Origin of the sequence: Negadavirga shengliensis (assembly GCF_042652345.1) — a bacterium.
GTDB classification, from domain to species: Bacteria; Bacteroidota; Bacteroidia; order Cytophagales; family Cyclobacteriaceae; genus Negadavirga; species Negadavirga shengliensis.
On record NZ_JBHSJJ010000010.1, the window covers coordinates 1 to 115,343 of the forward strand.

Below are 115,343 nucleotides of genomic sequence, written 5' to 3' on the forward strand. Positions count from 1 at the left end.
CCTTTTATTTACAAATAAATAACTAAACAAATATGGGGAAAAAACTACGCAATTCCTCCAAGGAGGAATTACGCCGTCCTCAAAAACCTGTTTGTCAGCAGGTTAGTCCTTAAGTTAACGGAGGTGGTACAGCTGTCGGGAGCGAGGGTGGGTGGGCTCTGCGGGGAGAAGCTTATTTTTGCCTTGACTTTTTGGGTTCTCTTTTTGTGTCAAAGCCTGCCCCGACCAGCGCAGCATATCGGGGACAAAAAGAACAGAAGAGTAAAAGGATAATAGAAAGCAGGTCCCTGCCCTTATGCCATAGACATCCCTAACCTATCCCTTGACGATCATCTCCAGGAAGAGCCTGCTTTACCGGTTTCGCCGTGGTAACCTCCTACCGATGACGTGTTGTGTAATACACTGTTATTCAGCTGGTTGAGCCTCGAGGTGACGCTAAACGGCTTTTTTAGACATTCTTACTCCGAGCTTACTAATTTATAAACCCACTTCATTTCCCTGAAAATCATAAAGCCTAGTTGACTTTACTCCATTTGGCCTTCTGACCATTCTGCTGGATTGGGAGAGAAATCCGCTTCCGTAATACACTTCGGCAGACCGTGTTTTCCCGGTTTCAAGTTCAAACACTACTTTGCTCACCTGAGGCGGCACCCGGTAATGCCCTGGGTTTTCTCCCGGATGAGCCAAGGCAAACGTGCGCAGAGGACCACGGTTTTGGCTGGCTATATACACCACTCCTTTTGTCTCATGATGCAGGCATACCAACGCTTTTGCATCTCCGGGAACCAGGAAGCCGCTTTCCGCCGAACCCATTGGTAAAAAACCGCCTTTTCCGTCACCCAGCAGCACCCCACCCGTTAAGGCATCCAGTCTCCCAACAAAAATTTCATTGCCATAATCGTTTCCTACCAACAGGACATCCAGATGACCATCACCGTTTATATCATCCACAACCATACCATTAACAGGGGCCATTTGTACCTCTGAAGGAAGGGGGTGTAGCTTGAATTTACCGTTCCCCAGGTTTTCCAGATACGAGGACGAGGGATAATTACCTTCCAGCATCAGTGCTCCATTCCGTTCCTCCTCCGTAAGCAATGTGGCCATTGTTGATCTGGCATAAGATTTATACCGGTCAAATTTTCTCCTAAACAGTGTACTCTGTCCATACAGTTCATTCCAAAAATGTACTGGAAAGGCTTCATAGCTGCCTATATCATTTTTAAAATGGGCAAAGGTCACCGGATCAACGGATCCGTTGTTGTCAAAATCTTTGGCAATAACCGTGACAGGGCGTTCCGGAGAGGGCTTCCATAAATTATTATGGCCCATATTGCCCACGATATAGTCTATATCCCCATCCCCATCAAAATCCCCCGCTACAATACTGTTCCACCAGCCCGTATGATTTTCTATACCTGTTTCGCTGGACTTTTCTAATCGACCGCCCGTGTTTTTGAATGGGGTGATGGGCATATAGTCACCTACGACGATGAGATCTACTTTTCCGTCCCCGTCGAAATCCGTCCAAATGGCGTCGGTCACCATGCCAATATTTCTTAATCCCGGCGCCCATTCATCTGTCACATCCCTGAAAACACCGCCGTCATTTTTTAGCAGATAGCTTTTATCCGGATAAGGATATTGGCCAACGGGAGTCCTACCCCCGACAAACAAATCCAAAAGGCCATCGCCATCTATATCCGCTGCCCGGACCGTTGTCCCACTTGAGGCTATCTCAGGGATTGCATCCGGTGCAAAAGAAAAGTTGCCTTTTCCATCATTGATGTATATCCGGTCTTTGTATTCCGGCGAGCCGGCTTTGAACTCATTGCTACCGCTGACCGCATATAGATCCAGGTCTCCATCATTATCTATGTCCAGAAACAGCAGCCCCATGTCTTCATAAGGCAGTATCTCTTCAGGCTTGAAAGCCAGGTGGTCGCTGAAGCTCCCGTCCTGCTGCTGTAAAAATACCTGGGGGGCATATCCGGCGGCACCCCCTATCATCAAATCATCCAAGCCATCCCCGTTGATATCTCCAACCGCCAAACCGGGTCCAAATTGGGTCAGTTTATGGGGAATGGTTCTCTGCAGATTAAAGTCAATCTTGTTATCTTCCTGATGGGTATAAACCAATCCCATCATCTCAGAAACTTCCTGTAGTAGGTTCCTGGGTGCTATTCCGGAAAAAAGAAACTCCCTGCCTTCCACAGTCTCCTTTGCATCCGAATAATCGATTTCCAACACAGTGTTGATGGGGGGACTGGCTATCTCCTGATATTTACCATCTGGCCAGAGGATTTTGAGTACATTTAACTTTTCCGCTCTACCCAATCCGAAGTGAGCAATCTCCTCCACGGATGACATGTAGCCACGGGCCACATATTGCTCAAGGTACTGGATCCAGCCATCATGATCCTCCAGCACTAATTTGGTGCCAATACCGGCTTTGTTGTGCTGTGGACCATTGAGCTTTATTCTCAAAAAATTAGATTGTTGCTCATTATCATTAAGCCTGTTTCTAAACACAAAAGCCCTGTCATTGATATTGTTCACGACATAATCCAAATCACCATCCCCATCCAAATCCACATATACGGCTCCATTGGAAAAAGAAGGCAGGTTCAGACCCCATTCCTCTCCGGAATCCGTAAAACTCAAATCACCGTTGTTTTTGAAGGCATAATTGGGGATTTTTACAATAGGAATGGAGTCCAATAACTGCTTTATGGTAGCCACATTCCCCACATCGGCCCGGTAATCTGCAAAGTCCTTATCGGTAATGTCACGTGGAAATCCATTGGTCACAATGAGATCTTTAAACCCGTCGTTATCTACGTCCATGAACAGAGGGGACCAGCTCCAGTCTGTCTGATATACCCCGGCCATCATTCCCATCTCACTGAAAGGAACGCCGGATCCATTGTTGAGTTGCAGCATGTTCCTGACATGTTGGTATTCATATCCCCAACGGTCATTGTTGATATACCTTGCGTAGGTCTCCCCTCCTATGGTGGTTTTTTTCCGGTAATTTGTTTCACCCAGCATATCCAGTGTGATGATATCTGTCAAGCCGTCGTTGTTGAAATCCGCGACGTCTACCCCCATGGAAAACATGCTTTGGTGTCTGATCAAATCCTTTATTTGATTTGAAAAAGTGCCGTCACCGTTGTTGATATAAAGAAGGTCGTTAGTGAGGTAATCGTTGCATATATAAATATCCGGCCATCCATCCAGGTTGAAGTCAGCAATGGCCACTCCCAGTCCAAAGCCTTCAATATTGATCCCCGCTTCCTGGGTCACGTTGGTAAACGTGCCGTCACCGTTGTTTCTGTAAAGCTGGTCATTGTTAATGGCGGAGCCATCCGTTATTTTCTCCCGGTAATTTCCCGGCAGAATGTTGCTTTGTTCATTGTTCAATACATATAGGTCCAATAATCCGTCCCGGTCATAGTCGAAAAATGTCGCCGCCATGCTGTTTCCGGCTTCAGCCAGGCCAAAAGCCGCGGCCTGCTCTTCAAAAACGGGGATTCCTTTATCATTCAGTCCCTGATGGACAAAAAGCAAGTTGTTTCTATTTTGGGTGTTCATAGCCGCGCAGACATAGATATCGGGCAGACCATCATCATTGATGTCGACCACCACCACACCCGTACACCATTTATCCGCTACTTCAATGCCGGCCGGTTGGGAAACATCTTCAAACTTCATGCCTCCCAAATTGAGATAAAGTTTATTGGCTACCTGGTTGCCTGTGAAGAAAAGGTCCGGTTTACCATCCAGATTAAAATCCCCAACTGCCACCCCTCCCCCGTTGAAGATGTATTCTTCGGTTAAGATATTAAAGCTATCCGTTTCGGTGATGGCATTGTTAAAATCGATTCCTGTCGCCTCCGGTTCCATTGATTCGAAGAGGGCGGAAGGCGCAGATGGCTTACATCCTATCATCAGAATCACTGAAAAAAACATCCAATATTTGCATTCCATCTTTTTCATACATCCATCTTTTTTCTTTCTGTTTTCAGTGGCTAAAGTAAACATATGGAAAAGAAAAGAGATGGCAAAACCATCTCTTTTCCCATTTTAATTCAAAACATGTTTTTCTAAAAATCAGGATTTTGTATCAATATATCAGAACCTGTCAAGTCGATCTGATCCTGAGGGATAGGCAATAATCTGTATTTTGGTGTGAAATTGGTACCCCCCAAAGCTGCCTGTAATATGGCCCCATCAAAAGCAAGGTAAGCGTTGATCTCATCCACATCAGTGCCCCATCGGACCAGGTCATAAAACCGGTGGCCTTCCATTCCCAGCTCCAGTTTCCTCTCAAAACGTACGGCTCTTCTGGCAAAATCCTGGTCTGTCCATGGATTGTTGTAAAGGCCGATATTGTAATTGGCAGCGGGCGCGCCATTGGCTCTCAACAAAGGGGAATTAATGGCCCGCTGTCTTACCCTGTTCACATAGGTCCTCGCTTGTTCCAAGCTTCCGACTTCCACCTCAGCCTCAGCCGCCATCAACAAGACATCGGCAAAACGGATGATCATAAAATTGATGGCCGTATATCCTGGCGTCCAGGAACTGTTGTCCTGAAACACTCCCTGCTCTTCTCTGGTGTATACATATTTTTTAGGTGCATAAGGTCCACCATTAGCTCTGTTTCTTATCCAGGCATTACCAGGATGGTCCATCCAATCCAGGTAAGGGATTCCTCTTCGTCCCGTGGTGTGATCCAACCGGGGATCAAGCGGGCCATCGTCAGGAGTGAACGGCGCTTCACTTTCAATCCCGAAATCGTTCCTTACCCTGTTCTGAGGGGCATTATAGGAATTATCCAGAAGAGGCAATCCGTTGGCATCCGTTCTAAACGAGTTGACGAAAGTAAAGCTGGGCTGGAAAAAACCACAACAGTTACCCGGTCCATCGGGACCCGTGTTATAAGGGAAATTCAAGTCAAATTCAGGATTGGCGTTATTGACACTTCCGGTACCCGCAGCTGATTGATAGGCCCAGATGCTTTCCTTGTGGTTGTTATTGGCGCCACGGAACATATCATCATAGTACTCCACCAGATCGTAGCGTAGATTATTGCTGGTCACCCCATTGGCAATCACGTCATCAAAAAGTTGCTTTGCCTGTTGGAACTTGTTCTGATACATATAAACCTTAGCCAGATATGATTTTGCCGCCCATGAATTGACCCTGCCTACCTGCTCCTGCGTGGGAGGAAGGTTGTCCACTGCAAACTGAAAGTCGGCTTCTATCAGTGGCCACATGTCCTGGTTGTTCGAAACTTCTTCCAGCCCCGCCTGATAATCCACCGTTTCATCCACATAGGGAACCCTGTTGAAATTCCTGGCCAACTGAAAATAAAAATGTCCTCTCAAGAACCTGGCCTGTGCGGCTAAATGCGCTGCCTGTGCATCGGTAACTTCAGGATCACGGTCATTGAGCAACCTCAACACCATATTGGCACGGGAAACCCCTTCATACAAACCAGCCCAGTTTTCCCTGATGATATCAATGGTAGCATCATTCTCAAACCTTTGAATGGGATTGATGGACTGGAAATCACCGGGGTCCGTACCCTTGTTGGCATCCCCGCCTCTGATACTTCCCCACACCCAGTTGGACGGGGAAGCCATTCTTTGGGCCCGCCCGTTCACCTGGGAATAAGCGGCTATTAAGGCCGCATTCAACCCATCCAGGGTTCTTAACTGCGGCTCTCCGATCTGTCCCGTTGGCGGCACATCCAGAAAATCGTCACAGCTTATGGCAAAGAACATCATACAGGATGTCAGTGCCAGGGTTATCTTTAATTTTATATTTTTCATATCGTTAATCACTAATTAATTATACAATGGAAAACTGGCTTATCAGAAACTGAGGTTGATACCAAATGTGTATCCCCTTGTAAGTGGGATGTTTCCAACATCTATTCCGAATGTCAAATCAGCATTACCACCCACCATTGGATCCAAACCTGAATAACCGGTAATGGTAAACAAGTTGTTGGCAGAAGCAAACACCCTTAACCTTTCCATCCTCCACCTTTCCAATAAGCTGGTCGGCATGGTATAACCAATAGTAAGGTTTTGTAATCTCAGATAGGAGCCATCTTCCACATAAAAAGAAGATCCATTGTTGCTTGTACTGAAATTGGCTGTTTTTTCTACTATAGGAATAGTAGCATCCAAGTTATCCGGAGTCCAGGCATCTTTCAGCCTCTCGGAAATTCCCGCTCCCTCGAATGTCTGGAAGAAATCCGTAAACCATTTGGATTGATTCCATATCTTATTGCCAAGAGAAGTATAGAAATAAGCAGCGAGGTCAAAGTTTTTGTAACCGATGGTGAAATTGGTGCCACCTGTAAACTTAGGCACTGGACTTCCCAGATAGGTCCTGTCTTCTGCATCGATGATACCATCGCCATTTAAATCCCGGAATTTAAATCTTCCCGGAGCAGCACCCTGCTGGTTCGGATGGCTGGCCACATCTTCAGCATCTCTGAACAATCCTTCTACCTGATAGCCGAAGAATGCAGAAAGCGGTCTCCCTACTTGGTTACGGATCGGGAATATCCCCCTAAAACCGGGGTTCACATCAGTGATAAATTCCAGATCACCGGCCAAAGAAGCAATTTCATTCCTAAGGAATCCCCCATTAACGGTCCATTCATAGGTTAAATCACCTGTCAAACGTCCACGGGTCATTACTTGAAAATCCAAACCTCTGTTCAGCATTTCGCCTATATTAACCAATGGGGGGGTAGCATTGAAACCGGCAGTCAAAGGCACTGGCACCCTAAATAACAATTCTCTGGTATCTTTTTGCCACCAATCTACAATCACATCCAGTTTTCCACTCAAGAAAGTACCGTCAAAACCAACATTTTTGGTTACGGCGGTTTCCCACTGAGCATTGGGGTTCCCTAACCTGGACCTCCTGAATCCTATTTGCGCAGAACTGCTGGTACCCGTGATATCGTAGGAAGAAGCTCCGATATCTCCAGCAAATAAACTGAACTGGTTGTCGGGATCCACGTTGTTGGAGTTACCCATCTGGCCCCAGCCACCGCGGATTTTCACATCGTCCATCCAGGTAGCTCCCGCCATAAATGGTTCCGCGGAAATCCTCCATGCTGCGGAGAAGGCTGGAAATACACCAAAACGGGTATTTGCCCCGAACCTAGAGGAACCATCCCTTCTTAGTACGGCACTGACAATATATTTGTCATTGAAAATGTAGTTGGCCCTACCAAAGTATGAGAGGAAGTTCACCCCATTGAAAAGTCCACTGTTTACAATCCGGGTATTCACCGGCACATTGGACATGTTTACAAAATTGATGTCCTCAGAAAACGGGTTTTGCCCTACCATGGTATTGAACCTGCCTTTTCCTGTGTTCAAGGCTTCCTGTCCTACTATTAGGTCCAGATTGTGCAATCCAAATGTTTTCTTGTAAGTCATGGTATTGGTGAATGTCCATCCAAATGTAAATCCGGATCCTTCTCCGTAACCAAATGCGGAGTTGTTTTCGGAGTTTTCATACTGTAACCTCGTATAGTTCCAGTAGTAGTAATTGTTGTACCTGCCTCCAATAGATGATCTAAAGGTAAGGTCTTCAATGAGATCATACTCCAAATACACGTTGCCGAAACCCTCTGCATTAAAGCTGCAATTGTTCAACAAGCCTTCTCTGTTGGCAACAGGGTTTCTTGGATTATTGAATCCCCTGGCAGCAGTACCCGCATATCCACCAAACTCATCATAAATCGGGATAATGGTAGGCATACGGTAAGCGAGGTTGATATCATTTTCACCTGCTGCCACACCTTGTCCACCCGCTCCACCTGACAATCCCAGGACTTGCCTATAGGTTCCCTGGAAGTTTTGGCCTATCCGCAATTTAGGAGTCACGTCAAACTCAGTATTGGCACGAAGAGAATACCTCTTAAAGTCATTCCCAATCATTATACCAGCCTGATCCTGAATTCCTAAGCCAATGTAGAACCTGCTTCCTTCTCCGCCGCCATAGAATCCCAATGAATGTCTGTGGATAGGCGCCCTTCTCGTAATTGCCCCATACCAATCCGTTCCCTCATGGTTTGCTCTCACCAATTGGTGAACCGCACCTTTTCTGGGGTCAATGTTATACAACTGACGCTGCTCTTCAATCTGCTCAGCAGACAAAGGACCTGGCACTCCGGATGCACCTCCTACATTGATATAGTAAGGCAGTACGGGTTGAGGTCCAGAACCAAACTGTGGATGGTCATAAGCTGGATCCCGTCCTTCGAGCATGGCTGTATTTCTTTCTGCCAACCAGGTGTAGTCCGCAAAATCCTGAGGATTCATCATTTGAAGACCTGGGCCGGCATCGGTGAAACCATACATGCCATTGTAATCCACCCTAAGCTTTTGTGCCCCTTTTCTGCCCCTCTTCGTGGTATAGATGATCACGCCATTTGCCGCTCTGGCACCATAAATAGACGCGGCCGCAGCATCTTTCAGCACCGTGGTGGATTCGATATCATCAGGGTTAAGAAAATCGGTCGAACCCACAGGCAATCCGTCCACAATATAAAGTGGTTCGTTACCGCCAAAAGCTCCAAAACCCCTGATCCGTACCTGAGAGGTAGTACCCGGCTGTCCGTTGGTTACCACGTTCACACCGGCAATCCTACCCTGAAGCGTCTGCTCCACGTTACCGGTGGGAATAACCGTAAGATCTTTGGGGTCTACAATGGAAATGGCTCCTGTGGTTTCCCTTCGATCATCGATCGTGTACCCCGTGACCACCAACTCGGTAAGGGTTTGTTCATCCGGGCTCATCGCAACGAGGATCTCACTCCGGTTACCTACCACTTGCTCGATGGTCCTGTATCCCACGAACGAAAACACCAAAACGCTTTCATTGCCGGGCACATCTAAATTGAATTTACCGTCCAAATCGGTAGCCGTACCTGTGGTGGTGCCTTTAACCAGAACGGTTACACCCGGTAAACCGTCACCGAACTCGTCATTGACGGTCCCTGTGACACTCCTTTGCGCCAGCACGGCTGCATTGGAAAGCACCAATAGCAGGAGTACTGCGCATGACATTCTGTAAATTTTAAACATAAACATGGATTTAATTGAAATTGGATTTAATTGAAAATTGATATCTTTTTTGTATAATGTCATATACAAATATAATTCTGTAAACAAGGCAGACTCGTTACCTTCATACAGAACAATCTCGTTGAAATTAAAGAAGTTGAATCTCCCCAATTAGACATTTAGCATCTGAACAAGACCTGCCGGATGTTCAAATTGTCGGTATAAATAAAAGTGGTACCGTTAGGAGTAGGAGCGATACGAGTGTGAGTAGTTTTTTTTCATGACATGAGCAGTTAGGTTTTTTAGGTTTTGTTAATCGACTGGTTCAGGATGTATTATACACCAAAATTATTATTTGGCACACCGCTGATTTCTTATAGTTTTCATTTATAAGAAACAATTATCCCTGAAATATAAGAAAATCTTAGCTAAATCCGCCAAATTTTCAGACAAAAAAATATCTTAAAAAACTTCCACGTAACCGAAAGATGAGATTCCAATTGTTAAAGCAATACCTTTCCGATTGTTTTTAAGTTTTCTGATAAAAAAACCGGGAAATGCTAAAATTTATTTCTGAAAGAGATAGGGAATCAACAATTTTTCACTTATATTCCTTATAAAAATCCGACATCGAAAAGCTTTCCTTTTACTCTATTTGCGTTTTTGAGAACTGATTAACATTACATCGATCATGCGATATGAACACCGTCACATCTCTCTTTTTTCAGCATTGGACTTGGATCGCTCTTTTGATAATGGCAATAACGTCCGTCAATGAAACATTGGCCCAGGATACTGAAAGACTGCTTCATATTCAGACTGCTGACGGGAATACTTATATAGGCACGCTTGTAAGTGAAGATGATGTCAAATTGGTCTTACGCACAGAAAACTTGGGGAGCATTACTATTTTCAAAAGCGATATTTCCAAAAGAAGGGAAATCGATCGGGACAGGTTTGTAAGAGGAGGGCTTTGGTTTGAAAATCCGCAGGCTACCCGGTACTTCTGGAGTCCAAATGGTTATGGACTGAAAAAAGGCGAATGGTATTACCAAAACGTATGGATTTTTTTCAACCAGGTTTCCACCGGCGTCACTGACAACTTTTCCCTGGGAGCAGGCATGGTACCCTTGTTTCTTTTTGCCGGCACCTCTACACCTGTATGGATTACTCCCAAAATTTCGATCCCTGTAATAAAAGATCAGCTCAACCTAGGAACAGGGGCTTTATTGGGCACGGTGGTAGGTTTGGAAAACAGCAGTTTCGGCATCTTGTACGGCATGAGTACCTTTGGCTCCAGGGACCGCAACCTGACCATTGGCTTGGGATGGGGGTTTGCAGGAGGAGAATTAACCAATAGGCCCACCATCAATATCGGAGGCATGATCAGGACGGGAGCCAGGGGCTATATCCTCACCGAAAACTATTATGTCAGCACAGGTGAAGGAGGCGGAGGTTTTTTGTCTATAGGAGGCAGGAGAATTATCAATAAGCTTGGCTTGGATTTTGGGCTCATCGCCCCTATTTGGGACGAAATGGACAGTTTCATTGCTTTTCCCTGGCTAGGGTTAATTATTCCTTTTGGCAATTATTGATTCGCTGGAGAACTTATTCCAAAAAAACCATTTTTGCCTATCTTTGTGCCCTATGGATAAAAAAGCTTTCAAAAGATACACCGTTACTTCAGCCCTTCCCTATGCGAACGGCCCTTTACATATAGGCCATCTGGCAGGATGTTATATACCGTCGGACATTTACGTCAGGTACCTGCGCTCCCAGCAAAGGGATGTGGCATATGTTTGCGGCTCCGATGAGCATGGAGTGGCCATCACCATAAAAGCCAGAAAAGAAGGCGTTACGCCTCAGGAGATTGTCGACCACTACCACCACTCGATGGCAGAAAGCTTTAAGGAATTCGGTATCAGTTTTGATCATTACTCGAGAACCTCCGCTCCCATCCACCATGAAACCGCTTCTGAGCTATTCATGGACCTGTATCGCAAGGGAGAATTCATTGAGCAGACCACAGAACAGTATTATGACGAAGAAGCTCAGCAGTTTCTGGCAGACCGCTATATTGAAGGCACCTGTCCGAAGTGCGGATATGAAAACGCCTATGGGGATCAGTGTGAAAAATGCGGAACTTCCCTCAGCCCCACTGACCTTATCAATCCCAAATCAAAATTAAGCGGCAACACTCCGGTTTTAAAAAACACAAAACATTGGTTTCTTGACCTCGGCAGATATACGGATTTCTTAAAGCATTGGATCCTTGAAGAACACAAAGAAGACTGGAAAAACAACGTACTGGGCCAATGCCGAAGCTGGCTGGAAGCCGGCGAAGGCCTGCAACCCAGATCCATGACCCGTGACATGGAATGGGGAATCCCCGTACCGTTGAAGGAAGCAGAAGGGAAAGTACTTTATGTCTGGTTCGACGCCCCTATCGGGTACATATCCTCGACTAAAGAATGGGCAGAAAGAAAGGGCATTGACTGGGAACCTTATTGGAAGGATAAGAAAACGAAACTGGTCCATTTTATCGGCAAGGACAACATTGTATTCCATTGCATTACTTTTCCAGCCATCCTTAAAACCCACGGCGAGTTCATTCTGCCGGACAACGTACCTGCCAATGAATTCCTGAACCTGGAAGGAGAAAAAATATCCACTTCCAGGAACTGGGCGGTATGGCTGCACGAGTACTTAGAGGAATTTCCCGGCAAACAGGACGTGCTCAGGTATGTACTCACTGCAAATGCCCCGGAAACCAAGGACAACGATTTCACGTGGAAGGATTTTCAGGCCAGAAACAACAATGAATTGGTGGCCATTTTTGGGAATTTTGTTAACAGGGCGGTAGTCCTTACCCATAAATATTTTGACGGAACGGTTCCGGAAAGATACCAATTGGAGGAAATAGACCGGGAAGTAATTGCGCTACTTAAAGATTTCCCGAATAAGATAGCCGGATCGCTTGAAAAATTCAGGTTCCGTGAGGCGCTTGGCTTCATGATGGATTTTGCGAGGATGGGAAACAAATACCTGGCTGATACAGAGCCCTGGAAAACCATCAAAGAAGACAGACAACGCACGGCCACTGTCCTGAATATTGCCCTCAATATTACCGCAAATCTCTGCATACTGTCAGAGCCTTTCCTTCCATTTACGGCAGGAAAACTTAAGGACGTCCTGAAGCTTGATGCATTGCAGTGGACTATGGCGGGCAATGGGGAAATACTCCGACCGGGGACACCCATTGACAAAGCAGGCCTCTTGTTTGACAAAATAGAAGACAAAACTGTAGACGCTCAGGTTGAAAAGCTGTTGGCTACCAAAAAACTGAATGAAGCCGCCAACACGCCTGCGGTTCCTGTGAAGGAACTGGTTCAGTTTGAGGATTTCTCCAAACTTGACCTGCGCGTCGTGACCATCCTTTCCGCTGAAAAAGTGAAAAAATCAAAAAAACTGCTCCAGTTGACGGTGGATACCGGACTTGGGAAAAGAATTGTCCTGAGCGGGGTAGCGGAACAGTTTGCCCCTGATGAATTGGTAGGCAAACAGGTAACCATGCTGATCAACCTCTCCCCTAAAAAAATGGCGGGTATAGATTCCGAAGGAATGATACTGATGGCTGAAGACCGAAACGGGAAGTACAGGCTGCTTCAGCCCAACAGCCCCACGGAACCTGGGTCCCCCATCAGTTAACCCGTACCCGGGCTGGAAGAGATGCCCAGCCCGGATAATTATTTGCCATTCCAATGCTGTGCTGAAGAGTGAATTTTACGGTTGCTTATAATTTTCGATTAATGAGAGTCGAACTAAAGTTATAACAAAGCGTAACGTCAATCGGGCTCAGGTTTATCGTATCGCCCTGATTTTCACAACCTATTTTTACAGTTTCCGTTAATCTTATTACGCTTCACCAACAACCTACTTATGAAATCCATATTTACTTACCTGATTATATCGGCATTATTCTTTTCAAATACTTTTATCACTTTGGATGACTTACAGTGGAAAAAAAGGGTATTGTTATGTTTTGTTTCCCCTACCGATGACACCCCCTTTGTGCTTGATGTCAACGACAGCATTGAGTATGAAATGAAAGAACGGGATTTGGTCTATTTTGTCATAGCGGATACCATTACCACTAATTCAGGATCGGTTTTTAATGAAGAATACGCGGAAGAGATCCGGAAGGTGTATTCCTTGGGTGCCAAATCCCATTGCTGGGTGTTGTTGGGTAAAGACGGGGGACTCAAATTGAGGAAAGAAGGAGAAACTCCCGATTGGCACGAGCTGTTTGCGACCATTGATATCATGCCCACCCGCCAAAAAGAAATAAGAAAAAAACAAGAAGGGGATATTTAAAAACCCTTAACCCTCTCCCTCTTCCAGCTCAATACTCATCATCCCTAAACCAGCCTGTAATACTGATGCGCTCCTTGTGGGTAGGCAAGACCTCATGGGCCATCTCCGCACTGAGAAACACGACCAGCCTGCTCCCAAAGGGATAAAAATCGCGGAAGGTTTCTATGCCATCCTCCCCATTAAAATACATGCGGAGCGCACCCCCAGCGGCCTCTTCCCAATGTTCGTTTAAGTAAAGAATAACCGTCACGATGCGGTACTTGACAGATTGAAACTGGTCCAGATGCCTCAGATAGAAGGAGCCGGGAGGATACATGGCAAAATGCGATTCAAAAGATCTCAATCCCAAAAAACACCGTTGGTTGATTTTTCTTTTTAGATCATCCATCATCTTCCAATAAACCTCCTGAAGTGGCGTAAGCTGTTCTTTGTCCATCCATAAGACCTTATCGCTTCTTATTTCCGGTTTGATGGCAAATGATTCCCCTTTACCTATGCCTGCGTGTCTGAACTGGCCCTTATCAAGCAGTTCCTGCTGCTCCTTTAAAAGCGCTTCCCGAAATTTCGCAGGAACATAATTGTCTATGACTACCCAGCCGTTTTGATAGAGCGCCTCCGCCACCCTTTCGTTTTGTGCATAAGGAAAATCAGCATCCATATCAAGGTAATCCATATTTATGTTTATAATTTTTTTTTGCTTCCGAATTGGATTCGGGAGAACCTTGCATGTTTTATAATCCCGCTGTGTGACATTACCATCATGCCCGGTTTCATCTTTCCAACCACAAATTTATAGGTATTTCATGATACGTTTGATGGAAGGTCTCAATCAATCCCCATTCTCCAAATAATTTTTCCTTTCCTTCGGCCGTTTAAGTCATTGCTATGACGTGTTGCCCTCGCTCTTTAAAACGACAGTATGAGGGAACAAGCCATAATTTATCGATTATATGCTAATTTAGCTTATTGAAATTTATTTAGTCTTTGGTTTAAACCTCAAACGCGCATGCATTTAAAATCTGACGACATCACCAGGCTTGAAATCGATTACATAACCGGTCTTGTGCCTGCCCCATTCAGTCATACTTTTAAGCTTCGTCTCTCATTTGACAAAAACTTTATCAACACCCAGTTCAACATTCACTATACAGAAAGGGAGGGGATGCCTGAAGAAGACATTACGAGTGAGGGCTTTACCCTTTCGGATGACTATAGCTACAAAGGTGAAATTCCTAATATCTGGATTGCGCCTTTTAAAAAGCTCTATTCCGAATCAAAATGGTCCAACCAAAAATCCCTTGGAGAAAACGGAGGATTGAAACTATTTGCCAAGGACATCCATGGAAAAATCACCCGGGACATTCCGCTCAACCAAGAGGACTGGTACCTGTTGTGTCAGGACTTCATTCAAGCCATATATGAAATCAGCGAGAAGGAAAGTCCGCTGTCCATCAGGTTCAAGAGGATAGAAGAGGAGAAAACCACAACAATCGGGTTGCTTTTCCGGTTTTCCGTCCGCAAGATAACACTGACGGTGAATGAAAAAGAAGGGATCCTGGAATGGGAAAAGGGCAGGGCACTGGCTTCCCTTATTTATCTTCCCGATTACGATTACGGAATAGCCAGCACATCCGAACCCACAAAGCCAGGGACCTATATTGATTGCGGAGATGGATATTGGCATGAATTTGGATATGGTATATTTAACCTTGACGAAGCTTTTGATGCAAAAGCCAAAATCCTGGAAGAGTTTGAAAAGCTAAACCAACTATTATTTTTATGAAAACAAGCAGATTAATTTTACCCCTGTTGATTGTTTCCGGCTTGCTAATGGGCTGCGCCAATTGGTCCAATACAGGAAAAGGAGCCGCCATTGGGGCGGGTTCAGGGGGAGCCATTGGAGGTTTGATAGGCAGTAAAAAGGGAAATACCGCCGGAGGCGCCATTATCGGTGCCGCTGTAGGAGGAGCAGCCGGAGCAGCCATTGGCCGGTACATGGACAAGCAGGCAAAAGAACTAGAAGAGATAGAAAACGCGGAAGTGGAAAGAGTCGGCGAGGGTATCAAAATAACTTTCGAGTCCGGAATTCTTTTTGGATTTGATTCCTACGAACTTACTCCAGCATCCCAGGAAAGTGTGATGGAGCTCGCAAGAATACTCAACGAGTACCCCGAGACCAATGTCATGGTGGAGGGACACACGGATAACCGGGGAAGTGCCTCTTATAATCAAGGCCTTTCGGAGAGAAGGGCAAATTCCGTTGCCAACTACCTTAAAATGCAGGGAGTGCTCGGAGAAAGGATTGCTACCAGGGGCTTCGGTTTTGACAATCCGGTCGCTGAAAACGATACAGAGGAAGGCAGGGCGAAAAACCGGAGAGTGGAAATTGCCATCTGGGCAAATGAAGAACTTAAAGAAAAAGCAGAAAGCGGGGAACTTGAGGTGGATTGATAGGTGAATCTGCTTAATGACAGAAGGCTTTCCGTACTACATGGAAGGCCTTCTTATTTTTTAAAGAAAACAGGTTCCGGCATTCGTGAAAATTCCAATAGATTAAATCAGTCTATTTTGTTTTCAAAATCTCCGCCCTAAGATCACGAATCATCTTACCGATCTCTTCCAAGGTGATCGGTGCCGAGTCCTCCTTTGGATCCGGAAACCGGGTACTGATGTAGGCCTTGGCTTCCCATATTTCGAGAACCTCGCTTATAGGCACCTCATAAGGTTTGTAAAGCTCGTTATCCGAAACCAAAAAAAGCCGGCCCCTTTCCTCTATGTAGTTAAAGACCCTTTTATACACCACCCCTTCACTTCGGGTAATCAGCACATAGGTCTTGCCATTCTTGATTTCCAGCCCGCTTTCCACATAACTTCCTATGATCAATGTTCCGGGATGAAGCGGCAACATACTGTCCCCCGTAATCTCAAAGGCCCTGTAGGTTCGGTTATCCGGTAAATTGGGCAGCCGGAAATGAGGCAACTGCCCCATATACTCCGGATCAGCAAATCCGTTCAGATATCCCGCTGAAGCTTTTTGCCCTACCATACCGATCATTTCCTTTTCCTGGGGATCTAAGGAGACGGATAATACCTTCATTTTGTCCCGCTGAAGGTATTTCCTGCCTTCTTTCGGAATGTCCCAAAATAACAGTTCATCCAAGCCAATATCAAACACCTTTGAAAGGATCTCAAGAGAAGGCAATTTAGGGTCGGACCGCCCATCTTCATAAGCAGAAATCATCGTACGCTTTACGCCCAGTTCCTGGGAAAGCTCCTCCTGGGTCATCCCCTTTTGATTTCGAAGAAACCGTAAATTCCTGGATAGATACATAGGGAAATTTATGCCGAATAAAGATAAAACTGATGATCGTCCTGCCACTTCTGCTTAAATGAGAACCGGAGCAAATCCATTTGTGAATTTTCCATCATTTCCAGCCTCCTTCGGATCTCTTCTATAATGTCTTCTTCGGTACTTTCTCCATCGGCTAATAAATAACCGTATCTGACTTTTTTCGCTCCCTGCACGTGAAACTTTATCTGGAGATTTCCTGAGGCCAGCCTCTTACTGGTGAATGATATGCCTATAGTGGTCTTCATGGAGTATATTTTAATGCCGTACGGATTAGGTTGATATAATAAACAAATATAAATATACGTATGTTTATAATATGAACAAATATTCCGTTATTTATTTTCCAGGACCTTTCGTCAATCCTTTCATTATTGTTTAATTTTTAACCTATTTTTCTATATTTTACATAATTAATAATAACATAGGTTATTTTTTGAATTAAAAACAACAGTATATATTTTTTATAATTGAAAATTGGTTTAAATTTAAACCAAATTATTAACCACTATACACAACCACTTATGAAAAACATGAACAGAAGAGCCTGGTTAAAAACCAGTGCCTTGGGACTAGGCTCCATGAGCCTAATCCTTGATCCCTTACGGGCTGCCCCTGTCTCCCCCGGCAAAAAATGGGACAAGGAAAGCACTTTATGGGAAATCAACCCGCTTTACAATGAGGTCAAGATGAAAGCCCGCCTGCTGGCCAATGAAAACCCGTTTGGACCTTCTGCCCAGGTACAAAAAGCCATTTCAGATGCCATCAGCTCAGGAAACAGGTATGGACATGGTGATGCCGCTTATTTGATAAGTATGCTGGCAGAAAAAGAAGGCGTAAAACCAGAAAACATCATGCTTGGACCAGGATCTACGGATCTTCTGGAGAAAACTGCCATCGTTTTATGTAAAAACGGCGGGAATGTGGTATCGGCAGATCCCTCATATATGTCCTTGGTAAACACCGCAAAAGCCATTGGCGGCGAATGGAAGCCAGTACCTTTGAAACCGGATCATTCCCATGATTTACAGGAAATGGATGCTGCGATAGACAGTGACACAAAACTCATCTATGTATGCAACCCCAATAACCCGATGGGGGCCATTACGGAAGCCAAACAACTTGAAAATTTCTGTAAAACTGCCTCAAAGAAAGCCCCTGTTTTCATAGATGAGGCTTATCTGGAGTTTATGGATGACCCTGAAGCCAACACCATGGCACCCCTGGTGGCCCAAGGCCATGATGTGATGATCGCCAGGACCTTTTCCAAAATCCACGGCATGGCCGGACTACGGGTCGGCTATCTGGTAGCCACCGAAGAAAGGATCAATTCCATAACCAGTATGGTAAGGGGAACCATGGGACTGTGTGTAACCTCTCTGAAAGGTGCTATCGCCAGCATTCAAGATAAGGAATTTGTGGATTCATGCAGAAAATGGAACAAGGAGTCAAGGGAATTCACCTCGGAAAAAATAAGAGGTATGGGCTTCAAAGAAGTTCCTTCCCATACCAGTTTTATGATTTTCCCCATTGCCCATGAAGGCAAGAGTTTTGCTAAAAAAATGATGGATCAGGGGGTGGGCATCAGGGTCTACTCCATTGCAGACAGCCCCTGGTGCAGAGTAAGCATGGGAACCATGGATGAAATGAAAACCTTCATTGATGCATTGAAAACCGCAACCGCATAATCATCACCGGCCTTTTGACAGTAAGCCCAATTAACCTGTTTGTATTAGCCACTAATAAACAGATTATTTCCTATGAACTTAGCTGTCCAAAAGACCCTGTCTTTGCTATTGCTATTGGTTATCGGGTTTTTATTGAGGAAAAAACTTAAAGATCCCGCACAACAAAAAGGATTAAAGGTTTTGATCCTGACCGTAGCCTTACCCGCCATCATATTTGTAGCCCTTCTGAAAGCTGAAATAGAAGTAGATTTACTGATATTGCCGATCACGGCCATTGCCTTCAATGTTCTTCTTTATTTTATTCTCAAATATACCTTACCTCTGTTTGGCATTGAGAGGGCAAGCAGCACCTACAGAACTTACCTTTTACTGTTTCCTTCCCTCGCACCGGGGTTGTCCTGTTTCCCTTTTCTGATAGAATATTTGGGGGATGATGCTTTGGCATGGGGTGCTTTGGCAGATATAGGCAACAAGGTCTTTGTTCTCATTATCGCTTATATGATTGCCATCAAATGGTATTTTCAGCTTAACCAACATATCAGGACAGGGAATGGAGAAAAAATAAAATCTCTCATGATCAGCTTGATAAATGAACCTATCAATATCGTTATCATTTTGGCACTTCTTCTCATCAGCCTGGATGTCCATCTGGACACCCTGCCTGAATTTGTTTCATCAGCCATCATCACGCTCAGCAACCTTATGACACCACTTGTGTTGATTTTCATAGGCGTTGGTGTGGTTTTCAATTGGAAACAGATCAGAAAAATAGCAGGCTTGTTGATGGTCAGGTCAGGTCTCACGTTCCTGTTAAGCGGCCTCACCCTGATTTTTGCACCACCGCTGTCCTATCCAGCCATTATGGTGCTGGTGGTTTTTCCACAAAGTGCCATCAGCTTCTGGCCATTTGCACACATGGCTTCCATTACCGTCTTGGAACAAAACCAAGAATCCCGTCACAACAGAAAGACTTTTGATATGGAACTGGCGCTCAATATACTGGCCATATCCCTGCCCTTTTCCATATTGATCATGCTGATTGTATTCTCATTCGGGGAGTTCTTTGCCTCGTCCTCAAGTTTGCTCATTATAGGACTGGCCATGGTAGGGCTGGGGATCATCAAACCATTGTTACAGTGGTTCCATATCATCGACTACAAACCGGTCCTGGAAAAAGAACCGCACCAATAACAGATTATTAAAAGATAATAACCACTGACGACCGATCTATACGTGATCAGATGAACTCCGACAAAGGGAAAGCAGCAATTCGTGTGGGTTGCTGTTTTTTTGTTTTTCTGTTTACACAGTTTACACAAACGACACAATTGGTTCAGCCCGGTTAATCCTAAAAACTCACCTGCTTATTTATAGCAAAAAAAGGCAGCATAACCATATATTGACCATGCTGCCTCTAAGGTTCCTATTTATTCTTATCGGGCTGTCATGTTTTGTTGATTTTATTCCCCGCCACTTGCTTGAAGGCAAGCCCGAATTTTTCGAGGTCTTTCATATGGCCCATGCTCACCCTGCAGTAGTCTTTTCCTGCTATATTCCAGGTCTTGATAGACACCCCCTTGACCAACATTTTCTTTCTGAAATCATCACCATCCATGGCAATGGGAAACAGGATGAAATTGGTATGGGAAGGGAAATAATCATATCCCATTTCAGAAAGCAAATCATATACATACTGTTTGCCTTCGTTGTTTTTCTCCACCGAGTATCTGATAAAATCATAATCGACCAAGCTTGCAGCAGCTGCATTCATTGAAGGCCCGCTGAGGGTGTTTCTAGGGCCTTCTTTGGCCAGCTGCCGGATGATATCGGGCTGGGCAATGCAGTAGCCAACCCGCAGGCCAGCAAACGCATGTACCTTTGAGAAAGTCCTGGCGACAATTACATTTGCTCCTTTTTTTATGCAGGAAGTGACAGTAGAACCTTTTGGATCATCCATATAATCCCAATACGCCTCATCGACAAATACAGGAACTTTAGACGAAACGGTATCACAAAAACTGATGATCTCTTTGCCTTCTATGATTTTGCCTGTGGGGTTATTCGGATTGCACATGTATACCAAAGAAATGTCGCTTTTTACTTTGGATTCCATGGTATCCAAATCGTGGTCAAAGGATTTATCCAACGGAATTTTTACCCACGTGGACCCCATCATTTCCGCAGACCTGATCAGGGAGGTATAGGTGGGATCTGCCGCCAATATCTTGCCGGATTTTCCTCCAAAAACCCTTGCCCCTGCATTCAACAGTTCACTTGATCCAGCGCCTATTAATATATGATCCTCACTCACGCCTTCTTCTTTAGCGATCACAGATATCAGTTCTTTCCTGTACTTTTGGGGGTAAAGAAAAGCATCTTCAACAGCTTCCTTTAAGGCCCTCTTGGCTGCTGAAGACGGTCCAAAGGGGTTTTCATTGGAAGACAGCCTTGCCACGATCTCCTCTTTCCTCCCGTCGCCGGATTTAAATATGCCAATTTTTTTTTCAGCCATCCCGCTGTGAGGATAGCCCAAACTTGCCAAACCGGCGGTCATCGTCATGCCGGTTTTCAGCCAGTTTCTTCTGCTAATTTTTGTCATGGTATTTCTCTTTGTGGTTAAAATGAATATATTCCTTAATCAAAAAGGGATGTTCTGCAAACGGCATCCTCCCCCAGGATTTTCATGAAAACGAAAATTTAAGAGGTCCGGTAAAATACCTTTCACAAAACATCCCGCTTATTATACCTTGGATCTATTTCACCCTCACACTGTGGTATTTTCTAAACGCCACATTATTATGTGTTCCGGCAAATTCAAGCCTGACCTGATTCCCTGAACCCGGAGAATCCAATCCCAGATCAGACCAAGCCTTCTGGAACATGATCTTTCCGGCAGTGTCAGTAACCAAGGCGCCTACCTCTTCCATATGATTGATAAAAACTTTGATTTCCAGCCCGGAAAGCGGGATAGAGTCAATACCTACCTTATGATCCAATATTCCCGTTTTATCCAGTTCCAGAAATGTGCCTACAACCTCAACAGCTGAAGCACCGTCAAATTCGGCTCCCTCTATGATTATCAATACCGGAGCCGCCGCATTGGGCGTAGCCAACTCATCCGCATCCACGCAGCTTAGCAATGACAATGTCATCACCCAAAGACTTATTTTACTTATGATTGTGTTCATGTTTTCATAAAGATCTAAACGTCAACATTATACTTGTTCCAAAAAAGCAGCATCATTATTCCGCCCACCACAGCCTGGTTCTCATATTGTCTCCTCCATTTAATAATTGTATGCCGCCTTCGAGATTAGACATGTTCAAGGAATACTCTGAAGGGGGGTACTCGATTCTGGTAGGCAACACGCCGTTATTCACAAATATGGAACCCGGATGCGGCGCGGGCATCACCGGGAAACCCGTCCTTCGGTATTCCGTCCAAGCCTCTATCCCCTGGCCAAAAAGAGCTATCCATTTCTGGGTCATGATGGTCTCCTTGTCTATCAGCCCCAATCTTGACATATAATCCGAAGGCATGTTCAACCCATGTTGCTGAAAGGAGGCGTTGATGGCATTCTGCAGCAATTCTAAATGATCACCCTGTATATCCCCATCATAGGCAGCTTCCGCAAGGATAAACAGTAGTTCCGAATAAGTCATCAGTATGCTGGGAGCTTCCGGATCGAGAAACTTTTGCCCAATTGTCGATGCGGATATGGTAGAAGCGGCCGCGTCCGTTAAACCATTTGGCAAACCTGCGTAGGTACCATTGGCCAATGGCAGGGCATAAACGCGTATCCTCTCATCATCCAGTTCCAAAAGTTTATTGATCAAAGTAGAACTGATATTCCAGTCAGAACGGGTAGAAAATACATCAAACATCTGATTCCGGCTTCCGATCACATTGACATGCCGGAGCTGTGCGAAATCTTCATTGCCGGTAAAAACAGGATACTGGCCAGGATCTCCCAATATTTCCTGCATGATTGCTCTTGATTCATCAGGTTTTTTGGCGGCCTGCCTGTTTGCCAGTTTCAGCCTCAGTGAGTTTGCAAACTTTTTCCACCTCAATACATCCCCCTCAAACATGATGTCCCCCTCTATTGCCGGTCCTCCTACTACCAGTTTTTCATTGGCAAGCCGGAGGTCGGCCATCAACCCCATGTATATTTCTTCCATGGAATCGTACTTGGGGGAATTGATGGATTCGTCGGCGGTTCCGCGAAGGGCCTCCGAATAAGGCACCGGACCAAAAACATCTGTCAAATAAGAAAAGGTAAAGGCTTTCATGGTCAGCGCTACACCTTCAAAGTTTCTGTTTTCGAAGTCTCCCCCGGGGCCAGCAAGTTGCAGGATGCTTTCCAAATTGATCAGGGAACTGTTGTACAAGTTATCCCAGGTTCCTGAAGAAACCGTAATGGGAATTTCATAGGTATCGCCCTCCGCATTGATATAAATGTTTCTGGCCAGATGCTGTATCCAACACATGGCGGCATCTATATTGAGACGTTGGTAGCGGTTACTGTGACCCCAATACCGGTCCACCGACACCTGTATGGCGTTCGGCAACAACAAAGTCGGCGCGATGGTAACCGGATTGTTGGGGTCAGTGTTGATTTCCTCAAACTCTTCGGTACAGGAACTGGCAACCAGGCCAATTCCTAACAGGAATATAAAATGGAGTAATTTTAAGCTTTTCATAATCAATGATTTACCTATTTGAAATGAATTTTAGAAGGTTACATTGAGGTTAAAACCTACGTTTCTGGTGGAAGGCATTTCGCCGGAGGCAAAGCCTTGGGCATTGCCGCCTTTCATATCCACTTCAGGGTCCATATGGGGATGGTTTCGGAACAGCATGGCCAGGTTTCTTCCTACCAGTGACAACCGCGCTCCCTGGATGAAACTGTTGGACAACAAAGATTGTGGAAGACTGTAACCAAAAGTCACTTCCCGAAGTTTGACAAATGACCCGTCAAAAATCCCTGCCTCATGATAGGTCCTTGGGTTTTGGGCATTCCAAAAGGCCTGGACATCCACTATCACATCGTTCGGAACATAGACGGGGTTTTCGCCAGAGCCTATATTTTTCACACCTTTACCGATCACTCCTTCTTCCCGGCCGATGGCTGTTTCCGCGTACTGCCCGGTCTTTCTGGCAAGTCCGGTGCCCACATCAAAGATGTCCCCGCCCATGCGAACGTCCACGAGGAAACCCAAACTTAGGCCTCTGTAAGCGAACGTATTTGACACACCTCCGATCCAATCCGGCTGGATATTCCCCAAGGCAAAGGTCCCCGGTTCAAGCTGTGGCAAACCGTTGCTGTATACTATTTCGCCTTCGGGAGATCGCAGATACCTTCTGCCATAGAGTGTGCCATACGGCTCGCCCACCCTTGCTTCAGAAGTAAGGCTGTTCTGACTGCCAAGTGTGTAATTTTCCAAACCCTCAGCCAGTTCCACTACCAGGTTTCTGTTCCGGGCAAAATTGAAGGCCATATCCCAGCTGAGTCCACCCTGGTTTTGTAAAGGAGAAGCTGTAAGCATCATTTCAACCCCGCGGTTGGTAATTCTGCCGGCATTGAGTATTTGGCTGTCATAGCCGGATGCCTTGGATATGGCCACGGCCAGGATTTGATTCGTCGTGGATTGATGGTAATAAGTGAAATCCAGACCGATCCTTCCGTTAAGAAAGCGCAAGTCCAGTCCTATTTCCTGGCCAGTAGTTATTTCCGGCTTCAGATTCCTGTTGGCAATTTCACTGGATTCAGCATACGTGGGGGTTGTCCCAGCCCATAGGCCCTGCGAAACAAACACCTGGTTGAGCATGTACGGGTCCGCGTCATTGCCTACCTGGGCCAAGCTGGCCCTGACCTTCGCAAATGAAAGGAAACCGCTCTGGATATCCAGCAAGTCGGTGACCACTGCGCTGAGCGCTACGGACGGATAAAAGAAGGAGTTGGCATCGACTGGTAAGGTGCTTGACCAGTCATTTCTCCCCGTGATGTCCAAAAACAGAGAGTTGTTATATCCTATCTGCGCTGCCCCAAAAACGCTGTTGACCACTTGTTTTGTGATTTCACTTGAGGGTATGACCGGGCTGGCATAATTTCCAAGGTTATAAAGTCCATCTATTGTCAGTTCCCTGACATTGACTTCATTCATCCTGAAATTATTGGTTCTGTTGATACCGCCTCCCTGTACATTAAAAGACAGCCCGTTGTTAAGCGATTTGTTATAACTGAGGATGAAATCACTGTTCGTTTCCTGGCCACTGATCACCGACTCCGTGAAGCCTCCCAGTATTTTCACAAAGTTTTTTGTCCTTTCCACATTGGTCACGTTGGTTCTGGTATCCGTCCAATAGTCGGTACCGGACCTGACCATCAGGCTCAGGTTATCCGTGAATTTATAGGTAGCCGCTATGTTGCCCACCAACCTGTCCTTTTCGTTGGCATTGAAATACCTGTCCTGCAGAAAATAGGGGTTTGAAAAGTATTCATGCTGCCAGTTGGCGTATGGATAATCGTCCCCGGGACGGAAAGTCTGCCGGTGGGTATCATAGTACTGTTGCCAGTTTTTCAGTTTATCAAAGTCAGTATGCCGATGCGCCCAGATAAAATCAGAGCTGGAGGTAAACCTTCTGTTATCTGAACCTGACTTTAGGTATTCGGCACTGACAGTGACATTCAGTTGGGAGGTAAAGTTATAGCCGGCATTCAACTTAAAGTTGTTTCGGTAGTAATTGTTGTTGTACATGATGCTGGTTTGGTCCAGCCTTCCCATGGACAACCTGAAATTACCGTCTTCGTTACCGCCGGAAACGGCGACGTTGTTGGACATCGTTCTGCCCGTTTCCCAAAATTGCTCCCAGTTGTCCGGTTGCGGCAAAAGTGGAGTTCTTTCAGGCGCAGAGTACCACAGCGGCACCATTCTGCCGTCCATAGGCGCCCCCCAGCTTTCATCCACACCGGCTGTCCCCCGTATACCGTCCGCATCGAAGCCGTTCCTGCCATCCACATACCAGGTGCGGTAGCCTATACCTCCACCATAGGTGTTCTGGAAACCCGGCTTGATCAAGGGTCTGTCAAAAGTCATGTTCGAATTGATCTCCACACCTATGCCTTTGGCACCTGATCCGTCTTTGGTGGTCACCATAATCACCCCATTAGCCGCTCTCGACCCGTAGAGGGCGGCCGCAGTGGCTCCTTTGAGCACATTGATCTCTTTGATGTTATCGGGATTGATTTCTGAAAGTCCCCCTCCGTATCTTCTGTCCGCAGTTTGCTCCAAGGGCACGCCGTCCAGTACAATCAACGGCTGGTTATTGCCTGCTACAGAGGAGGAACCCCGAATCACGATATGGGAGCCACTTCCGGGCATAGCATTGCTGTTAATCTGTACTCCGGCGATCCGGCCGGAAAGATTGTTGGCAATGTTGGGTTGGCGGGCATCAGCTATCCGGCTACCCTCGACCGCCTGCGTAGCGTAGCCTAACGCCTTCTTTTCCCGCTCCATCCCAAAAGCGGTCACTACTATCTCTGCCAGTGACGTCTCGTCGGGATCGAGCGTCACCGTGACCGCATTTTGATTGTCTACTTTGATTTCCTTTTTATTGTACCCTATAAAAGAAACTTCGAGGATGTTTTCTGTCCCCGACAGGGTAACTGCAAATTCTCCGTTGACATCGGTGGCCGCTCCCTTAAAAGTCCCTTTCACCAATATACTTGCACCGGGAATGGGCTGCTTGTTTTCATCAATTACCGTTCCTGTTACCGATCGGTCCTGACCAAATAACGGGTTGACAAATAAAGACCCCAAAAGGACCGTCAACCCGAGAAAGAAAGCCCAAAAACGCAGCTTCCCTCCTCCTGAGTGAGTAAATGTGTTCATCATGTTGTGGTTGTTAGAGTGAATAAAATGCGTACCCCGTCAGTGGTAATACAAGGGTCGCAAACGCAGGTTATCCGGGAAAGTCAAAAGGGTTATTTTGGGAAGGAAGTGATCGCAATACCGGAGTAGGCGCCTAAAATTGAACCGGTGATCACCAGCAATTCAATACCAATATAAGACAGGAATTGTAAATACAAAAATTAACAGAAATTTATTTTAAACATTCACATAATGCCGAATATTTAATAATAGTTGGAAAAATATTATTATTTTATAATAAAAATCAATTTTTATACAAATAAGATAATTCAACACATATAAAAATTCCACAAAGTGATAATATGACAAGCACACAAAACAATCATAAAAAACATAAATTATTAAAAACTAAGTTAAATTTTGAACCTTACATAAGATCAAATCAACTATTACTTATAAAGTAGGTTAAAAAATTAACTATACTTCAAAATACTACATATAATTCAAAATAAATAGGTTAATTTTTACACGCAATTAACTCAATTAGAACGGAATCAGAATTTAATTTTGAAGTCCCTAATTAAAGCAAAAGCCACTTTACATTAAAGTGGCTTTTGAATGCTTTCATTCCTATTTATGCAGATGTCATTTCCCAAATTTCTGTTTCAGAAGGGCAAGCTTTTCCGCCATGTCTCCTTCGCCGGATTGCCGTTTCTTTCCGCTTTTTCCCTGTTTCTGACCAGCCTCTTACTGGTGAATGATATGCCTATTGTGGTATTCATGGAGTATATTTTTAATGCCGTACGGATGAGGTTGATATAATAAACAATTATAAACAAAAATCCTCGGTTATTTATTTACCCGGCTTTATCCGCCGACCGCAGATACGGCAGGGAAATGCCTGCACAGGTCGTTGTGCCAACGGTTATTTCCCTGCCCTTTTTTTACATTGGTATCATCCAGATGAGCATTGATAGTCTTCACCGACGTATGGTGACGTTCTAGAAGCTCCTTTCTGACTATGCCGAACATAGATCCAACATCCATTCTTTTAACTCGAAAAAAGGCGGTTGCCGGCAGTCCAAACCATTGAACTGCCGGCCATTTGCGGTAAACCATACCGCTCACAGCGCATTTGCCCATACAGTTGAAATTTCATCGGGCAATACCCGGAACCCTCTTAATGCCTGACAATCAAATGTTTTCTATAAACCCCGTTTTTATCCGAAATTTGTAAGACATATTGCCCAATTGGAAGTTTTGCTGTCGGAACCACTATCTTGTCGCCCATTACGGTAGTCGAATATACCGTTTCAAATGATTGGTTAACAATAACTACTTCCGTCTCAACTGACACTCCTTCCAGTTGGTCGGGGAGATATTCAGAAATTTCAATGGCATCAACAATCACATCGGTTGGAGTTCTAATGGTTGTGGGAATTTGCCCTACCAATAAATTACACCATCCAACCATAATCAAGATTAGTAGCATGTTTTTCATAGCGCTATTGTTAATTGGTTCAAATATTCCTCTGACAATTCATATATAATCTCCACTACATCAAAGGTAGTGGGCCAATACCCCTCCACAACGCTCCAACGGATATCTTGGGGTTGATAAGCATCAAGAAACGGTTGAAACCCGTCCATTTTCATCAATCGAGAAAGGATTGCGGCCGAAGTTGCCAATCCCCACACACTGGATTCTTTCGTATCGCTTCTTTTTGTCTCATAAATTCCTCTAGCAAAAGCGACCAACTCCGTTTTTTCTTTTTCCGAAAGACTCTCAAGGTGGATATATTGGCTCAAAATTATTTCCACGTAATATACTTGGTAAAACAGGTAGTGTCCAATATCAACCGGGTCCCAGTCCGGATCATAACCCAAAGGATCCACCATTTTATATCGCTCCAAGAGTTTCGTCCCCCTGTCCCGTCTGGTTTCTAACTCCCTGGCTCCTAGAAAACGTGAACGGATCAAGGCATCATAGCCGTGTTGTGGACTGTTACTCCCGGCCATTATCAATCGCAAATTGGGGTAGTCCAGCAAAGTTTGGATAAGCCCCTCTGTCGAAATGCAGGAGGCGACATCCTCCGGCAAATCCCAAAACCGGTCTATCTCCTCCCGGGTCATCCCGTGGTTTTCGGGGAGTTCAGGGAACTTATACACCCCATTTTCGAGGTTTCTACAAGCCCGGTCACTTGTACCACCAATAAACTCACACGAGATCAAGGACGACAGGGACATTAAAAGAACTGACACGAATATTTTTTTCATTGATTCAGTGATTAAATTCTTGGTTAACTAAGGAAACAACATATTCCATGGCTTCAATATTATTGGAGTAACCGTATTCAAGCAATATATTGGTAACGGAGTCCTCTTTGATTTTCTGTTTAAGAATCTGATTATCTGAGGATTCTATCAATCTAGCAGCAATCATTCCTGTGTTTGATAAACCATATAGACCGTATCTGTTTATCAGAGATTTTTTCTGATCGAAAACACTTTTTATTTGGATTGCCAAACTTTTTTTTTGTGTCGGCATCCATCTTATTTATTATATTCCTTTGGGCTAAGATCAATTCTATGTGTGTAAACTTAAATGAATAGGCCCCTCTCTCTTTTGATATGATTATTTTGTCAATATCTCCAACATTTATACTGGTGTATACTTCAAGAAGAGTCTCTCCAATATCGTCCCTGTTCTCAAGTTCCCGAAAACCATTGAATATCGAATACACATAAGCATATCCGTGTTGGATATTATTTCTGGTCCTAATCAATCTGTACTCCGGATAATTTAAGCATGTCTCTACCAATCCCCTTGTACTCATATCCCTCAAAACACATCATCGGGAACATTGTAGGCATCTAGCCGGGCTTCATAAGAGTCCAAACTGGCCCATTCATCCGTTCCTGGCCGAATGGGAAAATCATAACTATCGTCATTTTCCTGAGCGATGACAGAAAAAACAATCATAAAAACCAATAACGTGTTGTAGAACTTTTTCATAGCATTAAATTTTATGTGCAAGTAAAATTCCAAAATTACACTATGAATATAGTGAATGTTTTACTAAAAACAAAGTTTTAAATATTTTTTTTGAGATGACAAACATCTACCAGCTATAATTCTACAAACCCGAAAAATAACAGCAAGTCGAGTCAATACAGGCTGTTTATTGGTCAATTTTCAGATAAACCGTTCTCCAATAGAAAGCTGAACAGTTAAAAAATCCTCAAAACGCAACCCAAAACAGGGTTGATTTTGAGGATTTTGCATTCGAAAAGGAACCGGGTTGATTTATGATACAGCCCCTTCTTATTCCTATTTTATCAAGATATCATTTCCCGAATTTCTGTTTCAGAAGGGCAAGCTTTTCTGCCATGTCTCCTTGGCCGGATTGCCGTTTCTTTCCGCTTTTTCCCTGTTGGGGTTTCTGGCCGCCTCTTTTTGGTTGATCGGAAAAGGGATCTGCTTTCATGCTCAGCCCTATGCGCTTGCGGGGTATATCCACTTCCGTGACGGTCACTTCAACTTTTTGGCTTACCGCAACCACCTCATTGGGATCCTTCACAAAACGGTCCGCCAACTGGCTTAAGTGCACCAGGCCGTCCTGATGAACACCAATATCCACAAACGCCCCAAACTGGGTGATATTGGTGATGATCCCGGGAAGCTTCATCCCGACTTTTAGATCTCCTATTTCGTTCACCCCTTCCTGGAACTGGAAAACTTCAAAATTTTCGCGCGGATCCCTTCCTGGTTTGGTCAATTCGTCCAATATATCCCTTAGCGTGGGCATCCCCACTTCATCATCCACGTATTTTTCGAGAGGGATTTTGCCGGAAACCTCTTTGTCCTTCAACAGATCCCCTACATCCAAACCCAAGTCCTGGGCCATGTTGTTTACCAGCCCATAGCGTTCCGGGTGCACCGCACTGGCATCAAGCGGGTTTTCACCGTTCCTTATCCTCAAAAAGCCGGCTGCCTGTTCGAAGGCCTTTCCCCCGAGCCGGGGTACCTTCTTAATTTCTTCCCTGTTTCGAAAGGGCCCGTTTTCATTCCTGTAATTCACGATGTTCTGAGCCAGCGCCGGTCCCAATCCCGACACATAGGTCAGCAGTTGCTTTGAAGCCGTGTTGATTTCCACCCCGACGCCGTTGACACAACTCATGACCGTATCATCCAGAGAATTTTTCAAGGCGTTTTGGTCCACATCGTGCTGGTACTGCCCTACCCCAATGGATTTCGGGTCGATTTTTACCAGTTCAGCCAAGGGGTCCATCAACCTCCTCCCTATCGAGACGGCTCCTCTGACCGTCAGGTCAAAGTCTGGAAACTCTTCTCTGGCAGCCTCAGATGCGGAATAAATCGATGCCCCGCTTTCATTCACCATCACCACCAACACGTCTTTTGGCAGACCTATTCCCTTGACAAAGGCTTCTGTTTCCCTGCTTGCCGTGCCGTTCCCGATTGCTATGGCCTCAATACCATGCCTCTCTACCAGGTATTTTACCAAAGCTGCCGATTCGGCGGTTTTCCGCTGAGGTTCATTGGGATAAATGGCCTCATACTGCAAAAATTGTCCCTGGGGTCCCAGGCAGACCATCTTGCAGCCCGTTCTGAAACCCGGATCAATGGCCATCACGGCCTTCTCCCCCAGTGGTGCGGCCAAAAGCAATTGCCTCAGGTTTTCCGCAAAGACTTTGATCGCCTGCTCATCCGCCTTGCCTTTTGAGTAGAGTCTTACCTCTGTTTCCATAGAAGGTTTGAGCAACCTTTTATAGCCGTCTTTGACGGCCAGCTTAACCTGATCACTGCTGGCATGGTTGCCCTTTACCACCATACTTTCTATGAGTGACAGCGCCTCAGCTTCCCCAGGCCCGGTATCCAACATTAAAAAAAGCTCCTTCTCCCCCCTTCTCATTGCCAACACCCTGTGGGAAGGGGCTGTTTTAATAGGCTCTGACCAATCGAAATAATCTTTATATTTGATCCCTTCCTCTTCTTTCCCGGGAATCACCTTCGAAACGAACTTCCCTTCTTCAATAAACAGTTCCCTTACTTTCTTCCTTACATCCGCATCTTCATTTATCCATTCCGCTATGATATCCCGGGCTCCCTGAAGGGCGTCTTCCAAAGTGGCCACTCCTTTTTCCTCATCCAGGAATTCAGCGGCCCTCTTCTCCAAATCAACTCCCGATTGTTCAAAGATAAGCTGGGCCAAGGGCTCCAGCCCCTTTTCCTTGGCAACTGTTCCTTTGGTCCTCCTTTTGGGTTTATAAGGCAGGTAAATATCCTCCAAGATGGTCATGGTTTCGGCCTCGTGGATTTTATCCTCAAGTTCCGGGGTAAGCTTGCCCTGCTCTTTGATTGACTTAAGAACGGCTTCTTTCCTCTTATCCAAATCTCTCAACTGTTGTACCCTGTCCCTGATGGCAGCAACCTGTACCTCGTCCAGGCTTCCGGTGACTTCTTTCCGGTACCTGGAAATAAAGGGAACCGTCGCCCCCTCATCCAACAGGGCCACTGTGCTTGAAACCTGCTTTACCTGAACTCCTAACTCGCTGGCTATCTTTGAATAATGATTCAAATCAGTCATAAACAAAAATTTATTTATTGGTTTTTTCTGTAATTTAAGGCTGCAATTTAAGATTAAAAATCTTGTCATTTTTAAAAAACGTAAAATCAAAAAATCATAAACCTGGGTTCAATTGCTATATTTACCCCAGAATAACCATCCACTGTATTAATGGAAAATCCAGAAGAAAAGAACAATAAACTATATGACTTGGCCAATCTCGAGGAAATAAGTGCTGGAAGTGACGAATTTATCCAACAGATGATACAAATGTTTATTGATCAGGCCAAAATAACCATAGAAGGACTGAATGACAGTTTTGAGAGGAAGGACTATCAGCAAATCAAGAATTTGGCCCATCAGATAAAACCCAGCATTGATAACATGAAAATAGATACATTGAGTCCGGTAATCCGACAAGTGGAAAGCCTTGTTGAGGAAAATGCGCCTCCACAAGAACTTTCCCCGGTGATTATGCAGACCAATGCGGTGTTGGAGGCGGTGATTGTCCAACTGGAGCACAAACTTGCTAATTGGTAGCCGGTTTAATCGATAATAACATAAAAAGCCTCTACTCTACGGGCTTCCGTTTCCGCTTTTTCTTTTTCTCCCCTTGCTTCAAGGATCATGGCCCTGAGTCCATGGCATAATCTGGCCACATAGGAATCAGGGAAGGATTTGGCAGAAAGGGTCAGTAAGTCATAGGCGCTATCATAGGAGACAGGTCCTCCCAGTTCTGCCAGGTTTTTTCCTTCTTCGTAGTTGGCCTTCCACTCCAATGCTTCCGGCCTCATTCTGTCAGCTTCCTGAAAGACCTCGAAAGCGGGGATTTCAAAAGGGCCTATTTTATCCTTGATAGCGGGAATATCTTCCATTCCAAAAAACCTGTTTAAAGCTTCAAAATAAGCCCTGGCTTCTTTTTTATTATAAGCCCTCCTTTTCAATCTTTTCTCTTCTTTGGGATGGGAGAAAAATGAGGCTTCCCCTATCACGGCGGGGATGCCATAGGTGCTCCTCAGGACATTCGTTCCGGATTTTGGGAAGATGGTAAAATCGGAAACCAAACTTACCGGACTTTGGGCATTAAATAAACGGCGCTTCAGTTCCTTTGCGACCAGCCCACCTAGTTTCACACTTGCTTGGTTTTCCAACGCACTGCCATGAAAATAAATGATGGGGAAATTCACTTGTTTGTCCGCCGTAGCATTGTGGTGGATGGATATGAAAACATCTGCTCCACCGTCTACTGCCAAGCGACTCCTTTCCTCGAGAGGAATAAAAACATCTTCAGTCCTCGTCATCAACACTTTCGCTCCTGCCTCCTCTAACAAGTCCCTCAACAACAAAGCCACCCTGAGATTGATCCACTCTTCCCTTTCACCACCCGGCCCCACCCTGTATTGGTCCGTTTCTGAAGTACCCCCGTGGCCAGGATCTATACAAACAATTTTCCCGGCAACAGGGTAATTTTCTGTTTGGGCGGATAGACTTCCCAAACATACAGCAATAAACAGGAAAGCAACTGAATACTTAATCATAATAAGCGCATTATGTGTCGAAAATAACCATAAAAAAGGAAAGGGAAACCTATATGGCTTCCCTAACTACATTTTCAGCAAAATTATTTACTCACCACCTGTTACTGTCAGTTGTGCCTGCCTGAAATTCACCAGGGAATTGGCGGTTTGTACCTCAAACCTCAGGGTTACAACCGTGGATTGATCCACCTCAGGAGCCGTGTAGTCAAAACTCCCTTCATAAGAATTAAGCAGGTTGTGGTCAGTCACCTGACGGGTGGAAACCGTTGTGGCCTCTTCCCCTATAATTTGTATCAACCTCAGTTCCGTCACGGCCTCATGTTCTGAATAATACCGGTAATTCGCGGTCACCTCTCCTCCCGGCGCCACCGAATTTTGGGATAAGGTAAATACAGGGATAGTGGCCACCCTTCCTATGAGATCATATCCTTCATCATACACTTCAAAACAGGAAGTGAGCCCCGACAGCAGGGCCATACATAGTATCAAATTATATTTTTTTATATCTTTCATATGATTATAATTGTTTTTTATCGGCCATATGGAACCTCGCATGGTTTCCCCGATAGCTATCGGGGCATCTCAGTGTGTGTCGCTTCCGTCATGCTTGGTTTCATAACCTTCTTTTTTAGGATTACAAATCCCAGAATACTTTTGCCAAAGGCGAAGTTTCCGGGATGTTGGCAGAATTGTTGTCTAATTCAGAAGGTGGATACAGGAACCTTCTGGGAAAAACGCCCTGGGTGTTATTACCAGGAGTAGGGGAAAGCTGTGGAATCCCCGGCACGGTACCTGCTGCTCCAGCGGGAATGCTCCTTCTCCAATCTGTCCACGATTCGGTTTGCAAAAACATATCAATGTATTTTTCTGTAAAAATCTTGGTCAGACCGTCTTGCTGAATGCTGGCCTCCGTCTCGCTTGCAAAACGGGCTTCGTATCCGGGATGGGATGCCCCCGTCACCCTTGATATGGAAGCTTTTACCGCTTCATTGAAGGCTTCAGCAGCGGCTTCATATTGTCCCAAACGATAGTTTGTTTCTGCCTCGATAAACTTCACCTCACTGAAAGTGATGATGTTGGTAGGAGCAGAAGGAGAATTCACGTAGGGCCCCAAAATAGACCTGTTGGTAACCGTTGTGCCTCCATTGGGGGTGCCCACATATTCGCCGGCAGCATTTGGACTTACATAAAAGGGCAGTCTGGGGTCATCTATTCCTTCCCCGACCCTGTTTTGAAGCATGTCTATGAATCCCTGCGTAACGGAAATGTTATTCTGTCCAAAGGTTCCCAATAAAAACCCAAACCAGGGTCCCGCAGCATCAGGAGTGGTCCCGAAGACCACTTTCATTTCCTCGGCATTATTTTCAAAAACACCTTCCTGAATGGCCTGCAAAGCATTCTGGGCCGATCCTGTTGGATCTACCTTGCTGAGATGGTTATGATAACGTGCTTTAAAAGCATTGGCGGCTTTGATCCATTTCCCCCTTGAATCCGCCCTCCAACTGCTTTCATTGGCCGCGGGAAATATGAGGTCATTGGAAGAAGGAGAAGTCACACTATTAGCTTCAAGGTCCGCAATACCCTGATCCAGCAGCTGAAATACTTCTTGGTACAAACTTTCACCGGAATCAAAAACCGGTCTGGGGAAATTGTCCAAATCCAGCGCCTGGGAATAGGGAGCGTCTCCCCATAAATCCACCAGGTAGCCTAGCAGTACCGCCATTTGGATATTGGCTACTCCCCTGTAATGCATGGCCCCGCTTTCTGTGGATTTTTCGATCAGCGTCCTCAGGTCTTTCATTGCCCCCGCATAAAAATGGTTATTCCAGGTCGTCTGAAAATTAGCCGGCAGGTATTCATACGTCGTGATATTGAATTGAACGTTTAAGGTTCCTGTCATGTATTGCACAAAAGAACTTGCTGACTGCGAAGAAAAATCACCTATTGCCCATGTCATGTTGGCTTGGGTCGCGGGCAGTATCACATTGATGTCCACATCAGCTACTTCATTGGGATTGATATTGGCCTCTTGGATATCACAGGATCCGTTTGCAGCCAAGGCCAACACCAAAATAACGTTTCTGATAAGATGGGTTGTATTATTTTTCATTTTATCCACGGTTAAGTTAAACAATGCTTAAAAACCGGCTGTCAGGCTCAAACCCATGCTCCGGGTAGTGGGGGTGCCAAACGCGTCCACTCCCATTGAGCTGTTGGGACCTCCGAGGTTGGTTTCCGGATCCACACCTGTATAACCGGTAAAAAGCAGGATATTCCTTCCATAAGCACTGAGGTTAAGCGACTTGAGTTTCAGCCTGTTTACCAAGACATTGGGAAACGCATAGGTAAGGGTCACATCCCTGAGCCTTATCCAGGAGCCATCCTCAATAAATCTCTCTGCGATATCCCGGTTACCGGTATTGGCGTTATAATACCTTTCATCATCGATGATGACGGGAGTGGTATTTACGGAGCCATCCGCTCTGACTCCACGAAAAACCACCATACTTCCCCTGTCCGTAGTAAACTCAGCCACCCCCTGTGCCCTCATCCAATTGGCGGTCACATTGCCGATGTCCCCGCCCTTTCTGATGTCCCATAAAAAGGTCAGCAAAAAGTTTTTATAACTCAGATTGTTTCTGATCCCCAACAAAAAATCGGGAGTCGGATCACCTATTTTCAGTTCACCGGACGGGTTTTCCTCTGAGGGTTGGTTTCTAAGCGGATAGCCATTTTCCCCAATGATGATATTGCCCTGATTGTCTCTCTGAAATGCCGTGCCGTAAAACACACCGAAAGGCTCCCCTTCTTTGACAATTGGCCGGAGGTTACCGAAGCTTTGTAAAGGGATCCTGTCCACAGGAAGTTCCAAAACCGTGTTCCTGTTTCTGGAGAAGTTGGCCACGATGTCCCAGTTGAATTCCCCGCCTGTCACCGGACTGGCATTGGCCACAATTTCCAAGCCCCTGTTCTCGATGGTACCGGCATTGATGATCTGATTTGAAAAGCCTGTGCTGCCCGGCACCGAGACATTGATGATCTGATCAACGGTCCTTTCTCTGTAATAGGTGATATCAAATCCCAACCTGTTCTCAAAAAACCTGAGTTCACCTCCAAACTCCCAGGTTTTGTTCCTTTCAGGCCTCAGGAGAGGATTACCGGCATCATTGGACAACTCGACCGCCCCTATATTGGAGGGCAGCGGAAAGATCAGACCTCCGCCCCAAGCGCCCGAAACGGACGCCCTTGTATAATAGGTCTGATCCCTGAAGGGAGGTGCATCCCTTCCTGCCTCGGAATAGGAGGCCCTCAGTTTTCCAAAGGAAAAGATCCCCTGATCCAAGTCAAAAGCTTCAGAAAAAACGAATCCCGTCCCTATTGAACCGTAAAGGAAACTGTTGTTAGGCGGGAGCAGGGTTGAGGTCCATTCATTTCTTCCGTTCAATTCTACAAACAGATAATTTCTATAATCCACCGCAGCACGGGAAAACACGGCCGCTGTTCTTTTCTGTATCCGTTCCTGGATTTGAACCAAATTGCTCTGTGCATTGGAAATATTGTACAGGCCCGGCACGGCGAGATTTCTCCCGTCGAAGAACTGCCGGTCATTGGCCATGGTAAATACGTTGTTACCAATCATCAGGCTTATGTTAAAATCATCTATTTCCTTGGTCCCCGTAATGACCAAATCAGAATTAAGGATCCTGTCGTTATACGTGTCCTGTTGTACCCTTCCACCGGGCAACGCATCCCCTCCAAAACTGCCCACCGCCCATCGTTGGTTTCTTTTGTCAGAAGACACATCGGTACCTATTCTGTACATTATATTCAGCCATGGTGCCGGATCATAATTGGCCTGGAGAAATCCGATTAGGCGGTTGACTTCATCTGTAAAGGGGTTGTTGTTCACGGTCCAGAAGGGGTTGTCCGGAGAATTGTTCCGGAAAGCACGCTGGGAGCCATTTGGCAGCACATAGCCTGCCGAATTGTCGAAACTGGGAGGTGTCCGGATGGTGCCCTGCACCACATCGGCGAAGTTGTCTCCCCTGCCAAACCTGGCACTTGTACTATAGGTATAAATGGCAGATCCCATAAATCTGAGTTTATCGTTGACAGAGCTTTCGCCGGTTACTTTAAAAGTTCTCCTTTTGTATTCATTGTTGGGAATGATGCCTTTTTGGTGATAATCACCCACGGAGAAAAAATAAGAGCTGTGTCTGTTGCCGGTAGATACGCTGATGTTGTTATCCAGCGTAACGCCGTTTTGGAAAAACACATCCTGATTGTTGACCGGCGTTACCCTTTCACTCTGAATGGCATCCGGATGATTCATGTCCACCAGATTGCCACGGGGGTTGTCCAATGCTTCACCGCCATCATACCTCAATGTGCTTAATGGCGGGCCGAAATGTCCGAAAGTCCCCCTTGTTAACACCCCCCTGTCTCCCTGAGCATACATCATCTGTGCCGGAAAATTTTTCATGATCCGGTCCACCGATGTATTGGAAGAAAAATTAACGGAGACATTTTGGGTTTCCGACCGGGCGCCTTTTTTGGTAGTGATGATTACCACGCCACTGGCTGCCTGGATACCGTACAGGGCAGTAGCGGCAGGTCCCTTCAGCACATTCATTGATTCGATATCATTGGGGTTGATATCGATTGCCCGGTTGGGCACGTCCACTCCCGACGATCTGGTAGTGGTCCGGAAACTATTGTTGATAGGGATTCCATCCACCACGAACAGCGGCTGATTTTCCCCTGAAATCGAGGACATTCCCCTGATCACAATGCTGGATGCGGCGCCTGCGGAGCCCCCTTGGCGGGTTATCTGCACGCCGGCTACCTTGGCATTCAAGGCATCGACCATATTGGGTTCCCTGGATAGAAAAAGTTCCCGGCCTTTAACTTCCTGGGTAGATGAAACCAAGGCTTTTTTCTCCTGCTCAATGCCAAATGCCGTTACCACTACTTCGCTGAGCTGGGCTATGTCCGGAGTAAGCGCCACATTAACGGTATTCCGGTTTCGTACCGGTACCGTCTGCCTGCTGAAACCGATATAACTGAACTCCAATACAGCATTGCCTGAGGGGACATTTATACTGTACCTACCATCCAGGTCGGTGACAGTACCCACCTGGGAGCCCTGAACCAGCACACTCACACCGGGAAGCGGAGCACCGTCTTCCTGGGAATTCACCGTGCCCTCAACCGTTAGCTCCTGAGCCATGCCGTTGCCGGCCAAAAACAGCAGGACGGAAAGACAAATGATTTTTAAACGCGTAAAACATTTCCTCATATGATAATAATTTAGGTTTAGACAATTCTGGGGGTTTTTTATGATCAATGAAAAAAGAGCTAAATTACTCAATACCTGAATCTTAAAGCACTTTTTTATTCAAAAAAGTTATTTAAAATCCAATAGTTATCCTATCGATAAACCGATAAATATAAATTTATATCAAAACATCTATATTCCCAATTTTTTTCACCTATAAATTGAAGAGGAAACAAATGAATAAAAAAAGCCACCGGATGGGGATCCGGTGGCCTGAAAGGTGTTTGTTTTGATTTTTTCTAATTCACATCCATCACTTCTATTGCTTCTTTGGAATCATGGTCCGCGTGCAACACCGTCTCCTGAGGCTCCTGCTGTTTACCTGAAATACCCAAAGGGCTATCCAGTGGAATAAAAGGGGCAATTACGATCGACACAATGGATGTAAGTTTTATCAAAATATTCATGGACGGGCCCGAGGTATCTTTAAAGGGATCTCCCACGGTATCTCCCGTGACTGAAGCCTTATGAGGTTCTGAACCCTTGTAATACATCTCACCATTGATTTCAACTCCCTTTTCAAAGGACTTTTTCGCATTGTCCCAGGCACCTCCGGAATTGTTCTGAAATATCCCCATCAAGACGCCTGAAACGGTCACCCCTGCCAACATGCCGCCTAAGACCTCGTGTCCAAATAAGAAGCCAACGATAATGGGAGAAAGCAGGGCAATGGCGCCGGGAGCTACCATCTCCCTGATGGAAGCCTTCGTACTGATTTCGACACACTTTTCGTAGTCCGGCTTGGTTTCAAATTCCATGATACCCGGCATCTCTTTAAACTGTCTTCTCACTTCATTGACCATGTCCATGGCTGCCCTTCCCACCGCCGCAATGGCCAAAGAAGAAAAAATAAATGGAATCATCCCTCCTACAAACAGCCCCGCCAATACATCAGCTTTATAAATATCAATGGAAGATATGCCTGAAATACCCACATATGCAGCGAACAGGGCCAAAGCCGTTAAAGCCGCCGACGCAATGGCAAATCCCTTACCGGTAGCGGCGGTGGTGTTCCCTACTGCATCAAGGATATCTGTCCGTTCCCGCACTTCCTTGGGCAGTCCTGACATTTCAGCTATACCTCCCGCATTATCTGCGATCGGCCCGAAGGCATCTATGGCCAACTGCATGGCGGTGGTCGCCATCATACCTGCTGCCGCGATGGCCACCCCATAAAGTCCGGCGGCCAAATAAGAACAGAAAATACCTCCTGCCAAAACCAGAATAGGCATAACGGTAGATTGCATGCCCACTGCCAACCCTCCGATGATGTTGGTGGCATGACCTGTAGATGATTGTCTGATGATGGAATTGACAGGTCCCTTGCCCATCGCTGTGTAGTACTCTGTGATGATACTCATCAATGCTCCCACAATCAAACCTATAAACACAGCGGTAAAGACCCCATATTTGGTGAAAGGATTAGACTGATCCCTCAGCATCACCAAATCGCCATCCGGTAACATGTAACTGATGACAAAAAACGAAGCCGCTACCGTTAGGATAATGGATATCCAGTTGCCGCGGTTCAAAGCCGCCTGTACATTGCCTTTTTCATCTTTGATTTTCACGAAGAGGGTTCCTACGATAGAAAATATCAAACCCAGCCCGGCTATAACCAGGGGCAGCAGGACAGGAGCTATCCCTCCCATATTATCATGGGAAACAATCTCCCTGCCCAACACCATGGATGCCAATATGGTGGCTACATACGACCCAAATAAATCAGCCCCCATACCGGCCACATCACCTACGTTGTCCCCCACGTTATCTGCGATGGTAGCGGGATTTCTGACGTCATCCTCCGGAATACCGGCCTCCACCTTGCCTACCAAATCCGCTCCCACATCGGCGGCTTTTGTATATATGCCTCCCCCCACCCTGGCGAACAGGGCGATGGATTCCGCCCCTAGGGAGAATCCGGCAAGAACTTCCAATGCTGTTTCCATTTCGTGGCCGTTTACGTCCCCCCCATGGGCCAGCACAAACATGTTATAAAAAATAATAAATAAGCCACCCATACCCAATACAGCGAGACCGGCCACACCCAATCCCATCACGGAACCCCCGTTAAAAGAAACATTAAGTGCTTTTCTCAAGCTGGTTTTGGCAGCTTCGGTGGTGCGCACATTGGCCTTCGTGGCTATCTTCATTCCAAGATAGCCGGCGAAAGCTGAAAGTACCGCTCCTATCAGAAAAGATACGGCGATGACAGGACTGGAATTCTCCACCAAAGTCCCGGACCATCCCAAAATGATCGCTGCGATAACCACAAAATAAATCATTACTTTCCATTCCGCTTTCAAAAATGACATGGCACCCCTGGCGATATAACTGGCCAGTTCAATCATATTTTGTTCACCAGCAGGTTGTTTATTTACCCAAGCGGATTTCAGGGCCATGACCAACAGACCCACAATTCCCAAAAATGGGACCAAATAAAGAAATAATTGTTCCATATCAGCGATTAAAGAAGATTTAAGTTTTTAATAATTTGACAAATATATTATTATTCCTACCGCGGGCAAGTGAGAAAATGGTAAATGTAACTCTCGAAAGGAGTTTAGCCGGCAAATTATTAGAAAAATAACAAGATACCAGTGGTTTAATGAAAAAATAGAACCGTGGGTAGGTTGTTAAACTATCAATGGATCCTTTGTACTTTAATCTTCCCCTTTCGAAAAACAGCTGTTTGCCCTGCTTTACATCCCCAAATGGCTGCAACCAAAGGGGAATCCTTAGAGACCAGCTGAAATTCAACGCCGTCCAAAACTTCCTTGCCCAAAGCCACGGAAACCCAAATCCATCCCAGCTCCAACTCAATTAACGCCCCTTCCTGTACTTTGTCACTCGCATGTACCGGGATCATTTTGAGTCTTTCATTCATCATTTGATAACTTACCAGTTGTTTTTCCAATATATTCCGGCTTTGGTTAATGACTTCCCTTGCCGTTTCATATTTGTCCCCTGAGGAACTTTTATCTTCAGCCTCGGATGATTGTTGCAGGGCTTCCAATTGTGATTGAATATCCTTGATTTGCTTCCTGATAGTACCGGAAGCCATTTCCGATAGCAGGGCTTTGGTGGATGAGGAGATCCGGCTCATAATGCAATTTTGATGGCAGTCTTCAAAAATCCGACTTTTTAATTAATCCCGGGTAATTTATTAATCATTACTAACACAATCAAATGTCTCAAATAGGAAACCCAAAGAATTCGTCTCCCCATAACCAGTAAACTCAACGAAAGGGAGAATAAAACCAAAGCAGTCATTGGAGTTGTCCCTGCTTATGTCCATAAATACCACATCGTGGCGCCATTTTTGTACCAAAATTTGGTTTTGAACAACAAAACGACCCGGATTATGAAAAAGATTATGACTGTATGTGTTCTCCTTCTTTCTCTCCAATGCATCGCCCAGGATATCCAAAAAGACAGCCGTGCTAAATTTGATGTTGGACTGGAAGGAATGGCTGGAGTGTCTTTCGGCAACAACTTTTATTCATTCAATGTAGGAGGACCCAGTCTAAGACTTCGTTTAAACCAGGATTTGAGTGTCGGTGTAGGCGCATTGCCTTCTTTTTATGTCAGAAACGGCAAAACCGGAGCGAGATTGGGTGTTTCTCCCCGTGTGGATTATAAAAGATGGGTATTGTTTGCCCCTTTTCTCCATATGGACTCCACTGACGAATGGGTTTTTTCTGTGGGTTTCGGATATAAGTTTACCTCACATTAGGCAAACGTATAAAGCTTCAAATTCCTATTAATAATGACAAAAGACAACCCTTATTAAAAAGGCTGTCTTTTGCAACATTACCATGGGTGTTTCGGAGACTTACAGTTGCCCCCTAATTTCCCCTGGCGGGTAATCGTCCGTATGTACATTAACATAAGCATTTCCGGTCCGAATTGCTTCCCTTAAACTCTTGAGATCGCCGCCGGTCATCATTCCCCTGAGATTGGCATCAGTGATTTCTCCTTTGGCATACACACCATTGACAGGCCCATCTACTCTGTCCAACCTGAGATCAACCACAATGGGTCCGCTTACACCCACCTTTGCAATATGGATATGCGCAAACCTTACATTCTCCAATTGGGCAACATTCACTTGAAAAGACAGGCTTGAATTGTCTGAATTGAATTTAAAATTACCGACCCCCCTTGCCTTCGTATCGACTGCCGGTACTTCCTGATCACCGGTAAGCCGGGTGTTGTAATTCCCGTTGTCACTTGGATGCACCATGCTTATCTGCCCCCGGATTTCCCCGCCAGGGAATGCCGTGGTATGTACATTCACATAGGCTCTCCCTTCGTTCAAGGCCATCATCAAAGTATCCAAGTGCCCGTTTAAAAATGGTCCTTTTAAATGGTCCGCAGTAATGATCCCTTCTGCAATAACGCCACTCACCAATGCTGAGGGTGCCTGGCCAGCTATGAGATCCGCCACGACGGGACCATTCACCCCCATGGGAGCCAAATGAATATGTGCCGCCACGATTCCCGTCATATTGGCCACCCGTAGTTCAAATTTAATGGCAGTCTTGCCATCAACCGCTTCGAAAAATGCCGCTCCTGACCCTTGAGAAACTACAGGAGGAACGGCTACTTCTTCTGATGCGATCAGGAATGCACCATAAAAATCGCGATGGCCTTTACGGGCATTAGCATCCACGACATTTTCATCCAGATTCTCTCCTTCGGATATTGGAGAATTTACCGGAACTTCCTCGTGGAAAGCCTGGCAACCAAATAACATCCCTCCTACTAAAAGGCATAAACAAATTACATTCCACTGTTTTTCCATGGTTATTTTGTTTAATTAAAATTGGTTTTTGAACCCACAATAATGTATTAGGTAATTTAAGAAATTACACTTAAAAACCCTCATAAAGTTTTGAAAATCAACCAAAAATAAATAAAACCATCAGGAATGAAGAAAGTTTTAAAGTCCGCGACAAAGGATGTACTTGTGGTGTTTTCTGACATGGTATGGTGATGTGCCCTTCCAATCAAATACAAAGCCCCGATTGACGGGGCTTTGTATTTAAGATTGACGGGATAATTCTTTATATCAGTTCATATAAGCACCTTATTTCTTCAAAAACTGTCGCAATACATAGTGCAGTATTCCTCCATTTTTATAATACTCGATTTCTATTGCAGAATCCAACCGGGCAATTGCATCAAAAGAGACGATGCCTCCATCCTCTTTTTGGGCTTGCACTTTTAACATTTTGAGGGGGGTTAATCCTTCACTGATTCCTTTGATATCAATAACTTCTCTGCCAGTCAAACCGAGAGATTCAGAAGACTGGCCTCCGATGAATTGCAGCGGCAACACGCCCATGCCTACGAGGTTGCTTCTGTGGATCCTTTCGTAACTTTCTGCAATCACAGCCTTGATGCCCAAAAGGGAGGTCCCTTTTGCTGCCCAATCCCTGGACGAACCGCTGCCGTACTCTCTCCCTGCCAGTACAATCAGGGGAATCCCGGCTTCCCTGTACTTAAGGGATGCATCAAACACGGTCATTTCTTCGTTTGATGGAATATGGGTGGTATATCCCCCTTCGCGGGAAGCCAATTGATTTTTTATTCTTACGTTGGCAAATGTCCCTCTGACCATCACCTCATCATTACCTCTGCGCGAACCATAGGAATTGAACATGGGCTGTTCGACGCCTTTTTCCAAAAGATATTTCCCGGCCGGAGAGGAAGGTGGGAAGGACCCGGCTGGAGAAATATGGTCCGTGGTAATGGAGTCCCCCAGCTTTAATAACACATGTGCCCCTTTTATATCCAAGGGATCTGGCACATTTTCAGTTAAACCTTGGAAGAAAGGCACCTCTTTGATGTAGGTGGATTTTTCGGACCATCGGTACACCTTGTCCGTAGGAGCTTCTAAGGCCCTCCATTGCTCATTTCCTTCAAAAATCTCCCCATAATTTTTCGCAAAATCCTGGGGAGAAAGCACGCTGTTGGTCACTTCGAAAATTTCCTCGTTACTGGGCCAGACATCTTTCAGATAAACCGGCTCAAGGTTGGGGTCATATCCAAGCGGTTCTTTATTGAGATCGACGTCTACCCGGCCTGCAAGGGCATAAGCCACCACCAACATGGGTGACATCAGGTAATTCATTTTAACCTGAGGATGCACCCGGGCTTCAAAATTACGGTTTCCTGAAAGTACCGAGGCCACGACCAGGTCATTTTCCTCAACAGCTTGAGAAATGTGCCTAGGCAGAGGTCCCGAATTTCCAATACAGGAGGTACAACCATAACCTACCACATGAAAACGTAGTGCTTCAAGGTCATCCAGTAGGCCCGAATTTCGAAGGTAATCCGTTACCACTTTAGAACCTGGAGCCAAAGAGGTCTTCACCCAGGGCTTTACGTCAAGACCACGCTCCCGGGCTTTTCTGGCGATGAGCCCTGCCCCTATCATCACGCTGGGGTTAGACGTATTGGTACAGGAGGTGATGGCCGCTATGACTATTGAGCCGTCATGCAAGGCAAATTTTTCATTGTGAAGCTTCACCACAACGGTTTTAAGTCCTTTTCTGATTTTGGTCTCGATCTCCACGTCATCACTCCCCTCTGTCTCATGTTCCTCCACAGGCTGATTACCTCCTCCTTCACCGTACCACCTCCCCACATCTCTTTTGTCTATTGGAATATATTCCCTGCCATGTACTTCTTTCAACAGGGATCCAAATTTACTTTTGAATTCTCTCAACAAAATCTTATCCTGAGGCCTTTTGGGACCGGCAACCGTAGGTTCCACGGTTGAAAGATCCAGTTCGACGATGGTGGAATACATGATCTCAGATTCATCCGTCCTCCAGAGCATATTGGACTTTGTATAATCCTCCACCAGTTTTATCTGCTCCCGGGTTCTGTTGGTTTTGGCCATGTAATCCAGGGTTCTGTCGTCAATAGGGAAATAGGTGATAGTACATCCGAATTCAGGCGACATATTGGAAATGGTCGCTCTATCAGGAACGGACAGATTATCAAGTCCCGGGCCGAAGACTTCAACAAACTTGCCTACAACCCCATGACTTCTCAACAGTTCGGTAATGGTCAATACCATATCTGTAGCCGTAGTACCCAAAGGCAGCTGGCCGGTAAGTCTCAATCCAACCACTTCCGGCATGATAAAGTAAATGGGCTGGCCCAATAAAGCCGCTTCTGCCTCAATACCTCCCACGCCCCATCCCACTACGCCTATACCGTTGACCATCGGGGTATGGGAATCTGTACCTACCAAGGTGTCAGGGAATACATTCCCATCCCGGGCAATCACCCCCTGTGCCAAATATTCAAGGTTAACCTGGTGGCAAATACCCATGCCGGGAGGCACGACCGAAAAGTTGTCAAATGACTTTTGCGCCCATTTCAGGAACTCATACCTTTCGCCATTCCGCTCGTATTCGACATCCACATTTTTTTTATAGGAATAATTAGTGCCAAAATAATCTACCTGGACAGAATGGTCCACCACCAAATCCACCGGCACCAAAGGGTTTATTTTCTCCGGATTCTTCCCTTTCCTGACAGCCTCAGCTCTGAGCGAGGCGATGTCCACTACCGCCGGCACTCCCGTAAAATCCTGCATCAAGACTCTCGCAGGCTTGAAAGGGATATCCTTCTCTGAGGGTTCAGGCTTCCAGTTCAACAAAGTCTCTACATTATCCTCGGTGATGGCAAAGTCGTCAAAATTCCTTAAAGCATTTTCCAATAATATCCTTATGGAAAAGGGAAGTTTATCGATTTTGTACCCTTGTTCCTGCAATGCTTTCAAACTCCAATAGGTGTGTTCACCTTGGGATGTTTTTAGCTTTTTAATGATTTTATATGGATCTTTTGGCATAAATTTAGAGGTTTAGTGATTAAAAATAGATTTCATAATTACTTATAATTATCTTCTAATTTAAACTTTTTTTATCAAATACGGCGCATAAAAAAAGCGGACCGAGCCCGCTTTGTATCAATCTTGAGCCGCTGCTTCAGCAGCCTGGTCTCTTTTTCTAAAAGACCTTCTGAAAAGCCAGTGATACCTAAGCGCTTCCATGGTCTCATTAAAAGACGCTGTTCCTGTATCCAGGTTTTCCAATGTGCTTTTCAAATATGCAGCAAACTCCTCATCATTCAACAACATGCCCGCCGTGTTGTCTGTAGACAATAAATTGTCGCTTATTTGCTTCACGTTTTCCGCCGCTGCCTGGGCGTCATCTGTGGTCTTCCCCAAACTTTCCGCAGCGGTTTTAAGGTTGCTGAATACCGTTGTGTCGGTCAGCAGGTCATCCAAAAGCGTGCCTGGCTGGTTAAGTTTGGCGGTTACTTTGTTCAGGTCGTTGCTTAGTCTGGTGCTGTTTATCGCAGTTCTTTCCAGGTTCACCAGGATATTCTTGAAATTTCCAGCCAACGCCGTATCAGTCATCACCGTGCCAACGATGCCCTCACCTTCGGTTATTTTATGGATCAATACCTTAAGGTCCTCCGTTATGGCCACCAGGTTTTGGTTGTTGACCTGCAGGGTCTCCATCATTTTATCGGTGTCCAACGGCATCACCGCCTCGAGTCTGTCTCCCGGCTCAACAGAAGGGGCATCATTGGTACCGCCATAGATAACGATGATCTTGTTTCCTATCAGGCCATCTGAACTGATCGTGGCTTTGGAATTTTTTCTGATGTAATCCTTGGTAGAAGATTCAATGTTCATTTCTATTTCCACCTGAGAATCGCCGTAGAAATTTATTTTTTTCACCGTACCTACTTTCACGCCGGAAAACCAGACGTTGTTCCCCGCCTGCAAACCCGCCACATCATCAAACACCGCGAATACACGAAGGCTCCTCACAAAGGTTTTTTGCTGTGAGCCAAGCGTAAGAATGCCGGCCACCAAAATGATGATCCCTATCAGCACAAAAATGCCGACAATTACCGTTTTTTTATTATCGTCTCTCATTGCTTGATGAAATTATAGTCATAAAATGATTTTATCCTTTGATCAGAGGCATGTTCAAAAACCTCGTCAAACCTGCCAGTTGCGCCAAAGACGCCCTCCAATAGGACGGTCATCCTGTCTCCGGTCTCTTTGGCACAGGTCAGGTCATGGGTAATGATGATGGAAGATGTATGGTATTCTTCATTAACTTGGTTGATAAGGTTATTGATGTCCCTACAGGTAATCGGGTCGAGTCCGGCCGTCGGCTCATCATATAACATGATTTCCGGCTTGAGAATAAGGGTCCGGGCAATACCGATTCTTTTCCTTTGCCCGCCCGAAAGTTCCGAGGGCATCTGATTGATGGTCTGAGCCAGACCTACACCGTCCAATACTTCCTCTACCATTTTGTCTTTTTCTCCCTTGGACAGATTTTTCACGTTCCGGACCAAGGGGAATTCCAGGTTTTCCCTTACCGTCATGCTGTCATACAGCGCGCTTGCCTGAAAGGAAAAACCAATTTTCAACCGTAGCCGGTTCAGCTCCCTTGAATTTAATTCTTTGACCTCATGCCCAAGAACTTTCAGGGTCCCTTCATCCTGAGTGAGCAAGCCTACCATTATTTTAATCAAAACGGATTTTCCGCTGCCCGATTTACCCAGTACGACGAGGTTTTCTCCTTTATACAAATCCATGTTCACCCCTTTAAGCACATCCAGATCACCAAAGGATTTGGTCAGGTTTCTGATTTCTACAACCGTCTTTTCCATATTTACATCTGTCTAAAATAATTGGTGATTTGTAATGACAGCAATTCTTCAATAAAGATCAAAAACATGGCCATTACCACTGCCGAATTTGCCGCCTTTCCAACTCCTTCGGTTCCTTTGGTAGAATTATATCCCTTGTAACATCCTACGATCCCAATTGTAAAACCAAAAACAAGGGACTTTAATAACGAAGAGGTAATGTCAAGAAAACTGATGGCGTCAAATACCTGCACAAAAAAGGTGCTTAAACTCACCAGTTCATTTTGATTCACATTAACAAAAGCACCCATAAGCGCGACAAAGTCCGTATACATGACCAAGACAGGGATCATGAATGTACTGGCCAGAACCCTTGACACCACCAAAAACTTGAAGGGATTGGTGGCGGAGACTTCCATGGCATCTATCTGCTCGGTCACTTTCATGGAACCTATCTCTGCCCCTATACTCGACCCTACCTTTCCTGCAGCTATCAACGCGGTCACCAAGGGCCCCATGGCCCTGACGACTGCAATGGAAATCAACGCGGGTAACCAGGATGTGGCTCCGAATTCAGCCAAGGAAGGTCTGGATTGGTTGGTAAAAACAACCCCCACAATGAAGCCGGTTAAAGATATCAAAGGAAGGGAATTGTATCCTATCTGATAACACTGTCGGATAAATTCCTTGAATTCATACGGAGGAAACCAAACTTCCTGAAAAAATTTTTTGACAAACCTGAATGCACTGGCCAATCCGATAAAAAGTTTGTCTATTCTTCTGCTGATTACCTTGGTGTCTTCTGCTGGTCTTTCCGTCATATTGGTCCTTTTTAAGTTAAAATCCAAATAGAGTACAAAAATCCAATAATCCTGTTAATTGCCCAAGTTAATTACCTAAGAATTCCACGATATTTTCATACCGCAACGGTTTTACCAAAAAGCCCTTAACAATATCATACTCCTGGCTCTTCTCAACATCATCGGGATCAAGGGACGATGTCAGCATTCTGACTTCAATATCGATGTCTTTTTGTTTCATAAGGTTTAAAAAATGCCATCCATCCATTTCCGGCATATTGATGTCGAGCAACAATACATCCCCTTTATTACTGCTAAGCCATTCCAAAGCTTCATAGGGATGCTCAAAAAAAATCAGGTTGAGATGCGGATTGATCTTTAATAATGTCCTCCTGTTGATCATGTGCTGCACCCTGTCATCATCCACAAAAACAATTATTTTTTCTAATCGGCCATCTATGGTCGCTTTGCTTGTCTTTTCCATCAATTTCGCTTCTTTTTAATTTCAGTTTTCAAAGTTGAAGTGAACGCACTTGATACGGACACTCACCGTCCTTTTTCGTTTCATAATTTGAAAAAACAATAATAAAATGAATCACTTATGTTTCCCAACACATTCCTTTAGTGCGCAAAGATGTTGTAACGGAGGTCTTGTGGATAAATAAACGGCTTTTATCCCAGGCACTATAGATCGAATGAAAAGCCTAAATATAAGCATTAAATTCTACAAAAATTAAATTTAGTTGGTTACCGGGCGCAAATATCCGCATATGGGCAGGTTCTGCACTTGTCCAGATCCCCGGTTTGGTTGAAAGCCTGCTGGGGATCAAAAATCTCCTCCAACGTATCCCTCAACGCCGTCTCGTAATCCTCCCGGTAATCAAGGTAATTCTGCACCTCTTGTTTGCTGTTCCGGTCCGGTTTTTCCTGTAGATAGGGATTGAAATCGTCTCTGAAAATTTCCCTTAAATTGAAAATAGCCGGTTTTAAGGGCAGGGTATTATCGGGATAATTGGCTTGGTAGAGTAATCCGTAGAAAAGGGTTTGCATGGCCGCCTTGTTCCTTTTCTTATCCGTCCGGTCAAAAAGACTCGGAATATCCTTGAACTCTTTTGCATCGATGCCGGATTTGTAATCTATAAGTCGAATGGTCTGCTGGAGAAGGTCCACGCGGTCAATGATGCCGCCGAGGGCCACCAGCCGCGGACCTGAGGGCGTATTGATGGTCAGGGAAGCCCTGTATTTCCTTGCGGCCTCAAGAGAAATGATTTCGAAAGGGGCAGTCTTCCGGTCAATCTCCAAAACGGCTTGCAGGTATTTTTGAAGTACATCCCTGGCAATGGTCAATTGCCCTGTCAGCTTTATTTCCCGATCCTCCTCCAGATGGTACTGCTCCCGGATAGCCATTTCCACCGAATGGAATACGTACTTCTCCAGCTCTCCGAAATCAGATTGCTCTATGGACGATCGCCCCTTTCGCTTCACAAAACCCTTGTACAAGTGTTCCAAAGCAAGGTGCGCCAAGTTACCGAAAATTGCCGGATCCACCTCTTCTTTGACTTCGTCCCGCTCCTCCAACCCCGCTATGTACTTCAAATAAAACCGCAGCCTGCAATCAAGCCAGGTGTTTATGGCGGAAGGCGAGAAAGCCACTTGTTTCCCATCCCGGGCCTTATCCGTATACCTCTCCAATTCAAGCAAGATTTCGTCACTCTTGGCGATAACTATCGGCTTGTTCTCTGCCAGACCAACAGGCACATGGACCACCACTTCGCCTTTTCCATAAGCCTTTTCCATCAATTCGATCTGTAGCTGGTGAATATAGCGGCTCTTCTCTCCGGCCTTTCCCTGATCCGAAGCAGTAGTGTACAGAAGGTGCACCTCCTCTGCCTGGTGCAGCAGGCGGTAAAAAGTATAGGCATAAATGGCATCATTTTGTTCCTGGACAGGCAGCCCGAATGCCTTTCTGAGATTGGAAGGAACCATTGAGTTGATGCTGGCTGAAGGGGGAAAATTCCCTTCATTCATATTACACACAATCACACGCTTAAAATCCAGGTTTCGTGACTCCAACACCCCCATGATTTGCAGTCCCTCCAGCGGCTCGCCTTCAAAAGGCAGCCTTATTTCCCTGAAAACATTCCTGAACGTCCTGATAAAAAACTCCAAAGTGATATCCTGCGGGGCTTCATGATTAAAAATCTCTTTCAACCGGTTCATCTGCTTGTGACATTGAAAAAGATAACTCCGCTCCATGCTTTTTTCTCCCAGCCTTGACCATAATCCCATGATAAGCTCCATCATTTCAGGAATAAGGCTGGCCGGAGAAAGCTGACGAAAGACGAGTTTAAAAAGCCCCCCTCCCTCCATCAGCGTTTCCTGAGCCACATATACCTGGTTGGTACTGTTCAGCCGGGCGACGGTCTCTTTTACAAATCCCGGGTTCTCCTCCATCAAATAAGGGGTGCCCATCAATTCCTTTACCGGTTTGTGGTAAAAATATAATTTCCCGTCTTCTACGCGGGAATACCGCTGCAGTTCTAAAACCGCTTCCAAAAAAGCATATACAGGGGTGCTTTTCACCGGATAACCCATGGTGACATTGACGCTTTCCACCCGTTCCGGCAAAACATTCAGCAGGGGAAACAACAGCTGTTCATCCGGAAGAATCACTACCGTTTCGTCCCAGTTCCCCTGCTCTCCGGATGTTTCCAGAATACTGCCCACCGAATTGGCTTGATTTATTTTTAAGGGCACCGTATACGTGGTGACCTCCAGCCCGTTCCGGCTGATCCGGGCCGGCAATGGCTCCGGGAAAGTCGGACCCAAAATGCTGTCTTTCATATACTCCCGAAAAAACAGTCCTGCCTCCTGGTTCTTGTCAGCTATATAATAAGCGTCTACATCCCAATGGATTTCGGCCCCGAATGCCTTGATAAAATGTTTGATGAGTTTCTCTTCCGCCACTGTAAACGCATTGAACCCGACAAAAACATGGTGTTTATCCGGGGCAGGGAGTTTTTCCAGATCCTCCGCAACCTGCCTGTAAATCATGCCCGTATAGGCCAGACCGGATACCTCCAAAGAGGATTTAAATCCTTCATATAGTGGGTTTAAAAGCTCCCAAAATTGGATGAACCTTTCCTGATGCTGTCTCTCTCTTCTCTCGAAGGACTGCCAGAACTCCTTTATCAGCGCTATTTGTTGTTCGCTGAGAAAACTCCAGTCACTTTCCAACATCTTTTGCTCCCTCAGATTTGTAAACAGCCTTTTGGCATCTACCATAAACTGGTCCAGGTCATTAAAATCTTTCAGGATCATTTCACCCCAGAAATAAAACCGCTCGAAGCCATCTTTTGGCCCCCCAAGGCTCTGATAAACCTTATACAGTTCAAAAATTAAAGTAAGGTTATCCGCAGGCCTCTTCTGAGCCAATTCATAAAACATCTCTTCCACGGTGTATACCTCCGGCATCCAAACAGGTTCCGTTGCCAGTTGACCCAGATATTTGGTAAAAAAAAGCCCTGCCCGCCGGTTAGGCAATATCACCCGCACATCCTTCAGATTCATCGGACCATGGAGAATACGGGCAGCGGTATTTTTTAGAAAACTATTCATGGAGCAACTTCGATTATGCTGTTTTTTTCGATATAACAGATGAACCCTTTTATAGGCAATTGGGTAATCTCCTTTACCAAGACCATATATTCCTTCACCTGATGTATATGGTCCTTTCCCTCTTCCCCGGTTTTGAAATCCACTACTTCCACCCTGTCATCAAAAAAGACAATCCTGTCGGGTCTTTTCCGCTCTCCACCAGGCAGCATTATTCCCTGTTCGGTCAGCACTTCGGCTTTATCATCAAACCAGGAACTGAATGTGGGAATAGCGGCCAAAGTGTAAAAATAGCCTTCCAGTTCTTTTTTTTCCTCACCGTCGATCGCACCGTCAAAATACAGAGCGGCCATTTGGGAAAGGATTTGGGCTTTGGTTTTTGCCTTTTCGATAACTGCATGGATCAAAATACCACGGCTTCTCCGGTTGTACCTGTCCTTTGCTTCCATATCACCCACGACGTGCTTTACTTTCAGCACCTGCTGCCATTGCCTATGATCCCATCTCAAGGGCACCTCTATGTTTTCGTGGACATCTGCTTCCGGAGCACCGGCCCACTCTCCCAGTTCGAATAGGTGATTTTCCATATCATAATGTTCGCTTAGAAAGGAACCGTTGTCTGATGCACTTGCATTTTCCAAAGCTTCCAATAAAACCGCCGCCACCGTTCCCAATCCGGTGTTATTCTTATTATTTCTGTCCCTGAAGGGGGAAATCCCAAAAAAAACTTCCTCAGCCCTGGTGAAGGCCACATATAGCAGATTCAGTGTGTCCAGATGCGCCAACAGGGCTTCTTCCAGATAAATGGATTTGAAGGCGGAGTCGTTCAGGTCTTTCCTCAAGGAGATGGGAAAAATGGCCTGTAGCCCCGGTTTTTCCAAATAATAAGGAGCCCATAGGATATTGTCCTTGGAGGTGTCGAATATCTTCCAGTCTAAAAACGGCGCCAAAACCACTTTAAACTGAAGTCCTTTGGATTTGTGTATGGTCAGGATACGGATGGCGTCATGGTCGTCAGGGATCTTTACCGTTCGCTTCTCCCCATTTTGCTTCCACCAATTCAAAAAACTGCTCAGATCTGTCCGGTTATTTTTCATAAAATCATACACTGCTTCTTTGAACCCCGAAAGATATGCCCTCTCTCTTTCTATTTTCTCCAAGCCCAAGACGGCAGTCACGCTTTCCACCAGGTCCAGGAGCGGAAGTTGGAGAAGGACATGCTTCATGGATTCAAATGCATTATGATATGCCTGTATGGTTTCAGGCACGCCCTCCTGCTTAAACAGATCATGGCCAAACTCCCTATTGTGTACCCTGGACCATTGTATCCAAAGGCTTTTAGACGCCACCTGATCCTCCCGATCATTCAGCACCTGAAGGGCGGCAAGCAGACATCTGACGACCGCCGCCCTGTTCAGATACATGGCTTCGTCAGAAAGTACATCATATCTATAGCCATCATCCGGATGTTGCTGCCTGTAGGCCATTAAAGCATCCGCTATTTCCGCCCCTTCACTGTTGTTCCTTACCAAAAAAGCCAGGTCCTTTAGCCGGTATCCCCTATCCTGCATCTCTCTGACCATCCCGGGCAATTTAAGCAAGGCCCGGTCTTTGAACCCCAGGCCATCATCTTCTTCATCCTCAGATTCTTTTAAGAATTCCAGCCTTACCCTTCCTTTAAAAGAGCTCTTCTCTTTGAGAGGAGACAATGCTTGTTTTACATCCGCATAGGCCTTGGCTATCAATTCCGTGTCTTCTATTTGGTAGTCTACAGAAAGCACGCTTTCCATGAGTCCGGGCAATACGTCAAAAAGTGTGTTGTTGAATTCAATTATGTTCGGCAGGCTTCGAAAATTGGTATCCAGCCGTTTCACCTCCACGCCAAAATGACTGGTTTCTTCTTCAACCTTCTCCATCAACAGCCGCATTTCCCCTCCTCGCCAACGGTAAATGGATTGCTTTACGTCTCCCACCAACAAATTTCTGTTGCCCTGGGAAAGTGCATTCAACAACAATGGCCTGAAACTCGCCCACTGGAATCCGGAAGTATCCTGGAATTCATCCAGCAGATAATGCCGAAAACGGGTGCCTACTTTTTCATATATAAAAGGGGCGTCATTTTCGGCGGTGATCTCCCTCAAAAAATCGTTGGCATCAGAAATCAGCAGGATGTTTTCTTCCTCCTTCAAATCTGACAACTCCTCCAATAGATACCTGAATATACCAAAAACATAAAAATTATTCCGTAGCGCCGTTAACGTATTCCATAAAACCGTTAAAGGCTCAAACTGTCCCAGTATCCCGCCCAGTCCCTCTGAGAAAGCTGCCTCAATGGCTGCCACTTTTTTACTGGATTTGGCATACCACAAGGTGCTGTCCCAAGGCATTTTTTTTTGGTTGGGAGTCAAAGAAGGCAGGGGGTTTTTGGGATCACCAAGCTTATCGAATTTACAGGCAAATGACCCTTTTCCTCCTCTAAAATCTTCCCATACAAGACCGTGTTTTTCCCGGATTATATTGGCCTGTTCTCTCAAAGCCGCTGTCTGTTTTAATATTGCCTGTCGTTGTATATGAATATGTTGGTGGAGTATTTTTATGTTTTCAGGATCTTTGAGCAGGGTCTTGATCTCCGATTGGTACCGCTTGAAATTTTCCTGGAAAAGCTGGTTGCCCAAAGCCTTTATGTTTCTTCTCACATCCCAGGATTTTCCGTCCTGAATCTGCTGGGAGGCAAAATCCACCAACCATTTATGAAGGTAACTGTCATCAATGACCCGTAACAGCAGCCGGTCCACAAGCCTGTCCATGACGCTATTCTGGTCCAGTTCAATATCAAACTTCGCCTGCAAATCAATTTCCTTGGCAAAAGCCCGGATCACCCGCTGAAAAAAACTGTCGATCGTGCTGATAGAAAACGCCGAATAATCATGCAGCAACGCTGACAAGGTCTTCTGGGCACGGCTGGAAAGGTCAGCGGGCTCACCACCAAGGTGTTTCAGAAGAACACTGTCCATCTGTTCCCGTCCGTCCACTGAAGCTGTCAACCGGACCATCTCTTTCAGTATCCGCTCCTTCATTTCCCTCGTGGCTTTGTTGGTAAAGGTCACTGCCAAAATATGCCTGAAAGCAGCGGGGTTTTCCAATGCCAGCTTGAGGTACTCGGTGGTAAGGGTATAGGTTTTTCCGGATCCCGCTGAAGATTTATAGATTACAAAAGGTGTATGGAACATCAAAAGAAAACGGTTATGTGGTCGCTCACTTTAAAAGGACGGCCTCCAGGTATTTAAAAAGGTAAGTTAAAAATAATTTTTGAAGGGGATTAATGAAATTAAAGGATATTTTTGCAGAGCAGTGACACCATTTACCCATTCTGTGGGAAACTGCTGGTTTCCAGGGATGCCTGGCGGTCCTCGAATTCTGAAACAAGACGGGGGACAGGTTTACCCGAAAATTGATCCCGTGACATTGCACTTTAAACCGATTTTGTTCGCTTATGTTTTTCTATTTATCACAGTCGTTTAGTTTTCTCATCATGCCGCTGACCATTTGCCTGGTGTTGCTTACGGCAGGTATATTTCTGGGGAAAAAAAAGACAGGCAGAAGACTTTTGATTGCCGGCCTGATACTCCTTTTTTTCTTTACCAACAGTTTCCTGGCCAACTTCGTCATGAATGCTTGGGAACCTCCTTTCCAGGAAATGTCCACTTTGCCTGAATACGAAATAGGCATCGTCCTCACCGGCGTCACCAATCTCAACAAAACCTCGGTAGACCGGACCTTTTTTAACAAAGGCGCTGACAGGGCCACCCACGCCATGCAATTGTATAAAATGGGCAAAATCAGTAAAATCCTCATCACCGGCGGTCAGGGATTCAGCCCGGTCAATGACAATACGGAAGCAGAACTGCTGGCCGATTTTCTGGTGTGGGCGGGGGTAAAGCCCGAAGACATCATCATCGAAAACCAGGCTCAAAATACAAGAGAAAATGCGGCCTTCACAAAAATAAAACTGGCAGAAGAGGGCTATGCACCGGAGGAAACCTGTCTGTTGATTACGTCGGCTTTTCATATAAAAAGAGCCATGGGGTGTTTTGAAAAAGCCGGCATTAATGTGGAGGCTTTTCCTGTGGATTACTATGGCTCTGATTCCCGCCTGACCTTCAAATCGCTTTTCCAACCTGACCCCGGTGCACTGTTGAATTGGCACAAACTTGTGAAGGAATGGACGGGAATTGCTGTATACCGAACCGTAGGCTATATGTAATTAAACCATGCCTTTTTAGGGGAAAGCACACGGTTTTACCTCCAGGTAGATGATTTCAGCTTTGGAATTGCCCTGATGATATCGCTGACACTTATCTGGCCTAACAGTTTTCCTTCCTTTACTACCGGAAAACGCCTGATCTTCAAAGTGAGGAACCTGTTTGCCGCATCAAAAATAGTAATGTCCGGAGAAAGCGTGATCACATCTTTGGTCATATAGCAGGCCACGGGTGAGGGAAATTTCGGCGTATTGTTGTATTGGCCCCGGATTATTTCTTTAAGACAATCCCCCTCGGAAATCATCCCCACCAAGGTTCCTTCGTCGTCGATCACAGGAGCACCGGAAATATGCCTTTTTGTTAACACATGAATCACATGGTCTATGGTATCCTCAGGATGAAAAGTGATCAAATTGGTAGTCATATGATCTTCCACTAGTATGGGCTGCGTTAGTTTAACCGGGGCTTCTCTGACCCCTTGAAAGCTCTTTACCATAATTCTTCGGGTTTGATTGAATTCTTAATATAAGAAATCAATCAAACTAATCCAAACAAAGAATCAACATTAAAGATATAAATGAAATAAAATTAAAATAATAAAATTTATCCAGAATAATAATTCATTAAACACCCATATTAGCAAATAAAGAAAATGATCAATCCAAAAACTGCATGCTCCCCTCTTCCATGCTTTATCACCTGGCTTCTTTTTCTAAATCAGAAAGGATTGCTTTGATTTGCCTGACTTTATCTCTGTCAATGGTAAGAATTTTACCCTCATTTTCAGGAAGAAGGGACAAAAGCAGATGGGCATTAAGGGGAATGCTTTTTGAATCCCGGTAGGTTTTGCAACTGGCATGGATTTCTTTCAGGTATTTGCTTTGGAACAAGACCGGCAGATGGGTTGCTTTTGTGCCTCCGCCCGGCATGACTGTGATCCTGTCACCGCCCTTTTCCATTATTTTAAGAACATTATCAATGCCTTCTCCTACCGAATTTTTTCCCCCCGAGGTTAAAAGCCGTTGAAAGCCGCAGCCGATTATTGTTTCCAAAGCTTCCTCCATTTCCGTGAGGAGATCAAAAGCCCTGTGAAAAGTACATGGCCTGCCATCCGCACTTTCGACCAAGACCTTGCATGCGGCCTCATTCACTTTGCCCTTGTCGCTCAAGACCCCAAAAACAAACCCATCCGCGCCACAATCAGCCAAGATCCGGATATCCTGCTTCATGGCTTCCAATTCCTCATCCAAATAAACAAAGTCTCCCCCCCGGGGACGGATCATCACAAATACTGGTATCCTGATCTTTCTTTTTATCACCGTCAACATGCCCGCGCTGGGTGTGGTACCCCCTTCGGCAAAATCCGCGCACAGTTCCAGGCGGTCCACCCCATACTTCTCAGCATTTAATGCGGCCTCAAGCGTATATACCGGTGCTTCCAACAAAACCTTGCCCATAATTAATATTTACTTTTTGCGTCAATCAAATCTTTGCCCTTTTCCTGGTGCCTGGCATAATTGAAACCTGGATGAATGGAGAAAGCCCCATATTCCCCATCCCTGTTTATCGCCAAAAACCCTATCTGTGTGCTTTCTATGTTCTTACATTTGGATATCGCCCGCCTTACGGCTTCTTCACAGGCCTCCTGAGGGGGCCTGCCCTGACGCATCAGCTCTACAATGAGGAAACTGCCACAAATCCTGATGACCTCTTCGCCGAGACCGGTAGCCGTCGCAGCACCCACCTCATCATCCACATAAAGCCCCGCACCAATAATAGGACTGTCCCCTACCCTTCCGTGCATCTTATAGGCCAAGCCGCTCGTGGTACAGGAGCCTGCCATTTTCCCTTCACTATCCATCCCGATCATGCCGATGGTATCATGATTCTCTATATTGATGATGGGTTTATATTGAGAAGTCTTCTTCCATTTTTGATAGGCTTCTTCTGCTTTGGGACTCAACACTTCCTTTTCCAATGCCATTCCTCTCGCAATAGCAAACTGCCTGGCTCCCTCACCCGCCAATAGCACATGGGGGGTTTCTTCCATTACCTTTCGCGCCAGGGAAATGGGATGTTTGACCTGCCTGACAAAGGCCACCGCCCCACAAGCCCCATCTCCACTCATAATAGAAGCATCCAAAGTGACAATGCCTTCCCTGTCAGGAAGCCCCTGCAGGCCTACTGACAAATTGGAAAGGTCAGCTTCGGTGACCTTCACTCCCTGTTCCACTGCATCAAGAATGCTCTTTTTGTCCTGCAAAACTTCCCATGCTTTGTCATTGGCCGCCATACCGTGATTCCAGGTAGAAAGAATCAACGGCTTGAATTTTTCCCTGTCCCTGTGCTCCTCTATTTCCAAACCGTTGGCGCTGGTCAGCCAGGGGACAAAGGCAAGGGATGACGCAAGGGACCGCTTTAAAAACTTTCTTCTTCCTGTCATATGCAATAGTTTATTTTTTTCAATGATTAAGGTAGTTTGCAACAAACATGATAAAATATTTTCAATAAATCGTTTGGCTTCCTTTATTTTTATGGATAACTTGAAACTTGTAGATTCAGATGTAAGGGGTTCGCAACCACTCTTTCTTTGGGATTTTCTTAATTTGTTTTAAACAAGTCTTTGAACCACAAAATAATTGTATGTTAAGTTTAATTATTTTTTGATTTAAGTTATATATATTTAATTAAAATTTTTTATTAATTTGCATTTAAATTACAAATCATGAACCTAATAGACCCAAAAATAGTCCTTGAGGAAAAAGAAGGAGTAGTAGAAATAAAAAACTACATCAACAAACTTAAAATCATCAAGGAACTGTACACCAGAGGGAGCAATACTGCTTCCAACATCTGTCAGTTGGTGGGCATCAGCCTTCCTACTGTGAACTTGTTGTTGACAGATTTATTGGATGAAAGGATCGTCGTCAAGGAAGGGAGGGGGCAATCCCAGGGGGGCCGAAAACCGGATTTATATGGCTTGGCGCCGGATTCCTTTTACATATTGGGAATCGATTTGAGTAGGTACACCGCCAAAGCGGCCATATATAACACCAAGCACGAGAGGGTCTCCAAGGTCAAAAGCGTAAAGTTGACACTGAACAATGAGCCGAAAACCCTGGATGAAATCTATGATTTTTCCATGGACCTCATTAAATCGTCCGGATTGCCTGAGGAGAAGGTAATTGCTGTCGGCATTACCATGCCCGGTCTGGTGGATGGCGTGGCCGGAGTCAACCACACCTACCTGAAAGTGGGCAAGAAGCCATTAAAAGACCAGCTTGAGGCAAAATTTGGAAGAAGGGTCTTTATCGAAAATGATGCGCGGGCGAAAACCTTGGCGGAGTTTCGGTTTGGCAATAAAAAAAACCACAAAAATGTTCTTGGAATATTTGTGGATTGGGGAATAGGTCTTGGTATCATCATTGACGAAAAACTGTATCGGGGATACTCAGGTTTTGCTGGAGAGTTCAGCCATTCTCCCCTTTTTGATTCCAAGGAAATCAGTTGTACCTGTGGCAAGCGGGGCTGTCTGGAATCCGTAGCCTCGGGTAGTGCTGTGGTCAGATTGGCCAAGGAAGCGCTGGTATTGGACAAGGAGTCCATATTGGCCAGGATGGCAAAGGGCAAGGAAGAAAACCTGGAGCCCTCCGTGGTGGTAGAGGCTGCCATTGCGGGTGATCAAAGGGCCATCAGCATCCTTTCTGATGTGGGGCTGGATCTGGGAAGAGGCATAGCCATACTCATCCAGTTACTTAATCCGGAACTCATCATATTGGGAGGGGCTATCGCAGAAGCCAACCAGTACATCACCACCCCGATACAACAGGCGCTCAACATATACAGTATGGCCAAATTAAGGGAAAAATCTGAAATCGAATTATCCAAATTAGGAAACGAAGTGGGATTGAGGGGTGCTGTCGCTATCGTCAATGAGCATATCTTTGAAGATACAATTAATTCCTATTAGAATCAGGAAATAATTTTAAAAAAAACATAACATGTTAGCTAATTATCCTTTATCAAAAACCGAAGAGGCATTCTTACGGGAATCAGGAATTGAAAAAATCACCACGCGGATTCCTTACCTTACCGTAGATAATTTTCCGAAGCTGGGGCTAATGACTGCCTGTAGATTTTTAGAATGGGTTTCCGATAATCCTGAAGGGGTGATCAGCCTTCCTACCGGGAAGACCCCGGAATATTTTATCAAGTGGACCCAATTTCTGCTGGATAACTGGGACAAGAAAAAAGGATTGGAAATCCGGGAAAAATATGGCTTAAAAGATATTAAAAAACCTGTATTAAAGGACCTGAATTTCGTTCAGATCGACGAATTCTATCCTATAGCCTCGCAGCAAAAAAACAGTTTTTACCATTATGTAAATAAATTTTATCTCGAGGGCTTTGGCCTGGATCCCAAAAAAGCGCTTTTGATCAATTCTGATGAAATAAAACTTGCGGAAGGCAAAAGTTACAGGGAAATATTTCCGGATTTCAGAGTTGACCTTTCCCTTAGATTCAGGGAATACACCAACGAACAAGAAAGGCTGCAGCAACAGTCCATTTACCTGATCGATCAATGGTGTGCTGAGTATGAGGCGAAAATCAGGGAGAAAGGGGGCATAGGCTTTTTCCTCGGCGGTATCGGCCCCGACGGACATATTGCTTTTAATACCCGCGGATCGGATCTTTTCTCCACTACCCGGCTTACGGAAACCAATTTTGAGACCCAAGCTGTGGCTGCGGGTGATCTGGGCGGGATCGAAGTCTCAGCCAACCGCTTGGTGATCACCATTGGTCTGGATACCATTGTGCATAACAGAGATGCCGTAGCGATCATCATCGCCGCAGGGGAAGCAAAAGCACCTATTGTTAAGAGCTCCCTTGAATCTGCCATGACCAACGTGTATCCTGCTACTGTTCTGCAAAAACTGAAAAACGGGCGCTTTTATCTTACCAAAGGGGCGGCTTCCAAATTGGAAGACAGTATCGACCAGTTTTATGCTTCCGGTGAATGGACATGCTTGAAGACAGAAAGGGCAGTCCTGGAACTTTGCAAAAAGCTGCAGAAATATGGCCATAGGCTCACGATGGAGGACCTGAAAAATGACAAATACACGAGGCAGATCCCGGATTTGAACGAGAATACGGTAAATGAAGTCATCCGTAGCATCAGCAGCAAAATAGATAAAGGGCTTGAAGAAGAAAAGAATGAGGTACTGTTGCATACGGGTCCGCACCATGATGATATCTCGCTGGGGATTCTTCCCCATATCACCAAGCAGCTCCATGAAAATTCCAACAAAGCCCATTTTGCGGTATTGACTTCCGGATTTACCGCAGTAACGAATTCATTTGTCATAGATACTTTAAAAAACACCAAAAGGTTTCTGGATACAGGCCGCATTCAAATGGTGAAGTATGAGGATTTCTTCGAAAGTGGCTACAAGCTGAAAATGGACAAGGATGTGTACCACTACCTTACCAACGTGGCTTCCGAAAATGCCGAGGAGAGACTCAGGGGACTGTGCCACAGGGTGGTGCGCGCCATCGTTTTTATCTTCGGGGTCAAATCCTCCCTGGAACTCAGGGACCAGATCAATGAAATCATCACCGTCCTCAAAAACTCCTATGATGGGGAAAAGAACCCAAAAAACATACAGACCCTTAAAGGGATGATCCGTGAGTTTGAAGAAGAACTCGTTTGGGCCCATTTCGGAGTACAGGTAAAAAATGTACACCACCTTCGCTTAGGTTTCTATACAGGGGATATTTTCACCGAACAGCCAGATAAAAAACGGGATGTGGAACCCGTTCTGGATATGCTCAGGGAAATCAGGCCAACCAAACTGAGCCTTACCCTGGATCCCGAAGGCAGTGGCCCGGATACCCACTATAAAGTACTTCAGGCTACGGCCGAAGCGGTAAGACAGTGGAGCAAGGAAGAAGACCTGAGCCACTTCAAAATCATCGGCTACAGAAACGTATGGTTTAAATTTGACGCAGCTGAGTCCAACGTCATCGTCCCTGTATCCCTGGGGGATATGTCTGTGATGGAGGATTCATTCACCAACTGTTACCTCAGTCAGGTCAATGCCTCTTTTCCAAGCTATGCCCACAACGGCAAATTCAGCACATTGGCCAGAATTACCTGGGTAAACCAACTCAGCGATGTGCAATTGCTCCTGGGCAAAAACTATTTCTATCAGCACGATACCGCTAAAGTACGATCCAGTCATGGTTTGATTTTCTTTAGAGAAATGAATGTGGAAGAATTTTTGCGGGAAGCGAGAGAACTGGAGAAATCAACCGAAGGAATGTTATAAGATGATAGTCAAAAACGTGGTAGATTTTGCCATCCATGGGGTTTTCATCCCATGGATCTATTTTTGGAAAACTCCTTCACATAGGTACCTAACATGCGGTAAAACAGGTATCTGAATCTAAAAATTGAGTACTTCTACTACATGGCCACTTCTCTGTAATATGGCTTGTGAACAAAACACTTACCAATGAAAGAAAAAAATTTGGTTTTAGGATTGGATATCGGAGGCACAAAAATCAGCTCCGGACTGAACCATAATGGGCAGATATATGAGAGGAAAGAAACCAAAACCCCTTCCAGTGCGCCGCAGGAGGAAATTTTAGAAGCCATTTCCCAACAGATCGGGGAATACCTTCCTTTCCAATTCAAAGCCATCGGCATCGGAATACCCGGGCTCGTGGACCCCATCAATGGTATCGTCTATAACCTTGCCAACATTCCTTCCTTTCAAAAAGTAAAGCTTAAAGACTGTCTGGAAAAAAGGTTCAAGGTGCCGGTCATCATAAACAACGATGCCAACTGCTTTACGCTGGGGGAATATAAATACGGGCCGGCAAAGTCCCATCGCCACGTGATAGGCATTACCCTCGGAACCGGCATCGGAACCGGCGTCATCGCCAACTCACATTTGTATACAGGTTATATCTGTGGCGCCGGAGAATGGGGGGCGGTCCCTTATTTGGACAGCACTTTTGAGGACTATTGCAGCAGCAAGTTTTTCAAAAGAAAATACAACCAAAACGCCAAAAAACTTGCCAAGAAAGCGGAAGAAAATGATCCCGTTTCTTTACGTATTTTTGAAGAATATGGCCAGCACCTGGGGGCCCTGATCAGCAGAATCTTATTTACATATGCGCCGGAAGCCATAGTGATCGGAGGCTCCATAAGAAAAGCCTTCCCTTACTTTGAAAACGGAATGAGACAAGCCATCTTACAATTTCCCTATAAATCAATTTCAGAAAACCTGAAAATCTATGTATCCCACCTTGAGGATTCGGCAATTTTGGGAGCCATTTCATTGGTAGAAGAAAATAAATACATGATGAACAACGAGAAAATATCCGGCACGGCTTCAATCGCCTAAAGTTTGTCTGTTTTTGTATCGTGGGCCCGTCCCGCGTATTTGAGGTTTGATCAAATTTGAATATATTTGAAAAGCAGGGAGGAAGCATTATGGAGAAGCCTATTAAATCGTTTTGTATCATTTGGTTATCAGCCCTTATCTTTGTGGGGATAAGCGTTCCCATGGACCAGCTTTGGGCCAAAGCGATTGATAAAACCGAAGAAGAAAAAAAAGAATGGTTTCTGGACCACCTGTTTTCCATTACGGAAGTGATGGTCACCGATGTGGCGTCCCCACCGGGAGCCGCCAGATTTTACAGCTATTCCCTTCTGGCAGCTTATATCATCCAATCGGATCTTACCGGAACCCTCCACCAAAGTCCGTTGCTAAAAAACCCCGGCAAACCCGCCCTGTTCTCTTCCCCTGACCACATAGACAAGCACCAGCTCGATAAGGATTTTTGCAGCATTTATGGGATGCTTGAAGTGGGAAAAGGCATCATGCCCTCCGGAAAAAACCTGGCTAAAAGCCAGGAAAAACTTATCAGACAGTTCCGCAAAGCAAAAATATTGGGCAGCAGGGAAATCGATATCAACGTCAGATATGCCCAGGAAATGGCCTCGCAGGTATTGGATTACGCAAAATCTGATGGGTACAACCAACTGAGCACCTTGAAAAGATACATGCCTTCCCCAAAAGAAGGCCGTTGGTACCCCACTCCTCCTGCTTACATGGCGGCGGTCGAACCGGAATGGCGCACCATAAGAACATTTTTTATCGATGAGTTGAAAGACTTTGCACCTCCGGCTCCTGCTGTCTTTACCATGGATGAGGGAAGCCCTTTTCATGATCAGGTATTTGAAGTCTATCATGTCACTGAAAATCTTTCTGACGAGCAGAAGCTCATTGCCAATTTTTGGGACTGTAATCCTTTCAATGTCACTTATAGCGGACACATGGCCATCGGCATCAAGAAAATATCCCCCGGTGGTCACTGGATAGGCATTACAGGCATTGCCTCGCGAAAAGCGGGCTTATCGATGGAGGAAACCATCTACATCCATACGCTGGTCGCCATGGGGCTTCATGATGCCTTCGTAAGTTGTTGGGAAGAAAAATACAAAAGCGACCGCATACGGCCCATAACGGCCATCAATAAGCATATTGACCCGGCATGGCAACCACTGCTCCAAACCCCTCCTTTCCCTGAATACACCAGTGGACACAGCGTAATTTCCAAAACCAGTGCTGTCATCCTCACGGATTATTTTGGAGAGAATTTTGATTTTATAGACACTTCCGAAGTGTACTTCGGACTTCCCGAAAGAGCCTTCGGCTCCTTTTTTCAAGCCGCTGACGAAGCTGCCATTTCCAGGTTATATGGAGGTATCCATTTCAGGGATGCCATAGAAGTCGGCGTAGCGCAAGGGGAAAAAATAGGCCAGTTCATATTGGAGAAAGTCAAATCAGAATCCATCCTATTGGGAAAAAGCAAATCCGACAAATAGTCGCTTGACTGTGAGCGTCAGAGCGGCTAAATGACCGGTCTTGTTTTCGACTAAAGGAACTTACCCCTTCTCTAGACTTTGATATAAATTCTCTTTTTGTCCATCCAGTAACCGATAAGCCAAATCACCAACATAAAGCCCACGGCAAAAAGCAAGGAAGCATTGTTCGGCGCAAAATACGGAACAAAGAAGCGTTCATATAGCCAGGACTTCGAGGCTTGCCCTTCTATTCTTATAACCAACATGGTCTTGACGAACACTCCGGAAAGCACGTATAACATCAGTGGATTTTTTCCAAAGACCTCAAAAAAATACGCCCATTTTTTGAGTTTCATTATTTCGATCACATACATCAGCAAGGCAATGCATACGGTCGAAATTCCGACCGTCACCAAAACAAATGAACTTGTCCATATCTTTTTGTTGATGGGAAACCAAATATCCCACAAGCTTCCCAAAAGGAATAAGCCCGTTCCCACTCCTATCAACAGGGCTATCGTCCGGATCCGGTTACCGGATTTTTGTATAAAATCCCCCACCAGAAAGCCCGCTATTACATTGACCGTAGCAGGAAAAGTGCTTAACAAGCCCTCAGGGTCAAAAGGAATCCCTTCTCCTCTGTATAAATTTTCAGCTCCGATAAGAAATAAATCAAGTCTGCGGGCTGCATTTCCAACTAAACTATAAGGATCTCCCGTTTCTCCATAGATATACATCACCATCCAGTAGCCCACCAAGGCAATGACACTGAAAACAATTGCTCCTCTTTTATTCAAAAAATACAGTACAAAAGCGGAAATGGCATAACAAACCGCTATTCTTTGAAGGACGCCCATGATCCTGATCTTTGTAAAATCAAACGGCACCATCCCGGTATCCCCCATTCTGAAAAAAGGATAAGCGGCCAGCAGGAGTCCTATCAAAAAAATCACAAGGGTTCTTTTCATCACCTTTGACAAGAAAGGTTTTTTATCCTGAACCATCAGATTTTTCATGGAAAAACTCATCGCATTGCCCACAACAAACAAAAAAGAAGGAAAAACGAGGTCGGTGATGGTCCAGCCATGCCAGGGAGCATGGAGAAAAGGAGCATAATTGGTACTCCAACTCCCTGGGGTATTGACTACAATCATCAATGCCACTGTCAACCCTCTGAGCACATCAATGGACAAATACCTTTCGACATTTTTGGTGGTTTTTTCTTTGACGGTTAAAGCAGCCATATGTTTTTTAGTACATGCTATTTTTGGGAAAGATTCTCCAATCTGTCATACATTTTGACAAAAGTCACCCAAGGGTTTTTGGCTTCTTCCTCGGTCAGTTTCTGCCCCGGGTTAGCCATGTATTTATCGAAGCCATCCAGGAACTGATCAGCGCCTGACCAAACCGTCAACATCACGCCTTTGAACCGCTCCTTCATCTGAGGTGTATTGTGTTCACGGAAGACCAACATGTCTTCGACGTGCTTGACCCCTACTTCCGCCTGATTCCAGGAGCAACTGACCACGTCAAATCCCTTCATGGCAAAATAAACAGGGGTTTGCACCGGCCGCACGTAATGCCAGTCCGCAATGATCACATCTTTTGGAATCAAATCAATGGCCCTATGGGTATTGTTCATGCTTGCTTCCCACATGCCTATACCCGTAAGTTTGCCATCGATGAGCCTGTCTCCCCATATCCACAATTTCCTGTCTTTGGTCGCCAGATGGTTCCGGACCTTAGTCACCTCTCCTGCAAACAGCTCAGCCTTGTCCAGCCCTCCACATCTTGGACACTTGTCGTCCCCGATATAAAAAACTTCATCCATACCCGCATGAAAGGCATCCGTCTCGAAGGCGTCGCACAACTCATCTACCAGAGCAAAGACCACACGGTGGACATCGGGATGCAAGGGGCAGTAACTCTTACAGTACAGGCCATCATCATTTGGCCACTTATAGTCCTCCGGCATTTCCACGTGCGGCGTTTCGTCAAATTCGGGATAAACCTTCAGCAGATTGCCGATGGTTCCCGCCCAGGATTGGTGACCGAGTAAGTTGACCTGCGGAATCATTTGGATGCCGTTTCTTTTTCCCGCTTCCACCAATTTTTTGATTTCATCCTTCGTCAAAGGGTTGTCGCTCCGCAACTCAGGATGGGATTCGTATTCGTAATTGAAATCAACCCTCAACACCAAGGTGTTGACTCCTCTTTTGCTCAGTTCCTCGTCCATAAATTTGACGAACCTGTCTACCTGGCCGCTATTAGGTGCGGCTATGGCAAATCCCCTGATGGGTAATTCATCGGCATTAGGCCTGCCCATCGCTTCGATGCTCAAGAGGGTGATCAACACCCCCATCAGTGATGTTAACAGAAAAACATTTTTCATATAATCTGGGTTTTTAGGTTTAATAGCTAACTAAATTTTCAACCTTATCCTTTTCTTTTCCAGTAATCCGGTAATCAGGATAATGATAAGCGCGTACGACAGAGATTTGATGATTCCCACCGCACCTGTCCTCAATACCAACGGTAAGGTTATACCCGTTATGGTAAGCAACCCATAATGAATATAGGGCAACAAATAACAGGTCAAGGTACTTGTTCCGGCAGGTTTTATAATATTAAACCAGTCTTTTTTTCCTTTGAGCTCCACCAGCCATATCAGAAAACAAAAGAAAAGGATACTGATGGCAATACATATAGTCACCCAGGAGGGAGAGGAACCGATCTTATGGATTCCCCATAAAGGCCTGGTCAGAAAGCCAAACAGGAACCCTCCAGCAGCCATGGCGAGCATAATCCCCCAGAATTTCTTCCCTATCTCCTTCTTTAGAAAGGGCTGATAGTATAAGGTGATGATGACTCCCGCCATGGTCAAAGCAGGGGTCGCCCCGTCATCTATCAACCAAACATAAGGTTTGATGATTTTCAGTGGCTCCAGCCAGCCCAGTTTGGCCATACTGCTGAATAGCAAAAATGCCAAAAAGAAGCCCCACATCCATTTGATGTTCCCTTTGAAAACCAGAAACGTCGAAGAACATATCAGGTAAGCCCAACCAATCAACCCCAAAATCCCCCACCAGTAAAACCTTATCCAAGTAGGGTTTTCTACCGTGCCACCTTGATAAACAGCCAGCAAAAACAGCAACAAAAGCCAGCCCAGCACTTGCCCGGTATATTTTTTCCTTTTATCTCCCTCCTTGGGATAGTCCAACCATATGAGGAAAAAGGCAATGGTGGCCAATATCTGCCATACAGGCTTGGGCAAAAGTGCCAGCTCCCTGTTGTAAGATTCCAGGTTTACATGGCAGAGGCCCATGACCAGCAATGCAAAAGATCTGGACAGAATATGGACAAAGATCCCTTTGTTGTCATCTCCTTTTTTCCACCGGTTCTGTATGGCAAAAGGAATGGACAAGCCAACGATCAACAAAAAGGCAGGAAAAACCACATCTGCCAATCCCATTCCGTCTACTTTTGCCGGAACATGGTCCAACCATTTAGGGGTCTCCCTCAGTGACCACAGATCATTGACGAAAATCATCAGCATCATCGTGAGGGCCCGGAATATGTCTATCGCATATGACCGGGCGCTGGGTGTAGGTTTGATAAGCATATTTCTCTAATCTGTCAAATATCAGGCACCCCTTGGCACAAGTACCAGCTCTCTGAGATCCAGTAAAGCTTCTCCCTTAAAATTGTCTCTGGGTTTAAACACCATCTTCTGCTTTCCCTGGTTCAATTGAATGCTCCCGACTTTTTTGGTTTTGAATGTTTCCCAAGAGCCTGACTTTCCCACTTTTTTTGTCAGTTTTTGATCGCCGGCCTCGAATACAAAATATTTTCCGGCCTCTTCATCGGACACAGACCATTCCAAATAAACATCATATTTTCCCGTCTTTGGCACCTCCACCATCCATTCTACCCTGTCCTGGGCGGTAAACCAGCCAAAAGCCTTCCATTCAGGCATGTATTGGATGTCAGGACCTATCCCTTCACCGTTTTCTGCTGTGAGTTTTAAACTCCCGTCTGCATCCGCGACAACCGATTTATCTTCTTGGGCCAATAACCCCTGAGTAATTGCGATCCAAAAAACCAATGTAAGACACGTTAGCTGAGATCGGCGCCATTCAAATCGGCCGATCTCGATTTTCCTGATCTGTTCTGCTGTTTCCATTTTAATAGGTCATTTAATAGGTTATTTAATAGGTTGTCTAATCTAAATTAGTTCTTTTTATAAATTCCAGCAAATCGGCCATTTGTTGATGGTTTATATTGTTCTCCAATCCAGCGGGCATGGCAGATACATCCAGGGCTTGTAGGTTCTTGATGTCTTTTCTGGCAATGGTGACTTCCTGCCCTCCCGCATTGGCCAAATTAATAGCCGAAGGCGTCTCCGAGGAAATTATACCCTGAAAGTTCTCGCCACTGTTCAGTTCCACTGACCACAGATCATACCCATCGGCAATGGACATGTTTGGATCCAGAATGTCTCCCAATATGTTTTCATATCGCCTGTTTCTCAACGATGCCAAATCCGGACCGAAAGCATATCCTAATTTGTCGGTCATTTTGTGGCACACAGCGCAGTTTTCCTGGTAGACCTCCAGACCTTTTCTGGGATCGCCTTTCAGCTCCAAGGCCACCCGATAATCCTCTATTACTTCTTTCCTCTCCCCTTTTTCAAAAGACAGAAGTCTTCTGGACCGGTTTCGGAGGGTTTCATCGCTCTGGTTCATCAACCGCACACTGTTCATCCATCCGACATGGCCCGGCTGTATGGGACCATACTCAATGCCGTCTAACAACAAACCCATCCTTTCACGGCTTACTAGCAAGGTCTGAACAGCTACATTCCTTACTTCGGGGCTAAACATTTGCCAGTTGGCCATGAGATAGGCTGCATATTCAGTGGCAGGCTGACGGCTCAGAATTTTCAATAAGGCCGTTTGGACAGGCACCGGCTCCCCGGGACCCATTAATTTCTTAAGCTCCTCTCTATCCTCTTCCCGCACCGTTGGCAATTCCAAAAAATTCAATGCCACAACCCGCGCTTCAACATCACGCTCCCTGTCCAAGGCCATATCGACAGCCCTCCCGATATCCTTTTCTGCCGATCTGTCTCCCGGCCAGGGTCTGGTCTGCAGGAGCTGGACAGCCGCCCGTCTTACTGTCAGGGAAGGATGGTCGAAAACGGCCTTAACCATCGGATCCATCAATCTCAACCAATCTCCGTTCCCGGAAACACTGCTTTTTAATCCGTCGGCGAACCCCAGAAGCAGCGGGCCTTCCCAGCCATCTACCCTGTCGGCAACCAATATTTTTTCCAACAAAGGCACGGTTTCAGAAAATCCTTTTGCTTGCATTTCCATAGATGCGAGTTTTCTCACCAAAGGATCAAAGGCGGGTCTTTCCGGGTCATATACCTCCAGCACATGAGCTAAGAGATCCCGATGTTGTGCTATCGGTGCCACCAAAGTGCCCACTTGAACCCAATCATCTTCCAGGTCTTTAAGCAACAATTCCCGCCGGACCCCGCTCACTTCATCCCCTCCATATCCTGCCAGGGTAAGCAAAAGTTGATGACGTACCTTGGGGTCCGGATCCCCGTGCATACCGAACAAGGTTCGCTTCCATCGTTTTTTGTATTGGGGGTACAGTTCTGTCAGCATGACTGCCGTCCGCCTGACTCCCGCTTCCGAATCACGCATCGCTTTTTCTATCATTTCAGGTTTCAGTTCTCCCAGCCCATGCAAAGTCCATAAGGCATGAAACCTGCCCACCGCCGGGGACGCGTTGTCCAACAGTTTTTCCAGATAGGCAGTTGCTTCGTCTCCTCCCCTGTCTACCAGGAGGCGTTGGGCATTTCTGCGCCACCAGATATTATCACTGGCCAGCATAGCGACCAGCTTCCCGGTAGAAGAATTCCCCAAATCCATATTCATCGACCAGTCCAGGGGCTGACTGCCTTTGGGGCTTATCCTGTAAATTCTTCCCTTGTCCGTACCGTTATAGAGGGCGCCGGAAGCCACTACTTCATCGTCCATCCATTCCGGATGTTCGATGATCTGGCGGTAATAATCCACCACATACAGGGCACCATCCGGACCGATATACATGTTTACCGGCCGGAACCAAGCATCCCGTGATGCCAGAAATTCTTTATTTTGGAGAAGTCTGCGGGCCACAAAAGTCGCTCCTTGGGGCTCTACGACATCCGCATGGAGCAAGTTGCTCACAGGCTCAGCCGTAAAAATCACTTTGTCGTAGGGTTCCGGAAATATCCCCCCTTGGTAGGCGGTGATCCCGCACGCCGAGGTCATCACGCCGATGTCCGTCAAAAGCTGGTGTTCAGGATTGTCGGTAATGGGATACACCTCTGCTGCGTTTCCATGGTCGGAAATGGATTGGGTGGCATTGGCTACCGGAAAGTAGCGGTTTTGATCCAGGTACCGGGCCGGAATCACTTCATGGATCACATGATTATTGTTGTTTACCAGAAACCTGTCCCCCCAGTTGCTGAATGTGTGCCCAAACTGGGTACGGCTGGCAAGCAGCTCCAGTTCCTGTTTGTCCGGATGGAACCGTATGCTTCTTCCCCCGGCATTTACAGGCAGGACCGGCCCTTCAGGGGCAGCCGGAAAACGGATCTCGCTGCCCTGATCCCCAAACTCCTCGGCATACAACACCGTCGTGACAGCGGGCTCATGGCCCACATAAATCCAATTGTCAAACCCGTACCGCGGGCTGTTGAAGTTATGCTGCGGGTTGGAGCGGGCAAAACCTGTCAGTACCACTTCTTTTTTGTCCGCCCTCCCGTCCCCATTGGTATCTTCAAAATAAAGCACATGAGGGGGGTCCGTAACCAGAATGCCGTTTTTCCATCTAAGGATACCGGTGGGAAGGATCAGACTGTCGGCAAATACCACACTTTTGTCCATGACACCATCCCCATCTGTATCCGACAATAGTTTGATTTTTCCGGTACCGCTCACATCAAGGGGATAGCCATGCATTTCCACCACGTACAGCCTGCCCAATTCGTCGATCTCCATATCCACCGGATCCGCAATCAAAGGCTCCGATGCGATCAGTTCCATTTGAAAGCCCCTTTCCAACTCAAAACCCGGCGGCGCAAGCGCAACATCTTGTGGTAAATGGCTACATGAACACCATAAGGCCAAACTGCCCCCTCCCAAAATTACTTTTAAATTAACATTAAAAGGACGTAACATATGTGCTTAATAGGTCTGATAAGCAAAATAGTTGATAAGCCAATCAAGATCAAACAATATTGAAAAAAATAATTAATTATATCCATTAATGCAATTTTTTTAATTATATAGGAGTTAATAAAATAAATATTTAGGCAAACAGCTTCCCGTGCCCGGAGTTAACTCATGGGAACTTGAGGTTTCGCTTTATCTGTTAAAATCATCCTGCACACGCACAATGTCCTCTTCATCTGAAGGGTTTCCGGGATCGGTATGCATCCAGATTTCTGCCACTACTCCCCAATTCTCCAGACCGACAAGGCGGTGGCGCACACCTTTTTCCAAATGCACCACCTTGCCGGTTTCCATTTCCATCACCTCACCCTCTTCATCTGTATCGCTTCTGACGATTCCCCCCTCACCCGCTACCAACTTCCAGACTTCCGCCCTTCTGTGGTGATATTGCCAGGACAACCGTTTGCCGGGAGCAACCATCAGTATCTTAGGGCTTAATTTGTTTTTCAACTGAAAATCGGAAAAAGCCACTTCCCCAAAAAATTGTTTGCGGAAGGTGTCTATCTGTTTTTCGTCAATCACAAAAAAACCTCCCCATGGTCTGTTGTCATCATGAGCAATAACGGAATACCCGTTAGACGACAACCACTTTCTGATTTCAACAAAAACCTCTTTGTTCGATAAATTCTTTTCTATATTCATATATTTATTTAATTGATGGAATGCACTGACAAGCCGGCAAACCCATGATTATAACTCAGCTACTACTTCAACAATGGCATCCCCGCTTTTGAATAATTCAGGGCGGATCTCAGCCCCCAAGCCGGGAGCCTCCGGTGCCACAACGAACCCGTTTTCAGGGACAGGTACATTATTCAGGAAATAGGGATATTGGTGAGTATATTTCCAATAATTACTTTCCATGATCATAAAATTTGAAAGGGAGGTGGTCAAATGGATGGAAGCCAGCCAAAGCAAGGGGCCGCCCGCTGTATGGGGCGAAGTGGGAATCAAATAAGCTTCTGCCATATCAGATATTTTTTTTGCCTCCGTGATCCCTCCACACCAACTCAGGTCATACATAACCACATCGCAGGCGCTTAACTCAAAAAATTCCCTGTATTCATATCTCGTGGCTAGCGTTTCACTATGACATATAGGAACAGAAGTCTCCTGGGCGAGGGAAGCATAGGCTTTGGCATTGTTCATCAACATGGCGTCTTCCATGTACAATATGTCAAATGGCTCTAATGCCTTCGCAATTCTTTTGGCGCTGGCGAGATCAAACCTACCCCAACAATCCACGCAAATATCCATTTCATTCCCTGCTGTATCACGTATTCCCCTAATCCAGTCCAATCCCTTTTCAATTTCCCTGTTGGTAATATATGAGCCGCTGCTGTTATCAAAGGGATAAATTTTCATTCCGTGAATCCCTTTTTCCATTAAAAATTTCACTATTTCAGCAGTATTACGGCTCATTTTCATATTGTTGATGGCCCAATAGTCGGTTACCGTGTTATAGACTTTTACCCTCTCCCTGCTCTTTCCTCCAAGCAACCGGTAAAGGGGTTGTCCGGTGGCCTTGCCAAGAATATCCATTTGGGCCATGTTTATGGCGCTCAGAATTCTCATATCAGCCCCACCCGCGTTTCGCATGGCCATGTCGTGATAAAACCTGCGCCAAATACCCTCTATATCCCGGGGGTCTTTTCCGATCAGCAACCTGGAATAATCTTTCAAAGCCCCATACTCACCGTTCGAAAAGGGATAAGTTTCTCCCAGTCCTACTATCCCGGAATCTGTATGTAAACGTACCCAAAAAAACTCAGCCCCATCAGCTCCGCCCGAGCCGCCCCCGATTTGGATGCCGTCCTTAAACCGTATCCCCTCAATTTTGGTAATCTTAAGGGTATCTGTCTTATCTGTAGCTGCCAGCAGACTCGATGGAAGCGCCCCTCCACCCATGACGCCCATTGAGGTTAACGCCACATTTTTAATGAATTGTCGTCGATTGAAATCCTGGCTTTTCTTCATTTCTCAACCCCATTTATGTTACCTATGGACCAAAAAGAAATATTCAATCAACAATATGCATCTAATTTTCATAATGCCAAAATCAACGGTTCACCTATAAGCTACCGATAATCACCGCCGTTTCCATAGGCTTGCTGCACCGATCAGCGGAGCTTTTTCCCCCAATCTGCTTACTGTTATTTGTGGGAAAAGCCCATTTTCTTCCAATACACTAACAGTTTCCTTCAAAAACAGTGAAGCCGCATTGCCTATATTTCCTCCAATTATCAGCCGGTCGATGGATTTGCTTTTAATGTAGGGAGCGGCAAATTCCCCCAGGTTCCGCCCAAATGATTTCAGCGCTTCCTTTGTTCGGGATTGGGTGACAGGATTATCCAACAGCTCTTTCAAGCCGCTGACAGGCAAACCCGCTTCTTTTTTGGCCCAGTCAATAAACCAACCCGTGCCCAGATAATCTTCGGCAATTCCATCTTTAAAGCGACTGGACCATAATCCGCCGTCTTCGGCCAACGGCCCGGTCTTAAAAGCGGACCCCAGACCGGTACCGAGCGTCAGCCCCATTAAGCGGTCATTCCCATTTCCGCCACCGACAAAGGCCTCTCCTTGAAGAAAGGCCGCCGCATCATTAAAAAAACAAATGTTGTCTATGGGGAGATCAAGCCTGTAAGCGAGTTCCTTCTTGATATTGACCTGATACAATGCCCGGAATTTACCCTGCTCTTTAATAAAGGATATGCCATTTTCATAGTCAAAAGGCGCAGGCATGGCCATGCCCAACCGGGTATCTGCACCTTGGACAAGCTGTTCCAAACAGGCCGTCCAAGAGCCCAATATTTCTTCCCTGGTGCCAGTTGAATTAACTTTTGACCGTTTTATTTCGGGATCCGGGACCTCCATGGAAAAATCCACATACCCGGCACTGATATGGGATCCCCCAATATCCACTCCAATGATTTTCTTTTCCTGCATTATCTCTTATCTGATCGCGTCTTTAAAACCTACCTTATCATGGTACCTGATAAACTCCATATCTAATGGAGCTCTTTTTCTGAGATAGGCGCTTCGGCTAACAGCCTTCGATAAGTTTTCGTACAAAATGATTTCTTCTCCGTTTCTTGCGGCAATAAGGGCCATCCCATAAAACGGGTAGCCGTTCGAAATATCCAGTATCGCGCTTTCCTCAAACTGGATAAGGGCGTTATAGTAATCTTCGGCTAATAAATTGGCCAGTCCCTGGTTAAACAGGTTGATTTCATTTTTTTCAGCTTTGTTCAGATGAATGACAGCCAGCCGGTAGTCCCCATTATAAATTGAAACAGCACCCAATGCGGCTTCGTGGACTTTTCTGAGTTCATCCAGGCGGGTGATGGCCATGGCCCGGTAAAAAGCATTATAGGCGCTGGCTTTATCGCCCATCATCCAGTACACCAAACCGATATTATAGGCGGCATAGGGATTTTCAAAAAAACCGTTGGATTGATCGAAGGCTTCCGATGCTGAAGCCAACAGCCGGTTTTTTTCTGTCCTGTCCAGGGACCTGTTGGCAAGGTTGAGGTAGACCACTCCCAAATTATTAAATGAAAACGCGCTGGGATGGACCTCACACATCCTCTTCAATAAAACCTCTTTTTCCCCGAGCCCGGGCTCCAAATCCACTGCTGCCGCAAGCTCGGCTTCATTCAACAGCGCTGCCGAAATCTCGCCTTTCCGGATTTGACGGGACAACAAAGCTATTTCCATTTCAGATTTTTCCGTAGTGGCCATGGACACCGCCGCCAATCTGTCAAACCTTGGCAGGACATCCTTTCTCACTTTGTCGTAGTCTTTTAATTCCATAAAAAGAAGATTCTTATGGGAAAAATCCCCCCTTCCCTCTATGACTTTCATATATTCGGATTTTTCAGCAAAACCCAGATTGCTGTAGGCCATAAACAGCCGTTGCAATTCCGTCCACCCGTCTTTATACATGCCATAAGCATCCTGGTCGCCGTATTTGACTGAGAGCCCCATCACGGGGATGCTTTCGTCTATATAATATTGTCCGATTTGGGAAAGCTCCGACGTGGTGATGATTCCTTCCGCCAAAACCTCCTCCCCGGTTTTCAGACTTTTTCCGGTTTTTTGGTGGGTAAGCTGGCCATATGCCATCAGCCGCCCTTTTTCCATGCCATCCCTATACGGCATGGAAAAAGAAGCCTTCGTCTGGGGAGAAACATAGGGACCGATGGAATCGCTGGAAAAACCCAATTTTTTATCAAAAGCATATACCTGACTGCCGTATCTGAAAGAAGGGATCAGTTCGTAGACCGTATTTTTTGGCAGGGTGTTCTGGGGCAATGACACTTTCAATTCAAATTTTACGGAATCCCCGAACCTCTCCAGATAAGTTGGTACCACAGAAATTTTTTGGTTTTCCGCTTTTTTTATAACTTGTTGCAGGTTACAAGACGATAAAACCAAAATGGCAAATATTATTTTAAATTGAAAGCTTTTTTTTACAACATTCATCGGTTAACTGAGTTATAATCAATATGTTGGTTTAATAATTTGAAGTATGGAAAAGTTAAAATTGTTCTTTCAGGAAAGCGCCTTTGGGGTTTGCTCAAAATTAGGGGAAAAACTTAATTTCCCCATAGACAGCATACGTTTGTTTTTCATATACAGTTCATTTATTACCCTGGGATCACCCATCATCGTCTATGTAAGTCTGGCTATGATTATGAAAATCAGAAAATACATGCGGAAAATGAATAATCCCGTGCTTTTCGATTAAGACAAGTCCCTGAAGGATTTTTTACCTCTTAGATAATAATTTATGATGACAGAGAAATTATTTTCCGGTCTGGTGGACAGCTGACAATTGCTTTTGATGTCTTTATTATTCATGCTTTTCGCCCTTTTGATGAAATCCAGGTAGGCCTTAATAATGGCCTTACCATGCCCTGTTCCTTTGCTGTAAGAAATATGGATCATGGCGGCAAAATCAAACAAAAGCCTTAATGCCAACACGGCCATAAACCTGCTCTTTCTGAGGTTCAAATAAAGCATGAAAAGACTGTTTCTAAAATTGAGGTAGGTCTTGAATGGGCTGCTTTGGGACAGCGTCCCACCTCCCAAATGGTAGACTTTAACGCAGGGATTGACGTAGATCCCATAACCGCGGTTCCTCATCCTCAAGCAAAGCTCTATTTCCTCCATATGTGCAAAGAATTCCGGATTGAAGCCATTGAGTAAGTGAAAAACACCTGCCCGAACCACCAGACAAGCCCCCGATGCCCAGTCCACCTCTGCGGGATCATCATACTGTCCATAGTCTTTTTCTATGGTATGAAGAATACGTCCCCTGCAATAAGGATATCCTAACGGGTCCAAATATCCCCCTGCCGCACCGGCATAATCAAATTCGTTTTTATGAATCAACGACAGCATCTTAGGTTGGGCCGCAGCCGCCTTCGGCATTTTGTCCATAAAACTCACCATCCGACTATCCCATTCGGGGGTTGCTTCCACATCGGAGTTCAGTAGAATATAGTATTCATATTTACCTTTCAGCCTTTGTAAGCCCAGATTATATCCTTGACTGTACCCAAAGTTATTCTCCAATTGGACAATAGCCATGCCAGGATAGTTTTCGTTCAAAAAATTTACAGAACCGTCTCTGCTTGCATTGTCAATCACTACGATTTCAAAAGTGCTGTTCGCGAGAATATTGGGCAGGAACCTTTGAAGCATGTTCCTGCCATTAAAATTCAGGATGACAATGGCGGCCTTTTCCATTAAAATATGTTTCCAAAATCCATCCCGGGGATATTGGGCATCATACCGGCCGTGGCGCTGGCCATTTTTTCTTTAATCTTCACATCAATATTTTCAAGGGCTTTATTGGTAGCTGCCACGATCAAATCGCCCAGCATTTCTTTATCTTTTTCGTTGAAAAGGGAATCATCCACTTCTATATCAAGCACGCGCCTTTTACCATTAACAAGCACTTTCACCATGCCGGCACCGGCCTCTCCTTCCGCCTTCAAATCAACAAGCTGCTCCTGGGTCTCCTTTATTTTGACCTGGGCCTCTTTGATCTTATTCATCATCGCCATAATATCCATCATATGCTAGTCGTTTTATCTTTTGTACAAATATAGTTCTTTTTGAGCGGTTTTTTATCCCGCGTATTCAAAATATTATTCCAATAATTCAAATAAAACAATTATTTAATTTTACATATATAATAATTTATAAACAAAATAGAACCTTTCCGGTCAGTTTACGTGTTATTGGTATATTCCCTTCTTCCGTTAAATCCGGCAATTTAATCAAACAATCAAACGCTTAACCGAAATTTATATGAAAACAGTAGAAAAAAAAATCCCGGTTATAGAAAAAGAAAACATTCCCAACCTCACTTTTTCCAGGAGGGAGGTATTAAGTAAGCCAGAGGCAATCAAGCAAAGAATGTACGACCTTTACCGATCCCAGATTCTGGGCAATATTTCCCAGGGAAAGGTGTGGATCACTTTTGAAACTTCCGACAGCTCATTATACAAAGTCAACACCACCATATGGGCTGTGGGCGAAAAATTCATCAACCTAAAGAGAGGGATAGTGGTCCCCATCAATGCCATACACCAAATAGACTAGCCCTTACCAGGCATGCAAGGCATCATATCGATTACAATAATGTTAAAGCGATTATTGAAGTAACGCTATGGCCTTTTCCAAACCCAACGTTTCCTGCTTACCTTCCTTCATACTTTTCAATGTCAATACTTCTTTTTCCATTTCTTCCGAACCGATCACGATGACATAGGGTATGTTTTTCTTATCCGCATAATTGAACTGCTTTTTGATTTTGGTAAGTTCAGGATAGATTTCAGAGGATATACCGGCTTTTCGCAACGCACCCAGTACACGCAGCCCTTCCAGTTTTTCCTTTTCGCCAAAATAAGCGACCATTACCTTGGTCTGAGCCCTGCTCTGCTCCGGAAAGAGCTGTAAAGCTTCCAGCACATCATATATCCTGTCCACACCAAAAGAAAAACCCACTCCGGATACATCGGGCAACCCAAACACACCCGTGAGATTGTCATACCTGCCGCCTCCACTTATCGACCCTATGGATATGCCATGGACCTTTACTTCAAATATCGCTCCGGTATAATAGGAAAGTCCCCGGGCCAAAACAGGATCAAATTGGATATTTTCCTCCTCTCCTCCAAGCTGGCCGAAAAGCGCAAAAACCTCCTCCAACTCAGCCAGTCCCTGCAGGCCGATATCATTCCCTGCCAAAAAGCTTCTGAAAAAATCGAAAAGAAACGCATTGTCCGCCGTCTGGGTTTCGACCACTGGTTCCAGCCGGCTTATAGCCCCACTGCTGAATCCCTTGGAAGCAAGTTCCTCCTTTACTTTTTCCCAACCGATTTTGTCAAGCTTATCGATGGCTACGCAGAGCTCCCCTTCTTTTCCCTGCGCCCCGATGACCTCCGAAATCCCTGTCAGGATCTTCCGGTTGTTGATTTTGGCGGTATAATCCTTTAACCCAAAATCGGCAAACACCTTTTTGATCATCATCAATATCTCTGCTTCACAGACAAGACTGTCCGTTCCCACCACATCCGCGTCACATTGGTAAAACTCCCGGTACCTGCCTTTCTGGGGTCGGTCTGCTCTCCATACCGGCTGCATCTGAAACCTTTTGAAAGGAAATGTGATTTCATTCCGGTGCATGACCACATAGCGGGCAAAAGGGACGGTCAAATCATAACGAAGGCCCTTTTCTGATATTCTCGGGAGTACCTGTCCACTCCCCCCTATCCAGTCCTGCTGATCAATGTTTTTTAGAAAATCACCGCTATTCAACACCTTAAAAAGCAACTGGTCCCCCTCATCCCCGTATTTACCGGTCAATGTCGCAAGGTTTTCCATAGCCGGAGTTTCCAACTGCTGGTAACCGAACAGCTCGAAGGTTTTTTTGATGGTGTCGAAAATATAATTCCTTTTGGCCATTTCCTCCGGACCAAAATCCCTGGTGCCCTTGGGTATGCCTGGTTTTTGTACGTTCATGCCGCTGAATTTTGCCCAAAGTTATAAAAAACTTCATGATTTCGGCATGCAACTGCTTATGCCGGAAACGTTTTTTGAAATTTACCTGACAAAACCCCATGAGTTTTAATATATTGTTTTTATCTTTGCCCCTCATTTCAAAAGACACAAACAAAATCCTGAATACAATGGCTGTTACTACTTTAAAAAGAAAACTAAAAAGAAAAAGACAGGCACAGAATACCAGAACGCTTAAGATTAAGCAATTGAACGCCAAGCCTGTGATTAAGAACGTGGATGTGGAAGAAATCAAAAAAGAATTCGCAAAAAAATAAGGATTTGTTCTGAAGATTCTGACCTGGGCTCCCCCCAGGTTTTTTTATAAACTCCCCCTCCTACCCAGCTCTATTACTTCCAAGCGCTGAATTTTTCCGTTTTCTATCTGAAATTTCAACATGGTCTTTATCAGATGAAAACCCTGATTACCTATTGCCCCCGGGTTCATGTACAAGCAGTTGAGTGTATCATCATATACCACTTTACAAATATGGGAATGGCCGCATACAAACAGATCCGGTTTTAAGGATTTGATTTTTCCTTTGACGCCCCTGGCATATCGCGGAGGGCTCCCTCCTATATGCATCATCAATACCTTTAATCCTTCTATCTCAAATAAAAGTTCTTCTTTAAAAGTGCTTCTGAGTTCGTTATTGTCTATGTTTCCGAAGACCATTCGTTTTTTGGGCTGGGGAGGCAGTCTGTCCAGCACACAAGGATCCCCAATGTCTCCTGCATGCCATATTTCATCCACGTCTTGGATGGCGGCGACAGCGGCATTGTCCAAAAATCCGTGGGTATCTGATATTAAAGCAATTTGAACCATAAAAACACCAAAGAATGCTTCAGACCAGAACGAATGCCCGGTCATAAGTAACACGCAAGGTAATTAAAAAATACAATCAGTCCCATATCCCCTTGGGAGTAGGGAGATCGCTTTTAAGCAGTCGCCCTGTGAGGAACCCTGGAGGGTCCATCTTTTTGGGAAACACAGGCCTACTTTGGCATTTTCGATCACGGCCATTTAACCCCCCGTAGGGCTTTTACCCTAAAAGCGGTTTCCTTGGAGAGCACCGTAATGGATTAAAATAGCGGTATTTTTTTAGATTTTAACCGGTAAAACAATAAACGGTTTATTACAGATTGGCACTTGGTTATTGGAAGATTCCTTTCTATTTTTACGGCGATAGAAAATTTTGCATTTAAATGAAAGAAATACAATTCAGAGAAGCAATCAGGGATGCCATGTCCGAAGAAATGAGACGCGACGAAAGCGTGTTTCTCATGGGGGAAGAAGTAGCGGAATACAATGGTGCCTATAAAGCCAGCCAAGGTATGCTGGATGAGTTTGGCCCGGACCGCATTATTGACACTCCCATTTCAGAACTGGGTTTTGCAGGACTAGGCGTAGGAGCTGCCATGAATGGGCTAAGACCTATCATCGAATTCATGACGTTTAATTTTTCGTTGGTAGCCATGGATCAGATTGTCAATTCAGCAGCCAAAATGCTGGCCATGTCGGGTGGCCAATATAGTGTACCCATTGTTTTCAGAGGCCCTACCGGTAACGCCGGACAATTAGGAGCCACCCATTCATCCAACTTTGAAAATTGGTTTGCCAACACCCCCGGGCTTAAAGTGGTGGTCCCTTCCAATCCGTATGACGCAAAAGGCCTGCTTAAGGCTTCCATCAGGGACAACAACCCTGTGATATTCATGGAATCAGAGTTAATGTACAGCGATAAAGGTGAGGTTCCGGAAAATGAATATCTGCTTCCCATTGGTGTGGCAGACGTCAAAAGAAAAGGCGATGACGTCACACTGGTATCTTTTGGTAAAATGATGAAGGTAGCCTTTGAAGCGGCAGATCAACTGGCCAAAGACGGCATCAATGCTGAAATCATTGACCTCAGAACAGTCCGGCCGATTGATTATGAAACCGTCATCAAATCCGTTAAAAAAACCAACCGGTGTGTGATTGTGGAGGAAGCCAACCCCGTGGCCTCGATTTCTACAGACCTTGCTTTCAACATCCAAAGACATGCATTCGACTATCTTGACGCACCTGTCATGAGGGTGAATTCGATGGATATTCCGTTGAGCTATGCCCCTACCTATATAGAGGCCACGCTTCCGAACGCCAAAAGGACGATTGAAGCTGTAAAAGCCGTTACTTATAAAAAATAGCTTTTATATTCCAAAAAGCCAATACTAAAAAGGAGGGGAGAAATTCCGCCTCCTTTTTTATTGCCCTGCTTTTTAAGAAGGTTTTTGGCCCTCATTTGAAAAATGTCATGGTTTTTGCTTGATTCCGGTTGATTTGACCGGTTGTATGATCACTCAAAACTCTTATGTTATGAAAAGACTATTTCTATTATTTCTATTAGCCCTGTATATGACGGCGTGTTCAGACGGTGATAAAGACAGGTTTGTTTTTGAGGAAGACAGAATTCTTGATGTGGAGACAGGAGATGAGTATTATTTGAATAAAATGGACACCCTCACGGTAGTGGATATTGAAGGAGAAACCAGCGAGATACTGGTTACGGCTGCCCCATTTGCAGATGACCAGGAATTCCGGGAAATGATGGACAGGTACCACGCCTCCATCACGGAAAGAAAGGAAAGGTTGCTTGAGGAACAAAAAAACCTTATCAAGGACCAGAGGATAGAAAGGTATGCCTCTTATGAGGATAAGGAGCTCCTGGAATACTTTAACCGGCTCCACAAGGAAGATGCCCCTTATGAGCAGCAAATGGATGTGATGGCCGAACTTGTTCGTAGGGAAGTCGTCTTGGAAATTGATGCTGCGACCATGCTGGAAGTAGATACCACTTTGCTGGATTTTGACATCGATTATACCCCAACTGAAGAATAGCCATTTCCCAACGGGAAGAAGCTGTTCAAGCCCCCCGAAGGTCTGCAAGTGGAAACGCAACCATCCCAGCGGCGGGGCTTCGTTTCAGATCATTGCTTGAACAGCTTCTTCAATTGAATATTTAATGGCAAAATTTTTCAATTATTATTTTTATTTTCTCCGGACTTTTGGACCCATGGCGCCCAGCGCTTTTTGAGGCCCGCCCATTTTGTTCATCTGCTTCATCATCTTCCGCATATCCGAAAACTGTTTCATCAGGTTATTCACTTCCTGTATGGTCCTGCCGCTTCCGTTGGCGATCCTTTTCCTTCTGCTTCCATCGATGATATTGGGTTCTTCCCTTTCTTTCGGAGTCATACTTCTGATAATCGCCTCGATAGGTTTAAAAGACTCGTCGTCGATATCAAGTCCCCGGATAGCCTTTCCCATTCCGGGAATCATGCCCAATAAATCTTTCAGGTTACCCATTTTTTTGATTTGTTCCAATTGGGAGAGGAAGTCATCAAAATTGAATTGATTTTTCCTGATTTTGGCGTTCAGTCTTTTGGCCTCATCTTCATCGAAAGATTGTTGGGCTCTTTCCACCAATGACACCACGTCTCCCATTCCCAGTATCCTCTGGGCCATACGGTCGGGGTAGAAAAGATCGAGATTTTCCATCTTCTCTCCTGTGGAGATGAATTTAATGGGTTTGTTGACCACATGGCGGATAGAAATCGCCGCTCCTCCACGGCTGTCCCCGTCCAGTTTGGTAAGGACGACTCCGTCAAAGTCCAATCGCTCATCAAAGGTTTTGGCGGTATTGACAGCATCCTGACCGGTCATAGCGTCCACTACAAACAGCGTTTCGGATGGTCCGAGTTTCTCCTTAAGTTCTGAAATCTCATTCATCATGACCTCATCCACCGCTAACCTTCCCGCCGTATCCACGATAACTGTTTTCTTTCCGGACTTCTTTGCAAAAGAGACGGCGTTGTTGGCAATTTCCAAGGCATTTTGGTTGCCTGGCTCAGCATATACCTCCACACCGATCTGGGTTCCCAATGTCTTTAACTGCTCGACAGCGGCTGGCCGGTACACATCGCAGGCCACCAGCAGAACCTGCCTCCCCTGTTTTTTGAGGTAAGTGGCCAACTTACCCGAAAATGTCGTTTTACCGGAACCCTGAAGCCCGGATATCAATATTACAGATGGATCCCCTTTCAGGTTGATTTCCTCTTTGGTCCCGCCCATTAACTTGGTCAACTCTTCCTGAGTTATTTTTACCAAAAGCTGCCCCGGGGACACTGAAATAAGCACATCCCTGCCCAATGCCTCTTCCTTGATCCTGTCGGTAACTTCCTTTGCTACCTTGTAATTCACATCGGCGTCAATCAGGGCCCTTCTTATTTCTTTCACCGTAGTAGCCACATTGATTTCTGTGATCGTACCTGTCCCTTTGAGCGTTCTGAATGCCCTGTCTAATTTATAACTGAGATTATCAAACATGTCCTTTCTACTTTAGGTAGCAAAAATAAAGAAAATATTTAAGCATGTCAGAACACATGGCGAAAACAGTGCCTTCCTTAGGTTTACCCCGTTGATTTAACATCCTTCCATATCCTGATAGGAAGCCGTTTATCTAAAAAATACCAATGCACAAAAAATACCCTGATTTGGGTATTTATTTATTCAAAAATAAATCGTTACTTACACTCACAAATACAATTATTTCTAAAAAACATTTTATTAAAAGCTTTATTTTGTAAAATTTAACCAATAAGAAGATGATTAAAGAGCAAACACCTCTTTTTATACCGTTATTGAGCTTTTCAGATCATTGTAAAAGCTTGAATGGGGAAAATCTAAAACCTTTAAGAGTACTCATCAGGGAAATGGAACTGAAGTTTCTGAAGGCAGAAAAATCACTTGACCATAAAAACGACATGGAGTTTTCCTTTGACATGTTAGGTCTTAGGGGAATCCATGTGCGGCTATTGGACGCTGTTTTGAAACTCAGGTTGGTACCTTTATTTGATTGGCAGGTCTGGATTGATGAAGCCGAAAAATTTTATCAATCCCCCCAACAATTATATACCCTTGATGCCGTGACGCTGGGAAAAATAATGACCGTACTGTTGAGGTCGCAGACCATACACGGGCCTTATTTTCTGGAAAACAAAATCAAGGATAAATTTGTGTTGCATTTATTGAAAGCCTTGGTTTTTGCACTCGAAAACGAAAACACCAACAATTTACCGCCGGATATGCATAACTAATTGAATTCATATACCATCTGTTAAAAGCTACCTTTAATTCAGATTTGACCACCATTTGATTTTTGCTTAATCACCGTTTTTATACCCCCTTATACCTCGCATCTCACGGTAGCTGTATAAAATTAATAATTTGAAAAACATTTTATTTTATTTGAAATACAATTTTTTTGTTATATATTTGCTTTATCAGGATTGGGTAATATTTTTACCGCACTAAAATCTGATTCGTTTGCAATTAGTTTTTCGATTGTTTAACAGCTATAAGAAGTGGGGGTGAATCGTGAAAAGTTTTATCTCAGGTATTAAAAGACCAAATACGTTTTGTGTATCCAGGGGGATGCTCACAGTATTTTTGAAGGTTTGCTTTTACTTGTATGTTCCTTTGTCATCTTTTTCTCAAAGTGGGCCTCAGCTCCAAGCTGAGTACAAGGACGTCACTTGCTCAGGAAATGGACAGATTAAGGCTACCCTTTCCGGAGCAGGGAATTATACCGCCTCTGATTTTTTTCTTTACCTTTTACCTGATGAGGAATCATACCTTGCCAAATCGGATAACGGAAATTTTGAAGGTCTTGAGCCCGGCTCCTATATAATAAAGGTAATTCTGCAAGACAGCAACGGTTCTCTTGAACTATCCGAAGAGATCAGTCTTGTATCCACATTTGAGCACCTGTCTTTTGCCATGCTCTCTTACAACATATGCCAGTCCGATCTCGGAAGCCTTGAGATCGTAGTCAATTCCGGTGCCCCCTCCACCTATCAGATTGACGGTCCCGTAAAAAGACCAGCTCAGGAAAGTCCTGTATTCGAAGATTTACCGGAGGGCTCCTATAGTGTAATGGTCATTGATGAATGCGGAGACCGGCTTTCCCAGACCGTCCAAGTCCAAACTGCCGAATTTGTTATCGACAGCCAATTGAGAGAATTCAAAACGGAACTGGAAGCATGTGGTGAAATTGCCGTAGGTCATTATATTCAAGCTGTGGGGTCAACTATCGGATACCCGTTGCAGATGGTTTTTGAAGTCACCTATCCGGATGGAACCATACAGCAACACGCATCCATGGTCTCCGATGGAGGGAGCACTGAAGGATACGTTTACGGAAAAATACCCTTTTTCCCTGGTCAGGTTTACAGTTATAATCTCACTGTGATAGATAATTGTGGTCAGGAAGCCTCCTTGCAGAACAATGTGGTTGATAGGGATCTTGAAATAGCCGATGACATGTTATGGGGCGCAGGACCGTGTGGAAGAAGAAGGTTATCCATAAGACCTTTACATTTCTTGCCACCATTCAGTATTACTTTCACCAAATACCCCGAAGGCTTTGATCCTGCGGTGTACAATGAGGAATACCCCGGACCTTTTACCGCGGATAATATTTATTTCGGAAACAATGATCTGATTATTCCTGTAGGACAATATGAACTGGAGGTCACGGATGCATGTGGAAGAACAGCTACGGCCTCCACCTATTATTGGGGCGGCATAAGTAGTCCTGTTCCCACCGTGTATAAAGGTTGCGGGGAAACCAACGGCTCCGTGCGGTTGCTCGCCTACGATTATGATTATACCAAAGTGGAACTGATTGAAGGGCCGGCAGAATTTTCAACCGTGTTTCCTGTGGATCTGACCCACAATGTGAGCCAAAATGACCGGAGAAGGTTTTTTATGAATAATCTTCCCGCAGGCGATTATAAATTCAGGGTCAATACAACTTGTGATGAGGAAATCCAATACACCGCAGAAGCCACCATTAAAGGTTCCAAAGTATTCAAAAATGAAATCGAAATAATTCAAAACTGCGGGTCCTTCAACATGTCCCTAAAACATGAAGACAATCTCTCTCCCGATCAAACGGTAAGGTTTGGATTGCAGAAACGTAATCCCGAAACAGGGGGATGGGGACATCCGGTTACTGGAGTGCAATATATAGAAGGTGAGGAAATCAACAGGGACAATGCCGTGCTGGTAACCAACAACGCCATGAATGTCAATTTAAGTTATCATGGCGACCTGCGGGTCGTAAAATCAATACGGGTCTGGAAAAATGGCTCTGAGATTCTCCCCGGTCAGGCCTCACATACTTTTTGTCTCGAAACCTTAAAAACTTTCCAAGTAAAAGAGCGGAGCAGCTTCACCAACATCAACACATTTATATGTTCAGATCAGGAGTTTGAACTCTATGTGGATGCCGAGGGATTCGAACCTTTCCTTTACAGGATTATCAGCAAAGACAGTCAGCCGTTTTTAGTTGAAAACGGGGACGATCCGCTTTTTCGGAAACTGAATGCAGGAAGGTATCAACTGCAGTTAGAGGACAGATGCGGCAACCTTACCAATGCCACCATCAACCTCAGAGGAGAAAACCTTCCCCGGATTATCCCTAATAACCTGTGTGAGGGAGAAAACGGCTCCCTTTATGTAACCAACCTTGACTTCCTCCAATTTGAATGGTACCGGGATGACGACCCCGACAATATCCTGAGTACCAACCCAACGCTGGAGTTCTCTCCGTTCAACCTCAACGCGCATCAAGGCCTCTACAAAGTTCGCTTAAGCACCAATACTCCCGATGCCTGTCTGAATGAAGAACTGGAATTCAAAATTGACGCGTCAATATTAAACCCTGAGCCCGGAACCGGCAAAAGTGTGGAACTTTGTCAGGGAGAGATTGTAGACCTGTTCGATTTTCTGGAAGGCCCCTATAATAATTTCGGCACCTGGGAAGAAATCACCACAAGCGGTGCCTTGATAGGAAATATGTGGTCATCCGTTGACCTGGCTCCCGGAATCTATCAGTTCGTATATACCATTAGCGGGATTTGCTTAGGAGAGGATTCCGCCACCGTGACCATCACGCTCAATGAAAGCCCTCCTCCTCCTTCAGGAGAAACTTTGCAGGAATTTTGCGGGCCAGATCTGCCCACGGTTGCGGATCTGCTGTCGGAAGGAGAAAATATTCGGTGGTACCTTTCTCCCGGAGGTGGCGAGGCGTTGGAACCATCCCATGTTTTAAGGTCCGGCACCACTTACTATGCCACACAAACGGTGGACGGATGCAGCAATACCGAAAGAATGGCTGTGGATGTCATTCTATACCACCCCGTGTCGCAAACAGGGATCCTTTCCGATCAAATTCTTTATCAGATGGAATCACCCGAAATGATTACTGGCGAAGACCCGCAAGGGGGAAGCGGGAATTATATTTACAAATGGCAGAAAAATAACGGAAACGGCTGGGAAGAAATAGAGGGGGCTTACGGCCGGCATTATCAACCGGAACCATTGATGGAAACCACCAGTTTCAGACGTGCCACTATTGACGATGTATGTGGAGCGTATTACAGCAATGAGGTGGTCATTACGATTGAAGTCGCGGAGATCAATGCGGGGGATGACCGTTTTGGGCCGCTAAAAGGTTACCAGGACAATATTCTGGAAAATATCCTTGAAAATGATCGACTCAACGGAGACCCAATAAAAATCAATGAAATCAATATATCCATTGAAAACATCTATGATGAAAAGGGGAATGAAGCAAATCTAACGCTTGAGATGGATGACCGGGGCAATATCCGGCTGCCTGCCGGCATTTCCCCGGGAAACTATAATATCACTTATATCATCTGTCAAAAACTGGTTCCCGGTAACTGCAGTACTGCGACTGTATCCGTTTGGATAGGTCAGATCGATTTGGACATTTCAAAAACCGCGGACAGGACCGAGGTCATAGAAGGGGAAATCGTTACCTATACCATCTCCTTGTTGAATAAAAGCCCTTTTGCTTTGGACATGATCACCGTAAGAGACATTTTACCTAAAGGATTCCTTTTGATCTCGACCACCGTCCCCACCCAGAACAGCTTGGAATGGAAACTGAACACCTTGGAAAAAGGGGCATCTTTTGAGGTGCAAATGGATGTAATGGCCGTTGATGAAGGGGTTTTCACCAATGAACTCAGTGTCCGGACGGGCGACTTAGACAGCCTTATTCGGAGTGACCCCGTATCGGTAAGGTTGAAATCCGTGGATCTTGTGGTCAGTAAAACCTCTTTTGATAAGGAAATTATAGATGGAGATGATTTTGTCTATGAAATAAGAGTGGAGAACCAAGGACTTTTTGCTGCAAACCATGTCCTGATCCAGGATCTCCTCCCTTTTAATCTTTATTATAAAGACATGACCTTTCAAGTCTCTGATCCAGGAATCGTGGTGACTTTTGAGGAAGAGGGGCAGCAGCTGATCTGGAAAGCCAACACCTTGCCGGTCGGGGCATCCATTACCATCACGCTGACCGTTACGGCCGATGAAGAGGGGCAGGTGACCAACAGGGTAATTGTGTCAAGCCATGAAGAAGACGCTGATCCTGCGAACAATATTGCAGCTGACCAGAATACTATTCGGTCCATTTTTATTCCCAATGTCATCAAGCCTGACAACGACGGTAAAAATGACGCTTTCGTATTACGCATATCCCATAAATATGATAAGATAGGGGTGCTGATTTTCAATAGATGGGGGGATGTGGTCTTTACTTCAGACGACTACAAAAATGATTGGTCTGCAGAGGGGCTTAATGGGGGAACATATTATTATCAGATCAAAGGTATCAATCGAATAGGCCGGGAGAAACACTATAAGGGTTGGCTTCAGGTCATAAAGAATTAATCATGGAAATCAGGATGATCAAACAAGTATTTTTAGTTGTCCTAGGACTTTCTCTTATGGCAAGCGCCGCCGGACAACAGCTGCCGCAGTTCAGCCAGTACATCTTTAATTCCCTGCATATTAATCCCGCTTATGCCGGGTACAAGGTGGACCCGTTTGTCCAGGCCACTTATCGAAGCCAATATGTGGGATTCCCAGGAGCGCCTAGGACGTTTTCACTCAATGCCGATATGGGTACCTTGGATGAAAGTATGGGCTTCGGTGTTTCTCTCCTTTCTGACCAGCTTGGCCCCACAAAAATCCAATCAGCTATGCTGACTTACGCTTATAGGGTAAAAACAGGCACCAACTCTTTCCTTGGCTTGGGTATCAGTGCCGGCACATCAGAATATGTATTGGATGGGTCTGTGCTGCAGCCTGATGATCCCACGGATACCACCCTTCCCGAAGGCCGTCTCAACACCTTCACACCCAATCTCAATACAGGTCTTTTTTACCATTCACCGAGATTTTTTACCGGACTCAGCGTCTTCAATCTGATTGGCAAACGCAGGCTCGAGAAGGAGGACATCGCCCTCGCCATGCACAATTATCATTTTTATTTTCAAATGGGAGGCCTAGTGTTCCTGTCCGATGAAGTGGAGTTCAAACCCTCTTTTTTGATAAGAGAAGACTTAAAAAGTCCCACCAATTACGACATCAACGCCATGTTTTTGTTTTATGACCAATTTTCGACAGGACTGTCCTATCGGTCCAGTTTGAACAAAAACCATAACCAACACGATAGTCTCAACCAAATCAACCGGAAAGCACTTGCCGCCATCATGGATATTTTGGTCACCAACAATCTCCGGGTCGGCTATGCCTATGACTTTAACCTCAATAAACAACATAACTACCGAAACAACAGCCATGAAATTTCGGTGGGCTATTACCTCAGCGACAAATGGATCAACGGCACCGGAAACCGGAATTTTTAACAACTTTCATATCAAGTGTAAATTGACGAAAATCCCAACAGTTTTTTTCATTCATTCCTCCTAAAGCAAATTCCCTGAAACCAGTTCCTCGAAACCAATTCGGGACAGGCTGGGGTAGACTGGAACCAGGTATACAACGGATTGACTAAATTTCATGGAAAGAACCATCTAATCGAACGCCTGTTTAAATAAGAATACCCCCTTTTCCCTTCGTGCTAATACCGAATCCCGCTGACAGGGTCCGGGGCAGGCTGTGCAATTCGTGGACATTTTAGAGAACTCATGGAAGTGATCCGAAACGCGACATTCTCCACTGGACATGTTCGACAAGCCGGGCAGGTAGCGATAAAGCCTGTGCCTTCTCTCAGTTGATCCAAAAACGTTAATCCCTCGATATTCCGGTATTTTTTTTAATTTGCAGTTTGTACCAAAAGGGAGAACCTACCCGCTTTATTTTATAACCATCATGCAAATCAATTTCAAAAAAGACATTTTGCCGCATTTTTTGGGGATCTTATCATTTTATCTCATTGTGCTGCTGTACTTTTCCCCCATTGTTTTTGAAGATAAGTTGATGTTTCAGACGGATATCCTGCAATGGGAAGGTTCCGCAAAAGAAATTCTTGACCACAGGGAAACCACCGGAGAACAGGCCTTATGGACAAACAGGATGTTTGGAGGCATGCCCGCATACCTTATCCACCTGCAACCCAAGGGTGACATCACCAATGTATTGACCACCCTTTTTACGCTGGGGCTTCCCCATCCCATCAATGCGCTTTTTTTCGGGATGGCAGCCATGTATGTCCTTCTCATTTCCTTTAAAATAAGGTCTGAAATATCCGTCGCGGGGGCTTGGGTTTTCGCATTCAACACCTTTAATTTTCTAAGTCTGGAAGCTGGCCATAATGCCAAAATATGGGCCATCTGCATCGTTCCGTTGATCATGGCAGGCATTCATCTGACGTTCACTGGAAGAAGGCTGATCGGGATCGCCATCACGGCTTTGGCTGTGATGTTGCAGCTCAAATTCAACCATCTCCAAATCACCTACTATACCCTCATCCTGGTGGCTGTTTATGGTATGGGTCAATTGATCTGTTTTTTCAATGCGAAAAAACTTCCTGAATTTATCAAGATCGCGGCCCTGCTGCTATTGGCTGCGTTCATCGGCACAGCGGGTAATTCGGCCAGGCTGATTTCCGTTCTGGAATACGGTAAATATTCTACACGTGGTGAAAGAAACCTCCAGGATAAGGAGGATAGCCAAGCGGGGCTGGACCGAGACTATGCTTTTCATTGGTCCCAAGGAAAAGTAGAATCGCTTACCTTGTTGATCCCAAATTTCTACGGTGGTGCCTCTGCGCAGGCGCTTCCCGAAAACTCCGAATCGGAAAAGGCATTGCGGGCACAAGGGCTGGAAGCCGGCCAGGTGAATGAATTCATCAGAGGTGCCCCTACTTACTGGGGCGACCAACCTGGAACAGGGGGCCCGATTTATGGTGGCGCCATTATGGTATTTCTGTTTGTCATCGGGATACTGTTTGCCCCATCTGCCTACAGGAATATATTTCTAGCCATGGCCTTGGTTACTTTGGCCCTCTCTTGGGGAAAAAACCTTGCCTGGTTCAATTACACCCTCTTTGATTACCTGCCGGGATACAATAAATTCCGGGCCGCTTCAATGGCCTTAGGCATCACCCTGTTTGCGATCCCCGTATTAGGATGTCTGGGACTTGAAAACCTTATGGCCAATATCAATACCAGAAAATCCAGGCAGTCTTTTTTCACCGCACTTGGCATCACCGTCGGCCTTATCCTGCTTGGCATGCTAATAGCTTCATGGATGGGGTACCGGGGAGCAGCGGAGGAAATGTACCCTGAATGGCTTCGGGAAGCGCTCCGGGCAGACAGAAGAAAAATGCTCCAATCTGACGCCATTAGGAGCCTCTTGTTTATAGCTCTGACCGCGGCACTGATCTTTGCGGTGATGATGCAAAAGACCAAAAACACCTGGGCCTTGATAGGCATATCTTTGCTGCTACTAGTTGATGTATGGGGGGTAAACAGACGTTACTTGGATAAGGACAGTTTTACTTACAATCCAAGCCAACAGTATTTTGCTGCCACTCCGGCCGATCAAAAAATCATGGCCGACCAAAATTATTTCAGGGTTTTGAACCTTCAAAATCCCTTTAATGAAGCCAGAACCAGTTACAGGTTCAACAGCATCGGCGGTTACCACGGTGCAAAAATGGGCAGGTACCAGGACTTGATAGAAAGAGCCATTAACCCCGAAATCAGCCAATTTGTACAAAAAGCCCAGGAAGGCAATTTCGATTATGAAAGCATCCAGGTGCTGAACATGTTGAACACCAAATACGTCATGGCCGGACGCGGTGAAAATGCGGTCTTCGTCAATCCCATGGCAAACGGCCCTGCATGGTTCCCCGCCGAAATTACCACGGTCACTTCAAATGAGGAAGAAATTGCGGCATTGACAGACCTGGATACGAAAACGGAAGCCACCTTTAATTCCCAACAAACCCACATCGCTGTCAACCCCGGAAGTGGCCAGGTGCAAATCGAAAACTATCAGCCCGGCCGGCTGGAATACAATGCAGAAGTACAACAGGCAGGACTTGCCGTTTTTTCGGAGATCTATTACCCTGAAGGCTGGAGAGCATTTATCAACGGAGAAGAAACGGATATACTAAGGGTTAACTATCTCTTACGGGGACTGATGTTGCCGGAAGGAAATACCTCCATCGTTTTGGAATTTTCTCCCAAAGGTTATTTGACTGCCTCCGCTATAATGGTTATTTTTCAGTATATCATCGTTATCTTATTGGGAACAAGTTTATTCCTCACTTTTAAGAAAGGCATTCCATGAAAACAGACAAAGACAGGGTAGCGGGGTTCTATGACGAATTTGCAGCCCAACAAGAAAAAATAGGGGTAAACTCCCGGCACCTGCAGATTTTGGACAAGTTGGTGAAAGCCGGTCTTAAATCCCATCATAAGGTGCTTGAGGTCGGTTGCGGAATAGGCACAGTAAGCCAATTGATCGCCCAAAAAGTCACTAAGGGAAGCGTGCTCGCGGTGGACATCAGCCCGGAAAGCATAGCCAAAGCAAAAAAGATCTGGGAAAGCTTTGACAACCTGGCCTTTGAAGTATCGGATATGAAGGGGTTTTTCAAAGAAGAAACCTATTATGACTTCGTGGTCTTCCCCGATGTACTGGAACACATACCGGTGGAAAACCATTTTTCTTTGTTTCAGACCATCAAAAGACATAGCCATGGGGATACCGTAATTTTCATACACATTCCTGCCCCGAGGTTTTTGGAATGGATGATCAGGAATGAACCGCTCAAGCTTCAGGTAATTGATCAGCCTTTGGACTCGGGAGACCTGGTAAAAAACATTACCGCTAACGGGTTTTTCCTTGAAAAAATGGAAACATACAGCATTTTTTATAAGGAACATGATTACCAGTATTTTATTTTCAAAAGTCAAAAACCCTTAGAAAAAGTTACCCACAGAAACAAATGGGACATCTTTAAAGAAAGGGCTCAAATACGGCTGAAGCACAGAATTATAGGTTAAAATGTTTTTGTTACTCCTTAAAGGTGCCATAGGCAGAGCGATTTAAACCCGCATTCCAACAAACAGACATCCCCAATATGGTTCTTTACATCTATCCCATCGAAACCGCGTTTACCCGAAGGGATATTGAAATGTTGACACCTTATATAAAGGTGAAGCCACTACGCTTTACCAACAATCCGTTTGCCCTGCCTTTCTATTTTGTCATCCAGGTTTTTCAATTAATATGGTTTCTTCCCAAAACATCACATTATTTATGCTTTTTTGGTGGCTATCATACCGTTTTGCCCACAGTGTTCGGGAGAATTTTCAACATCCCTACCTATATACAGAGTGGTGGAATGGATGCCATGAATCTACCGGCCATTGGCTACGGTAATTTTCGCAAAAAATGGCTGAGAAAGGCTACTGTCTTTAGCTTCAGACATTGCAGCCTGATTTTGCCGGTAGCTGAAAGCCTGGTTAAAAATGACTATACCTATGATAAGCAGCATCCTAGAAAGCAGGGGTTACTTAACCTGATACCGGGGTTAAAAACGCCCATACAAGTGGTTGCCAATGGTTTCGATGACAGTTTCTGGACAGATGAAGTCCACGATAAAGAACCTTTTTCCTTTGCGACGGTGGCTACCGGGATTTCGAAAGAAAGCAGAATGCTTATCAAGGGCCTGGATTTAATTATCCGGTTGGCTGAGATTTTCCCCCGCTATAGTTTTCATATCATCGGGGACGAAAACTTTTCCCCGGTGGCTTCCAATGTAAAAATCCATGGGAGACTCAGTGGTCCGGAACTGAAAAAAATCCTGCAGAAAATGCAGTTTTACCTTCAGCTTTCCGCCTCGGAAGGTTTTCCAAACGCTCTGGCAGAAGCCATGCTGTGTGGCTGCATTCCCATAGGATCCGCCGTCGGTGCCATCCCGGAGATTATAGGCGACTCAGGGTTTGTACTTCGGGAAAAAAGCCTAGAGGATTTAAAAAAGATATTCCTAGGCCTTCCAAATCAGGATTTAAAAATATTACGAAAAAAAGCCAGAAGCAGGATTGTTTCCCAATACCATTATCAAAAGCGGCAGCGGGCGCTTCTGCGCTTATTTCAAATCGAAATCCAATAAAAATATCCATGCAGATAATCGCCAGACAAAGTGTTTTGACCACGATATCCTCCTACATCGGCGTAGTAATCGGATATGTGAACTTGTTGTGGCTGTTTCCTTATATGCTATCCCCGCAGCAGATCGGTACTTTCAAAACCATACAGGATATGGGCCTGCTACTGGTGCCTTTCGCCCAGTTAGGACTGGGACACGGCATCACCCGCTTCTATCCCCAAGTAAAAAAGCACCAAAATGCTTTTTTTACTTTAAGCCTGGCTTTTACCCTGTTGGGATTCTCTGTTATTGCTTTCCTTTTTGTCACTTTTAGGCAGCAGATCATTGCAGCCTATGCGACCAATGCTCCCGAACTCATCGATTATCTAAGTATCGTGCTGTTCATTACCCTGTTTGCCACGATAAACTCTGTTTTCGATGCTTTTACAAGGTCTTTTGTTAAAATAGCGGTACCCACATTCCTCAGAGAAGTGCTGTTGCGCCTGCTGATCACCTGCCTGGTTTCCGCTTATTTTTTGGAGTGGCTGTCTTTTATTTGGATGATTTGGGGACTGGCAGGAGCATATCTTTTGACACTCCTACTGACAACAGGATATATGCTGAAGCTAGGCATATTCAAGATAGACATGGCCTGGCGCGTGTTGCCTAAAAAATTCCAAACCGAATTCCTGCGATACAGCCTGATCACGCTTTTGGGCACTGCCGGTGCCATGCTGATCATGAAAATCGATAGCCTTATGGTCAGTTCCATGATAGGCTTGGACGCCAATGCCGTGTATACCATCGGCTTTTCCATAGCAGTGGTCATAGAAATGCCCAGAAGAGCCATTTCACAGGTGGCCATGCCCATTATTTCTGAAAAATTTGCTTCCAACCTGCTTCACGAGATCAATGACCTCTACAAAAAGATAGCTGTCCACCAATCCCTCGTGTGCATACTTATATTTTTATTGATATGGACCAACATCGACAACCTTTATCATTTTGTGCCCAATAGAGAAGTTTACGAAGCAGGAAAATGGGTCGTCTTATTGATCGGCATCGGAAAACTTTCCGATGTGCTTTTTTCTGTAAACGGAGAAATCATCGTATTCTCCAGGTTTTATATATTCAATATCACCGCCACGTTGCTGATGTCCATCGCTGTTATTTTATTGAACCTCTGGCTCATTCCTGTTTTGGGGTTAGAAGGGGCTGCTCTGGCCTCCCTGTTAGCCATGATCATATACAATCTGCTGAAGTATTTTTACATTAAGATCCGGCTCAATTTTTCCCCCTTCAGTTGGGATCTGTTCAAAACCCTTACATTGGGCGTGGCTGTCTTCACATTCAGCCATTATATTCTCCCCAACATCCGCAACGTCTTTTTGGATATAGGTGTCCGGTCTTTGGCCACAGCTGGCCTGTTTACAGCAGGTATATACCTTTTGAAAATTGCCCCCTCCACACAAGAGATGGCCATCAAGAAAATCAAAACCCTTTTTCAGCGAACAAGCTGATCAATGCGCTGTGCCGGATGTACCGGAAATCCCATCCAGGATATCCGCCAGTTGCTTTGTGAGGGTTTTTCTATCATATATCTCCAGTTGTCCCGCCGTCCGGCTTTTTCCAGCGCTCCCTTTCACCGTGGTGAGGAAATGGCTGATTCCCTCAATGTCTTCATGCTTGAAAACGCTTCCCGCATCAGCTTGTCTGATGATTTGGGCGGTATCTCCCGCGGGATCCCCCAAAGCCAAAATATCCCTGCCTGTGGCCAGGTATTCAAACAATTTCCCGGGGATGTTCCCTTGGGCGTTTTTGGTATGGGTAAGGATCAATAAAAGCAGATTTGCCCTTTGGTAATACTCAAAAACCTTCGCATGGCTCACATATCCGGCGAGAAACACATGGGCAGTCAGCCATTTATCCTCTTCGATGTATTGGATAACCGATGTACTGACTTTACCTACAAAGGTCAGCCTTACTTTGCCCTCCCCTTTTTCAAACGATTTTTTCAGCGCCTGCAAAAACGGCAAGGGGTCCCGGATGGAATCTATCACCCCAGAATACACTATTTCAAAAACCGGTGTATTTTCCGGTGCCGGCGGAAATCCCTTGGGCAGGTCTTCCCTGTCAAATCCATTTGTCAGAAGGTATATTTTCCGGTTAGCGATGCGCTCCAATTCCATTTTAAAAGTAGGTGAGATGGTGAGTATGGCATCCGCTTCCTTGAACACGGAAGCTTCCATCTCCCTATGTTTCTTTCTTGCCCGGCCGTTCATAGGCAAAGCATCCAAAAACTCCCAAGTGGACCAGGGGTCCCGAAAATCCGCTATCCAGGGGATATTTTTTTTCCTTTTGATGTTTCTTCCTATCAGGTGCATGCTATGAGGAGGGCCTGTGGTCACGATCGCCTTGAAGTCGTTGGCTTCAAACATCTCAGCAATAAATTTCACCGAAGGCTTCACCCAGTATACTCTGGGATCAGGTAAAATAAAATTGGCCCTGAGCCATATTGCCAATTTATCCAGCAGTGTTTTTTTTCGGTTTTCCAGAATGACGGCAGGATCTTTTATCTTTTCCTTTTTAAACCACCTCAGCAACTGGTAAGGCTCCCATATTGGAAACCTGAGCACCTCGGCTGTTGCGGGCACCTCTTTGACCAACGACGGGTCTTTTAATTCGAAATCAGGATTTTCCGGAGTGAAGACCACGGGCTCCCAGCCAAACTCCGGAAGGTACTTGACGAATTTCAGCCATCTTTGAACCCCGGACCCCGCACTTGGTGGCCAGTAATAGGTGATAATCAAAACCCTCTTAGGTAGGTCCATATAATATTGATGAGGTCAGCCTTTGGGCTTGTATATAAAAACAAAAGGCCACAAGCGAATTTACCCGTGGCCCTGAAAACCGTTCTGTATTTATTCTCCCTGAGCCAGAGAGAACCCACGTTCACCATCAAAGGTGTATAGATTTTCCGTCTTAATGAAATCAAATCCCAACCCCTGTACCTGTTTTAAAACCTCAATTATCTGGGCATGGCTGATGGCGGATTCGTCAGCATTGAAAAACCTTACTCTCCAATGGTCTGAGCAGAAAGTCTCTTTCATGCCCTCGGGATAGACCTTCACACCCCGGTTGGTAATCAGCTGCATTTTCAACCCGTCTGCATCCACCCCGCGCAGTTTGTCCCCTATCACATCGGCGTTTCTTCCCTGCTCCCTCCAATCTATAAACACATCCAGCCCTATCAACTCTTTTTGGGCAGGTGTTCTTTCTTTCAATTTCAGGGCATTTTGGGATGCCTCTCCGTCCACTTCCTTGGCAAAGACGGCAGGTTGCATGACCTCAGGCTTCATGCCCAGCCTTTCTATCACCGCCTGCGCAAATTCCTGGGTGCCTACTTTCTTTTTGCTTATGGCTTCCTGATAGATATCGCCTGTGTGAAACCCATCCTCCAGGGTCTTCATCCAGGCATTGTTTATTTTTTCAGCGATCTCAGGTTGACCGATGTGTACCAACATCATGACCGCGCCGTTTAACAGCCCCGAGGGGTTGGCTATATCCATTCCTGCGATATCAGGAGCCGAACCGTGGATGGCTTCAAACATAGCCACTTCCTCCCCGACGTTCGAGGATCCTCCCAGTCCCACAGAGCCCGTCACCTGTGCCGCCACGTCGGATATGATATCGCCGTAGAGGTTTAAAGTGACGATCACGTCAAACATCTCCGGTCTGTCTGCAATAAGAGCTGTACCGATATCAATGATTTTGTGATCTGTTTCAATCCCGGGATACTCTTTGGCCACCTCATCAAAGACTTTATGAAAAATGCCATCGGCCATCTTCATGATGTTGTCTTTGGTCATACAGGTTACTTTTTTTCTGTTGTATTTTCTGGCATATTCAAAGGCATAGCGGACGATCTTTTCGCTTCCGGGCCTGGAAATCAACTTCAGGCATTGGTACACCTCATCGGTTTGCCGATGCTCAATTCCCGCATACAGGTCCTCCTCATTTTCCCTGATGATCACCAAATCCGTCTTGGGAAAATGGGTCTTAATGAATGGAGCATATGCTTTGCAAGGCCTGACATTGGCATATAGTCCCAGAGACTTTCTGGTGGTCACATTAAGACTTTTAAACCCTCCCCCTTGGGGCGTAGTAATGGGCGCTTTAAGAAAAACCTTGGTTTCTCTCAAAGAATCCCAGGCTCTGGGCTCAATGCCCGCACTGATTCCTTTTAAATATACCTGTTCGCCTATTTCAATGATATCAGTTTCTATCTGTGCACCTGCGGCATATAAGATATCCAGGGTGGCTTTCATGATTTCCGGACCAATACCGTCGCCATACGCTACTGTGATTTTTCTTTTTTTTGGCATAAAAACTGATTTTACTGATTTGAATGTGTTGCTGGTACAAAAATAGGAAATATTGGCACATTTCGTTTCCGAAAAGACATTTTAAACCCTTTCGGGAAACGCTGTATAACTAAAAACACCATCCGATGTACCGAAGAGGTTCTGAAAATCCATTCAAGGTTTTTGGAATGTCAACAAAACACATTCTGCGTAAAAAAAAGACTTTTTATGTATTTAAAATACATTTTTATTTATATATTAACCAAAAATTACTGTAGTCAATTTCATGATTTTTGATAGATTCTTTTGTGATTGATAACCGACCTCGTATATTTGAAACTCAACATTGATTTAATCGAATGGCTGAACAGAAAATCATTATTTCCGAAAACAAAGATGGTATTCTTTACCTTACCATCAGCAGGGAATCAAAGCTTAATGCCTTAAACTTCAATACTTTGGAAGAACTTAAAAATATCTTCAATGAAGTAAATGACAATAAAAATATCAAAGGAGTGATTTTGACGGGTTCAGGGGATAAAGCCTTCGTAGCGGGAGCTGACATCAATGAAATATCCGAACTCAATGAACTCAATGCAAGAAAATTTGCGGAATTTGGACAGGAAGTATTGCAAAACATTGAATCCTGCCACAAACCGGTGATAGCGGTAGTCAATGGCTACGCTTTGGGAGGAGGGTGTGAACTGGCAATTGCCTGCCATATGCGGGTGGCGACTTCCAATGCCAGGTTTGGCCAGCCCGAGGTAAACCTGGGCATCATTCCGGGATATGGAGGCACCCAAAGGCTGACCCATCTTATTGGGCGGACCAAAGCCACGGAACTCCTTATGACCGGAGAAATGATAGATGCCAACGAAGCAAAATCTTTGGGTCTGCTCAATTATATCTCGCCCACAAAAGATGAAGCCATCGCCAAAGCTGAGGAAATACTGAAAAACATCATGAACAAAGCCCCCCTATCCATAGGTATGATTGTGGATTGCGTGAATGCGGTTTATACAAACGATGAAAACGGTTATCAGATCGAGGCCAATAGTTTTGCCCGCTGTGTGAAATCAGAGGATTACCGGGAAGGCACCAAGGCTTTCCTTGAAAAAAGAAAACCCCAGTTTAAAGGGGAATGATCCCCTTTTTTATTTTTAAATGAGCCTGTTAAAACAGTTAGCCGGACAGTCTGCCATCTACGGCATCAGCAGTATACTCGGTAAAACCATCAATTTTTTACTGGTTCCTTTATATACAGGCTACTTGGACAAGGAAGCACTGGGCGCATTTACCATGATCTACGCGCTCATCGCATTCCTTAACGTCATCTTCACCTTCGGCATGGAAACCGCCTATTTCCGTTTTTCCACCGGAAAGGGGCTGGATCCAAAGCATGTCTACCAAAACGCGCAATCCCTGGTGACTGTCGTGGCCTTGTCCTTGGGCACTTTTATTTATTTGTTCGCAGATCCCATAGCCAATGGCTTAAATTACCCTGGCCAGGCTCATTTGTTCAGATGGGTGGCTTTTATCCTTACAATAGACGCCATTTTGGCCATCCCCTTTGCCCGTCTTAGAATGGAGGGCAGAGCTTTGACCTTTGCCTTGGTCAAACTTTCGAATATTTTACTGAATGTGGGCTTCAATGTATTGTTCATTGTGGTCTTTTACCATATTTACAGGGATGAGTTACTCCCTTTTCTGCGCCCCTTAATTTCTGGCTGGTACAGGCCGGATTGGGGCGTGGATTATATATTGCTGGCCAATTTATTGGCCAACTTCCTGGTCATTCCCATACTTTGGTTCTTATTGGGAAAATGGAAATTTGAACTCAAAAAATCCATTTTGCTCCCCATGTGGCACTATGCCATACCCCTGCTTTTCATGGGGCTGGCTGGCGTAACCAATGAGGTATTTTCCAGGGGACTGTTTGAATATGCGCTGCCAGAGGGGTTTTATGCCGGGCTGAGCAAACGGGAGGCCGGTGGGATCTTTGGCGCCAACTTCAAGCTGGCCATCTTCATGAACCTTATTATACAGGCCTTTAAATATGCTGCTGAGCCTTTTTTCTTCCAGCAATCCGGCAATAAAAATACCCCTGAGCTGTTTGCCAAGGTCATGCATTGGTTTATTATTTTCTGTTCTTTTCTGATGGTCCTGGTGGCGGTTAACCTCGACCTGATCGGAAACCTGTTTTTCCGGGCAGAGGGATATGAGATAGGGCTGAGCATGGTGCCCCTCTTGCTTATGGGCTATCTTTTTTTGGGCATTTATTATAATCTCAGCATTTGGTTCAAAATCACTGACAAAACCCACTACAGTTTTTATATCACCGCCATTGGGGCAGTCATCACGGTGGTGGTTATCCTTACCCTGGTCCCCGCTTTGGGATTCATTGGGGGCGCATTCAGCACATTGGCATGTTACCTGGCCATGAGTATCATCTGTTACTATACCGGACAGCGCCACTTTCCCGTTCCTTACAAAACCGAAAAAGGGCTGCTCTATCTTTTTGTTGCCTTTGTATTGAGTTACGGAGGTTTTTTTCTGGACTCCGGCAACGCTTTTATCAATTTTTTCGCCCATAACAGCCTTGTGCTGGTTTATGGAATACTGATTTTCTTAATGGAGAAAAAGGAACTATATTCGTTGCTTCGTTCATTTTTAAAGAAATAAACACCATGCAGGTAAAAGTAGTCAATCAATCAAGACACCCCCTTCCGGCTTACCAAACCCTACAATCGGCAGGCTTGGACCTCCGGGCAAATTTAGAAAACACCGTCGTTCTAAACCCGATGGAACGCAAACTGATAGGCACTGGACTTTACATGGAGTTGCCCGTAGGATATGAGGCGCAGATCCGCCCCAGAAGCGGGCTGGCTTTTAAATATGGTATTACGGTACTTAATACTCCGGGTACGATAGATGCGGACTATAGGGGAGAAATAAAAGTATTGCTTGTCAATCTTTCCCAGGAGCCCTTCACGGTTCAGGACGGTGAACGGATAGCACAGATGGTCGTCGCGCGGCATGAGCAGATCCAGTGGGAAGAAGCGGAAACACTTTCCCAAACTGATAGAGGGGCAGGGGGTTACGGAAGTACCGGCAAAAACTAAATTGTTTATAGCAAAAGGTGGATTTTATATAAACAGGAACCAAAAAGGTATTATTATTGTATCTGTGGTGAGTAATCATCATATATATCAGCTTTTCATGTGACCTGAAAAGATTTATCCTGAAGGACACCTGAAAGAGGCATTTGCACCATGAACATCAGAAACATCAAATTTCCAGTACGGGTGTTGGGTTTATTGCTTTTGGCCTGTTTACTTTTCGTGAACGGCCACGCGCAGGAAAAACCCGGCAAAAAAGAAAAAAAGACCAAAGAAAAAGAAACTTTGGCCAGTCGCCTTTTTATAGAGGGACAAAAATTCCTGATGCTGGAGGAATATGAAAAGGCATATTTTTACTTTGATAAAGCCCTGCAGTATAACCCGGATGAAGGAGCCATCTATTACAAGTTGGCGGAGATGATGCTCAAGGCCAACAACCAGGAAAAAGCCCTGGAATACGGCCACAAAGCATTGGAAAGCGACCCAGATAACAAATATTATCATCTCCTCATCGCGGAAATTTACAGCAAGCAACAAAAAAACAAGGAGGCTGCCGAAGTACTACAGGCTCTGATGGACCGGGATGACGACAGTCCTCAATATATACTGGAACTTGCCTCCCTTTATCTTTCCTCCCAGGAATTTGACAAGGCCTTGGATGCCCTGGATCAGGCGGAGGAACATTATGGGGTAGTGGAGCCGCTCACCGCCCAAAAACAGAGGATTTACCTTCGGAAAAACGACTTGGAAAGTGCTATCCGGGAAGGGAAAAAGCTGATAGAAGCCCACCCCGGAAACTCCCAGTACGTACTGGCATTGGTCGAAATCCTTTTTAATAACAACAGGTTGGACGATGCACTCGACCTTGTCCACAGCTCTCTTGAGGCTTACCCAAATCAGCCCGAACTCCAAATGGCTGCCTATACCCTGTACAAGCAAAAGGGTGATATAGAGCAATCAAGAAAGTACATTGTGGAAGCTTTTGAAAATCCGGATCTTAATCCGGACATGAAGGCCAGGGGTTTTGCTGAGGTTTTGCAGGAGATGAGAACAAGCGCAAGAGACAGCCTGTTGGATCGGCTTTCCGGTTCCATGGCCAGGCTGCATCCCAATGATCCGGACGTTTTGGCGGCGTTGGGGGACCATGAACTCTCCGATAACAATAAAGGAAAAGCGTTGGAATATTATCTGAAGTCCATCGATCTGCAGCCCAAAAACGAGCCCGTCCTGCAAAGCTCCATAACCCTGTCCTTTGAACTTCAAAAACCCTATGGGGAAATTGAAACCCTTACATCTCTCGCATTGGATGAGTTTCCAAAGAAAACAGAATTCTGGTTTTTTGATGGAACAAGTAAGTTAGGACAAAAAAAGTACGAAGAAGCCAAAAACTCCCTTGAAAAGGCACTTGAACTGAACGGAGGTAAAAACAAGCATCTTGAAATGATGATTTACGGCCAGCTGGGGGACACCTACCACTATCTGGACAAAAAAGAAGATGCCTATGAAGCTTATGAGAAAGTCCTTGCTTACAATCCCAACAATGAGCATATTTTAAATAATTATGCCTACTTTCTCTCGTTGGAGAAAAAGGATTTGGAAAAAGCCAAAAGAATGTCTGAAAGATTGGTGAGGAAATACCCTGAAAACGCCACTTACCTTGATACGCACGCGTGGGTTTTGTTTCAGATGGAGAATTTCAACGACGCAAGGGAATACATGGAAAAAGCCCTCGCGTACCAAACCACACCTAGCGGCGTAATGTATGAACACTACGGGGACATTCTTTACAAACTGGGGGAAAAAGATGAAGCCTTAAAATACTGGAATAAAGCAAAAGACTTAGAAGATACTTCTGAATTTTTAACCTTAAAAATCAAGAACAAGAGATATTATGAATAAGCAGTTTTTAGTGGCCGTCATCTTGGTGATTTTTTTCTTATGGGGCTGTGCCAGGAAACCCATGCTCTTCACTTCCGATAAAGTAATGGAAGAGTTTGACCCTCATTACCTGGATTTCAGTTACCTTACCGCTAGAGGCAGGGTAGTTCTGGAAGAGCAAAACGGCAAAATCACCAAAGGCACCTTAAACATCCGTGCAAAAAAGGACAGTGTGATCTGGTTTAACATGTCCCCCGGCTTGGGCATTGAAGCGGTAAGGGGACTTGTCACCACGGATCATATTAAAATCCGTGACCGGATCAATCACCAGATCATTGACATGAGTTACAGTGAATTCAGCGATAAGTATGGCGTTCCTCTTTCATTTTCCGTCTTCCAAAATTTACTTTTTGCCAATTTACCACACGAATTCAGTTTAAGAGACCGTTTGGTAAGGGTAGGCAGAACATTCGAACTGAATCAGGAAAGGGATAACATCGTATACAAATCAGTAGTAAGTGCTACACATGGCAAGGTGACACAACTCGAGAGCGAGGCCATGAGAAACCGTTCAGGCAGTCTTTCTGCCAGTTATATGGAATTCAAAGATGTGGAAAGCCAACCCTTTCCCTATAAAGCGCTGATAAAAATGGTACTGAGCCTACCGCAGAAACCCAAAACACAATTTTCTTTGAATGCAGAAATGGTCAAAGTAGATCTAACGAATGAACCTCTCTCTTTTCCATACAACTTTTGATGTCAATTTTAAAAACAAGTCGGTCATTCTGTTTGTGCTGACCGGAGTGTTATTGTTTTTTTTCTGCCCGGCGGAAGCCCAGGTCACCAAATCCAGGGCCCAGCTGGAAAAAGAGAAGGAAGCGATCCAAAAACGCCTCAGGGAATATGACAACATACTTAAACAAACCACTACCCTGAAAAGAAACACTTTGGGCGAGCTTAAGGCCGTCAACCAAAAACTGGATACCCGCATTGCTTATATCAATACCCTGAACAGGGAAGTCAATCTGATTAACAGGGAAATCAACGAAACCGAAGAGCGGATCAAAACATTGGAAGAAGAATTGGACCAGCTGAAGGAGGAATACGCCCAAATGATATATACTTCTTATAAGCTGAACCAGGGTGTAAATGTAATCACCTTTATCTTCAGCTCTTCCACGTTCAAGCAGTTCTATATGAGGCTGAGGTACTTAAAACAGTACAGCGATGCCCGTAAAAAGCAAGTGGCCCATATGGAAAAAGTGAACCGGGATCTGGGACAGCAGCGCCTGGTTTTGGAAGGAAAACGGCAGGAAAAACAACTGGTATTGGAGCAGGAAAGAGAGGAGAAAAGACAACTTGATGTGCTGAAAAACGAGCAGCAAGGGATATTCAATACTTTGACGCAAAAAGAACAGGAGTTAAAAAAAGAAATAGAAGCCACCAAAAAGCAACAGGAAGAGCTTAACAGGCTGATCAAACGGGTCATAGAGGAAGAAATCCGGTTGGCGAGAGAAGCTTCCAGGAAAAAGGATTCAAAGGCCAGTACCAGACCCGGCAGCAGTATCCCGATGACTCCGGAAGTAGCCGCATTGTCCTCCTCCTTCGCAGGAAACCGGGGAAATATCCCTTGGCCGGTAGAAAGCGGTTTCATCTCAAAAAGATATGGCACATTTCCCCACCCTACGCTGAAAGGGATTACAGAAACCAATGACGGGGTAGACATTCAGACCAACACCAATGAGCCGGTCCGGTCGGTGTTCGACGGGGTTGTCACAAAAATAACCACCGTCCCCGGAATGGGAGGAACGGTCATTATCCGGCACGGAGAATTTTACACGATGTACAGCAGGTTAAAAACCATTTCGGTAAAATCCGGCCAGGAAGTGAAGGCCAGATCCATAATAGGAACAGTTTATACCGACAGAAACGGCGTATCGGAACTTCATTTTCAAACATGGAAGGGATTGGAAGTAATGGACCCAAGTATTTGGCTTTCTAAGAAATAATCCTTAAATTTTACCATATATAAAAAAAACAAAACAACAAGCTTTATTTCCTTTGCGTTAGTAAAGCACAGTTATATATTTGTAACTAATTTGAAACCAAAATAAGTAAAAGATGAATACATTGGGTTTTATTCAAAATATCGGAGGGGGATCTTTGGTGATCATCATTCTGGTAATCATACTCCTCTTCGGTGCCAAAAGAATACCTGAACTGGCGAGAGGATTGGGAAGAGGCATCAGGGAATTCAAGGACGCTACCAAAGAAATCCAAGAAGATTTGGAGGAAGGTCTTAAAGACAAGAAAACTAAAGACTAACAAGCTGACAAGTTGGAAAAAATTCGTTCATTCGATGAAATAAAAAAATCGCTTGAAAATAAGGAGACTGATTGTAAAGCGATTGTCAATCATTACCTCACTAACATTGAAACGAAGGCGCATCTCAACGCCTTCGTTGAAGTTTATAGCCAATCCGCTCTAAAGCAGGCAGAGCAAGTTGACGCCAAAATCTCCTCCGGAACCGCCGGCAAACTGGCGGGAATGGTTATAGGGATTAAGGATGTCTTATGCTATAAGGACCATATCATCAACGCATCAAGCAAGATATTGGAAGGTTTTGAGTCCCAGTTTACCGCCACCGCAGTGCAGCGTCTTATTGATGAAGATGCCATCATCATTGGCAGGATAAACTGTGATGAATTTGGTATGGGCTCTTCCAATGAGAACTCAGTACACGGCAAGGTGCTGAATGCGATTGATGAATCAAGAGTACCGGGAGGATCCTCAGGTGGGTCCGCAGTGGCTGTTCAGGCAAATTTATGTACAGTGGCATTGGGCACCGACACAGGTGGATCTGTGAGACAGCCTGCGGCATTTACCGGGGTTATTGGCCTCAAACCCACCTATTCACGGGTCTCAAGGTTCGGCTTGATTGCGTATGCTTCCTCATTCGATACCATTGGTGTGTTTTCCACCAATGTCAAAGACAATGCCCTGGTGCTGGAAACCATGGCTGGTGCGGATTCCTTTGACAGTACGGCATCCAGAAAACCTGTTCCTAAATACAGCGAACTGCTGCATTTTGATAAACCCGCCAAAATTGCTTACCTGAAAGAAACGGTGTTTTCGGATGCATTGCAGCCTGAAATCAGGAAAGAAACCCTCAAAACGCTCGAGAAACTGAAAAATGAAGGACACCAGGTAGAGGAAGTGAATTTTCCTTTATTGGATTATGTCCTCCCCACCTATTATATCCTCACAACCGCTGAGGCCAGCTCCAATTTATCCAGGTTTGACGGGGTAAAATACGGTTACCGTACTCCAAACGCCCATAACCTGGAAAGCATGTACAAGCTCACCCGATCAGAAGGTTTCGGGGAAGAGGTGAAAAGAAGGATTATGCTGGGTACATTTGTATTGAGCGCCAGCTATTATGACGCTTACTTCACCAAAGCCCAGAAGGTAAGAAGATTAATCAAAGATTTCACTGAAGATTTATTGAATAAATTTGATTATATTGTGTTGCCGACCACCCCGAGCACGGCGTTTAGATTCGGAGAGCATTCCAATGACCCGGTAGCCATGTATCTGGAAGATTTGTTTACTGTACAGGCATCCGTATCAGGGGTTCCGGCAATATCCATACCTAACGGAAAGGATGAAAAAGGTCTGCCTATAGGGTTACAGATTATGGCCAATTCCTTTAAGGAAGCCGAACTGTATGCTTTTGCTGATCATCTTACTGCGTCTTAACTTAGATTTTAATGGCCCCATGAAGTTTCACGTTTTCCACAGAAAGTTTTTTTTGATCTTCCTTATCGGTGGTCTTCATCTACAGCACACCTCCGGTCAGGAGTTATCTGATTTCATGAACTTGGGTTTAAGGGATAAGGTGGAAACCGTGGAACCTTATTATGATTACGAATATATTCCGGATTTCACTTACAATGAGGTAGAGAAACGTGTCAAAGGGATGAAAACGGATATGCCCTTTGAATTAAATGAAACCATTTTTGCTTTTGTCAACTACTTCACTGTACGGAACAGGGAGTATACCAGGATGGTCCTTGCCAGGAAAGAAATTTATTTCCCCCTGTTTGAGGAAGCTCTGAAAGACCACAATATGCCCGAGGATATTAAGTTCCTCTCCATCATTGAATCGGGGCTTAACCCGAGGGCCCGCTCCCGTGTAGGCGCCATGGGGCTGTGGCAGTTTATGCCCGGCACAGGCCGGGAATATAAGTTATATGTCAACGAATATATAGATGACCGGATGGACCCGGAAATGTCGACTGAAGCAGCGTTATTATACCTAAAAGCGCTTTATCGACGGTTTGGAGATTGGGAACTGGCATTGGCGGCATACAATTGCGGCCCAGGCAATGTGAATAAAGCGATCCGCCGTTCAGGAGGGAAAAAGACATTTTGGGAAATTTATAATTACTTGCCCAGAGAAACAAGAAGCTACATTCCTCAGTTTCAGGCCATCATGTATGTACTAAGGCATCCTGAACTCCACAATTTCGTCCTGGAAGAACCTACCTATCCTATCCCGTTCGAAAAAATAACCTTAAATGAAGGTTATGACCTGGAGAATTTTGCCAAGATAACAGACATCTGTATCGAGGACCTGGAACATCTGAACCCTTCAATTCTAAACCGGCAAATACCCGGTTTCAAAAAGAATATGGCCCTAAGGATTCCAAGAAACAAGATTTCATATATTACGGAAAATCAGGAGTGGATAATTGATTCCCTTCGTTTGGAAGCTGAAAGATTTCTTGCCGAAAACAAGCCCGCTCCAAGACAAGAGGACATATCCCAACCTATGCATACTTTGACTTATCGGGTAAAACCCGGTGATGTCCTGGGGAAAATCGCCCAGCAATACAATGTGCCGTTGACCCAACTTAAAAGCTGGAACAATCTGTCTTCCAATATGATCCGGGTGGGTCAGGTACTGCATATCTACCAGGACAATGCTTCCTTCGAGAAAAATCTCGCCAACAATACCCGTTCCAACAATTCTGTTTCCGAGAGCGGCGACAACAAAACATATACTGTCCAGCCAGGAGATTCCCTGTGGTTAATATCCAAAAAACTTAATGGTGTCACCATTGAGCAGCTAAAAAAACTCAACAACCTCAATAACAACCAGATCAAACCCGGTCAAAAATTGATCATTGGATAAACCAAAAACAAACTATTTTTTTAATTTAATTTTATCTCCTTCCAAAATTTCCCTAAATTGGGATTGGGCAAACCAAAAGTACACAAACATGAATTTAAAAATCTCAAATATTATCCTGTTTATATTTATTCTGTTGGGCTGTTTGACGGGTTGTGAAGAAGGTAGCGGCGGGGAAAGCACCGGCAACAAGCCCAGGGCCAGAGGCTCTTTGGGGGAGATTCTTCTGGTCATCGATTCCGCAAAGTATGCGGGTCCCGTCGGAAATGCCCTGAGGGAGGTCTTCCAGGAGGACATCAAAGGAATTATCCGGGAAGAATCTCTTTTTTACATCCGCAGAGTAGACCCCAGAAGCCTGACCAGAATTCTTAAAATGGCCCATAACATGGTTTATGTGACGACATTTGACGACAAATATCCTGGCAGTAGGGTAATCAACAACCAATTTACTCCTGAATCCAAGGAAATGGCCAAAGAAGACCCCTCCCTTTTTATGCTTAGAAACAAAGATGAGTTTGCGGTTGGACAGGAAGTCCTTTATCTTTTTGGCAACAATGAACAGGAATTGATCAGAAACCTTAGGGAGAACAAATCCAAAATCCAAAACCTTTTCATTACCAAAGAACGGGAAAAGTTGGGCACGGCACTGTTCAGTAGAAAAAACAGCGCTGCAACAGTCCTTGCCCGGGAAAAGATGGGCATCAAACTCAACCTCCCCGCCTCCTATCAGTTTGTATTGGAAGAGGAGAATTTTCTGTGGTACAGACAACCTACCCCCAGGTCAGATAAAGCCGACATCAGCCTGTTCTTTTACCAGACAGACTACATTTCCGAAGAACAGGCCTTTCCCGAAAACATCATTAAAATGCGGAATGACGTAACCAAAAGACATATTTTTGGTGATCCGGCAAACAGAGAATCTTATCTGGTTATCGAAACGATAGAACCACCCGTTTTCAGCAACACGCAAATAGATGGCAAATATGCTATAGAAATGAGGGGTGCGTGGAAAACCAATAACCTGAGCATGGGAGGATCATTTGTTTCTTATACCGTAGTGGACGACGAGCGGGGTAAATTGCTGTATATGGAAGGTTTTGTATATTACCCCAATGAAGCCCACCGGGCTGCTTTGAGAGAAATAGAAACCATACTCATGGCCACAGAATTATCCGTCCAAACCAACCCATAATCCGAAAAAAAGAAATCCAGCCCAAATGGCAATAAAAATCAGAAAAGAAGACGCGCTCCATTACCACCACTCTCCCAAACCGGGAAAAATAGAAGTCATTCCTTCCAAACCATTATCCAGCCAGTTGGACCTTGCCTTGGCATATTCTCCCGGAGTGGCCGAACCCTGTAAGGAAATCCAGGCGAATCCGGACAAAGTTTATCAATATACCTCTAAGGGCAATCTCGTTGCGGTGATTTCTAACGGCACCGCCGTACTGGGCCTGGGAAACATCGGACCGGAAGCATCCAAACCGGTGATGGAAGGTAAAGGTGTACTTTTCAAAAAATTTGCGGGAATAGATGTTTTTGACTTGGAAATCAATGAAAAGGAGCCCGACAAACTGATCCAGATCATTAAGTCCTTAGAGCCCACCTTCGGTGGAATCAACCTTGAGGACATTAAAGCCCCCGAATGCTTCATTATCGAAAAAAGTCTGAAAGATGCCATGAACATCCCCGTAATGCATGATGACCAGCATGGCACGGCCATCATTTCGGGAGCGGCTTTATTGAATGCATTGGAGTTGATCGGGAAAAAAATCGAGGATATCCGGCTTGTGGTGAGTGGTGCCGGAGCGGCAGCCATTTCCTGCACCCGGTTTTATATCGGCTTGGGTGTGAAACTGGAAAATGTGGTCATGTGCGATATTGACGGGGTAATCCGTAAAGACCGGGCCGGACTTGATGAGGTAAGAATGATGTTTGCCACTGACAAGGACATCCATCATATCAGTGAAGCGCTGGAAGGAGCCGATGTGTTCCTGGGACTGTCCGCAGGTAATATTATTTCCCAAGACCAAATCCGGTCCATGGCTGACAATCCCATTGTCTTTGCGTTGGCCAACCCTGATCCGGAGATAAGCTATGAGTTGGCCACCTCAGCCCGGGAAGACGTCATCATGGCGACAGGCCGGTCTGATTTCCCTAATCAGGTAAACAATGTGATCGGCTTTCCTTATATTTTCCGTGGAGCCCTGGACGTAAGGGCTACCAGTATCAATGAAGAGATGAAACTGGCAGCTGCCCATGCCATTGCCAGGCTGGCAAAGGAGCCTGTGCCGGACATCGTCAACAAGGCCTATGGAGAAAACAACCTGGTTTATGGCAAACAATACCTCATCCCCAAACCGCTGGACCCCAGGCTCATTACGACCATTGCCCCGGCGATAGCTAAGGCTGCCATGACCTCAGGGGTGGCCCGCCTGTCCATCGATGATTGGGAAGCTTACGAACTGGAATTACAGGAAAGAATAGGCATTGATCAAAGGCTTATGTCACGGGTCATCTCAAGGGCCAAGAAGGACCCCAAAAAGGTGGTGTTTGCGGAGGCGGACAACCGGAAAATCCTCAAATCAGCCCAACTGATCAAAGATGAGAAAATTGGAATCCCGATTTTGTTAGGCAATAGAGAAAAAATCCATAGACTTATTGAGGAAAACAGTCTGGACCTGGGGGATGTTACCATCATTGACCCTTATGAGGAAAATGACAGCATAGAAACCTATGGCATGAGGCTGTACGATAAACGCAAGAGAAAGGGACTTACTCCCTATGAGGCCAAAAAACTGATGCGCGACCGCAATTATTTTGGCGCCATGATGGTAGAACTTGGAGAGGCCGATGCGCTGATTTCAGGACTTACCAAAGACTATCCCAGAACCATCCTGCCGGCACTGCATATCATCGGCGTCAAAAAAGGAGTTGACCGCGTGGCAGGTATGTACATTATGAATTCTGACAAAGGCCCCTTCTTTTTTGCGGACACTACTGTCAACGAGAATCCCACAGCGGACCAGCTTGTGGAAATCATTGGTCTCACCGCCAATGGTGTGCGGTTCTTTGATATCGAGCCCAAAATCGCTGTGCTCTCCTACTCCAACTTTGGCTCAGCAAAAGGCGATGTCCCGTCCAAAACCTCCCTGGCCACCATGAAGGCAAAAGCCCGCTTCCCCGAGCTGGTCATCGAAGGTGAGATGCAGGCCAATGTGGCCTTGGATGAAAAAATACAGAGGGAAAATTACCCTTTCAGCACATTGATCAACAACAAAGCCAACACACTGATTTTTCCAGATCTTGCTTCAGGAAACATTGCCTATAAATTGCTTGCCGAAATCGGCAACTCCGAGGCCATCGGCCCCATTTTGCTGGGAATGAACAAATCGGTACATGTTCTCCAGCTTGGCAGTTCGATACGTGAAATCATCAACATGGTAGCTATAGCAGTGGTGGATGCTCAAACCATCAATTCAAAATGATTGCTTATCTAAAAGGAAAGTTAGCGCACAAAGATCCTACATTTGTCATCATTGATATACAGGGAGTGGGATATCAGGTCAAAATATCCCTGAATACCTTCTCCAAAATCAAAGATGAAGAAAATATCATTTTACATACTTATCTTCATGTCAAAGAAGATTCACATACACTGTATGGTTTTAGGGAAGAGGATGAAAAAAGACTATTTTTGGAACTCATTTCGATTAATGGTGTGGGACCGAACACAGGGTTAATGATCCTTTCTTCCTTGAATGTGGAAGAATTGGAAAGTGCGATTTTACACGGTGACCACACCATCATCCAAAGGGTCAAGGGCA

86 protein-coding genes (1 of these 86 running past the window's edge) are annotated in these 115,343 nt (G+C 45.2%); 38 read left to right on the forward strand and 48 right to left on the reverse strand.

What is annotated here, in order from left to right; genetic code table 11:
• Nucleotides 1-477 precede the first annotated feature (477 nt).
• The 3 genes from ACFPFU_RS16490 to ACFPFU_RS16500 form a co-directional block, all read right to left on the reverse strand.
• The gene (locus tag ACFPFU_RS16490) at nt 478-3,999 is read right to left on the reverse strand and encodes a VCBS repeat-containing protein (protein WP_377066025.1); all 3,522 of its coding nucleotides are present in this window, start codon (nt 3,997-3,999) and stop codon (nt 478-480) included.
• Between the two features lie 107 nt (nt 4,000-4,106).
• Nucleotides 4,107-5,837 (reverse strand): RagB/SusD family nutrient uptake outer membrane protein, encoded by a 1,731-nt coding sequence (locus ACFPFU_RS16495; RefSeq protein WP_377066027.1) that lies wholly within the window; start codon nt 5,835-5,837, stop codon nt 4,107-4,109.
• 42 nt (nt 5,838-5,879) lie between these two features.
• Entirely contained in the window at nt 5,880-9,131 is a 3,252-nt protein-coding gene (locus ACFPFU_RS16500; RefSeq protein WP_377066029.1) for a SusC/RagA family TonB-linked outer membrane protein, read from the reverse strand.
• 728 nt (nt 9,132-9,859) lie between these two features.
• On the opposite strand from ACFPFU_RS16500, the gene ACFPFU_RS16505 reads away from it, so the two are divergent.
• From ACFPFU_RS16505 to ACFPFU_RS16515, 3 genes are all read left to right on the forward strand, one after another.
• Nucleotides 9,860-10,699, forward strand: a complete 840-nt coding sequence (locus ACFPFU_RS16505; protein ID WP_377066031.1) for a hypothetical protein — start codon at nt 9,860-9,862, stop codon at nt 10,697-10,699.
• 52 nt (nt 10,700-10,751) lie between these two features.
• A complete protein-coding gene (metG, locus tag ACFPFU_RS16510) occupies nt 10,752-12,812 on the forward strand; it encodes a methionine--tRNA ligase (protein WP_377066033.1) in 2,061 nt (686 codons plus the stop codon).
• A 231-nt stretch (nt 12,813-13,043) separates the two neighbouring features.
• Nucleotides 13,044-13,478, forward strand: coding sequence for a DUF4174 domain-containing protein (locus ACFPFU_RS16515; RefSeq protein ID WP_377066035.1), 435 nt, complete (start codon nt 13,044-13,046; stop codon nt 13,476-13,478).
• Between the two features lie 28 nt (nt 13,479-13,506).
• On the opposite strand, the gene ACFPFU_RS16520 is transcribed toward ACFPFU_RS16515, so the two are convergent.
• Nucleotides 13,507-14,151, reverse strand: a complete 645-nt coding sequence (locus ACFPFU_RS16520) for a 2OG-Fe(II) oxygenase (RefSeq protein ID WP_377066037.1) — start codon at nt 14,149-14,151, stop codon at nt 13,507-13,509.
• Between the two features lie 333 nt (nt 14,152-14,484).
• On the opposite strand from ACFPFU_RS16520, the gene ACFPFU_RS16525 reads away from it, so the two are divergent.
• Nucleotides 14,485-15,261 (forward strand): hypothetical protein, encoded by a 777-nt coding sequence (locus ACFPFU_RS16525; RefSeq protein ID WP_377066039.1) that lies wholly within the window; start codon nt 14,485-14,487, stop codon nt 15,259-15,261.
• The gene (locus ACFPFU_RS16530; RefSeq protein WP_377066041.1) at nt 15,258-15,929 is read left to right on the forward strand and encodes a YiaD family glycine zipper/OmpA-like lipoprotein; all 672 of its coding nucleotides are present in this window, start codon (nt 15,258-15,260) and stop codon (nt 15,927-15,929) included. The genes ACFPFU_RS16525 and ACFPFU_RS16530 overlap by 4 nt, the downstream gene beginning before the upstream one ends.
• Nucleotides 15,930-16,041: 112 nt before the next feature.
• Here ACFPFU_RS16530 and ACFPFU_RS16535 read toward each other — a convergent pair whose 3' ends face one another.
• Nucleotides 16,042-16,809, reverse strand: coding sequence for a helix-turn-helix domain-containing protein (locus ACFPFU_RS16535; protein ID WP_377066043.1), 768 nt, complete (start codon nt 16,807-16,809; stop codon nt 16,042-16,044).
• 8 nt (nt 16,810-16,817) lie between these two features.
• Nucleotides 16,818-17,075, reverse strand: coding sequence for a hypothetical protein (locus ACFPFU_RS16540; RefSeq protein ID WP_377066045.1), 258 nt, complete (start codon nt 17,073-17,075; stop codon nt 16,818-16,820).
• A 285-nt stretch (nt 17,076-17,360) separates the two neighbouring features.
• Here ACFPFU_RS16540 and ACFPFU_RS16545 point away from each other — a divergent pair, with 285 nt between their 5' ends.
• Together ACFPFU_RS16545 and ACFPFU_RS16550 are read left to right on the forward strand one after the other, a co-directional pair.
• Nucleotides 17,361-18,515, forward strand: a complete 1,155-nt coding sequence (locus ACFPFU_RS16545) for a pyridoxal phosphate-dependent aminotransferase (protein ID WP_377066047.1) — start codon at nt 17,361-17,363, stop codon at nt 18,513-18,515.
• A 72-nt stretch (nt 18,516-18,587) separates the two neighbouring features.
• Nucleotides 18,588-19,706: an AEC family transporter gene (locus ACFPFU_RS16550; protein WP_377066049.1), complete on the forward strand. Its 1,119-nt coding sequence runs from the start codon at nt 18,588-18,590 to the stop codon at nt 19,704-19,706.
• A 253-nt stretch (nt 19,707-19,959) separates the two neighbouring features.
• Here the strand turns inward: ACFPFU_RS16550 and ACFPFU_RS16555 are convergent, their stop codons facing one another.
• The 9 genes from ACFPFU_RS16555 to ACFPFU_RS16595 all read right to left on the reverse strand — a co-directional run bounded on the left by ACFPFU_RS16555 (nt 19,960) and on the right by ACFPFU_RS16595 (nt 31,999).
• Nucleotides 19,960-21,114: a pyridoxal phosphate-dependent aminotransferase gene (locus ACFPFU_RS16555; protein ID WP_377066051.1), complete on the reverse strand. Its 1,155-nt coding sequence runs from the start codon at nt 21,112-21,114 to the stop codon at nt 19,960-19,962.
• Nucleotides 21,115-21,268: 154 nt separating this feature from the next.
• Nucleotides 21,269-21,703 carry a hypothetical protein gene (locus ACFPFU_RS16560; protein WP_377066053.1) on the reverse strand — a complete coding sequence of 145 codons (435 nt, stop codon included), beginning with the start codon at nt 21,701-21,703 and terminating at the stop codon, nt 21,269-21,271.
• A gap of 55 nt (nt 21,704-21,758) precedes the next feature.
• Nucleotides 21,759-23,219, reverse strand: a complete 1,461-nt coding sequence (locus tag ACFPFU_RS16565; RefSeq protein WP_377066055.1) for a SusD/RagB family nutrient-binding outer membrane lipoprotein — start codon at nt 23,217-23,219, stop codon at nt 21,759-21,761.
• Between the two features lie 30 nt (nt 23,220-23,249).
• Nucleotides 23,250-26,414 carry a SusC/RagA family TonB-linked outer membrane protein gene (locus ACFPFU_RS16570; protein ID WP_377066057.1) on the reverse strand — a complete coding sequence of 1,055 codons (3,165 nt, stop codon included), beginning with the start codon at nt 26,412-26,414 and terminating at the stop codon, nt 23,250-23,252.
• Nucleotides 26,415-27,570: 1,156 nt separating this feature from the next.
• Nucleotides 27,571-27,891, reverse strand: a complete 321-nt coding sequence (locus ACFPFU_RS16575) for a hypothetical protein (protein WP_377066059.1) — start codon at nt 27,889-27,891, stop codon at nt 27,571-27,573.
• Complete coding sequence (locus ACFPFU_RS16580) at nt 27,888-28,667, reverse strand: hypothetical protein (protein ID WP_377066061.1); 780 nt, start codon at nt 28,665-28,667, stop codon at nt 27,888-27,890. Before ACFPFU_RS16580 ends, ACFPFU_RS16575 begins: the two co-directional genes overlap by 4 nt.
• A gap of 4 nt (nt 28,668-28,671) precedes the next feature.
• Nucleotides 28,672-28,938, reverse strand: coding sequence for a hypothetical protein (locus ACFPFU_RS16585; RefSeq protein WP_377066063.1), 267 nt, complete (start codon nt 28,936-28,938; stop codon nt 28,672-28,674).
• Between the two features lie 294 nt (nt 28,939-29,232).
• Complete coding sequence (locus ACFPFU_RS16590; protein WP_377066065.1) at nt 29,233-29,406, reverse strand: hypothetical protein; 174 nt, start codon at nt 29,404-29,406, stop codon at nt 29,233-29,235.
• Between the two features lie 331 nt (nt 29,407-29,737).
• Nucleotides 29,738-31,999 carry a Tex family protein gene (locus ACFPFU_RS16595; protein ID WP_377066067.1) on the reverse strand — a complete coding sequence of 754 codons (2,262 nt, stop codon included), beginning with the start codon at nt 31,997-31,999 and terminating at the stop codon, nt 29,738-29,740.
• 150 nt (nt 32,000-32,149) lie between these two features.
• Between ACFPFU_RS16595 and ACFPFU_RS16600 the strand changes: the two genes are divergently transcribed.
• Nucleotides 32,150-32,518, forward strand: coding sequence for an Hpt domain-containing protein (locus ACFPFU_RS16600; protein ID WP_377066069.1), 369 nt, complete (start codon nt 32,150-32,152; stop codon nt 32,516-32,518).
• Between the two features lie 5 nt (nt 32,519-32,523).
• Here ACFPFU_RS16600 and ACFPFU_RS16605 read toward each other — a convergent pair whose 3' ends face one another.
• The 6 genes from ACFPFU_RS16605 to ACFPFU_RS16630 all read right to left on the reverse strand — a co-directional run bounded on the left by ACFPFU_RS16605 (nt 32,524) and on the right by ACFPFU_RS16630 (nt 41,960).
• A complete protein-coding gene (locus tag ACFPFU_RS16605) occupies nt 32,524-33,516 on the reverse strand; it encodes an N-acetylmuramoyl-L-alanine amidase family protein (protein ID WP_377066071.1) in 993 nt (330 codons plus the stop codon).
• Nucleotides 33,517-33,603: 87 nt separating this feature from the next.
• Nucleotides 33,604-34,029, reverse strand: a complete 426-nt coding sequence (locus ACFPFU_RS16610; RefSeq protein ID WP_377066073.1) for a hypothetical protein — start codon at nt 34,027-34,029, stop codon at nt 33,604-33,606.
• A gap of 121 nt (nt 34,030-34,150) precedes the next feature.
• Nucleotides 34,151-35,626 carry a SusD/RagB family nutrient-binding outer membrane lipoprotein gene (locus ACFPFU_RS16615; RefSeq protein ID WP_377066075.1) on the reverse strand — a complete coding sequence of 492 codons (1,476 nt, stop codon included), beginning with the start codon at nt 35,624-35,626 and terminating at the stop codon, nt 34,151-34,153.
• A 27-nt stretch (nt 35,627-35,653) separates the two neighbouring features.
• A complete protein-coding gene (locus ACFPFU_RS16620; RefSeq protein WP_377066077.1) occupies nt 35,654-38,815 on the reverse strand; it encodes a SusC/RagA family TonB-linked outer membrane protein in 3,162 nt (1,053 codons plus the stop codon).
• A 278-nt stretch (nt 38,816-39,093) separates the two neighbouring features.
• Nucleotides 39,094-41,313 carry a sodium-translocating pyrophosphatase gene (locus ACFPFU_RS16625; protein ID WP_377066079.1) on the reverse strand — a complete coding sequence of 740 codons (2,220 nt, stop codon included), beginning with the start codon at nt 41,311-41,313 and terminating at the stop codon, nt 39,094-39,096.
• A gap of 185 nt (nt 41,314-41,498) precedes the next feature.
• Complete coding sequence (locus ACFPFU_RS16630; protein ID WP_377066081.1) at nt 41,499-41,960, reverse strand: hypothetical protein; 462 nt, start codon at nt 41,958-41,960, stop codon at nt 41,499-41,501.
• Nucleotides 41,961-42,218: 258 nt separating this feature from the next.
• Between ACFPFU_RS16630 and ACFPFU_RS16635 the strand changes: the two genes are divergently transcribed.
• The gene (locus ACFPFU_RS16635; protein WP_377066083.1) at nt 42,219-42,590 is read left to right on the forward strand and encodes a hypothetical protein; all 372 of its coding nucleotides are present in this window, start codon (nt 42,219-42,221) and stop codon (nt 42,588-42,590) included.
• Nucleotides 42,591-42,689: 99 nt separating this feature from the next.
• Here the strand turns inward: ACFPFU_RS16635 and ACFPFU_RS16640 are convergent, their stop codons facing one another.
• The 8 genes from ACFPFU_RS16640 to ACFPFU_RS16675 all read right to left on the reverse strand — a co-directional run bounded on the left by ACFPFU_RS16640 (nt 42,690) and on the right by ACFPFU_RS16675 (nt 56,198).
• Nucleotides 42,690-43,661, reverse strand: a complete 972-nt coding sequence (locus ACFPFU_RS16640) for a CHRD domain-containing protein (RefSeq protein WP_377066085.1) — start codon at nt 43,659-43,661, stop codon at nt 42,690-42,692.
• 285 nt (nt 43,662-43,946) lie between these two features.
• The gene (gene acnA / locus ACFPFU_RS16645; protein ID WP_377066087.1) at nt 43,947-46,727 is read right to left on the reverse strand and encodes an aconitate hydratase AcnA; all 2,781 of its coding nucleotides are present in this window, start codon (nt 46,725-46,727) and stop codon (nt 43,947-43,949) included.
• A 117-nt stretch (nt 46,728-46,844) separates the two neighbouring features.
• Nucleotides 46,845-47,825: an MlaD family protein gene (locus ACFPFU_RS16650; RefSeq protein WP_377066089.1), complete on the reverse strand. Its 981-nt coding sequence runs from the start codon at nt 47,823-47,825 to the stop codon at nt 46,845-46,847.
• Entirely contained in the window at nt 47,822-48,574 is a 753-nt protein-coding gene (locus tag ACFPFU_RS16655) for an ABC transporter ATP-binding protein (protein ID WP_377066091.1), read from the reverse strand. The genes ACFPFU_RS16650 and ACFPFU_RS16655 overlap by 4 nt, the downstream gene beginning before the upstream one ends.
• Nucleotides 48,575-48,576: 2 nt before the next feature.
• Nucleotides 48,577-49,374 carry an MlaE family ABC transporter permease gene (locus ACFPFU_RS16660; protein WP_377066093.1) on the reverse strand — a complete coding sequence of 266 codons (798 nt, stop codon included), beginning with the start codon at nt 49,372-49,374 and terminating at the stop codon, nt 48,577-48,579.
• Between the two features lie 67 nt (nt 49,375-49,441).
• Nucleotides 49,442-49,837 (reverse strand): response regulator, encoded by a 396-nt coding sequence (locus ACFPFU_RS16665; protein ID WP_377066095.1) that lies wholly within the window; start codon nt 49,835-49,837, stop codon nt 49,442-49,444.
• 263 nt (nt 49,838-50,100) lie between these two features.
• Complete coding sequence (locus ACFPFU_RS16670) at nt 50,101-52,971, reverse strand: PD-(D/E)XK nuclease family protein (RefSeq protein WP_377066097.1); 2,871 nt, start codon at nt 52,969-52,971, stop codon at nt 50,101-50,103.
• On the reverse strand, nt 52,968-56,198 hold the full coding sequence (locus ACFPFU_RS16675) for a UvrD-helicase domain-containing protein (protein ID WP_377066099.1): 3,231 nt from the start codon (nt 56,196-56,198) through the stop codon (nt 52,968-52,970). Before ACFPFU_RS16675 ends, ACFPFU_RS16670 begins: the two co-directional genes overlap by 4 nt.
• Nucleotides 56,199-56,461: 263 nt before the next feature.
• On the opposite strand from ACFPFU_RS16675, the gene ACFPFU_RS16680 reads away from it, so the two are divergent.
• On the forward strand, nt 56,462-57,232 hold the full coding sequence (locus ACFPFU_RS16680) for a YdcF family protein (RefSeq protein WP_377066101.1): 771 nt from the start codon (nt 56,462-56,464) through the stop codon (nt 57,230-57,232).
• 35 nt (nt 57,233-57,267) lie between these two features.
• On the opposite strand, the gene ACFPFU_RS16685 is transcribed toward ACFPFU_RS16680, so the two are convergent.
• The 3 genes from ACFPFU_RS16685 to ACFPFU_RS16695 form a co-directional block, all read right to left on the reverse strand.
• Nucleotides 57,268-57,726, reverse strand: coding sequence for a CBS domain-containing protein (locus tag ACFPFU_RS16685; RefSeq protein WP_377066103.1), 459 nt, complete (start codon nt 57,724-57,726; stop codon nt 57,268-57,270).
• Between the two features lie 199 nt (nt 57,727-57,925).
• Entirely contained in the window at nt 57,926-58,687 is a 762-nt protein-coding gene (locus tag ACFPFU_RS16690) for a copper homeostasis protein CutC (protein WP_377066105.1), read from the reverse strand.
• A gap of 2 nt (nt 58,688-58,689) precedes the next feature.
• The gene (locus ACFPFU_RS16695) at nt 58,690-59,673 is read right to left on the reverse strand and encodes an isoaspartyl peptidase/L-asparaginase family protein (RefSeq protein ID WP_377066107.1); all 984 of its coding nucleotides are present in this window, start codon (nt 59,671-59,673) and stop codon (nt 58,690-58,692) included.
• A 282-nt stretch (nt 59,674-59,955) separates the two neighbouring features.
• On the opposite strand from ACFPFU_RS16695, the gene ACFPFU_RS16700 reads away from it, so the two are divergent.
• The 4 genes from ACFPFU_RS16700 (at nt 59,956) to ACFPFU_RS16715 (ending at nt 66,129) form a co-directional block, all read left to right on the forward strand.
• Complete coding sequence (locus tag ACFPFU_RS16700; protein ID WP_377066109.1) at nt 59,956-61,200, forward strand: ROK family protein; 1,245 nt, start codon at nt 59,956-59,958, stop codon at nt 61,198-61,200.
• A gap of 31 nt (nt 61,201-61,231) precedes the next feature.
• Nucleotides 61,232-63,559 (forward strand): glucosamine-6-phosphate isomerase, encoded by a 2,328-nt coding sequence (locus ACFPFU_RS16705; RefSeq protein ID WP_377066111.1) that lies wholly within the window; start codon nt 61,232-61,234, stop codon nt 63,557-63,559.
• Between the two features lie 186 nt (nt 63,560-63,745).
• On the forward strand, nt 63,746-64,642 hold the full coding sequence (locus ACFPFU_RS16710; RefSeq protein WP_377066113.1) for an ROK family protein: 897 nt from the start codon (nt 63,746-63,748) through the stop codon (nt 64,640-64,642).
• An 89-nt stretch (nt 64,643-64,731) separates the two neighbouring features.
• Nucleotides 64,732-66,129: a vanadium-dependent haloperoxidase gene (locus tag ACFPFU_RS16715; RefSeq protein ID WP_377066115.1), complete on the forward strand. Its 1,398-nt coding sequence runs from the start codon at nt 64,732-64,734 to the stop codon at nt 66,127-66,129.
• 71 nt (nt 66,130-66,200) lie between these two features.
• Here ACFPFU_RS16715 and ACFPFU_RS16720 read toward each other — a convergent pair whose 3' ends face one another.
• The 9 genes from ACFPFU_RS16720 to ACFPFU_RS16760 form a co-directional block, all read right to left on the reverse strand.
• Nucleotides 66,201-67,352 carry an acyltransferase family protein gene (locus ACFPFU_RS16720; protein WP_377066117.1) on the reverse strand — a complete coding sequence of 384 codons (1,152 nt, stop codon included), beginning with the start codon at nt 67,350-67,352 and terminating at the stop codon, nt 66,201-66,203.
• Between the two features lie 17 nt (nt 67,353-67,369).
• A complete protein-coding gene (locus ACFPFU_RS16725; RefSeq protein ID WP_377066119.1) occupies nt 67,370-68,500 on the reverse strand; it encodes a family 20 glycosylhydrolase in 1,131 nt (376 codons plus the stop codon).
• A 30-nt stretch (nt 68,501-68,530) separates the two neighbouring features.
• Nucleotides 68,531-69,730: a DUF5009 domain-containing protein gene (locus tag ACFPFU_RS16730; RefSeq protein WP_377066121.1), complete on the reverse strand. Its 1,200-nt coding sequence runs from the start codon at nt 69,728-69,730 to the stop codon at nt 68,531-68,533.
• Between the two features lie 21 nt (nt 69,731-69,751).
• A complete protein-coding gene (locus ACFPFU_RS16735) occupies nt 69,752-70,291 on the reverse strand; it encodes a carbohydrate-binding protein (protein WP_377066123.1) in 540 nt (179 codons plus the stop codon).
• 37 nt (nt 70,292-70,328) lie between these two features.
• The gene (locus tag ACFPFU_RS16740; protein ID WP_465263037.1) at nt 70,329-73,349 is read right to left on the reverse strand and encodes a PVC-type heme-binding CxxCH protein; all 3,021 of its coding nucleotides are present in this window, start codon (nt 73,347-73,349) and stop codon (nt 70,329-70,331) included.
• A 186-nt stretch (nt 73,350-73,535) separates the two neighbouring features.
• Nucleotides 73,536-74,045, reverse strand: a complete 510-nt coding sequence (locus tag ACFPFU_RS16745) for a cupin domain-containing protein (protein WP_377066127.1) — start codon at nt 74,043-74,045, stop codon at nt 73,536-73,538.
• Between the two features lie 48 nt (nt 74,046-74,093).
• Nucleotides 74,094-75,380 carry a mandelate racemase/muconate lactonizing enzyme family protein gene (locus ACFPFU_RS16750; protein WP_377066129.1) on the reverse strand — a complete coding sequence of 429 codons (1,287 nt, stop codon included), beginning with the start codon at nt 75,378-75,380 and terminating at the stop codon, nt 74,094-74,096.
• A 111-nt stretch (nt 75,381-75,491) separates the two neighbouring features.
• Nucleotides 75,492-76,349: an ROK family protein gene (locus tag ACFPFU_RS16755; protein ID WP_377066131.1), complete on the reverse strand. Its 858-nt coding sequence runs from the start codon at nt 76,347-76,349 to the stop codon at nt 75,492-75,494.
• Nucleotides 76,350-76,355: 6 nt separating this feature from the next.
• Entirely contained in the window at nt 76,356-77,777 is a 1,422-nt protein-coding gene (locus ACFPFU_RS16760; protein WP_377066133.1) for a hypothetical protein, read from the reverse strand.
• Between the two features lie 157 nt (nt 77,778-77,934).
• Between ACFPFU_RS16760 and ACFPFU_RS16765 the strand changes: the two genes are divergently transcribed.
• Nucleotides 77,935-78,153 (forward strand): PspC domain-containing protein, encoded by a 219-nt coding sequence (locus tag ACFPFU_RS16765; protein ID WP_377066134.1) that lies wholly within the window; start codon nt 77,935-77,937, stop codon nt 78,151-78,153.
• Here the strand turns inward: ACFPFU_RS16765 and ACFPFU_RS16770 are convergent.
• Both ACFPFU_RS16770 and ACFPFU_RS16775 read right to left on the reverse strand, forming a co-directional pair.
• Entirely contained in the window at nt 78,150-79,157 is a 1,008-nt protein-coding gene (locus ACFPFU_RS16770) for a glycosyltransferase family 2 protein (RefSeq protein ID WP_377066135.1), read from the reverse strand. The genes ACFPFU_RS16765 and ACFPFU_RS16770 overlap by 4 nt on opposite strands.
• The gene (locus tag ACFPFU_RS16775; protein WP_377066137.1) at nt 79,157-79,489 is read right to left on the reverse strand and encodes a YbaB/EbfC family nucleoid-associated protein; all 333 of its coding nucleotides are present in this window, start codon (nt 79,487-79,489) and stop codon (nt 79,157-79,159) included. Before ACFPFU_RS16775 ends, ACFPFU_RS16770 begins: the two co-directional genes overlap by 1 nt.
• A gap of 235 nt (nt 79,490-79,724) precedes the next feature.
• On the opposite strand from ACFPFU_RS16775, the gene ACFPFU_RS16780 reads away from it, so the two are divergent.
• Entirely contained in the window at nt 79,725-80,018 is a 294-nt protein-coding gene (locus ACFPFU_RS16780) for a hypothetical protein (RefSeq protein WP_377066139.1), read from the forward strand.
• A gap of 51 nt (nt 80,019-80,069) precedes the next feature.
• Here ACFPFU_RS16780 and hisS read toward each other — a convergent pair whose 3' ends face one another.
• A complete protein-coding gene (hisS, locus tag ACFPFU_RS16785) occupies nt 80,070-81,440 on the reverse strand; it encodes a histidine--tRNA ligase (RefSeq protein WP_377066141.1) in 1,371 nt (456 codons plus the stop codon).
• A gap of 167 nt (nt 81,441-81,607) precedes the next feature.
• Here hisS and ACFPFU_RS16790 point away from each other — a divergent pair, with 167 nt between their 5' ends.
• Nucleotides 81,608-81,754 carry a hypothetical protein gene (locus tag ACFPFU_RS16790; protein WP_377066143.1) on the forward strand — a complete coding sequence of 49 codons (147 nt, stop codon included), beginning with the start codon at nt 81,608-81,610 and terminating at the stop codon, nt 81,752-81,754.
• Nucleotides 81,755-81,798: 44 nt separating this feature from the next.
• On the opposite strand, the gene ACFPFU_RS16795 is transcribed toward ACFPFU_RS16790, so the two are convergent.
• Complete coding sequence (locus tag ACFPFU_RS16795) at nt 81,799-82,347, reverse strand: metallophosphoesterase family protein (protein ID WP_377066145.1); 549 nt, start codon at nt 82,345-82,347, stop codon at nt 81,799-81,801.
• Between the two features lie 335 nt (nt 82,348-82,682).
• Here ACFPFU_RS16795 and ACFPFU_RS16800 point away from each other — a divergent pair, with 335 nt between their 5' ends.
• Nucleotides 82,683-83,663 (forward strand): pyruvate dehydrogenase complex E1 component subunit beta, encoded by a 981-nt coding sequence (locus tag ACFPFU_RS16800; protein ID WP_377066147.1) that lies wholly within the window; start codon nt 82,683-82,685, stop codon nt 83,661-83,663.
• A 169-nt stretch (nt 83,664-83,832) separates the two neighbouring features.
• Nucleotides 83,833-84,354 (forward strand): hypothetical protein, encoded by a 522-nt coding sequence (locus ACFPFU_RS16805; protein ID WP_377066149.1) that lies wholly within the window; start codon nt 83,833-83,835, stop codon nt 84,352-84,354.
• Between the two features lie 150 nt (nt 84,355-84,504).
• On the opposite strand, the gene ffh is transcribed toward ACFPFU_RS16805, so the two are convergent.
• Nucleotides 84,505-85,842 (reverse strand): signal recognition particle protein, encoded by a 1,338-nt coding sequence (gene ffh / locus ACFPFU_RS16810; protein WP_377066151.1) that lies wholly within the window; start codon nt 85,840-85,842, stop codon nt 84,505-84,507.
• Nucleotides 85,843-86,120: 278 nt separating this feature from the next.
• Between ffh and ACFPFU_RS16815 the strand changes: the two genes are divergently transcribed.
• The 7 genes from ACFPFU_RS16815 (at nt 86,121) to ACFPFU_RS16845 (ending at nt 98,481) form a co-directional block, all read left to right on the forward strand.
• Nucleotides 86,121-86,612 carry a DUF6508 domain-containing protein gene (locus tag ACFPFU_RS16815; protein ID WP_377066153.1) on the forward strand — a complete coding sequence of 164 codons (492 nt, stop codon included), beginning with the start codon at nt 86,121-86,123 and terminating at the stop codon, nt 86,610-86,612.
• A 382-nt stretch (nt 86,613-86,994) separates the two neighbouring features.
• On the forward strand, nt 86,995-91,284 hold the full coding sequence (locus tag ACFPFU_RS16820; RefSeq protein ID WP_377066155.1) for a T9SS type B sorting domain-containing protein: 4,290 nt from the start codon (nt 86,995-86,997) through the stop codon (nt 91,282-91,284).
• Between the two features lie 2 nt (nt 91,285-91,286).
• Nucleotides 91,287-92,264: a PorP/SprF family type IX secretion system membrane protein gene (locus tag ACFPFU_RS16825; protein ID WP_377066157.1), complete on the forward strand. Its 978-nt coding sequence runs from the start codon at nt 91,287-91,289 to the stop codon at nt 92,262-92,264.
• A 466-nt stretch (nt 92,265-92,730) separates the two neighbouring features.
• Nucleotides 92,731-95,157, forward strand: a complete 2,427-nt coding sequence (locus ACFPFU_RS16830; protein ID WP_377066159.1) for a YfhO family protein — start codon at nt 92,731-92,733, stop codon at nt 95,155-95,157.
• The gene (locus tag ACFPFU_RS16835; RefSeq protein WP_377066161.1) at nt 95,154-95,873 is read left to right on the forward strand and encodes an SAM-dependent methyltransferase; all 720 of its coding nucleotides are present in this window, start codon (nt 95,154-95,156) and stop codon (nt 95,871-95,873) included. The genes ACFPFU_RS16830 and ACFPFU_RS16835 overlap by 4 nt, the downstream gene beginning before the upstream one ends.
• Before the next feature lie 77 nt (nt 95,874-95,950).
• Nucleotides 95,951-96,985 carry a glycosyltransferase family 4 protein gene (locus ACFPFU_RS16840; RefSeq protein WP_377066163.1) on the forward strand — a complete coding sequence of 345 codons (1,035 nt, stop codon included), beginning with the start codon at nt 95,951-95,953 and terminating at the stop codon, nt 96,983-96,985.
• A gap of 8 nt (nt 96,986-96,993) precedes the next feature.
• The gene (locus ACFPFU_RS16845) at nt 96,994-98,481 is read left to right on the forward strand and encodes an oligosaccharide flippase family protein (protein ID WP_377066165.1); all 1,488 of its coding nucleotides are present in this window, start codon (nt 96,994-96,996) and stop codon (nt 98,479-98,481) included.
• Here the strand turns inward: ACFPFU_RS16845 and ACFPFU_RS16850 are convergent, their stop codons facing one another.
• Both ACFPFU_RS16850 and ACFPFU_RS16855 read right to left on the reverse strand, forming a co-directional pair.
• Nucleotides 98,482-99,792 (reverse strand): glycosyltransferase family 4 protein, encoded by a 1,311-nt coding sequence (locus ACFPFU_RS16850; RefSeq protein ID WP_377066167.1) that lies wholly within the window; start codon nt 99,790-99,792, stop codon nt 98,482-98,484.
• A gap of 90 nt (nt 99,793-99,882) precedes the next feature.
• Nucleotides 99,883-101,346 carry an NADP-dependent isocitrate dehydrogenase gene (locus tag ACFPFU_RS16855; protein WP_377066169.1) on the reverse strand — a complete coding sequence of 488 codons (1,464 nt, stop codon included), beginning with the start codon at nt 101,344-101,346 and terminating at the stop codon, nt 99,883-99,885.
• 338 nt (nt 101,347-101,684) lie between these two features.
• Between ACFPFU_RS16855 and ACFPFU_RS16860 the strand changes: the two genes are divergently transcribed.
• The 12 genes from ACFPFU_RS16860 to ruvA form a co-directional block, all read left to right on the forward strand.
• Entirely contained in the window at nt 101,685-102,470 is a 786-nt protein-coding gene (locus tag ACFPFU_RS16860; RefSeq protein ID WP_377066171.1) for an enoyl-CoA hydratase/isomerase family protein, read from the forward strand.
• A 19-nt stretch (nt 102,471-102,489) separates the two neighbouring features.
• The gene (locus tag ACFPFU_RS16865) at nt 102,490-104,007 is read left to right on the forward strand and encodes a lipopolysaccharide biosynthesis protein (protein ID WP_377066173.1); all 1,518 of its coding nucleotides are present in this window, start codon (nt 102,490-102,492) and stop codon (nt 104,005-104,007) included.
• A 5-nt stretch (nt 104,008-104,012) separates the two neighbouring features.
• A complete protein-coding gene (dut, locus tag ACFPFU_RS16870) occupies nt 104,013-104,447 on the forward strand; it encodes a dUTP diphosphatase (RefSeq protein WP_377066175.1) in 435 nt (144 codons plus the stop codon).
• Nucleotides 104,448-104,597: 150 nt separating this feature from the next.
• The gene (locus tag ACFPFU_RS16875; RefSeq protein ID WP_377066177.1) at nt 104,598-106,343 is read left to right on the forward strand and encodes a tetratricopeptide repeat protein; all 1,746 of its coding nucleotides are present in this window, start codon (nt 104,598-104,600) and stop codon (nt 106,341-106,343) included.
• Nucleotides 106,336-107,079: a lipoprotein insertase outer membrane protein LolB1 gene (gene lolB1, locus ACFPFU_RS16880; protein ID WP_377066179.1), complete on the forward strand. Its 744-nt coding sequence runs from the start codon at nt 106,336-106,338 to the stop codon at nt 107,077-107,079. The genes ACFPFU_RS16875 and lolB1 overlap by 8 nt, the downstream gene beginning before the upstream one ends.
• Complete coding sequence (locus ACFPFU_RS16885) at nt 107,048-108,331, forward strand: murein hydrolase activator EnvC family protein (protein WP_377066181.1); 1,284 nt, start codon at nt 107,048-107,050, stop codon at nt 108,329-108,331. The genes lolB1 and ACFPFU_RS16885 overlap by 32 nt, the downstream gene beginning before the upstream one ends.
• A gap of 112 nt (nt 108,332-108,443) precedes the next feature.
• Complete coding sequence (gene tatA / locus ACFPFU_RS16890) at nt 108,444-108,647, forward strand: twin-arginine translocase TatA/TatE family subunit (RefSeq protein ID WP_377066183.1); 204 nt, start codon at nt 108,444-108,446, stop codon at nt 108,645-108,647.
• Nucleotides 108,648-108,659: 12 nt separating this feature from the next.
• Entirely contained in the window at nt 108,660-110,081 is a 1,422-nt protein-coding gene (gene gatA / locus ACFPFU_RS16895) for an Asp-tRNA(Asn)/Glu-tRNA(Gln) amidotransferase subunit GatA (protein ID WP_377066185.1), read from the forward strand.
• A 19-nt stretch (nt 110,082-110,100) separates the two neighbouring features.
• Entirely contained in the window at nt 110,101-111,519 is a 1,419-nt protein-coding gene (locus ACFPFU_RS16900) for a lytic transglycosylase domain-containing protein (RefSeq protein WP_377066187.1), read from the forward strand.
• An 88-nt stretch (nt 111,520-111,607) separates the two neighbouring features.
• Entirely contained in the window at nt 111,608-112,708 is a 1,101-nt protein-coding gene (locus ACFPFU_RS16905) for a DUF4837 family protein (RefSeq protein ID WP_377066189.1), read from the forward strand.
• A gap of 25 nt (nt 112,709-112,733) precedes the next feature.
• A complete protein-coding gene (locus tag ACFPFU_RS16910) occupies nt 112,734-115,004 on the forward strand; it encodes an NADP-dependent malic enzyme (RefSeq protein WP_377066191.1) in 2,271 nt (756 codons plus the stop codon).
• A protein-coding gene (gene ruvA / locus ACFPFU_RS16915) for a Holliday junction branch migration protein RuvA (RefSeq protein ID WP_377066193.1) crosses the window boundary here: on the forward strand, nt 115,001-115,343 show its 5' portion. It continues 257 nt past the right edge of the window; the window shows 343 of its 600 coding nt (coding positions 1-343); its start codon is at nt 115,001-115,003; the stop codon falls past the right edge of the window. The genes ACFPFU_RS16910 and ruvA overlap by 4 nt, the downstream gene beginning before the upstream one ends.

What these genes read in the sequence shown, in the direction of transcription:
- ACFPFU_RS16490 (WP_377066025.1), bottom strand. Translation starts at nt 3,999, where the DNA reads ATGAAAAAGATGGAATGCAAATATTGGATGTTTTTTTCAGTGATTCTG.
- ACFPFU_RS16495 (WP_377066027.1), bottom strand. Translation starts at nt 5,837, where the DNA reads ATGAAAAATATAAAATTAAAGATAACCCTGGCACTGACATCCTGTATG.
- ACFPFU_RS16500 (WP_377066029.1), bottom strand. Translation starts at nt 9,131, where the DNA reads ATGTTTATGTTTAAAATTTACAGAATGTCATGCGCAGTACTCCTGCTA.
- ACFPFU_RS16505 (WP_377066031.1), top strand. Translation starts at nt 9,860, where the DNA reads ATGGCAATAACGTCCGTCAATGAAACATTGGCCCAGGATACTGAAAGA.
- metG (WP_377066033.1), top strand. Translation starts at nt 10,752, where the DNA reads ATGGATAAAAAAGCTTTCAAAAGATACACCGTTACTTCAGCCCTTCCC.
- ACFPFU_RS16515 (WP_377066035.1), top strand. Translation starts at nt 13,044, where the DNA reads ATGAAATCCATATTTACTTACCTGATTATATCGGCATTATTCTTTTCA.
- ACFPFU_RS16520 (WP_377066037.1), bottom strand. Translation starts at nt 14,151, where the DNA reads ATGGATTACCTTGATATGGATGCTGATTTTCCTTATGCACAAAACGAA.
- ACFPFU_RS16525 (WP_377066039.1), top strand. Translation starts at nt 14,485, where the DNA reads ATGCATTTAAAATCTGACGACATCACCAGGCTTGAAATCGATTACATA.
- ACFPFU_RS16530 (WP_377066041.1), top strand. Translation starts at nt 15,258, where the DNA reads ATGAAAACAAGCAGATTAATTTTACCCCTGTTGATTGTTTCCGGCTTG.
- ACFPFU_RS16535 (WP_377066043.1), bottom strand. Translation starts at nt 16,809, where the DNA reads ATGTATCTATCCAGGAATTTACGGTTTCTTCGAAATCAAAAGGGGATG.
- ACFPFU_RS16540 (WP_377066045.1), bottom strand. Translation starts at nt 17,075, where the DNA reads ATGAAGACCACTATAGGCATATCATTCACCAGTAAGAGGCTGGCCTCA.
- ACFPFU_RS16545 (WP_377066047.1), top strand. Translation starts at nt 17,361, where the DNA reads ATGAACAGAAGAGCCTGGTTAAAAACCAGTGCCTTGGGACTAGGCTCC.
- ACFPFU_RS16550 (WP_377066049.1), top strand. Translation starts at nt 18,588, where the DNA reads ATGAACTTAGCTGTCCAAAAGACCCTGTCTTTGCTATTGCTATTGGTT.
- ACFPFU_RS16555 (WP_377066051.1), bottom strand. Translation starts at nt 21,114, where the DNA reads ATGACAAAAATTAGCAGAAGAAACTGGCTGAAAACCGGCATGACGATG.
- ACFPFU_RS16560 (WP_377066053.1), bottom strand. Translation starts at nt 21,703, where the DNA reads ATGAACACAATCATAAGTAAAATAAGTCTTTGGGTGATGACATTGTCA.
- ACFPFU_RS16565 (WP_377066055.1), bottom strand. Translation starts at nt 23,219, where the DNA reads ATGAAAAGCTTAAAATTACTCCATTTTATATTCCTGTTAGGAATTGGC.
- ACFPFU_RS16570 (WP_377066057.1), bottom strand. Translation starts at nt 26,414, where the DNA reads ATGATGAACACATTTACTCACTCAGGAGGAGGGAAGCTGCGTTTTTGG.
- ACFPFU_RS16575 (WP_377066059.1), bottom strand. Translation starts at nt 27,891, where the DNA reads ATGAAAAACATGCTACTAATCTTGATTATGGTTGGATGGTGTAATTTA.
- ACFPFU_RS16580 (WP_377066061.1), bottom strand. Translation starts at nt 28,667, where the DNA reads ATGAAAAAAATATTCGTGTCAGTTCTTTTAATGTCCCTGTCGTCCTTG.
- ACFPFU_RS16585 (WP_377066063.1), bottom strand. Translation starts at nt 28,938, where the DNA reads ATGCCGACACAAAAAAAAAGTTTGGCAATCCAAATAAAAAGTGTTTTC.
- ACFPFU_RS16590 (WP_377066065.1), bottom strand. Translation starts at nt 29,406, where the DNA reads ATGAAAAAGTTCTACAACACGTTATTGGTTTTTATGATTGTTTTTTCT.
- ACFPFU_RS16595 (WP_377066067.1), bottom strand. Translation starts at nt 31,999, where the DNA reads ATGACTGATTTGAATCATTATTCAAAGATAGCCAGCGAGTTAGGAGTT.
- ACFPFU_RS16600 (WP_377066069.1), top strand. Translation starts at nt 32,150, where the DNA reads ATGGAAAATCCAGAAGAAAAGAACAATAAACTATATGACTTGGCCAAT.
- ACFPFU_RS16605 (WP_377066071.1), bottom strand. Translation starts at nt 33,516, where the DNA reads ATGATTAAGTATTCAGTTGCTTTCCTGTTTATTGCTGTATGTTTGGGA.
- ACFPFU_RS16610 (WP_377066073.1), bottom strand. Translation starts at nt 34,029, where the DNA reads ATGAAAGATATAAAAAAATATAATTTGATACTATGTATGGCCCTGCTG.
- ACFPFU_RS16615 (WP_377066075.1), bottom strand. Translation starts at nt 35,626, where the DNA reads ATGAAAAATAATACAACCCATCTTATCAGAAACGTTATTTTGGTGTTG.
- ACFPFU_RS16620 (WP_377066077.1), bottom strand. Translation starts at nt 38,815, where the DNA reads ATGAGGAAATGTTTTACGCGTTTAAAAATCATTTGTCTTTCCGTCCTG.
- ACFPFU_RS16625 (WP_377066079.1), bottom strand. Translation starts at nt 41,313, where the DNA reads ATGGAACAATTATTTCTTTATTTGGTCCCATTTTTGGGAATTGTGGGT.
- ACFPFU_RS16630 (WP_377066081.1), bottom strand. Translation starts at nt 41,960, where the DNA reads ATGAGCCGGATCTCCTCATCCACCAAAGCCCTGCTATCGGAAATGGCT.
- ACFPFU_RS16635 (WP_377066083.1), top strand. Translation starts at nt 42,219, where the DNA reads ATGAAAAAGATTATGACTGTATGTGTTCTCCTTCTTTCTCTCCAATGC.
- ACFPFU_RS16640 (WP_377066085.1), bottom strand. Translation starts at nt 43,661, where the DNA reads ATGGAAAAACAGTGGAATGTAATTTGTTTATGCCTTTTAGTAGGAGGG.
- acnA (WP_377066087.1), bottom strand. Translation starts at nt 46,727, where the DNA reads ATGCCAAAAGATCCATATAAAATCATTAAAAAGCTAAAAACATCCCAA.
- ACFPFU_RS16650 (WP_377066089.1), bottom strand. Translation starts at nt 47,825, where the DNA reads ATGAGAGACGATAATAAAAAAACGGTAATTGTCGGCATTTTTGTGCTG.
- ACFPFU_RS16655 (WP_377066091.1), bottom strand. Translation starts at nt 48,574, where the DNA reads ATGGAAAAGACGGTTGTAGAAATCAGAAACCTGACCAAATCCTTTGGT.
- ACFPFU_RS16660 (WP_377066093.1), bottom strand. Translation starts at nt 49,374, where the DNA reads ATGACGGAAAGACCAGCAGAAGACACCAAGGTAATCAGCAGAAGAATA.
- ACFPFU_RS16665 (WP_377066095.1), bottom strand. Translation starts at nt 49,837, where the DNA reads ATGGAAAAGACAAGCAAAGCGACCATAGATGGCCGATTAGAAAAAATA.
- ACFPFU_RS16670 (WP_377066097.1), bottom strand. Translation starts at nt 52,971, where the DNA reads ATGAATAGTTTTCTAAAAAATACCGCTGCCCGTATTCTCCATGGTCCG.
- ACFPFU_RS16675 (WP_377066099.1), bottom strand. Translation starts at nt 56,198, where the DNA reads ATGTTCCATACACCTTTTGTAATCTATAAATCTTCAGCGGGATCCGGA.
- ACFPFU_RS16680 (WP_377066101.1), top strand. Translation starts at nt 56,462, where the DNA reads ATGTTTTTCTATTTATCACAGTCGTTTAGTTTTCTCATCATGCCGCTG.
- ACFPFU_RS16685 (WP_377066103.1), bottom strand. Translation starts at nt 57,726, where the DNA reads ATGGTAAAGAGCTTTCAAGGGGTCAGAGAAGCCCCGGTTAAACTAACG.
- ACFPFU_RS16690 (WP_377066105.1), bottom strand. Translation starts at nt 58,687, where the DNA reads ATGGGCAAGGTTTTGTTGGAAGCACCGGTATATACGCTTGAGGCCGCA.
- ACFPFU_RS16695 (WP_377066107.1), bottom strand. Translation starts at nt 59,673, where the DNA reads ATGACAGGAAGAAGAAAGTTTTTAAAGCGGTCCCTTGCGTCATCCCTT.
- ACFPFU_RS16700 (WP_377066109.1), top strand. Translation starts at nt 59,956, where the DNA reads ATGAACCTAATAGACCCAAAAATAGTCCTTGAGGAAAAAGAAGGAGTA.
- ACFPFU_RS16705 (WP_377066111.1), top strand. Translation starts at nt 61,232, where the DNA reads ATGTTAGCTAATTATCCTTTATCAAAAACCGAAGAGGCATTCTTACGG.
- ACFPFU_RS16710 (WP_377066113.1), top strand. Translation starts at nt 63,746, where the DNA reads ATGAAAGAAAAAAATTTGGTTTTAGGATTGGATATCGGAGGCACAAAA.
- ACFPFU_RS16715 (WP_377066115.1), top strand. Translation starts at nt 64,732, where the DNA reads ATGGAGAAGCCTATTAAATCGTTTTGTATCATTTGGTTATCAGCCCTT.
- ACFPFU_RS16720 (WP_377066117.1), bottom strand. Translation starts at nt 67,352, where the DNA reads ATGGCTGCTTTAACCGTCAAAGAAAAAACCACCAAAAATGTCGAAAGG.
- ACFPFU_RS16725 (WP_377066119.1), bottom strand. Translation starts at nt 68,500, where the DNA reads ATGAAAAATGTTTTTCTGTTAACATCACTGATGGGGGTGTTGATCACC.
- ACFPFU_RS16730 (WP_377066121.1), bottom strand. Translation starts at nt 69,730, where the DNA reads ATGCTTATCAAACCTACACCCAGCGCCCGGTCATATGCGATAGACATA.
- ACFPFU_RS16735 (WP_377066123.1), bottom strand. Translation starts at nt 70,291, where the DNA reads ATGGAAACAGCAGAACAGATCAGGAAAATCGAGATCGGCCGATTTGAA.
- ACFPFU_RS16740 (WP_465263037.1), bottom strand. Translation starts at nt 73,349, where the DNA reads ATGTTACGTCCTTTTAATGTTAATTTAAAAGTAATTTTGGGAGGGGGC.
- ACFPFU_RS16745 (WP_377066127.1), bottom strand. Translation starts at nt 74,045, where the DNA reads ATGAATATAGAAAAGAATTTATCGAACAAAGAGGTTTTTGTTGAAATC.
- ACFPFU_RS16750 (WP_377066129.1), bottom strand. Translation starts at nt 75,380, where the DNA reads ATGAAGAAAAGCCAGGATTTCAATCGACGACAATTCATTAAAAATGTG.
- ACFPFU_RS16755 (WP_377066131.1), bottom strand. Translation starts at nt 76,349, where the DNA reads ATGCAGGAAAAGAAAATCATTGGAGTGGATATTGGGGGATCCCATATC.
- ACFPFU_RS16765 (WP_377066134.1), top strand. Translation starts at nt 77,935, where the DNA reads ATGGAAAAGTTAAAATTGTTCTTTCAGGAAAGCGCCTTTGGGGTTTGC.
- ACFPFU_RS16770 (WP_377066135.1), bottom strand. Translation starts at nt 79,157, where the DNA reads ATGGAAAAGGCCGCCATTGTCATCCTGAATTTTAATGGCAGGAACATG.
- ACFPFU_RS16775 (WP_377066137.1), bottom strand. Translation starts at nt 79,489, where the DNA reads ATGATGGATATTATGGCGATGATGAATAAGATCAAAGAGGCCCAGGTC.
- ACFPFU_RS16780 (WP_377066139.1), top strand. Translation starts at nt 79,725, where the DNA reads ATGAAAACAGTAGAAAAAAAAATCCCGGTTATAGAAAAAGAAAACATT.
- hisS (WP_377066141.1), bottom strand. Translation starts at nt 81,440, where the DNA reads ATGAACGTACAAAAACCAGGCATACCCAAGGGCACCAGGGATTTTGGT.
- ACFPFU_RS16790 (WP_377066143.1), top strand. Translation starts at nt 81,608, where the DNA reads ATGGCTGTTACTACTTTAAAAAGAAAACTAAAAAGAAAAAGACAGGCA.
- ACFPFU_RS16795 (WP_377066145.1), bottom strand. Translation starts at nt 82,347, where the DNA reads ATGACCGGGCATTCGTTCTGGTCTGAAGCATTCTTTGGTGTTTTTATG.
- ACFPFU_RS16800 (WP_377066147.1), top strand. Translation starts at nt 82,683, where the DNA reads ATGAAAGAAATACAATTCAGAGAAGCAATCAGGGATGCCATGTCCGAA.
- ACFPFU_RS16805 (WP_377066149.1), top strand. Translation starts at nt 83,833, where the DNA reads ATGAAAAGACTATTTCTATTATTTCTATTAGCCCTGTATATGACGGCG.
- ffh (WP_377066151.1), bottom strand. Translation starts at nt 85,842, where the DNA reads ATGTTTGATAATCTCAGTTATAAATTAGACAGGGCATTCAGAACGCTC.
- ACFPFU_RS16815 (WP_377066153.1), top strand. Translation starts at nt 86,121, where the DNA reads ATGATTAAAGAGCAAACACCTCTTTTTATACCGTTATTGAGCTTTTCA.
- ACFPFU_RS16825 (WP_377066157.1), top strand. Translation starts at nt 91,287, where the DNA reads ATGGAAATCAGGATGATCAAACAAGTATTTTTAGTTGTCCTAGGACTT.
- ACFPFU_RS16830 (WP_377066159.1), top strand. Translation starts at nt 92,731, where the DNA reads ATGCAAATCAATTTCAAAAAAGACATTTTGCCGCATTTTTTGGGGATC.
- ACFPFU_RS16835 (WP_377066161.1), top strand. Translation starts at nt 95,154, where the DNA reads ATGAAAACAGACAAAGACAGGGTAGCGGGGTTCTATGACGAATTTGCA.
- ACFPFU_RS16840 (WP_377066163.1), top strand. Translation starts at nt 95,951, where the DNA reads ATGGTTCTTTACATCTATCCCATCGAAACCGCGTTTACCCGAAGGGAT.
- ACFPFU_RS16845 (WP_377066165.1), top strand. Translation starts at nt 96,994, where the DNA reads ATGCAGATAATCGCCAGACAAAGTGTTTTGACCACGATATCCTCCTAC.
- ACFPFU_RS16850 (WP_377066167.1), bottom strand. Translation starts at nt 99,792, where the DNA reads ATGGACCTACCTAAGAGGGTTTTGATTATCACCTATTACTGGCCACCA.
- ACFPFU_RS16855 (WP_377066169.1), bottom strand. Translation starts at nt 101,346, where the DNA reads ATGCCAAAAAAAAGAAAAATCACAGTAGCGTATGGCGACGGTATTGGT.
- ACFPFU_RS16860 (WP_377066171.1), top strand. Translation starts at nt 101,685, where the DNA reads ATGGCTGAACAGAAAATCATTATTTCCGAAAACAAAGATGGTATTCTT.
- ACFPFU_RS16865 (WP_377066173.1), top strand. Translation starts at nt 102,490, where the DNA reads ATGAGCCTGTTAAAACAGTTAGCCGGACAGTCTGCCATCTACGGCATC.
- dut (WP_377066175.1), top strand. Translation starts at nt 104,013, where the DNA reads ATGCAGGTAAAAGTAGTCAATCAATCAAGACACCCCCTTCCGGCTTAC.
- ACFPFU_RS16875 (WP_377066177.1), top strand. Translation starts at nt 104,598, where the DNA reads ATGAACATCAGAAACATCAAATTTCCAGTACGGGTGTTGGGTTTATTG.
- lolB1 (WP_377066179.1), top strand. Translation starts at nt 106,336, where the DNA reads ATGAATAAGCAGTTTTTAGTGGCCGTCATCTTGGTGATTTTTTTCTTA.
- ACFPFU_RS16885 (WP_377066181.1), top strand. Translation starts at nt 107,048, where the DNA reads ATGAACCTCTCTCTTTTCCATACAACTTTTGATGTCAATTTTAAAAAC.
- tatA (WP_377066183.1), top strand. Translation starts at nt 108,444, where the DNA reads ATGAATACATTGGGTTTTATTCAAAATATCGGAGGGGGATCTTTGGTG.
- ACFPFU_RS16900 (WP_377066187.1), top strand. Translation starts at nt 110,101, where the DNA reads ATGAAGTTTCACGTTTTCCACAGAAAGTTTTTTTTGATCTTCCTTATC.
- ACFPFU_RS16905 (WP_377066189.1), top strand. Translation starts at nt 111,608, where the DNA reads ATGAATTTAAAAATCTCAAATATTATCCTGTTTATATTTATTCTGTTG.
- ACFPFU_RS16910 (WP_377066191.1), top strand. Translation starts at nt 112,734, where the DNA reads ATGGCAATAAAAATCAGAAAAGAAGACGCGCTCCATTACCACCACTCT.